Raw genomic sequence first — 113516 nt, 5'->3', positions numbered from 1 at the left:
CAATTGCATCGCCTACGGCCCGGGCGTGCTCGATCTCGCGCACCAGCCTGACGAATGGATCGGGATTGATGACATGGTGGATAGCGCGGGCGTGATGGCGCTGGTGCTGGCCGAGCTTCTTTAGGTTTCGAACAGGCTTTGCCTGTCCGACCGGGGCGAGGGGGCCAGCCCCCTCGCGCTCCCCCGGGATATTTTCGGCAAGATGAAGGGCAAGACCGGAGCCTGTCTTCATCTTGCCGAAAATATCCCCGCCGGAGGCAAAAAAGTTCGGATGCGGTCGCTTCCGTTAACGGAAACTTAGGACAAAGAGCGATAGATCGGCCGCACGGTACAGGCGGGGACGCCGATGACCGTGCAAGGTGAAAACCGCCCCGTCCCGTGAGGGACGGGGTTCTTGTTCCCCGCCGAGCGTAGCGAGGCCCGCCGCGACCGCGCAGGCGGGCGCAAGGCCTATTCGCCCCAGGGAATCCAGGTGGTCTTCACCTCGGTGGCGTGGTGCAGGAATTCACGGCCTTCGCCTTCGGCCCCGAACCAGTCTCGGGCGCGCGCGTTGTTGACCCATGTCCGCTTCAGGTTGCCCGCGCTTTCGTGTTCGATCATCGCCGAGAGGTCGGCGCCGGACTGGGACCAGACGGCATCGACGTCGAGATGCCCGGCCAGTGCTTTGGCGAAGTCGGTGTGCAGCCCGGTGAGGATATTGACCACCCCGGCGGGCAGGTCGGAGGTGTCGAGCACCTGGTAGAAATCGGTGGCGGCCAGCGGGTAGGGCTGGGAGGCCGCGAGCACCACGCGGTTGCCCATGGCGATGGCCGGCGCCATCAGCGAGACGAGGCCGAGCAGCGGCGCGTCATCGGGGCAGAAGGCGCCGATCACGCCCACCGGCTCATGCGTGGCGAGCGCCGCGCCGCGCATCGGCACGGGCTTGATGGCGCCATCGTATTTGTCGGCCCAGGCGGCCCAGGTGAACAGCCGGTCGATTGACTTCTCCACCTCCGCCGCACCGTGGCGTTTGCCGGTCATCTCGTTGATCCGGTGGGCGAATTCATCCGCCCGGGCCGAGAGGTTCTCACCGATATAGAACAGGATTTGCGCCCGCAGATGGGCGGTGGATTTCGCCCAGCCGCCCGCACCCCGCGCTGCCTCGACGGCATTGCGCACATCCTTGCGGTTGGCAAGCCCGGCATGGCCAAGCAGCTTGCCTTTGGGTGACCAGATCGCCCGGCTATAGCCGCCATCGGGCCGGGCCTGCTTGCCGCCGATATAGAATTTCGCGGTGCGGTCGAGCGCATCGACCTGCGCGTCTTTCGGCGCCGGAACGGCGGTGATCGGTGTGAGCTGCTTCGCCTTCGCTTTCGGTTTGGTGTAGGCCAGCAGCCCTTCCCAGCCACCCTCGCGGCCATAGCCCGATTCCCGCACCCCGCCAAAGCCGGCGGCGGCGTCGAAAGCGTTGGTGGTGTTGAGCCAGACCACCCCGGCGGCGAGTTTCGGCGCGATGTCGAGCGCGAGATTGAGGTTCTCGCTCCATACCGTCGCGGCCAGCCCGTAACGGGTGTTGTTGGCCAGTTCCACCGCCTCGGCCGGCGTGCGGAAGGTCATCGACACAAGCACCGGGCCGAAGATCTCTTCCTGCATCAGATAGGAGGAGGGGGCGAGGCCGGTGATCAGCGTCGGCGGGTAGTAGCAGCCCTGGTTCGGCAGCAGGCAATCGGGCTGGTAGACCTCGCCTTCTTTGCCGCCTTCCTCGACCATCGCGGTGATCTGGTCGAGCTGCACCCGGTCGGCGATGGCGCCCACGTCGATGGATTTGTCGAGCGGATCGCCGACGCGCAGCTTGTCCATCCGGGCTTTCAGCTTGGCGTGGAAGCGTTCGGCGATGCCTTCCTGCACCAGAAGGCGCGAGCCGGCGCAGCAGACCTGGCCCTGGTTGAACCAGATCGCATCCACCAGCCCCTCGACGGCGGAGTCGATATCGGCATCGTCGAAGACGACATAGGGCGATTTGCCGCCCAGTTCGAGGGTGAGAGATTTGCCGGTGCCGGCGGTGGCCTTGCGGATGATCCGGCCCACCTCGGTGGAGCCGGTGAAGGCGATCTTGTCGATATCCTCATGCGCGGTGATCGCCGCCCCGGTCTCGCCATCGCCGGTGACGATGTTGACCACGCCTTTCGGCAGGCCGGCCTCGGTGCAGATCTCGGCAAAGAGCAGCGCGGTGAGCGAGGTGTATTCGGCGGGCTTCAGCACCACAGTATTGCCCATGGCAATGGCGGGGGCGATCTTCCAGGCGAGCATCAGCAGCGGGAAGTTCCACGGCACGATCTGGCCGGCGACGCCGAGCGCCTCGCGGTCGGGCAGTTCGGCCTCCTGCAACTGGGCCATGCCGGCATGGTAGTAGAAATGGCGCGCAACGAGAGGCACGTCGATATCGCGGCTTTCGCGGATCGGCTTGCCGTTGTCCATCGTCTCCAGCACCGCGAAGAGGCGGCTGTGCTTCTGCACGAGGCGGGCCAGCGCATAGAGGTAACGCGCGCGCTGGTGGCCCGAGAGCTTCGCCCAGCCCGGCTGCGCCTTGCGCGCGGCGCGCACGGCAAGCTCCACGTCATCGGCGCCGGCCTGGGTGATCTCGGCCAGCGTCTCGCCGGTGCCGGGGTTCTTCGTGGCGAAGGTGTTGCCGGGAGAGGTCCATTTGCCGTCGATGAACAGGCCGAAGCGGCGGTTGTGACCCTCCAGCCAGGCCTGCGCCTCGCCATCGCTTTCCGGTGCGGTGCCCCAGTCCATGGTTTCGAAGATGTCCTTGATGGTCATTTCAATCTCCAGCTCCGATAGAGCTTGGTGAGCTTCCCTGCTTTCTGAAGATTTTGCCCAGCCCATCGCATATCGTATTGCCAAGTATAGAAAAGTGTTCCTGAAGCCCTCAAATCGTCTTCATGACGCTCCCAGATTTCTTGTGCGATTTCGGCAACGTTGCCTTCGCCACCAAGGGCGTTTAGCCCTTCGATTACCCACTCTGTCAAATCGTGTTTAGTAGCCATCTGATCACCCCATGGCGTGACGGTAGGTGGCGGAATAGTGCCCAGTGACGTGGTGTTCCAGCTGCCGCTCGATATCGAGCAGCAGCGACGAGGCGCCGAAGCGGAAGAGGTGCGGGGTGAGCCAGCCGTCGCCCAGCTCTTCCTTCACCAGCGCCAGATAGGTGAGCGCATCCTTGGCCTTCGAGATGCCGCCTGCGGGCTTGTAGCCGATGCGGATGCCGGTGCGCTCGAAATAGTCGCGGATCGCGCGCATCATCACGAGGCTGACGGGCAGGGTGGCGTTCACGCTTTCCTTGCCGGTGGAGGTCTTGATGAAGTCGGCCCCCGCCATCATGCAGACCAGCGAGGCGCGCGCGACGTTGCGCAAGCTGCCCAGTTCGCCGGTGGCGAGGATCGTCTTGATATGGGCATCGCCGCATTCGCGGCGCATCTCGGCCACCTCGTCATAGAGCGCCTGCCAGTTGCCGGTGAGCGCATGGCGGCGCGAGATCACGATGTCGATCTCCTGTGCGCCCGCGCGCACGCTCTCGCCGATTTCGGCGATGCGCAGGTGATAGGGGTTGAGCCCCGCCGGAAAGCCGGTGGAGACGGCGGCGACCGGAATGCCGCTGCCCGCCAGCGCCTCGACCGCGGTCGGCACCATCTCGTGATAGACGCAGACCGCGCCGGTGGTGATGCGATCCATCCCCATCGCGTCGAGCAGATCCTGGCGCACCGGGTGGCGGGCCTTGGCGCAGAGGCGGCGGACGCGGCCCGGCGTATCGTCGCCCGCCAGCGTGGTGAGGTCGATCATCGAGATCGCCTTGAGCAGCCAGGCGGCCTGGTACTCTTTCTTCACGCTGCGGCGGGTGCCGATGGTGGCGGCGCGGCGTTCGATGGCCGAGGTATTGGCCTGGGCGCTCATCACCCAGTCCATATCGAGCGGCATGCCGGGATTGCGCGCCTCGATGGCCTGCGGAAGCTGGGCGGTGCCGGTCGCGCTGGCCGCCGTTCGCTCGCTGGTCGGTTGCATGTTTCCTCCCAGGTCTCGGGGTTTCCGGGCAAGAGTCGCACGGGCCGGAGCAATTGGCAACCTTTACCGAAAGGTCAAACCTGTTGGGGTGACGCTGCGTCACCGGGCGGTTTGCAAACGAATTGGGCGACGATAACACAATGAAATCAAGTCGGTTTTTCGCGACACTTCGACGCTCAACCTTCCCTTGCGTAAAGAGTTGAGCATTTATCGGTGCTGTGGATAGAGTGGTGTATCCGCGTGCGCAGCCGGGGTGAGTCTCTCGCTCCGGCAAAAAATGTAGCTGCGCTCGTGTGACCCGTAAAACAGAGAGGAGTCACAACATATGAACATTTCGATCAAATCGGTACTCTTTGCGTCGGCCCTTGCCTTCGCGTCGCCGGCTCTGGCTCAGGGCACGGCGCCGAACGGCATGCCGCTGGCCGACACCCAGACCTTTGTCTACCGCGTGCTCGACGAGCACAGCTCGGTTGACCCGCAGATCGTTGAAGACGTCTCCGGTTCGGAAATCGTGCGCGACCTGTTCGAAGGTCTCTATAATCAGGATGCCGACGGCAATCTCGTGCCGGGCGTGGCCCTGTCTCACACTGTCTCCGATGACAAACTGACCTACACTTTCACGCTTCGCCCCGAGGCGGTGTGGTCGGACGGCACTCCGGTGACCGCCGGCGATTTCGTTTACGGCTGGCGCCGCCTCGCCGATCCGGAAACCGCCTCGCCCTACCAGTGGTTCGTCGATGTGATGGGCCTTGCCAATGCCGGCCCGGTCATGGCCGGAGAAATGCCGACCGAAGAGCTCGGCGTGAAGGCGATTGACGACCATACGCTCGAAGTCACCCTGGCCGGCCCGCTGCCCTACTTCCCGTTGACCACGACCCACGCCTCGACCTTCCCGTCGCCGAAATGGGTGATCGACGAGTTCGGTGCGGACTGGACCAAGCCTGAAAACATCGTCTCCAACGGCGCCTATGTGCTCACCGAGCACGTGCCGCAGGAACGTTCGGTGCGCACGCGCAACGAAACGTATTGGGACAACGAAAACACCATCATCAACGAAGTGACCGCGCTGGTCATCAACGATGTGAACGTGGCGCTGACCCGCTACCTCGCCGGCGAGCTCGACCGCACCGAAGTGCCGGCCGGCCAGTATCCGTCGCTGAAGGAAGAATACCCCGATCAGGCGCTGAGCTTCCCGCGCCTGTGCAACTACTACTTCAACTTCAACCTCTCCGACATGGGCCCGGAAGCCACGCAGGACGTGCGCGTGCGTCAGGCGCTGTCCTATGCGGTGAACCGCGACGTGATCGTCGACAACGTGTTGCAGGGCGGCCAGTCGCCGGCCTACACCTTCACCCCGTCCGCCACGGCCAACTTCGAAGTGCCGACGGTGGATTATGCCACCTGGACCCAGGAAGAGCGCAACGCCAAGGCGGTCGAACTGATGGCTGAGGCCGGCTATGGTCCCGACAATCCGCTCTCGGTTACCTACCTCTACAACACCGACGAGAACCACAAGAAGATCGCCATCGCGGTGGCGCAGATGTGGAAGCAGACCCTGGGTGTGGACGTGACGCTGGAAAACCAGGAATGGCAGACCTTCCTCGAAACCCGCGGCAACCACGACTTCCAGATTGCCCGTGGCGCCTGGTGCGGGGATTACAACGAGGCCTCGACCTTCCTCGATCTCGTCCAGTCGGGATCGGGCTACAACGACGCGGCCTATAACAATGCCGAGGTCGACCAGCTTCTCGCCGAAGCCAAGACGGCGGAAGACCCGCAGGCCAACTACACCCGCGTAGAAGAAATCCTCGCCGACGAAATGCCGGTGATCCCGATCTATCACTATGCCGGCGTTTACATGATGAGCCCGGGAATCTCTGGCTCCTGGCCGGTGCAGAACGTCGAACAGAACTGGTATTCGAAAGACCTCTACAAGGTCGCAACCGAATAATCCTGCTGTGACAATACGGAGCGTCGCGGGCTTTGCCCGCGGCGCTCTGCCTGCCTGACGGGGGCCCATTCATGCTCAGTTTCATCTTTCGGCGGATCGCGGTGGCGATCCCGACGCTGCTTGTGCTTCTGATCATCAGTTTTCTGATGATGCAGACCGCGCCGGGCGGCCCGTTCAACTCGGAACGACCGCTGCCGCCGCAGGTGCTTGCCAATATCGAGGCCAAATACGGGCTCGACCAGCCGATGTGGAAGCAGCTTACCGATTACGTCGCGGGCATCGTCACCCAGTTCGATTTCGGCCCCTCCTACAAATACAAAGACCGCACGGTGAACGACATCATCGCCCAGGGCTTCCCGGTGACGCTGACCTACGGCACGATTTCCTTCATCGTCGCCATTCTCGTCGGTGGCGCGCTGGGCATCGCCGCGGCGATCAAGCAGAATTCCTGGCTCGATTATCTCGCCGTCGGCTTCACCATCGGCGCGCAGGTGCTGCCCAACTTCGTGATGGCGCCGATCCTGATCCTGGTGTTCACCCTCATGCTGGGCTGGCTGCCCGGCGGCGGCTGGAATGGCGGGCAGTGGAACCACGTCATCATGCCGGTGATCGCGCTGTCCACCTCCTACATGGCCTCGATCGCGCGCCTCACCCGCTCCTCGATGCTCGAAGTGCTGCGCTCGAATTTCATCCGCACCGCCCGCGCCAAGGGCCTGCCGGACCGCACGATCATCTGGCGCCACGCGCTGAAACCGACGCTTCTGCCGGTGGTCTCCTATCTCGGCCCCGCCTTCGTCGGCATGGTCACCGGCTCCTTCATCATCGACTCGATCTTCTCCACCGGCGGGATCGGCTATTTTTACGTCAACGCCGCCTTCAACCGCGACTACGCGGTGATGATGGGCCTTACCATCCTGCTCGGCTCGATGACGATCCTGTTCAACATGGTGGTCGATATCCTCTATGCGTGGATCGACCCGAAGATCCGGCTGTGAGGGGGCGCGAGGCATGACCAATATCCCGCTCAATCCGCAACAGCCGAAAACCGCCCAAATGGCCGAGCGCATGACCGAGGTGAAGGGCCGCTCGCTCTGGGCCGACGCCCGCACCCGCTTTCTGCGCAACAAGGCGGCGATGGTCTCGGTCTTCGTGCTGGTCTTCGTCGCGCTCTTTGCCTTCTTCGGCCAGTTCCTCAGCCCGTGGGACAACGAGACGATCGACTGGAACGTGCTCGGCAACGTCGCCAGGGTCGGCCAGCCCTCGCTGGAAAACGGCCATTATTTCGGCTTCGACGATTCCGGGCGCGACCTTTACAATCGCGTCGTTCAGGGCACGCAGATTTCGCTGATGGTGGGCATCGTCGGCTCGCTCATCGCGGTGATCGTCGGCACGATCTACGGCGCGGTGGCGGGCTTCGTCGGCGGCCGCGTCGACAGCGCGATGATGCGCTTCGTCGATATCGCCATGTCGATCCCCTACATGTTCGTGCTGATCCTGCTGCTCGTCGTCTTCGGTCGCTCGATCTCGATGCTGTTCGTCGGCATCGGCCTGATCGCCTGGCTCGATATGAGCCGGATCGTGCGCGGCCAGACGCTCTCGATCAAGAACAAGGAATTCATCGAGGCGGCTGTGGCCACCGGGGTGCCCACCTTCACCATCATCCGCCGCCACATCGTGCCGAACCTGCTCGGCGTCGTCGTGGTCTATGCCACGCTGCTGGTGCCGCAGATGATCCTCACCGAGAGCTTCATCTCGTTCCTCGGCCTCGGCGTGCAGGAGCCGCTGACCTCGCTCGGCGCGCTGATCTCCGAAGGTACGGCGACAATGTCCTACGGCACGCTGTGGCAGCTTTTCTTCCCGCTGGGGTTCTTCGTGATCACGATCTTTTCGTTCTTCTTCATCGGCGATGGGCTGCGTGACGCGCTCGACCCGAAAGACCGATAGGAGGGCAGGGATATGACACTTCTCGAAGTCCGCGACCTCTCGGTCACATTTGACACCCCCGATGGCACGGTGACGGCCGTCGACAACATCTCGTTCGACCTGCGCCGGGGCGAGACGCTCGGCATCGTCGGCGAATCCGGCTCGGGCAAATCGCAGCTGGTCTTTGGCATCACCGGGCTGCTCGCCTCGAACGGGCGCGCCACCGGGTCGGCGAAGCTGGAAGGGCAGGAGATTCTCAACCTGCCCGACGACAAGCTCAACCGGATCCGAATGGAAAAGATCGCCATGATCTTTCAGGACCCGATGACCTCGCTGAACCCCTATCTGCGCGTCTCCGACCAGATGGCGGAGGTGCTGGTGCATCACCGGGGCATCTCGAAGAGGGCGGCCATCGCCGAAAGCGTGCGCCTGCTCGACGCCGTGCGCATCCCCGAGGCCGCCGCGCGGGTGACGATGTATCCGCACGAGTTTTCCGGCGGGATGCGCCAGCGGGTGATGATCGCCATGAGCCTGCTCTGCCAGCCAGATATCCTGATCGCCGACGAGCCGACCACGGCGCTCGACGTGACCGTGCAGGCGCAGATCATGAAGCTGCTGGCCGATCTTCAGGAAGAATTCGGCATGGCCACGATCCTGATCACCCACGATCTCGGCGTCGTCGCCGGTAGCTGCGTGGAAACGCTGGTTATGTATGGCGGGCAGGTGATGGAGCAGGGCACCACCGAGGGGCTGTTCGCCAAACCGACCCATCCCTACACGATGGGCCTTCTGAAAGCCGTGCCGCGGCTCGACAAGGAAACCGACAAGCTCGAAACCATCCCCGGCAACCCGCCCAACATGATGGACATGCCGGCAGGCTGCCCGTTCGTGCCGCGCTGCGAATTTGCCGATGAAACCTGCTGGAGCGTGCGGCCCGAGCTGAAACTGGCCGACGGGTTCAAGACCCGCACCCGCGCCTGCCACCGCAGCCTGGAGGAACTCACATGACCGAGACGATCCTCAGGGTCGAGGACCTCAAGGTCTGGTTCGACGTGAAGAAGCAGGGCGCGATGCCCTGGGTGAAGCCGCGCAAACTGAAGGCGGTGGACGGGGTGAGCTTCGAGCTCAAGGCGGGCGAGACGCTGGGCATCGTCGGCGAGTCCGGCTGTGGCAAGTCCACCCTCGCGCGGGCCGTGATGCAGATGGTGCCGGTGGAGGATGGTCACGTGGTCTGGCTGGGCGACGAGCTTGTCGGGCTCGGCACCCGCGAGATGCGCCGCCACCGCAAGGAAATGCAGATGATCTTTCAGGATCCTCTGGCCTCGCTGAACCCGCGCATGACCATCGGTCAGATCGTGGCCGAGCCGCTGAAGACGCATTTTCCGCATCTCTCGTCGGAGGAGATGAAGGCCAAGGTGCGCGAGGCGCTGGAGACGGTGGGCATTCTGCCCAATATGCTCAACCGCTACCCGCACGAGTTTTCCGGCGGCCAGAACCAGCGCATCGGCATTGCCCGCGCGCTGGTGGTCAACCCGCGCCTGATCATCTGCGACGAGCCGGTTTCGGCGCTCGACGTGTCGATCCAGGCGCAGGTGATCAACCTGCTGATGGACTTGCAGAAAGAGACCGGCGTGGCGCTGATCTTCATCGCGCATGACCTTTCGGTGGTGAAGCATATCTCCGACCGGGTGATGGTGCTCTACCTCGGCAACGTGATGGAAGTCGCGCCCTCGGCCGAACTCTACGCCAACCCGCAGCATCCCTATACCGAAGCGCTGATTTCAGCGGTGCCGATCCCCGATCCCAAGCTGGAGAAGGCCAAGGAGGTCATGCTGCTCGATCTTGATCTGCCTTCGCCCTTGAATCCGCCCTCGGGTTGCGTCTTCCGCACCCGCTGCCCGATTGCCGAACCGCGCTGCGCCTCGGAAAAGCCGGTGCTGGCGGACAAGGGGGCCGCACATATGGTGGCGTGTCACCTGCGGTGAACTGGCGCGGTGGGGTCAGGCGGGTTCCCACAGCTCTATCGGATTGCCTTCGGGATCGTTGAGCCAGGCAAAGCGGCCGTTCGGATAGGGCGAATCCGGGTCTGGCCGCACCTCTATGCCCGCGGCTTCCAGTTGGGCGATCATCTTGTCGAGATCGCGAACCCGGAAATTGAGCATGAAGGCCCGGTCACGCTTGCCGAAATACTCGGTGACGCTCTCGAACGGGGCGAAAACCGTCTCGCCCGCTTCCTGTGTCCAGCAGGGCGTATCGTAGTCGCCCGGCACCGGGTCGATCCCGAGATGAACCCGGTACCATTCCGCCAGCAGGGCGGGGTTCTTCGCCCGGAAGAAGAAACCGCCAAAACCCAGCACCTTTTCCATTGCCGCCGCCTGCCGATCCGCTCCGTTCAACATCGTATCCAGCAAAGCAGATGAGGTCCGGCCTGTCTATCGGCGCAATCCCATCGGGGCGGTCAGTCCAGCGTCTGTCGGTAGCGCAGGAGCGAGATCAGCACGATCACCGCACCGATGACTGCAATCGCGCGCAGGTCGCCGGCGATATCGGCCATCTCGGCGCCTTTCAGCATCACCTTGCGCACGATCCGCAGGTAATGCGTGGCCGGGATCGCCGTGCCGATGGCCTGTGCCCAGCCGGGCATGCCGGCGAAGGGAAACATGAAGCCCGACAGCAGGATGGTGGGCAGGATGGTGAAGAACGAGAGCTGCATCGCCTGCATCTGGGTGCGCACCAGCGTCGAGATCAGGAAGCCGAGCGCGAGGTTCACCACGATATAGATGTTGAACCCGGCGAAGAAGGCCCAGCCGGAGCCGAGGAAGGGCACGTCGAACAGGATCTCGGCGGCGATGAGGAACACTCCGGTCTGGATGTAGCCGACGAAGACGTAAGGAAGGATCTTGCCCAGCATCACCTCAAGCGCGTTCACCGGCGTGGCGAGCAGGGTTTCCATCGTGCCGCGCTCGGTCTCACGCACGATGGCCACGGCGGTGATCAGCGTCATCGTCATCGACAGGATCACCGCGAGCAGCCCCGGCACGGTGTTGACCGAGCTCAGGCTTTCGGGGTTGAACTGACGGTGCACCACCACCGAAAAGGGCGGCGGGCTGCCGGCATAGGAGGCGAGCGGGCCATTCAGCGTCTGCTTGATGGCGGTCTCGACGATGCCCGAAAGCGCGCCCACGGCGGTGCCGACGGCGATCGGGTCCGATCCGTCGGCGGAGACCAGAACTTCGGGCGAAAGGCCGCGCACCACATCGCGCTCGAAATCCGGCGGGATCACCACGACGAAGTTGGCGCTGCCCTCGCGCAAGGCCCGGTCTCCCTCTTCGGGGCCATAGACGATGCCCTGAAAGTCGAAGTAATCCGAGGTTTCCATCCCTGTCAGCACCGCGCGCACCACCGGCCCGTCATCGGCCATTTCCACCAGCGTGGGCAAGTTGTGCGGATCGGTGTTGATGGCGAAGCCGAACAGCAGAAGCTGGACGATGGGAATGCCGATCATCATCCCGAAGGTGAGGCGGTCGCGCCGCATCTGGATGAATTCCTTGGCGAGCACGGCGCCGAACCGGGCGAGGGAGAAGATGTTCATGACGCCCTCTTGCCGGTCTGGCCGAAATTGTCGTCGGAATTGGCCATGAGGTAGATGAAGGCCTCTTCCAGTTCGGCCTCCTTCTTCACCCAGTGATGGGTGCCGTTCTTCTTCTTCCACTCGGCGATCACGTCATCGAGCGCCTTGGCATCGGTGGACGACACATGAAGCTGCGCCCCGAACCGGGCCACCTGCTGCACCCGCGGGTCGGCGCGCAGGGCATCTTCGAGCGGGATGAGGTCGGGCCCGTCGACGCGCCAGGTGGTCAGCCCCACCTTGTGCGGAATGTCGCGCGCGGGCCCGTCGATCAGCTTCTTGCCATAGGCGATATAGGCGATGTAATCGCATTGCACCGCCTCATCCATGTAATGGGTCGAGACCAGCACCGTCACGCCCTGCTTGGAGAGGCGGCGGATCTCATCCCAGAAATCGCGCCGCGCCTTCGGGTCCACCCCGGCCGTGGGTTCGTCGAGCAGCAGCAGCCGGGGTTTGTGCTGCATGCAGGCAGCGAGCGCGAGGCGCTGCTTCCAGCCGCCCGAGAGCGTGCCGGCAAGCTGGTCGCCGCGGCCTTCCAGCCCCAGATCGCGCAAGGTTTCGTCGACCACCTGCTTGCGGTTTTTCATGCGGTACATCCGGGCCATGAAATCGAGGTTCTCGCGGATCGTCAGATCGCCGTAGAGCGAGAATTTCTGCGTCATGTAGCCCACGTTCTCCTTGATCGCGCGGGCCTCCTTGCGGATGTCGTGGCCGAGCGTTCTGCCCTCGCCGCCATCGGGGGTGAGCAGCCCGCACATCATCCGGATCGTTGTGGTTTTGCCCGAGCCGTTGGGGCCGAGAAAGCCATAGATCGCGCCTTTCGGCACTTCCATGTCGACGGCGTCGACAACCGTCTTGCCGCTGAAAATCTTGGTAAGCCCGCGGACCGAAACGGCGAGATCGTCGGTCATTGGGTCCGCTCCAGCGTGACCGGCTGGCCGGGAAGCAGGCCGGTGCCCCCGGGCAGACGCGCCTCGGCACGGAAGACGAGCCGGGTGCGCTGATCGCGCGAATAGATGATTGGCGGCGTGAATTGCGGGTCGGAGGCGATGCGGCTGATCGTGGCGGTGACGCCCTCGGCGCAGCCCTCGCAGGACAAGGCAAGCTCCTGCCCGAGCGCGAAGCTGCTGCGTTCGGGTTCGGGCAGGTAAAACAGTACCTTGAGCGCATCGGGCGGCAGGATCGAGATCACCGGCGACCCGGCCGCCGCCACTTCGCCCGCCTCGAAATAGACCTTCTCCACCAGCCCCTGCACCGGCGCCGTCACCCGCATATCGTCAAGCTGCGCGGCGGCGAGGTCGGCATCGGCGCGGGCGGCGTTCAGCGTGGCCTCGGCGGCGATCACCTGTTCGCCGCGAGCCGGAAGCTCGGCCACCTGAAGCTGGGCCTGAAGCTGGGCGACATGGGCATTGGCCTGCTCCAGCGCCGCGCGGTCGGCATCGACCCTGGCCTGGGTGACAATCTCGCGCTCAAACAGGTTCTCGGTGCGCGCCAGTGTGGTCTGGGCCAGCGACTGCGCCACGCGCGCCTCTTCCAGCGAGGCGCGGATGACCTGGATTTCCGCCTCGCGCGAACCGGTTTCTAGGTTGCGCAGATTGGCCTCGGCCTGGGCGATGATCGCGTTCGCCGCGCGCAGGGCGGCGCGCTGCTTGGTGGCGTCCTGGTCGAACAGGAAGGCGCCGGCGACGATCGTGTCGCCCTCGTGAACGGAGAGGTTGCGCAGCCGCCCTGTGACCGATGGCGCGACATAGACGTATTCGGCCTCGACATAGCCGTTATAGACGGGCGTCGTGTCTTCGCCGAAGCCCGGCAGGATCGCGGCGAGAAGGGCGGTGAACCAGGCGGTGACGGTTTCAAGCATCGTGGGACTCCGTGGCCGGAAACAGGCCGTTGACGAGAATATCGAGGTGATTTTCGACGAGCCGGTCCAGCGCGAGGCCGCCCTCGGGTTCGATGCCGAAAATCTCGGACAAAAGCAGGTGCATGATCACCGGGCCGACGAGCGAGCGCAGCGTCATCTCGGGGTCGACCGGGCGGATTTTACCCTGAGCAACGGCCCGGCGGATGATCGCGGCGCCGGCGGGCAGAACGTTGTCGAAGACCGCGCGGCGATACATTTCGGCGATCTCGGGCGCGACGACCGCCTCGCGGATCACGATCTTGGGCACCGCGAAAACCTTGGGATCGCCAAGCGCGGTGGCGATGACCGTCAGCAGTGCGCGCAGCGTGGCCCGCAGATCGGCATCGGCGATGTCGATGGCCTCCTGCGCCCGTATCGCAATGGGCGAGACAGCACGCCGTACCAGCCCCTCAAGCACCGCTTGCTTCGATGGGAAGTAGAGGTAGAGCGCCCCTTTCGAAACGCCGGCCTTGCGGGCGATCTCGGCCACCGAGGTGTGGGAATATCCCTTCTCGACAAACAGCGCGAGCGCCGCATCGAGCAGCTCGTCGGGCCGGTGCTCGGCACGGCGGCGAAACTTGGGTTCGGGCGAGTCAGGGTCGGCCATGGGCAGAAACTAACTGACCGGTCAGTTAGTTTCAAGATGTTGTTGTGGGACGAGTGTCATCCTTCTGTGATGAAAAGAAAAAACCGGGGCGGGGCCCCGGCTTTCAATCTCATGGTATATCTGGCTGACGGGTCAAAGGCCCGGATAGATCGGGAAGCGGGCGCAAAGATCGGCCACCTTGGCGCGCACGGCCTCTTCCACCGCGCCATTGCCGTCTTCGCCATTCGCCGCCAGCCCGTCGACCACCTCGACGATCAGATCGGCGATCTGGCGGAACTCGGCCTCGCCGAAGCCGCGGGTGGTGCCTGCCGGGGTGCCGAGGCGGATGCCGCTGGTCACCATCGGCTTTTCCGGGTCGAACGGGATGCCGTTCTTGTTGGTGGTGATGTGGGCGCGGCCCAGCGCCTTTTCGGTGGCGTTGCCCTTCACGCCTTTGGGGCGCAGGTCGACCAGCATCACATGGGTGTCGGTGCCGCCGGTGACGATGTCGAGTCCGTTCTTCATAAGTTGGTCGGCCAGCGCCACGGCATTGGCGCGCACGGCTTTCTGGTAGGTCTTGAATTCCGGGCGCAGCGCCTCGCCGAAGGCCACGGCCTTGGCGGCGATCACATGCATGAGCGGGCCGCCCTGAATGCCGGGGAAGATCGCCGAGTTGATCTTCTTGGCCAGCTCCTCGTTGTTGGTGAGGATCATGCCGCCACGCGGGCCCCGCAGGGTCTTATGCGTGGTGGTGGTGGCCACGTCGGCATAGGGGAAGGGCGAGGGATGCTCGCCCGCCGCGACGAGGCCGGCAAAGTGGGCCATATCGACCATCAGGTAGGCGCCGACCGAGTCGGCGATCTCGCGGAACTTCGCAAAGTCGAGCTGGCGCGGAATGGCCGAGCCGCCGGCGATGATCAGCTTCGGCTTGTGCTCATTGGCCAGCGCCTGAATCTCGTCGTAATCGACAAGGCTGTCCTGCTTGCGCACGCCGTATTGCACCGCGTTGAACCATTTGCCCGACTGGTTGGGCGGCGCGCCGTGGGTGAGGTGGCCGCCGGAGGCGAGGTTCATGCCGAGGATCGTGTCGCCGGGCTGGATCATCGCCATGAAGGCGCCCTGGTTGGCCTGTGAGCCGGAATTGGGCTGGACGTTGGCAAAGCCACAGCCGAACAGCTCTTTCGCCCGCTCGATGGCGAGGTTCTCGGCCACATCGACCCAGTCGCAGCCGCCGTAATAGCGCCGGCCCGGGTAGCCCTCGGCGTATTTGTTGGTCATCACCGAGCCCTGGGCTTCCATCACCGCTTTCGAAACGATGTTTTCGCTCGCGATCAGCTCGATCTCGTCGCGCTGGCGGGTCAGTTCGCCGCGGATCGCGCCGAACAGCTCGGCGTCGCGGGTTTCGAGCGTTTCGGTGAAAAAGCCTGCATCGCGGATATCGGTCATGGATCTCTCCTGTGGCGTGCCATTTCGGGATGATCTAGAGGAAAGGTGTGCGCGGCGGAAGCCCCGTTTGCGGCGTCGCGGCACAAAGAACCGACCACACTGGCGCAATGGGGAAACTTGTGTTCTTTTCCGAACGCGATGTCCCTCCGAGGAAACCGATGAGCCTGAAACTGCACTTTGCGGCCTCCAACGCACCGCTGGCCCAGTCGAGCCGCGACGATCTGGTGGCGCTATACGGCGAGGTTCCGGCCGCCGAGGCCGATGTGATCGTGGCGCTGGGGGGCGATGGGTTCATGCTGCACACGCTGCATCATTACCAGAATCTCGCCGCGCCGGTTTACGGGATGAACCGGGGCACGGTGGGCTTTCTGATGAACGAATTCGCCGTCGACGAGCTGGTTGAGCGGGTGCGCGAGGCCGAGCTTGCGGTGATCAACCCGCTTCGGATGCGGGCCGAGGGGATTGACGGCGAGGTGCACGATGCGCTGGCGATCAACGAGGTGGCGCTGCTGCGGGCGGGTAGCCAGGCGGCGAAGCTGGCGATCTCGGTCGATGGCAAGCTGCGCATGGCCGAGCTGATCTGCGACGGCGCGCTGGTGGCGACGCCGGCGGGCTCCACCGCCTATAACTACTCCGCCCACGGCCCGATCCTGCCGATCGGCTCCGATGTGCTGGCGGTGACCGCCATCGCCGCCTATCGCCCCCGGCGCTGGCGCGGGGCGCTGCTGCCGAAACGCGCCCGGGTGCGCATCGAGGTGCTGGAGCCGGAGAAACGCCCGGTGATGGCCGATGCCGATGGTCGTCCGGCGGGTAATGTCGTGGCGGTCGAGGTCGAGACGGCGACGGATATCGAGCACAAGGTGCTCTTCGATCCCGGCCATGGGCTCGAGGAACGGCTGATCCGCGAACAATTCGTCTGACGCGCGGGGCTAGCGGCGCTCGCTCTTGGCGCGCCGCGCCCAGCTTTCGCGCTTGCGGTAGATCGTCGACGGCGCCACGTCGAGCACCCGCGCCGCCAGCGGGATCGACCCGCCCTGCGCCCGGATCGTTTCTTCGATGGCGGCCTTCTCGATCTCGGCCAGCGTGTGCCCGATCAGCGGTCCGAGCCCGGTTGCGGCCTGCCCGCTGCGCTCGGCGGGGCTGACGATCTCGCGCGGCAGGTGCTCGGGCAGAATCTGCGGCCCCTCGTTCATCGCCACCGCCGACCAGATCACGTTGAGCAATTCGCGCACATTGCCGGGCCAGTCATAGGCCCGCAGAAGCTCGATCGCGGGGTCGGAAATGGCGCGCACGCGGCTGCCCTCGGCCAGCGAGAATTCCGACAGCTTGTTGCGGGCGATCAGTGCGATATCGTCCGGCCGGTCGCGCAGCGGCGGGATTGCCAGCGGCGCGACATGCAGCCGGTAGAACAGATCCGACATCAACAGCCCTGCGCGCATCGCCGCGCGCGGATCGTGACTGGTCGACGAGATCACCCGTGGCCGCGTGGCGATGGCGCCCCGTTCGGTAACGGCCGTGATCCGGTGCAATACCTGGGGCTGCACCGCCGGATCGAGCGCGCAGATCTCGTCGAGAAACAGGGTGCCGCCCGTGGCCGTGGGGCATAGCAGGTCGCATTGCTCGCCGATGTTCTCCGGCGTCAGGATTGCGCAATCGACGGTGATGAAGGGCGCGTCGCGGCGGCTGGAATCGTCATGCAGCTTGCGCGCGATGAGCGACTTGCCTGAGCCGACCTCGCCGGTGATGAACACCGGCACATCCGAGCGGGCGAGCGTATCGGCACGTTCGAGCACCGCCAGCATTTCCGACGCCACGGTCAGCAGGCTTGCCGAAGCGCCCGGCATCGCGGGTGGGGCCGGGTAGGGCAACACGCGGCGTTCGGGGCTTTGCGGTGTGCTTTGCCAGGCGGTCTCGGGCAGCCGCGCCTCGGGCATGGCAGGCAGCGCCTGCAGCGCCGCCTCGACCGCCTTTGAAAGCCGGGTATGCGAGAACGGGCGGAACAGGCAATCGAAAGCGCCGATCCGCATCGCCTCGGCGGCGACGTTGATCTCGTCGTTCGAAGCGATCACCAGCACCACCGGAGCGGGCCGGGCTGCCAGCAGGCGTGACAGGAAGGGCGTGCTGTCTTCGCCATCCACGGTCAGCGGCAGCACGACAAGCTGGCTGCGGATCTGTCCGTAGCTCGTATTGGCCTCGGCGAGCCCCCGGGCGCGCACGAGGTGCAGACCGGCGTCGGTGAACGGCGTGTCGGGAAGGGGGTGCTGCTCGTCGCTGTCCGATACGAGAAGCGCCGAGATATGTGCCTGCTCCCGTGACCGGCCATCGCTGCCCGCGTCCGGATGCCGCCTTGTCCTCTCTTCCACTGCAACGCCCCGTTTCATCGCCCCGCGCCGGTGCCCCCGCGAGGGTGGCGCTTCACACAACATTCCAACCTTCAAGCGAAAATCCAACCCCGCATTCGCGTTAGGGTTGGAACCGGTGCGTTTCCAGGAGGGAAACAATAGCGGGGGAAATTCACGCCGGAGCGTTGCTTTCCCCCGCTATTTTTGCGTTTTGCGGCCAGTTCAGGGCTTGGCGTAGCCCAAGGTTTGCAGCGCCTCGGTGATCTCGTCGAGGATCTGTGGATCGTCGATCGTGGCCGGCATCTTGAACGCGTTGCCATCGGCGATCGAAACCATCGTGCCGCGCAAAATCTTGCCCGACCGGGTCTTCGGCAGCCGGTCGACGACCACCGCGGCCTTGAAGGCGGCGACCGGGCCGATCTTGTCGCGCACCAGCTTCACGCATTCGGCCACCACTTCCTTGTGGTCGCGCGTCGCGCCGGCATTGAGGCAGAGGAAGCCGAGCGGCAACTGGCCCTTGAGCTCGTCGGTCACGCCGATCACCGCGCATTCGGCCACGTCCGGATGCGAGGCGAGCACCTCTTCCATCCCGCCGGTGGAAAGCCGGTGGCCGGCGACGTTGATCACGTCATCGGTACGGGCCATGATGTAGAGGTAGCCTTCCTCGTCCTTGTAGCCCGCGTCGCCCGTCTCGTAATAGCCGGGGAAGGTGGTGAGGTAGCTCTTGCGGTAGCGGTCTTCGGCGTTCCACAGCGTCGGCAGCGTGCCCGGCGGCAGCGGCAGCTTGATCGCGATGGCGCCGAGCGTGCCGGCTTTCACCTCGTGCCCGCCTTCGTCGAGGATGTGAATGTCATAGCCCGGCATCGGCACCGAGGGCGAGCCGAGCTTGACCGGTAGCAGCTCGATCCCCACCGGGTTGGCGGCGATGGAGTAGCCGGTTTCGGTTTGCCACCAATGGTCGATCACCGGCACCTTCAGGTGATTTTGCGCCCAGACGATGGTGTCGGGGTCGGCGCGCTCGCCGGCGAGATAGACTGTCTTGAGGCAGGAGAGATCGTATTTCGTCACGAATTCGCCGGTCGGATCCTCCCGCTTCACGGCGCGGAAGGCGGTGGGGGCGGTAAAGAAGCTCTTTACCCCATGCTCCGAGATCACCCGCCAGAACGTGCCCGCATCGGGCGTGCCGACAGGCTTGCCCTCGAAGACGATGGTGGTGTTGCCATGCACCAGCGGGCCATAGGTGATGTAGGAATGGCCCACGACCCAGCCCACATCCGATGCCGCCCAGAACACATCGCCCGGATCGACATTGTAGATGTTCTTCATTGTCCAGTTCAGCGCCACCAGGTGGCCGGCGGTGTGGCGGATCACGCCTTTGGGCTGGCCCGTGGTGCCGGAGGTATAAAGCACATAGCAGGGATGGTTGCCCTCGACCGGCAGGCAGGCCACCGGATCGGCGGCGGCGATCTCGGCCCAGTCGATGTCATAGCCCGGTTTCAGATCGGCGGGCTTTTCCTCGCGCTGGAAGATTACGGTAAAGTCAGGCTTGTGCTTGGCGATGTCGATCGCGCCGTCGAGCAGCGGCTTGTAGGGCACGATCCGGTTGGGCTCGATCCCGGCGCTGCCGGCGATGATCGCTTTCGGCATCGCGTCGTCGATCCGCACGGCCAGCTCGTTCGAGGCGAAGCCGCCGAACACCACCGAGTGGATCGCGCCGATCCGGGTGACGGCGAGCATGGCGATCAGCGCTTCGGGCACCATCGGCATGTAGATGATCACCCGGTCACCCTTGGCGATGCCGCGCGCGGCAAGGCCGCCGGCAAAACGGGCGACGCGGTCCTGCAACTCGGCATAGGTGATCTTCTGCTGCCGCCCGGTGATCGGGCTGTCATAGATGATCGCCACCTGATCGCCGCGGCCGCGCTCCACATGCCGGTCGACCGCGTTGTAGCAGGTGTTGACCATGCCGTCGGAGAACCATTCGTAGATCGGGGCATTGTCGTCAAACAGGGCCTTGGAGGGAGGCTTGTCCCAGTCGATAGCCTGCGCCGCGTCCATCCAGAACCCCTCGGGGTCGGCCTGCCAGCGCGCATAGACGTCCTTGTATCCCATATTGTCCTCCTCCAAGTCCGTTGAGGTTTGTTACGGAGCGCGATGGTCGCGTGCAAGATCATTGCCGCGAGGCGGGGCAATTTCACGCAGACATTTGCAGATTTTGCCAGACGGTCGCTGCAAAGTTTTGCAAAGCACCGGGAATTATGCAGGTGGGTGAAAATCCACCACGGCTTTGCAAAGTTTTGCGGGTGCGTTGCAAAGCGCGGGGAATCACTTTGCAGGGCTTGCCTTGCCCGCGCGAGGCGGGCAACCTCGCCGGAAAGAATTTCGAGGGTTCCATGTCTTTTCGCCGCGTATTGTCGATCATTGCCGTGCTTGGCTGGGCATCGCTGGCGCTTCCCGTCCAGGCGCAGGGATGGGGCATGGTCGAGACCGAGGAGGTCGGCGCGGCAGGAGCCTTTGTTTGTGCCGCTCCGGGTGAGGATGGCGGCGAGCCGCCCTGCTTACGGCTGCAATGCGGCGCGGCGGCCCCGCTGCATTACGAGCTGGCGCTGTTCGGCGGTGATGCCGCCGACCTGCCCGAGGCGTTGATGGCGGAACTGCGCGTGGATGGCCGCCCGGTGGGCCGGCTGCGCCTGCGCCCTGAGACCGCTGACGAAGACGCCGCCACGCTCACCGCCCGCTTCGATCCGCGCATTCATACCGACATGGTGGCGGCGCTGCGCCGGGGCAACCGCGCCGACCTGGTGCTGGGTGAGGGCGAGGCGCCCCGTGCCGTGGCGCTGTCGCTCAGCGGTTCGTCACGCACGCTCGGCGCGGTGATGGATACCTGCCCGATCCCCGAAGTGCCGCTCGACGATCCGGCGGCGGTGGTGCTCGATCAGATCCTGCGTGAATGCGGCCAGCTTGGCGGCACCGTGGAGGTGGAGCCCGGCTTCGAACGCCGCGAAGACCTCGACGGCGATGGGCGCGACGACGTGGTGATCGACTATGCGGCGGCGGTTTGCTCCGAGATGGCCTCGCTCTATTGCGGGTCCGGGGGATGCACCGTGGGCTTTTTCCTGGCGCGGGAGGCCGCGTTCAAGCGGGCCTATGTGGGTGTGATCCGGGGCTATTCGCGGCAGCCGGGCGGGACGCTGGCGCTCGATCTGCATGGCACCGCCTGCGGGCTTTACGGGTTTGAGGCGTGCCGCAAGGTGTTCCGCATCGCCGATGACAGCTTCGCGCTGGTCGAGGAATTGTCCGGCGTGGCGGCCGAAGCGGCGATGGCGGCGGACGAGGCGCGGGCCACCGAACCGCGCGAGGGGCAGGGCGAGGCCGGGGCGGCGGGAATTGCCTGGTCCGGCGATGGCGCCGCGCCGCTCGTTCCTGTCGCGCAGGAGGAAGGCCAGCCCGAGACTGCGCCGCAAGCCGCGGACGGCGAGTAGAGTGGTGGAATTGCCTTGCGCCGGCGCGCGGAGGGGATAGTTTTGAACCATCCGGTCAAAAGGAGGCGGTGATGTCACTTCTCGACGATGCGAAACGGGTGCGTGAAAACGCCTATGCGCCCTATTCCGGCTTCAAGGTCGGGGCGGCGATCCGCACGCCCTCCGGCAAGGTCTTTACCGGCGTGAACGTCGAAAACGCCGCCTATCCGGAGGGCACCTGCGCCGAGGCGGGCGCGATCGCCGCGATGGCGGCGGCGGGCGAGACCGAGATCGCCGAGGTGGCGGTGATCGGCGACGCGCCCGCGCCCGTCACGCCCTGCGGCGGCTGCCGCCAGAAGATCGCCGAGTTTGCGCCCAGGGGCACGCGGGTGGTGATGGGCACGATGGGTGGCGAGGTGCTCGACCTCGCCATCGAAGAGCTTCTGCCCCACGCCTTCGCCAAAGCCCAGATGGAGAGCTGAGATGGGCCGCGCCTTTCTCGTCGTGCTTGACAGCGTCGGCATCGGCGGCGCCCCGGATGCCGACCGTTTTTTCAACGATGGTCTGCCCGATACCGGGGCCAATACCGTGGGCCATATCGCCGAAGCCTGCGTCGCGGGCCGGGCGGAGACGGGGCGCAGCGGCCCGCTGCATCTGCCCAACCTCGATGGGCTGGGCCTTGGCGCGGCGCTGAAACTGGCCAGCGGGGTCGAGGTGCCGGGCCTTGGGGTGCAACCCACGGGCCTCTGGGGCGCGGCCACCGAGATCAGCCCCGGCAAGGACACGCCTTCGGGCCATTGGGAGATTGCGGGCGTGCCGGTGCCGTGGGACTGGACCTATTTCCCCGACACGCAGCCCTCCTTCCCGCCCGATGTGACCGAGGCGCTGATCGAGGCGGGCGGCGCGGGCGGCGTGCTGGGCAACAAGCACAGTTCCGGCACCGTGATCCTCGACGAGCTTGGCGCCGAGCATATGGCGACGGGCAAACCCATCGTCTACACCTCGGCCGACAGCGTGCTCCAGATCGCCGCGCATGAAGAGGCCTACGGCCTCGACCGGCTCTATGAGATGTGCCGTGCCGTAGCGCCGCTGGTGCATGGGATGCGCGTGGGCCGGGTGATCGCGCGGCCCTTCCTGGGCACGCCCGAGACGGGCTTTGCGCGCACCGTGAACCGCAAGGATTTCGCCCTCGCGCCGCCCGAGCCCACGCTGATGGACTGGGCCAAGGCCGAGGGCCGCCCGGTGCATTCGGTGGGCAAGATCGACGATATCTTCGCCCATCGCGGCATGGACGATGGCATCCACGGCTCCGATGCCGATCTGTTCGAGGCGCTGCTGCGCTGGGGCAAAGATGCCGAAGACGGCAGCCTGACCTTTGCCAATTTCGTCGAGTTCGACTCGCAATACGGGCACCGGCGCAATGTGTCGGGCTATGCCTCGCATCTGGAATGGTTCGACCGGGAAATGCCCCGCTTCCTGGCCACGCTGCGCCCGGGCGATCTGGCGATCTTCACCGCCGACCATGGCAACGATCCGACATGGAGCGGCACCGACCATACCCGCGAGCGGGTGCCGGTGCTGGGCTGGGGGCTGGGGGCCAGGCCGGTGGGGCAGGTGGGCTTTGCCGATATCGGCGCGAGCATCGCCGCGCATCTGGGTTTGAACGCGCGCGGCGCGGGAAGGAGTTTTTTGTGAGCTTCAGGGATTTGCCGAAGATCGAGCTGCACCACCACCTCGAAGGCGCCGCGCCGCCGGCCTTGGTGCGCGATATGGCGCGGGCCAAAGGCTTGGACATTTCCGGCATTTTTGATGCCAAAGGGGCCTATGATTACCGTGATTTCTTGCAGTTTCTCGATGTTTACGAAGAGGCGACGAAACCGTTCAAGAGCCCTGACGATTACGCGCTGCTCACCGCCATCGTGCTCGGTGAGGCGGCTGAGGCCGGGGTGGTCTATCTGGAGAGTTTTCTCTCGCCCGATTTCTGCGGCGGACGCGATCCGGTCGCCTGGCGGGAATATCTGCAGGCGATGGTCGAGGCCGCCAATGCCGCCGAGGCGCTGGGCATCACGATGAACGGCATCGTCACCGCAATCCGCCATTTCGGCCCCGAGGCGGCGCGCGAAACGGCGGCCTGCGCGCGGGAGACGGCGGGCGATTTCATCACCGGCTTCGGGCTGGCGGGCGACGAGAATGCCGGCCACCCCGCCGATTTCGCCTATGCCTTCGACATGGCGCGCGAGGCGGGGCTGCGGCTCACCGCCCATGCCGGCGAATGGGGCGGGCCGCAGAGCATCCGCGATGCGCTGACCCATCTGAAGGTCGAGCGTATCGGTCACGGCGTGCGCGCCATCGAAGACCCCGCCCTGGTGCGGGAACTGGCCGATACCGGCGTGGTGCTGGAAGTGTGCCCCGGCTCGAATGTGGCGCTGGGCGTCTACCCGTCCTGGGCCGAGCACCCGATCGCGCGGCTGCGCGAGGCGGGGGTAAAGGTGACCGTTTCGACCGACGATCCGCCCTTCTTCCACACCGACATGGTGCGTGAATACGACGAGCTGGCGAGCGCCTTCGGCTGGGTCGAGGCCGATTTTGCCGCGCTGAACCGGGTGGCGCTCGACGCTGCCTTCTGCAATGATTTCACCCGCGCGCGGATTGCGGACCGTCTGGAGGGAGCCGATGCTTGATCACCTGACAATCGTCAAACACCCGCTTGTGCAACACAAGCTCACGCTGATGCGCCAGAAGGATACCTCGACCGCGAGTTTCCGCCAGTTGCTGCGGGAAATCTCTTTGCTGCTCGCCTATGAGGTGACGCGCGAATTGCCGATGACGCAAAAGAGCATCGAAACGCCGATGGGAGAGATGGAAGCGCCGATCCTTGCGGGCAAGAAGATGGCGCTAGTCTCGATCCTGCGGGCGGGCAACGGGCTGCTCGACGGGGTACTGGAGCTGATCCCCTCGGCGCGGGTCGGCTTCGTCGGCCTCTACCGCGACGAGGAAACTCTGAAGCCGGTGCAATACTACTTCAAGGTGCCGCCGGATCTGAAAGACCGGATGGTGATCGTGGTCGATCCGATGCTGGCGACGGGCAATTCCTCCGCTGCCGCCATCGACCTGCTGAAACAGGCCGGGGCCACCAATATCCGCTTCCTCTGCCTGCTCGCCGCGCCCGAGGGCGTGGAGCGGATGGGCAAGGCGCATCCGGACGTTCCCATCGTCACCGCAGCGGTCGACGAGAAGCTGAACGAGCACGGTTATATCGTGCCCGGCCTCGGCGATGCGGGTGACCGGATGTATGGCACGAAGTAGCCCGGATTATCGCTGAAACGGCCACGGTCTGTTGCCGGACCTCTGGACTTCCTGCGCATCATTCGTCATGCTGCCCCTACATCTTGTGTTGGGGGACACAGTATGAGATTTTTGCGATTTGCGAGTGGGTTGACCCTCGCGGCCCTTGTCACGGGCACTGCTGCCGAAGCGTACACGCTGCAACAAGCGGCACGGCCCGCCGAATACCCGCCCGCGAGCTATCGCGGCGACGTTTACGTCGACAGCCGCGGCTGCGCCTATGTGCGTGCCAATATCGGCACGGCGGTCAACTGGGTGCCGCGGCTGTCGAGCGACCGCAAGACGGTGATCTGCGGGTTGACCCCGACCGCCAATGTCGCCGCGGTGACGGGCCGCCCGCCGGCCCCGCCCGCGCCGCCGCCACCCAGCGAAGTGGCCGCCGCTGCTACCGCCGCCGCTGCGCCGGATGAAGCACCTGCGCGCGCGCCGCTTGCCGCTGCGCCCGCCGCCGCCATCGCCGCTGCGCCCGAACCGGCCGCCGAGATCCGCACCATGACCGTGACCTGCCCGGCCGATGGCTCCACCGCCCGTGTCCGCATCGGCGGCGGCACGGTTGGCCTGCGCTGTGAGCCGGGGGTGACCGCCGCGAAAAGCTACATCATCCGCACCGCCAATGGCGAGCGGACCCGCCTGATCGCCCAGCCTGCCGCGCCGGTTGTCGCCGAAGCGGCCCGCGCGCCCATGCCCGCCGCGACGGGCACCGGCGCGCGCCGGGTCGGTGTGGGCGATGTGCTGGCCGATGGCCGCGTGATCATCGGCCGCGCTCCGGCCAGGGCGACGGGCGCCGCACCGTCTTCCGGCTACGCTTTCGGCAATGGCTTCGGCCTTACCAGCTATCCCGGCGCCGCCGATCCGGTGCCGGTGCCGGGCAGCCGCACGACCCTGCCGGTTGGCGCCGCTCCCACCGCGATCACCGTGACCGCGCCCGTCGTCGCGCCGCCCCCCGCTCCGGCGATCCCGGAGGGCTACCGCGCCGCCTGGGACGATGGCCGCCTGAACCCCAACCGTGGCCCGCGCAGTGCCTATGGCGATGCCCAGATGGCGACGGTGCTCAACACCGATGAGGTGCCGATGCGCGCGGCCAATCCGGCCACGCCGCGTGGGTTGATCGCGAGCCAGGGTGGCAATGTCGTGGTCTCGTCCAAGGCCACCGCCAACGTGGCGGCCGCACCGGCGCCCGCCGCCAGCAATGGCTATCGCTACGTGCAGGTGGGCATGTTCAACGAGCCGGGCAACGCCACGCGCGCGGTCGAGCGGCTGCAAAGCCTCGGCCTTCCCGGCCGCGTGGCGCGAACCGCCTCGGGCAAGCGGGTGGTCATTGCCGGCCCCTATGACCAGACGGCGGCGCTGAACGATGCGCTGGCGACCGCCCGGCGCGCCTTCCCCGACGCTTTCCTGCGCAATTAGGGCAGGGACCGGACAGCAAAAGCCCCGCCATCTGGCGGGGCTTTTTCGTGCCGGGATGCACCCGGTGAAATTGAAAGCCCCGTCCGGCAAGGGGATCGGACGGGGCTTTTTCGCGCCCATAAGGGGGGGGCAGGAACGAGCGCGAAGGGGGCTATGACCGGCTCAGGCCGGAATCTCGGATCAGGCAGCCCATTCGCGGGGAATGGAGCTGAAAAACTTGGCATCTTCCTCTTTCATCGCCTCGACCAGTGCGGCAGCTTCGGCCCCGCGATAGGCGGCATAGGGGGTGGGCTGGCCACGCTCTTCGATCAGCGCGAGCGAGACCTCGCCGGGCACCGAAGAGGGTGCCAGCAGAAGCGCGCCGCCATCGGCGAACACCACCTCGTCGTTCTCGAAATGCAGGGTCATGGATTCCACCGGGCGCAGCCCGCGGATGCGGTCGATGCCGCGGAAGCCTTCGAGTGCCTTCGCAGGGACGAGTGCGAAGGGATCGCCGGTGAGATCTTCCGCGGCATCGCATTCGATCATGACAATCTGTTCGGGCAGGAGCACGAGTGGCTCTTCGTTACCGAGTGCACCGATAGGGACATGAATCGGCACGGCAAAGGCGGGCATGTCGCCAGCAGCGGCGTGATGCGTGCCCCGTGTAACGGCAACGACTGACTGCAACCCGTTGTCAAAGGTCATGACCCGGTCGCCAACCTGTATCGCCTCGATGGGTCGCCAACCGAATTCCGAGGCCAGCCGCGTGCCGGTGGTGAGACCGGACAGCCGGAACCCGGAGCCTTTACCGGACAGCCCATCGCCTTCTTCCGGGCGATAGCGTGGCAGGGCGTCACGCCGATGGGGTTTGAGCAGTCCGAACATGGTGTCTTCCCAGTGGTGAGGCCGGGTGGCAGCCCGTGTGGCCTCTTTGTGTCGATGAGCAAGAATTGAGAGACCGACGAGAAATTTTTCCGGCGCAAATGGGGCGTTCCTGAGGCATTGGCCGCCAATCGCGCGCAATCGCGTCCCCTGCGTCAATTGTTGCCGGAACGGCGACAATCAGGCCGGGTCGAAGCGGTATCCGAAGCGCGAAATGTCGTCCGCGCAGGCCGCGGCTACGATTTCGGCGGTCGAATCGTTGTAGTAGCGGCGAAAATCGCCCTGCCGATTCGAGGCGTTGGCATGCGGCAGCGGCGCGAGGCTGAAGCCGAGATGCGCTTCGAGCGGGGCGAGGTCTTCGCCCAGATGTTCGAGCCGGATATAGAGGTCGGCGCGGTCGATCCCCCCGGCATCGGTGACGTAGCGGCTGTAGGGGTGATGCCGGAGGCTGGCCACGATCTGCGGATGGGCGGCGAAGGCGGCAAAATCCAGGCGTTGCGCCAGCGCCACCGCGGGATGATCGAAGCCCTGTTCGCGCAGCCAGTGATAATAGCTCACCACCCGGTCCCAGGGATTGCGCACCAGGGTGAAGACGAAGAACCGCTCGATCTCGTCCTGGCTCACCAGCCCGTAGAGATCGCTCAGCATCGCGTGTTTCCACAGCCGGCCAGAGGTTTCCACGCCCTGCAGCCGCCGGCGCCGCTTCTTTGCCTTGGGGGTGTCGCCAAGCATGATGTCATCGGCCATGGCGCGCGCCTCCAGCGCCAGCGCCAGCGAGGTGCCACCCGTCTTGGGCGCATGGACGAAGATGTAGCGGCGGCCGCGCGAAAGGATCATGCGGGCGAGATTACAGCGGGGCGGGGGGCTGTGCCACACCCGGCTGCACCTCGCCATCCAAGGCGCGCCATTCGCGCATTGACGCCCGTTTCGCCCCGGTGCCTAATCCTTCGCGCAGAGCAAAGGGAGGCATGCATGGGCTGGCTGCAAGATGAAACCGGGCTGGAGAAAACCGCAGCGAACCACGTGGCGCTGACGCCGCTGTCGCATTTCAACCGGGCGGCGGCGCTGTTTCCCGACAAGATCGCCATCGTCGATGGCGCGCGCCGCTTTACCTATGCCGAATATCATGCGCGCGCCTCGCAGCTTGCCTCGGCGCTCGACCGGGCCGGTGTGGCCTCCGGGGATGTGGTGGCGACGATCCTGCCCAATATTCTTGCCCAGGCCGAGGCGCATTGGGGTGTGCCCGCCACCGGCGCGGTGCTCAACACGATCAACACCCGGCTCGATGTCGATACCATCGCTTACATTTTCGGCCATGGCGGGGCAAAGATCGCGCTGGTCGACAGTGCCTTTCTCGGGCTGGCGGAGGCTGCGCTCGAACGGATGGAGGGCAAGGCCCCCCGGATCATCGAGGTGGCCGACCCGGCCTCGGGCATCCCCGCCTCTGGCCGCCACACCGAATATGAAGATTTCATCGCCCATGCCGATCCCGATTTTGCCTGGGTCATGCCGCAGGACGAATGGGAGAGCCTCGCGCTCAACTATACCTCCGGCACCACCGGGCGGCCCAAGGGTGTGGTCTATTCCCATCGCGGCGCCTATCTGCACACGCTCGGCCTCTCGCTCGACTGGGGGCTGAACCGCGATACCGTGTACCTCACCATCGTGCCGCTGTTTCACTGCAACAACTGGGTGCACACCTGGGCAATCCCGGCGGTGGGCGGCGCCGTGGTTTGCTGCCGCGACATCACCGCCAGAGCGATCTACGATGCGATTGCCGATGAGGGGGTGACCAATTTCGGCGGTGCGCCCATCGTGCTGAACATGATCGTCAACGCGAAGGACGAAGACCGGCGCGATTTTGGCCATATCGTCAATGTCTATACCGCCGGGGCACCGCCCCCCGCCGCCACGCTCGCCGCCATCGAGCCGCTCGGCTTTACCGTGACGCAGATGTATGGGCTGACTGAGACCTATGGCCATGTGGTCGAGTGCATCTGGCAGGAGGATTGGGCCGATCTGCCGGATGACGAACGCTTCGCCCGCAAGGCGCGCACCGGCGTGGCGCAGGTGATGGAAGAGCATGTGACGGTGATGGACGGCGAAACGATGCACGAAGTGCCCGCCGACGGCGAGACCATCGGCGAGATCATGGTGCGCGGCAACGTGGTGATGAAGGGCTACCTCAAGAACCCCGAAGCCACCGAAGAGGCCTTTCGCGGCGGCTATTTCCACACCGGCGATATCGCCTTCAAACATCCGGACGGCTACATCAAGATCACCGACCGGGCGAAAGACATCATCATCTCGGGCGGCGAGAATGTGAGTTCGGTCGAGGTGGAAGGGGCGCTGATGCACCACCCGGCGGTGAGCCTCTGCGCCGTGGTCGCCAAGCCCGACGACAAATGGGGCGAAGTGCCCTGCGCCTTCGTCGAGTTGAAAGAGGGGGCCAGCGCCAGCGAGGATGAGCTGATCGCCTTCGCCCGCGAGCGGCTGGCCGGGTTCAAGACGCCCAAGCGGATCGTTTTCACCGAGTTGCCCAAGACATCGACGGGTAAGATCCAGAAGTTCGAATTGCGCAAGCTGGTGAAAGAGATGTGAACGGCACGCCGGGCGCATGACGCAGGCCCGGTCCGGTTTCTCCACGGAAAGCCGGGGGCTTGCCCGCCGGCGTTGCGCGCTGGACGAACGGCCCCGCCGCGCGCTATCCTGCGGCAAAGATTGAAAAGAGCAGTTTCGCCCGGCACATGACGGCGCTTACCCAATACCAGCGGCTCGAAGCTTCCGGCCTGTGGCGCGCCGCGCCCGACGCGCAGCGGCGTGACGTGATCGTGTCGATCGGCGATGCCACGCTCACCCTCTCCGACATGCAGGACCGTCCGCTGACCCATTGGTCGCTGCCCGCTGTGCATCGGCTCAATCCTGGTGCCCGGCCCGCGCTGTTCGCCCCTTCCGACGCGCCGGACGAGGGCGAGGTGCTGGAGATCGAAGATTCCGAGATGATCGCGGCCATTGAGAAGGTGCGCCGCGCGGTCGAAAAGAGCCGCCCCCATACCGGGCGGCTGCGGGTGATCCTCACCAGCACCGTGCTGGCGCTGGCGCTCGTCTTCGCGGTGCTCTGGCTGCCCGGCGCGCTGTTGCGCCACACCGCATCGGTGCTGCCGGATGTGACGCGCCAGAGCGTCGGCCAGCGGTTGCTGACGCGGGTGACGCGGGTGGCGGGCACGCCCTGCAAGGGCCGGCTCGGCAACCGCGCGCTGACCCGGCTGGGCGACAGGGTGCTGGGGCCGGGCGTGGCGCAACTGGCCGTGGTCTCCGCCGGGGTGGCGACGGCGGCGCATCTGCCGGGGGGCATCATCCTCGTCAACCGGGCGCTGGTGGAGGATTACGAAGAGCCGGACGTGGCAGCGGGTTACATCCTTGCCGAGCGCCTGCGCGCCGAGGCGTCGGACCCGATGCTGGCGCTGCTTGGCCATGCCGGCACCTTCGCCACCGCCAAGTTGCTGACCACCGGCACGATCAGCGATGCGATCCTCGACAGCTATGCCGAACAGGTGCTGCTGGACCCGCCCGTCGAGGTCTCGACCGAGACGCTGCTTGCGCGCTTCGCCGCCGTTCGCGTCCGCTCCACCCCCTATGCATTCGCCGTTGACCAGACCGGCGAAACCACCTTGCCGCTTATCGAGGCCGATCCGGTGCCGCTGACGCAGGCCGAGCCGCTGCTCGCCGATGCCGACTGGGTGAGCCTTCAGGGGATTTGCTTCGAATAGGCCGAATGTTCGATTTCGGCAAAGATAAGCCCCGCCCGGAGCTGCCGGACGGGGCCAAATGTTTGAATCCTGCGATCAGGCCGCGGCCGCCGGGGCAAAGCGGGTGTAGAAGCTCTCGCCCTTTGCAGCCATGTCGCGCAGCAGCGCCGGGGCTTTGAACCGCGCGCCATGGGCCGCTTCGAGCGCGCCGCAGATCTCTACGGCCTTCGCCGCGCCGATCCGGTCGAGCCAGGAGAACGGCCCGCCCGACCACGGCGCGAAGCCCCAGCCGAGGATCGCGCCCACATCGCCCTCGCGGATATCGGTCAGCACGCCCTCGTCGAGCGCGCGCACCGCTTCGAGCACCTGCGCCATCATCAGACGGTTCTGCACTTCGCCAAGCTCGGGCTGGTCTCCGGCCAGCGCGAACCGCTCGCCCAGCCCCGGCCAGATCCCCTGCCGCTTGCCCTTCTCGTCATAGGCGTAGAACCCGGCCCCGGCCTTGCGCCCGAGCCGGCCCGCCTCGTAGAGCGGGAAGACCACGGCATCCACATCGCCATCCGGATAGGCATCGCCCATCGCCGCCCTGGTGGCTCTGGCGATCTTCACCCCGAGATCGAGCGACACTTCGTCGGTCAGTTGCAACGGCCCCACCGGGAAGCCGAGCAGTTCGGCGGCATGCTCCACCAGCCACGGCGCCACGCCTTCGCCCACCATGCGGATACCCTCGTTGATATAGGGCAGGATGCAGCGGTTGGCGTAGAAGAAGCGTGCATCGTTGACCACGATCGGCGTCTTGCGGATCTGGCGGACGAAATCGAGCGCCTTGGCGACGGCACGGTCGCCCGTCTCGCGCCCGCGGATGATCTCGACGAGGTTCATCCGCTCGACCGGCGAGAAGAAGTGGATGCCGATGAACTGGCCGGGGCGGGTGCTGGCTTTTGCGAGGTCCGAGATCGGCAGGGTCGAGGTGTTGGTGGCGAAGATCGCATCCGCGCCCAGCACCGCCTCGGCCTTTGCCGTCACCTCGGCCTTCACCTTCGGGTCTTCAAACACCGCCTCGACCACGAGATCGCAGCCCTTGAGGGCTTCGTAATCGGTGGTGGCGGTGATCCGGGCCAGCGCGGCCTCTTTCTTCTCCGCCGTCGCCTTGCCGCGCGCGATGCCCTTGTCCATGTAGCCTGCGGTATAGGCCTTGCCCTTGTCGGCGGCCTCCTGCGAAGCGTCGATCAGCACCACCTCGATGCCCGCCATGGCCGAGATCAGCGCGATGCCAGCCCCCATCATCCCCGCGCCAAGCACGCCGAGCTTCTGCACCCGCTCGTCGCCCACGCCGGCGGGCCGCACCGCGCCTTTTTCCAGCGCGCCCTTGTTGATGAAGAGCGAGCGGATCATCGCGCCCGAGGTCGGATCGAGCACCACCTTGGTGAACCAGCGCGCCTCGATCTTCAGCGCCTCGTCGAAGCTGACCAGCGCCCCCTCATAGGCGGCGGCGAGCACCGCCCTGGCGGCGGGGTAGACGCCCTTGGTGTTGGCGTTCACCATCACCGCGGCGCCCATGAAGGTGGGGAAACCGGCGGGCGTATAGGGCGTGCCGCCGGGCATCTTGTAGCCCTTCGCGTCCCACGGCTTGACCAGATCGGCCTCGCTTGCATTCAGCACCCAGTCGCGCGCGGCATCGAGCAGCGCGTCCGGGGCGACCACCTCGTCGACCAGCCCGGCGGCCTTCGCCTTGGCGGGCTCCAGCGTTTTGCCTTCGAGCAGGAAAGGGGCAGCCGCCATCGCGCCGAGTTTGCGCACCAGCCGCGTGGTGCCGCCCGCGCCGGGGAACAGGCCCACCATGATCTCGGGCAGGCCAATCTTCGCCTTCACGTCGGCGGCGAAGATCCGGTGGCAGGCCAGCGGCAGCTCGAAGCCGATCCCCAGCCCGGTGCCCGGCATCGCCGCGACGATCGGCTTGCCGCCTTTCTTGGTTCTGAAATCCATCCCCGCCAGCTCGATCTTGCGCAGGATGCCATGCATCCGCATCACGCCGTCGAACACGCCGCGCGCCGGGTCGCCCTCGACCTGATCGCGCAGCGAGGCGAGGATGTTGAGGTCCATGCCGCCGGCGAAGCTGTCCTTGCCGGAGGTGATCACCGCGCCCTTGATAGCGTCGTCGGCCAGCACCTCGTCGATACAGGCATCGAGCTCGGCGAGCCCCTCGAAACTCAGCACGTTCATGCTCTTGCCGGGCACGTCCCAGGTGATGATGGCGACGCCGTCCGCGCCTTTGCTCAGGGTGAAATCGGTCATTGCTCGTCTCCCTCGTAGGGGGTTCCATCTTTGCGGCTGAAGGTGGCGGTGCCGTCTTTCATCTCGACCTTCAGGTCGATATCGGCATAGGTCGCCACCTCCGTAGCGGCCTTCGTCCCGACCACGAGAAAGCGCACCTCCTCGTCGGTTTCGTTCAGGAAGTGGTGGCCGTTTTCCTCGCCCGCCGGAAAGGCGGCGCAGGCGCCCACGCTCATCTCGTGGCGGCCGTCGTCATCGACCAGCGTGCACGTGCCCTGCGTGATCATGACAAACTCGTCTTCGTTGAGGTGCCAGTGACGCAGCGACGATTTCGCCCCCGGTTCCAGCACCACCACATTCACCCCGAACTGGGTGAGCCCGCCCGCCTCGCCAAGCCGGATCGACCAGCGCCCGGCCATCTCGGCATCGTAAGGTTTGGGGTAGATCGAGCCGGTTTTGACCGGCGCTTTGGTAAAATCAATCACGCCCATAATCACACCCGCTCGATGATGGTGGCGGCACCCATGCCCGAACCGATGCAGAGCGTGACGAGGCCGGTTTCCTTGTCGGTGCGCTCCATCTCGTCGAGCAGGGTGCCGAGGATGATCGCCCCGGTCGCCCCCAGCGGGTGGCCCATGGCGATGGCGCCCCCGTTGACGTTGAGCTTGGACGTATCGGCGTTGAAATGCTGGATGAAGCGCAGCACCACCGAGGCGAAGGCTTCGTTGACTTCCATCAGGTCGATATCGCCGATCTGCATTCCGGCGGCGGCCAATACGCGCTCGGTCGCGGGCACAGGACCGGTGAGCATGATCGTCGGATCGGTGCCGACGCGGCTGGTGGCGCGCACACGGGCGCGGGGCGTCAGCCCGTGGCGCGCGCCGAATTCCTTCGTGCCCACCAGCACCGCCGCCGCGCCATCGGCAATGCCAGAGGAATTGCCCGCGTGGTGGATGTGGTGGATGCGCTCCAGATCGGGATATTTCATCAACGCGATATTGTCGAAACCCGGCATCACCTCGCCCATCTGTTTGAAGCTCGGGTTGAGCCCGCCGAGGGTCTGCATCGTCGTTTCGCGGATCATCTCGTCACGTTCGAGGATCGCCAGCCCGTTGATATCGGTGACCGGGACGATGGATTTGAACCGGCCCGTGTCGGTGGCGACCCTGGCCCGGTGCTGGCTCTCGACAGCCAGCGCGTCGGCATCGTCGCGCGTAAACCCGAAGCGGGTTGCGATGATGTCGGCCGAAATGCCCTGCGGCACGAAATAGGCTTTCATCGCCAGCGTCGGGTCGGCGGCGATGGCGCCCCCGTCCGAGCCCATCGGCACCCGGCTCATGCTCTCGACGCCGCCGGCGATAAAAGCCTCGCCCGCGCCGCCCCTGACCTGGTTCGCCGCCATGTTCACTGCTTCCAGCCCCGAGGCGCAGAAGCGGTTGACCGAAACGCCGGGGATACGCTCATCGAGATCGGAATAGAGCACGGCGGAGCGCGCAAGGCAGGCGCCCTGTTCGCCAATTTGCGTGACATTCCCCCAGATCACGTCTTCGACGGCGTGGCCTTCGAGATTGTTGCGCCGGGCAAGTTCGTTCAGCACCAGCGCCGAAAGGCGCACGGCGGGCACCTGGTGCAGCGTGCCGTCTGGCTTGCCCTTGCCGCGCGGGGTGCGGATCGCGTCATAGATAAAGGCGTCGGTCATCTCTCTTCCTTTCGGATCTCAGGCATGGTGGTGCTGTGGCGATATGAGTATTTGTGCCAAGAAAAAGGGGCGCGTTTACGGACTGTTAAGGTTAATGCGCCTAGGCTGGACCCGCGGTACAGGCTGGAGAGCCGATGACCGCCCAAGGAAAAGGCCCGCCCCCTGCTGCCGAAACAACCGGCCCGGTGGGGGCGGGGCTTCGACAAGCGTGAAGCGCTCACGCAAGCACCGGGCCGGGGTCTGACTCCGGTCCGGTCGCCTGCCGCCATCCGGCAGGGCCGGGCGGCGCATGTCCCTCCTTTTTCTTGGCGCAAATACTCATTTGCCCAGCTCTCCGCCCGCGCTGCCGTCACCGCTTGCGCGCCTCCAGCTCCGCGTTGAACAGCCGCAGCCGGTGGGTGAGTACGTCTTCGTCCATCACGCTGTCGAAATGCTCGAACAGGAACGAGAGCGCCTCGCCCTCGTCGAGCCCGGCTTCCTGGGCGAAGCGCTTGAGGCGGCGGTAGCCGTCTTCGGTCATGGCAACCTGGAAGCGGCGGGTCAGTCGGAACCGTTTGGCCATCAGAACGCCTCCGCCGCCAGCGCCATGACCGGCTCGGCACCGCTCTCGATCCGGGCGAGGAGCGCCCTGGTCTCGGGCAGTTGCCGGCTCATATAGAAGCGCCCGGTGGCGAGCTTGGTCTCATAGAACACCGCATCGCCCCGGCCTTCGTCGAGCGCGGCCTGCGCGGCGCGGGCCATCTTCGCCCACATCAGCCCCAGCGCGACATGGCCGAAGAGATGCATGAAGTCATAGGCGCCGGAGAGCGCGTTGTTGGGGTTCTTCATACCTTCCTGCACGAAGTAGGTCGCGGCGGCCTGCAGGTCTTTCGAGGCGGATTTGAGCGGGTCGAGGAAGTCGGCCCTGAGGGCGGGATCGCTCTCATTTTCCTTGATGAAGTCCTTCACCAGCCCGAAGAAAGCCATCGCCGCCTTGCCGCCATCGGCGGGCAGTTTGCGGCCGACCAGATCGAGCGCCTGAATGCCGTTCGCGCCTTCGTAGATCATCGCGATCCGCGCGTCGCGGGCGAACTGGCTCATCCCCTGTTCTTCGATATAGCCGTGCCCGCCATAAAGCTGCTGCGCCTGTACGGCGGTCTGGAAGCCGCGATCGGTCTGAACGCCCTTGATGACGGGGATCAGCAGCGAGACGAGCGCCTCGGCATCCGCATCGCCCATCCGTTCGGCGCGGTCGATCAGCTCGGCGGCCCAGAAAGTGAGGGCGCGGGCGCCTTCGATGAAGCTCTTGCCTTCCATCAGCACCCGGCGCACATCGGGGTGGACGATGATCGGGTCGGCCGGGCCATCGGGGTTCTCGGGCCCGGTGATGGCGCGGCCCTGCAGCCGCTCGCGGGCATAGGCCACGGCGTTCTGGTACGAGATCTCGGCCTGCGCCAGCCCCTGCACGCCAACGGCGAGGCGCGCTTCGTTCATCATGGTGAACATCGCGCGCAGCCCTTTATGGGCGTCGCCCAGCAGATAGCCGGTGGCGCCATCGTAGTTCATCACGCAGGTGGCGTTGCCGTGGATGCCCATCTTTTCTTCGATATTGCCGACCGAGACGGCATTGCGCGGCCCCAGCGTGCCATCGTCGCCCACCATCACCTTGGGCACGATGAAGAGCGAGATGCCCTTCACCCCGTCGGGTCCGCCCGGAATTCTGGCCAGGACGAGATGGATGATGTTCTCGGCCATGTCGTGATCGCCCGCCGAGATGAAGATCTTGGTGCCGGTGATCCGGTAGCTGCCATCGTCCTGCGGCTCGGCACGGGTGCGCATGAGGCCAAGGTCGGTGCCCGCATGCGGTTCGGTGAGGTTCATCGTGCCGGTCCAGGCGCAGCTGACCATTTTCGGCAGCCATTTGGCCTTCTGCTCTTCGGTGCCATGGGCGCGGATCGCCGAATAGGCGCCGTGGGTGAGGCCGTGATACATGTTGAGCGCCATGTTGGAGGCGGCAAAGATCTCGCCCATGGCGGTGCCCATGATATGCGGCATGCCCTGGCCGCCATAGGCTTCGTCGCAGTCGAGCCCGGTCCAGCCGCCTTCGCGTAACTGCTCGAAGGCCGCCTTGAAGCCGGTGGGGGTGCGCACCACGCCGTTGTCGAGGGTGCAGCCCTCGCGGTCGCCGACAGCGTTCAGCGGCTGGTAGACCTCGGAGGCGAGCTTGCCGCCTTCCCCGATGATCGCGGCGGTGATCTCCGGATCGAGATCGGCATAGCCTGGAATGTCGGACGCGGTAACGTCGAGAAGCTCGTGCAGCACGAAGGCCATGTCACGGGCAGGGGCGGAATAGCTGGGCATCGGTCGAAAGTCTCCTTGCGGCCTTGGTCGGGTTGCGGCGGGGCGGGCGCTTACTGGGCGGCCTCGTCCTGCTCCATCGAGGCGAGCATGCGGCTGCCCCAGGTGATCTGTTCGTTCAGGTCGGCGATGGCCTCGTCAAGCTCTTCGCGCTGGGCGCGCAGCTCTTCGAGATGGAGCTTGGCGCGCTCCATCGTTTCGCGGTACTGGGTCTGCTGCTGATCGCCAACATTGTACAAATCCAACAATTGGCGGATTTCCTCCAGCGGGAAGCCAAAGCGCTTGCCGCGCAGGATCAGCTTCAGCCGGGCCCGGTCGCGGCGGGTGAACAGGCGCTTCTGCCCGTCGCGCAGCGGCGAGAGCAGTTCCTTCGATTCGTAGAAGCGCAAGGTGCGGGCGGTGACGCCGTAGGTGTCGCACATCTCGCGGATGGTCATCAGATCGTCGCTCATCGGTTCCTCGCGGTCTGCATGGATATGGAATTGATGCAGATGATGACGTTTACGTCAACGTAAACCAAGAGGGATTCCGAAAACGACGTTACGTCTCGCGCGGATGTGATGGCGCGGGTGCGGTCAGGCGGTGAGGGCCGTGAGCGCGATCCACAGGCCCCAGACCAGCAGGACGAGGCCGGAGGCGAGATCGAGCCAGCGGGTGATCCGCGGCGTGATCCGGCGGCGCGCCAGCGAGCTCGCGGTGGCGAGCGTGGCCCACCACAGTGCCGATCCGGCGAAGATCCCGCCCACCAGCATGTAGGCTGCGCCGGGCTGGCCTGCGGCGGTGGCGCCGAGGCCGGCGACGAGGCCGGCGAAGGCGAGGATCGTCATCGGGTTCGACAGGGTGAGCAGGTAGCCCGAGCCGAAGGCCGTGCCCAGGCCGCGCGCGCCGGGCGCTTCGGCGGCGTGCAGATCCGGTGCGGGGCCGTTGACAAAGGTGCGCAGCGACATCGCTCCGAGCCCCGCGATCATCAGCCCGCCCGCGATCTGCATCGGCGTGGCAAAGGCGACGAGCAGCCCCGTTGCGGCAAGGCCGGCGGCGACCATCAGGCCATAGGTGGCGTCGGCCGAGGCCACGCCCAGCCCGGTGGCGAAGCCCGTGGTCCAGCCGCGCGCCAGCGTGCGCTTGATGCATAACAGGCCGATCGGCCCCACCGGCGCGGCCACCGCCACGCCGACGCCAAGCCCTTTGAGAAAGACCTCAATCATCGGCGGTCTCCGCGACGGGCAGGGCGGCGGTTTCCTTCAGCGTGTCGAGGGCGAAGATCGTTTCGGTGCGGGTCACGGCGGGCAGGGGTTTGACCGCCTCGGCCAGAAAGCGCTGCATCGACGCCATATCGGCCAGCCGCAGCTTCATCAGGTAGGAATGCGCGCCGGAAATGTGATGGAGTTCGAGGACTTCCGGCCGGGCGGCAATGGCCTGCGCCGCCTGTGCCTCGCCCTCGAACTCCATATCCACCAACACGAACGCGCAAAGCGGCACGCCGAGCGCCTTGGGGTCGAGCGCTGCGTGCCAGCCGCTCACCGCCCCGGTGGCCTGCAACCGTTTCAGCCTGTCCGCCGTGGTTGACAGCGGCAGCCCGACGGCTTCGGCCAACTGGGCCGTGGAGCGCTTTGCATCGGCCTGCACAAGTTCACAAATTTTCCGGTCAATCTCATCCATATCCGGAGGAATAGCGGATAATACAGAGATAGTCTAGAAATCTTACGGAATGGAAATCAGAATACCAAAATAAATGCGGATCCCCGGCCTGCTGCGGGCCGGGGAGGCTCGTGTCAGTGCATCTTGTCGGCGAGATTGATGGAGACCACCTGGTTATCAATCCCGTCGATGTTCAGAACCGGCCCTGCCGGCTCAGCGTCAAGCCCGCGCCGCCTGGCCCAACGCGGCCAGTTGGCGGGGATCAGTCCCAGCACCCGGGTCGCGCCCAGATCGCGCGCGGCCTTGGTCATCTCTTCGATGAGGTGCAGGTGCACAACGCGGCGCAGCTTTTGCGGCGTGTCGGCGGCCACGAAGACCCGCGAGCTTTCCCAGATGTTTTCGGCCACCGGCGCTTCTTCATAGAGAAGGTTCGACGGGATCGAATCCAGAAGCCCGCGCTGGGCATCGCGGATCATATAGGTGTAGATGCCCACCCGCGCCGTCGTCGGGGTCAGCCGGATACCGGCATAGACGCGGCCAAGATGGTGCACCGCCACCCAGCGGCTTGCCGGCGTGTCGTACTGATCGAACTCCATGCCCATTGCTTCGGGCAAATTCCACTTGTTACGGACGATGAAACTCTGACGCCGGGCGCGAAGAAGGTTCGCAAAGAGTTCGCCATGATTGTGTATGTTGGCGAATGATAGCGTGGTGGTCTGCATCGGATTCCTCCAAGTCAGGTTTTTTAACAGCAGCTACTCGCTCGCCTCCTGCCGTGGCTCGCATCGAACTCAGTTTCCTTTTGCTCCACAGGCCTAGAGCAGTCGGTAGTCCTTTGCGCGTTGAATGGCTTCGGCAGAAGTACGGGCGAATAGCTTTTTGCGCGCGGTCGAAAGCCGCGCCTTCAGCGCGGATTCCGAGATGCCAAGCCGGGCGGCCCCGGCGGCATAGCGCTCCCCCGATGCGAGTATCTTCAACGCCTCGATTTCGGCGGGCGTGAGATTGTCGGGGGGTTCTGTTTCGTGGTGCAGGTGCAGGACCGTGCCGGTGATCGCGGCGATCTCCTCGTCGGTGAATTCCCGGTCCGCGCGCGCCGCTGAGGCGATTGTGCGCGATGACATCGGGCCGCAGGAGACGCAGACGCCGTAGACCAGCCCGTAGGTCGCCGCTTCGCGCATGATCTCGAACGGGTCGGGAAGGTCGATGGCGCTCCAGCGAGTCGCGCCGGTCCTGGAGATGCCCCAGGCGACGAGCGGATCGCGCAGGGCATAGGCATTTTGGGTGTAACGATCAATCCAGTCGGGATTGAACGTTTGGAACATCATGAGGGGGGCGGCGAATCTGATATGAAGGGCCAGGTAATACCCGGCCGGGGCTTGTTCGCCCAACTCCACCAACAGGTTATCTATGACATGATTTCGCCCCATATTGTATAGGTAAAGGCGCATTATCCCCCCTTACAACCCCCAATTGCCCACGCTTTGGAAAATATCGCGCGCGACGCGATATTTTGCTCTTTCCGCGGAAAAGGGCCTAGATGATGGGCCTCCCCCTAGCGGTCGGAGGGGGTGTCAGGGGGACTGCCGGGGCTCCCTTGAGCCGAATCGGGCGAAATTGTGGCAATTTCGGGCGCGAATCATGGCAGGCGGCCCGCGACTCGGTGCCCCCGGCGGGCCCGGATCGGGCACCGAGCGGGGCATGAACTGTGGCCGCCAACTGCCTCAGATGGCAGGGTTTCGGTGGGTTTCGTGACGCTGCGTCATTCGCGCTCGCCAAACACCGTGTGGTACCAATAGGCGAGGTTTTCGCGGTCGATCACCGCCAGCGTGCCAGCATAGACCACCGCGCCGAGGAGAATCATCGCCACGACCAGCAGGCCGGGCGCGAGCCCGAGCGGGTTGAACTGGATGAACAGGTAGACCGCGAGTGCCATCAGCAGCGCCGCCGCCAATGGCCGGACCGATGCGCCAAGCGTGGCCGAGACCGGGATGCCGGATACTTTCGACAGGGTGAGGAGCCGGATCGTCGCGGCGAAGATTTCACCGAAAAACATCACCGCGGCCACCGAGGTGATATCGCCCGAGACTTTGGCGACGATCAGGATCGGCGGAATGACGGCGATGGTTTCGATTGTCATCAGGATCCACAGATATTGCGGCTTGCCCGTGGCTTTGAAAATGTCGCCCGAACTCCAGCCGATGGTCGCCGGAATGCCGCTCAGAACGAGGAAGAGCAGAACCGGCGCGGCGGCGTCCCATTCGGCGCCGAATACGACATGCACCACCAGCGCGGATGACGCGGCGAGGCCAAGCCCGATGGGCGCGATCAGCGTCATCGACGCGGCGATGGTGGTGCGATAGGCGGCGACCAGCTTTTCGGCATCATGCGACAGGTTGGAGAAGGCCGGGAAGACCACCTTGGTGATCACGCCGTTCACCCCGAGAATGACGATCTCGGGAATCCGGGCCGCTACGTAGTAGATCCCGAGCGCCGTATCGCCCACCGTCGCGACGATCACCATCTGGTCGACCCGCATCTGGACGACGTTGACGATGCTGGAGGCGATGATGTGGCGGCCATAGCGGAACAGTTCGCGCGCCTTCTCCCAGGTGGGCGAGGGGCCATGCGGGCGCCAGTCGGAGGCGAGCCAGACGATGGATACGCGAACCGCCGCGCCGCACAGCATACCGATCACGATGCTCCAGATCCCCGCGCCGTAAAGGATAAGGCTGATGGCCACCGCGGCCTTGGTGGCGACGCCCAGCACCTCGGCCAGAGCCAGGGCGCTGAACCGGAAGCCGCGTTGCAGGAGCGCGTCCTGCACCGAGCCGAGTGCGTTGATCGGAAAGAGCACTGCCATCCACATCAGCACCGGAACGATGACCGGATCGTCCACCAGCCCATGCGCGAATGGAGCGAAGATCAGAAGCGCGGCCGACTGCATCAGCCCGACCCCCATGATCATCGCAAAGGCGGTGGTGCGCAGGCGCGGATCTTCGGTCCGGTCGTAGATCAGCGTTTCGCGCAGGCCGAAATCGCGCAGGAAATCGAATATTTCGACCGCGAGCAGCGCGAAGGCCAGGATGCCCATCTCTGACGGCCCAAGCGACCGGGCAAGGATGATCGTGACACTCAGATTGATCGCGCGGGAGACGAGGTACGACGCCATCGTCACCGAGACGCCCAGAACTGCTCTGCGTCCTTGCATTGCCCGCCCTACGCTTGCTGCGCGCGGCGCGCGGCGCTGTCGATGAACAGACGGAACCGGCTCAACAGGCTGGGATTGTCGAACCGAATGCGGTGCAGGGTTTGCACCTTGCCGTCGGTCCAGGCCGCTTTGTAGGCTTCATCGCCCCACATGAAATTCACAATCCGCATCCTGTTTGAAATTGCCCAATCGAGCTGGTGATAAGTATGAACATTGCCCAGGCCGTAAATGCTGAAGTCCGGGTCGAAGTCTGACGTGTAGAGAAACAGCTCTCCTCCGAGCTCAAAGTCAATGCTCCAGGAAATGTCGCGCCCGTCTAGGCTGCAGGACGAGCAGAGCGGCAGGCCGGCCGGAAGGCCGTCGCAGACCAGTCGCGTAAGGAAGCTTTCGAACCGGTCCATGCTCTGATCGTCGGAGAACTTTCGCCGTTTCTGCCGGACGATCCGGGGAATCCAGCTCAGGATCCGGTCGATCTCGTCCGCTCCGAGCACCTGGAAGGAAAATTCGCCCGCTTCGGCGCAACGCTTCACCCGGCGGCGGATGCTGCGGCGGCTGCGGCCCTTGCGCGTGTCCATGAAATCCTCGATCGAGCCGAGCCGGGTCAGGTCGAGATAGGGGGCAACGTCGGTTTCGCCTTCGGGGCGGTAGCTGCCGAGCGTGTCCGCGCGCACGCGGGGAAATTCGAGGCGATCGAACCAGTCGCCCTGACGTTGGCGCAGATCCTCCGCGAGCGCCTTCCAGAAATCCTGCTCCAGCGTGGTGCTGCCATCATGCGCCGGAAAGACCACCGGTTCGGTGAAATCGAACCGGTGCTCACCGAGGGCGATCAACGAGCGGACGCTCTCACCGACCCCGCTGCGTTTTTCGCGAACCAGGATCTGGAAGACTTCGCGCCCGTCGGGATGCGTCGCGGTGAACCAGACCGGGTCGCCGCCCTCGAAGCCCACCGTTTCGACCCAGGCGCGCACGACCGCCGGATGCATGAAAGGCGAAACCCGCGCGCCTGATCCGGGCTGGAAGGCGGAGGTCCAATGCTCGAGAAACGTGTCGTCCCACAGGCCGGACCAATCGGTTTGCCAGGAAAAGCTCCAAGTCATGCTGAGCAAGGCCCTTTCTGAAATCCCATATCGTCTCAAACAACGCGCAAACAGCGCGCGCGAACACAATGCACCATCAAATATAGGCAACCTTTTGGCAGATACGTGAAAACAGCGCAGGTTTTTTCAACGCGGTAGCATCTGCAGGGTGCGCGTCGCGACGAAAAAAGCACGAACCTGCGGATGCAGGTCCGTGCCAGTGTCATTGGTCCGAGCGATGGTATCGGGCGGTGAGCCGCCCGACGCCTCAGATCAGGAAATCCGCGCGGTCGAGGTGGTTGATGTTCACATCGAAGAGCACGATCTCATCGCCGTTGAGGCCGTCGATCACCACGTCGTTGTCGTTCTGGAACATGTGGTTGTTCACCAGATCGTCCCAGCTGTCGATCGACGCGAGGCCGCGCAGGTCGAGCGTGTCGTGCTGGCGACCGACTGCCTTGAAATCGGTGATCTCGTCATAGCCCCAGCCGGTCTTGTAGACGAAACGGTCGGCGCCGCTGCCGCCGGTCAGGGTGTCATTGCCGGTGCCGCCAGCGATTACGTCGCGGTGGCCGCCGCCGATGATACGATCGTTGCCAGCGCCGCCGAAGAGGTAGTCACGCCCGTTCTTGCCGTTCAGGAGATCGTTTCCGATACCGCCGAACATGCCGTCATTGCCTTTGCCGCCGAAGGCCTTGTCGTCGCCGCCTTTGGCAAAGACCTTGTCGTTGCCGCGGCGACCGAAAAAGTTTTCATCATCATCGCCGCCATTGAGCACATCGTTGTTGCGCCCGCCGAACACTTTTTCGACGATTGCGGCGCCGATCCCGGCATCGACCGCGTCATGTACCTTGCCGCTGCCGAGGCCTTCATTGTCCGGGTTGTAGTCCGGATAAAGCTCGCTCGGCGCATAGGCGACGATCCGTTCCTTGGTCAGCAGCCCGTCCAGCGCATCGCGCGGGTAGGTGTTGAAGTCGTTGTATTGCGTGTCGATCATGCCGAGTGCTGCCCATTCGGCTTTGGCCGAGGTGGTCGACTCGAGCTGGAAATGGGTCGAGCCGGCGGTGTCGGTGATGAACCAGCCGTATTCCTTGAGCGCCACCATGATCACGCGCAGGCTGTCGATGGTCACCTGGGGTACGTCGTCGGGCAGGCTGGCGAGATGCCTGTCGATCTCGGCATAAGTGACGTCCAGCGCGAAGCGCGTTCCTTCGGGGATGCCATTCAGGCGCATGCCTTCGAATTCGATCTTGGTTGCGGGCGACACGAATTCGGCGCCGCTGGTATTACGGATCGGCATCGACAGCGCGTGTTCGATCCGGCCCTGCGCCACTTCCTCGGGCCGCACCAGCATGGCGAGATACTGAATACCGGCGCCGCGCGACGGTTCGAACCCGACTTCACGCTCGAAGTAACTGTCGGACCCGCCGTAGCCGGTCACAAGGTTGCCGTTCGAGATGGTGACGACGCTGCCGTTGAAGGAAGCCTGCCACAGATCCCACTCGCGCCCGGTTGCCGGGTCGAGAATGATGATCTGAGCGTCGGAGCCGGGGGCCGCTTTCCACGACGGGTCGAAGGGGATGTATTCGCCGCCGAGATTGCCCCAGCCGTTCAGGTCTTTGACCTTATAGTACTTGGTGTCTTCGGTGACCTCGTAGACCGGGTAGGTATAAGAGGTGTTGTTGATGTTGAAATTGCGTTCGGGGCGATCCGTGAATGAATCGTTCCACAGAAGCTTGGCCAGATGGTCGCTGTCGGGGTCGATCTCGAGTTTCGAGATCGGAATGTTCCACGGGGCGTTCGGACCAAAGGGCCGGATATATTCGGAGTCGTAACTCAGGTATGAAGTCGTGCCTGCCATGACTATTCGCTCGGTTTTTTGTTGCGTTGATGGCCCGACCAGATGGGAATGGCAACGAGAAACTGGGTAACTGCGATCAGGCATGTTCAAATGACCAAACAACGCTGCATGAGAAAGGTGGCGAATGTTGGACGGCACTTTGTCGGCGGCGCGGCGCGTATCCTTGGCGGATTTTCGCCGCTCGGAGTCCCAAAATGGTAATTTGCGGGGGGTGAAAAATGATACCGAGTCCGATCGGCGGGAGTTCGCCGTTCCAATTGTAACGATTTTCGGGATCGCGGCTGCGATGCCGCGTGAACGGGTTGGTGACCGATTGTTTCGAAAAAAGGCCGTGCTGCCTACTTGCAGCTACCCGAACAGGCATGACATGATGCGCGCGTTGGGTTCTGGTGTTTGTTTCGGATTGGCCGGTTTTTCATTGGATGGCAGTGGGCATATGCCCGGGATCGAAAGCTAAAGCATTGGCAGCATTGGTCTTCCAGGACGTACTTGGCGGGGCACCGAAAGGTGTGCCAGGCACCGGGGCTTTGCAAAATGCGAATGCCGCAACTCGGGTTTCGCGCCGCGCCTTTCTCAACTCCGGCGCTCTCGGATTACTGTCTGCCGTCGCCCTTCCGCTTCATGCCGCCGAGAGCGGTATTCGCATCGTCGAGAACAACCCCGGCGGGTGGTTGTTGCGGCCGGAGGACTTCTAGATCTTAGCCGACCTCAACACAGCGGACGCAGGCTCCACCGAGGAATGCGACGTTTGCGTCATCGGAGCGGGCGCGGCGGGCATTACCATTGCGCGCAAGCTTGGGGCGGCGGGTAAATCCGTCGTGCTCTGCGAGGGCGGCGCCGATGAATATACTGATGAGTCCCAGGAATGTTATCTGGGCACGATCGACGGCGATCCGTATTTCGACCTCGATACCGCGCGGCTGCGCTATCTTGGCGGATCGACCAACCATTGGGGTGGCTGGTGCCGGACTTTCGATGCGAGCGACTTCAACCGCTCGGATATCTCCGAAGAACTGGTCTGGCCAATCCGCAAACCGGCCATTGATCCGTATTTCGAAGAAGCCTGCGGGATCGTTGATGTCCCCCCGGAATTCAGCGACGGCCTGCCGAATAAATTCGGCGTCAAGCAGATCGGATTCAATTTTTCACCGCCGACGCTGTTTGGCGAAAAATACTATGACGAGATCAAGGACTCCGCGAATATCAAGCTGTACCTGAACGCAAACCTCGTCGACGTAGCCCTTTCGAACAACCGGATGACCTCGGCTGAGTTCCTGTCATTCGACACCGGCAGCCTGACGGTCCGGGCGAAAACCTTCGTATTCGCGATGGGCGGCATCGAAAACAGCCGGATGCTCATCTGGCTGCGCGGCCTGCATGGCGATGCGCTCCATGATCCGCGCCTGCCCGTCGGGGAATACTGGATGGAGCACCCGACCTTCGAACTGGGTGAGGCGCTTGTTGAGACGGAAATTGCGGACAAGAGGTACTTTGGCCTGTCTGAAGAGGTTCAGCGCGATCAAGGCATCATGAACTGCGGCCTGATTATCGACGGCGTCAGCAAAAAGCGGACCTCGCAGCTGGTCTACGACCTGCTCTGCCTCGCCCCCGGCATCGGTCAGAAGTTGATGGATCTCGCCGACCGGCGGTTGATTTGCGGCGGCAAGATCCGGTCGGCCTGGGAGCAGATGCCAACCAAGTCCAACCGGGTCACGCTGTCGGGCAGCGAGACCGACCGCTTCGGCATTCCGCGCCCGGTCTTGCATTGGAAGAAAAGCGATTTCGACCGGCGCACCGTCGTGAAATCGCTCCAGGTGTTCAACGAATGGCTGCTTGACAGCGACCTCGGCCGGATCAGGATCTATGACTGGGTTTTGAGCAACGGCGATTATCCTCTCGACGATGTGCTTGCGGGGCATCACCATATCGGCGGCACCCGTATGGGAGAGAACCCCGAAATCTCTGTGGTTGATGCGGATGCGCGCGTGTTTGGCACCGAAAACCTCTATATGGCGGGATCGTCGATCTTCACCACGTCGGGGCACACCAATCCGACGCTGCCGATCGTTCAGTTTTCGCTCAGGCTCGCTGATCATCTTTTGGGCAAGTAGGGGCGCCGGCAGATGATCTGCGCCGACGCTTCGCACTCATGCCTTGCGGCATCGCTGCAACGTGTCGAAAAAAAGCCTGCCAACCGCTTCCGTGATTTGACGCATCGGCGCGATTGCGCAATAGGCTCACAGCGCATTTACAATCTGGCTTCAGGGCAAAACGGATTTTCCGGCAGGCGCGCCCGGCGCGATCATCGGTCCGGTGAAAGTTGAGGAGGCATCATGTTTGCCGTATTCGCAACGATAACGGTTATCTGCGTTTTCCTTCAGCTCTATCAATACCTTGTCTATCCGGCTTTGCTCGTTCTGCTGGCTGCGGTCCGGGGCGGGCGCAAAGTACCCGCCAGCGTGCCCGACGCCAAGACGACGATGATCATCTGTGCCCATAACGAGGCGGGTGTGATCGGGCAGAAGATAGAGAACTCGCTCGCGCTCGATCCGCTGCCAGATGAAATCATCGTGGTCGATGACGGGTCTGACGATGGCACGCCGGATATCGTGGCCGGCTTCACCGATACCACCGTGCCCGTCCGGCTGATCACTGGCTTCCCGCGCGGCGGCAAATCCGCGGCGATGAACCGGGGCGCGGCAGCGGCGGCGCATGAGATCCTCGTCTTTTCCGACGCCACCGAGATGTATGAGACGAGCGCGGTCAGGCACCTGGTGGCGGAGTTTTCCGATCCGAGCGTGGCGGTGGCGAGCGGGGCGCACCGGATCAAGCCGATCAGCCGCGATGAGGGGGCGGGCCTTACCGGCAAATCGGAAGGGCTTTATTGGCGCTATGAGGAAAAGATCCGCAAATCCGAGAGCGATCTGGGGGCGACTGTGGCTTCGGTCGGGGCGATCCTCGCCATCCGCCGCGACGATTGGCGCGATCTGCCGCCGGGCACGATCAACGACGATGCCTGGATCACCATGTCAAACCTCGCGCGGGGCCGCAACGTGCGCTACGCCGACAAGGCGGTGAGCTGGGAAGAGGCCAATGTATCCACCGATCAGGAGGCGACGCGGCGGCGGCGGATTTCGGCGGGCCGGCTGCTTCTGATCACCCAGAAAGACGTGTGGCCCCTGTCGCGGCCCTGGGTGCTGGCGGCGTTTCTCTCGCATAAGGTGCTGCGGCTGGCGCTGCCGCTCCTGCTTATCGCGGGCGCTGTGAGCAACCTGATCGCGGTGGCGCTTCGGCCGTCGGCGGGCTTCTTCGTGCTGCTCCTCGCCGGGCATATTCTGGCCTTCGGGCTGGCCTATATGGGCTATTACGCCGAACAGCACCAGCGCCGCTGGCGGCTGCCGCATCTGGCCTATCACATCCTGCGGGCAAACTTCGCGGGGCTTCAGGCCTATGCCGATCTGCTGCGCCGGCGCAGCTTTCTGAAATGGGAAAAGCCCTCCCGCTGAACCCTACCGGCGCATCGCCCCGGCATAGGCGGCGAGCGTGGTGTCAATCATCGTGCCAATGCCCAGCTCGGTTTCCACGAAACCCTTCGCGGCGGTGCCGACCCGGTGCAGCGTATCGCGGTCGTCGATCAGCTTGGCGAGGCGCTCGGCGAGGCGGGCCGCATCGCCGCTTGGCGTGAAGAAGATGGTGCCATCGTCGGTGAACAGGTCCGACATGCCGTCAAGCTCCGAGGCCAGCACCGGCACGCCCTGGCGGCAGGCTTCGAGCACGCAGAAGGGCAGGCCCTCGCTGATCGACGGCAGGCACATCAGATCGAGTTCCTCCAGCACCGCCGTCACGTCACTGCGGAAGCCGGCGAAGTGCACGTATTCCGCAAGCCCGCGCTCGCGCACGATCTGCTCCAGCGCCGCGCCGTCGCGCCCGGTGCCGACGATCACGAGCCGCATCCGCCGCTCGCCCGCCGCGACCAGCCGCGCCATCGCGTCGAACAAAGTGCGGTGCCCCTTCACCGGCTCAAGCCGCCCGATCATGCCAAGCACGAAGGTATCTTTGGGCCAGCCTGTCTCGGCCCCGAGATCGTAGCGCGGGGGCAGGGGGCCGAGCGGCTCCATGCCGTTCCAGCTTAGGGTGATCCGCTCCGGCGCAACGCCGATCGTGCCGGTCAGGTAGCGCTCCACCCGGGTCGAGACCGCGATGAAGCGAAAGCCCAGCCAATGCGACAGCCACAGCGCGCCCTCGCGCAGCTCGCGTTTGCCGGGGCGGGGATGCTCTTCGCGGTAGATGGAATGCACGGTGGCGACCCGGCCCGGAAAGCGCCGCCCAAGCGAGGCGACCACGGCCCAGTACTGCGATTGCATGTTATGGCCGTCGATCACATTGGCATCCATGTCGCGGGCGATGCGGATGAGATCGAGCGCGATCCGCGGATCGCCCCGGCCACGGGCGATCGGCTCCGCAGGCAGGTTCTCGGCCTTCAGCGCCTCATGCAGCGACGATCCGGCCATGACGGCGACCCGGAAGGCCACGCCGCGCCGGGCGAATTCCCGCGCGGTTTGCAGCACGCGCACATCCACCCCGCCATGGCGTTTGGCGATGCTCACGAGCAGCACGCGCGGAGAAGCGTCCGAGCCGGGGGGCGTGGCCCCGGGCCGGTCGGATGGCGATGTCGTGATTGAAGGCGATGTGGGTTTGATGATAGATCTCCTGCAAAGGTATTAGACTGCAATGCCACGCGAAATACAGGCGCAAATCCAATTTCAGACGTATCTAAATCGAACGCAATAGCGGCAGGGACCGATCCGCGCGGCCGGAGGCTGAAGGTTGTGCATATGATCGACGGGCTGGGGCGCGGCGGAGCCGAACACCTGCTCACGATCTATGCGCCCGAGTTGCAGCGGCAGGGCTTCGATATGCGTGTCGTGGCGCTCAAGGATTGGGGCGAAAGCCCGGTTGCCGGGCGGTTGCGCGCGGCGGGCATCGCGGTCGAGCGGCTGCCGCTCGCGAAGCTGCGCAATATCGGTCAGATCCGCGCCGCCATGAAACGGCTGCGCGAGATCGGGCCGGATGTGATCCACGCCCATCTCGAAGCCTCGACGGTGCTGGCCGGGCTTGCCCGGATCGCGCTGCGGGTGCCGGTCGTCTCGACCCTGCACACGCTCGAATACCCCGAGCGGTTCAACCGGGCGGGTGCCCGGCTCTGGCTGCGCGACAGATTGCTGGCCAATATCTTTGACCGGGTGATCTGCCTGTCGCCCGCGATTGCCGACGAGGCGCGTCGCCACGGGCTTGCCCGCGCGCCTGTCGTCTCCATCGCCAACGGGATCGACCTTGGCGCGTTCGATGCGAACCGGGGCAAGCCGCCCGAGGAGATCCGCGCCGGGCTGGGCATTCCCCCCGCCGCGCGAGTGATCGTCACCGTCGCGGTGCTGCGCCCGCCCAAGGGGATCGACCGGCTGATCCGCGCCATGGCCGATCTGGTGCCCGTGCAGCCCGATCTGCATCTGCTCATCGTGGGCGAAGGGGAGGAGCGTGCGCGGCTGGAAGCACTCACCGCCGAGCTTGGCCTGGATCACGCGGTGACCTTCGCCGGTTTCCGCTCCGATGTGGCGGATGTGCTGCGCGTGGCCGAGCTTTTCGTGCTGCCGACCCTGTGGGATGCGCTGCCGACCGTGCTGATCGAGGCGATGGCGGCGGATTTGCCCATCGTTGCCAGCAATGTAGGCGGCATTCCCGACATGGTGCGCGACGGCACGGACGGGATTCTGGTGCCGAAAGACGATGTGCCGGCGCTGACCGGCGCGATTGGCGCGATCATGGGCGACGAGGCCCACCGGCAGGAGATGGCCCGCGCCGCGCGCGAACGGGTGGAAGCCGAGTTTTCGCTGCCGATCCAGGTCGGCAAGCTCGCCGATCTCTACCGCGAATTGAGCAAGGATGATGGGCGATGAGCCGACGGATCGCGATTGTCGAGACCAATGCGCAGGGCGGACTTATCCATTTCGCCTATCAGGTGGCGGATGCGCTGGCGCGCGAGGGGGCGGAGGTTTCGCTCATCACCAGCCCGGATTACGAGCTGGCCGATCTGCCGCATAATTTTACCGTGCTGAAGATGCTGCGGCTCTGGCCGATCTTCGACCGCAAGGGGGGCGACCGCCGGCAAGGCACGCTGCAGCGATACTGGCGCAAGGTCAGGCGTGTCTGGCGCGGGGTTCTGTTCTATGCCGCCTGGACCCGCGTCACCCTGCACCTTCTGCGCGACAAGCCCGATGGCGTGGTGCTCAGCATGATCCACTCGCCGTTTCAGGTGGTGTTTTTCAAGGCGATGAAATGGGCCGGTATCCCGATGGTCCAGATCTGTCACGAGATCGAGCAGCGCGACAGCCAGCGCGGCGCGTGGGACAGGATGGTGGCCCATCCGCTGCTGGCGGGCTGCTATGACAGCTTTTCCACCGTGGTTTTCCTCGCCAGCTCGGTCGAGAGCGACTACCTCGCGCGCTATGGTGACGCTACGCCGACATTGATGATGCTGCACGGGCCGCAGCTCATCTTCCCAAACGATGGTGTGAGCGCCGAGGCGTTGCGGGAGAAATATGGTATCGCACCGGGCGAACGGGTGGTGCTGTTTTTCGGCCTGCTGCGCCCGAGCAAGGGGGTGAGCGATCTGGTCGAGGCCTTCGCGCTGCTGCCCGACCGAGCGGGGCTTCGGCTGGTGATCGCCGGATACCCGACCAAGAGTTTCGACACAGCGGCATTGCGCGCGCAGATCGACCGGCTGGGGATTGCCGGGCAGGTCTCGCTTTTTCTCGATTACGTGCCGAATGGCGACGTGGCCCCGCTCATGGAACAGGGCGACCTGGTGGTCTTCCCCTATCGCAACGCCACGGCGAGCGGGGCGGCGTCTGCAGCGCAGAGCCTTGGGCGGCCGGTGGTGGCGACCAATGTGGGCGGCTTCCCCGAGGCGATTCACGATGGCGAAACCGGCTATCTCGCCGCGCCGGAAGATCCCGCGGCTCTGGCCGATGCGATCGCGAAAACCCTCGCAGACCCGGCCCGCGCCCGTGCGATGGCCGAGGCGGGGCGGCAGGACATGCTGGAAAACCGCTCCTGGGGCGCCTTCGCGCGCGGGTTGATCGGCGTATTTGACGGGCTCAGGCCCGCGCCGAAGTAAGCCCGCGCAGCCGATGCCTGATCTGGTTGGGGTGTAGCCCCATCAGCGTGGCTTTCAGCCGCGGCACCTGCACGCCGCCGCCCAGCACCCAGCGATTGAGCCGCAGCGGATCGGCGCCGCGTTTGTTGACAAGCTGCGTGGTGGTTGCCGCCACCGTCACCCCGGCCTTGCGCAGCAACTCCAGCGCGCGGTCATCAAAATCGGCGGGCTGGCCGTTGGGGTAGGCGAAGGTTTCGCAGGGGCTTTGAGTGAGCGCTGCGACGGCCTTGACTGAGCCTGTCACCTCATCTGCCAGCGCCGCGTCGTCGAGCGCCGACAGGATCGGGTGCGAGACCGAATGGCCGCCAAAATCCACCAGCCCGCCCGCCTGCACGCGGGCCACCTCAGCGGCTGACATCATCGCGAAATCGGCATCGTCGGCCAGATCGGGATCGACCGGCACGCCAAGCTGTGTTTCGATTGCGGCCACCTCAGCCTGCGGGTTCGCCGGGGCGATGGCCTTGATCATGCGCTGCACCTCGCGGTTCGCCGCCGCGCGCGCGTCGAAATCGGTCAGAGGAAGGCGCTTGCCGCCATAGTCGAGCGCCTGGGCCTGCGTGTCGATCAGGGCGCGGGTGACGCGGGCGGCCCAGGTGGTTTTCTGTGTGCCGATGAAGCCGGTCGACAGGAAAATCGTTGCGGGCAGGCCGAACTCTTCGAGCACCGGCAGCGCCACAGTGGCATTGTTGCGAAAGCCGTCGTCGAAGGTGATCGCCACCGTCCGCCGCTTGAGCCGTCCTTCCGCCAACGCCGCGGCGGCCTCCTTCAAGGGCAGCACGTCGAACCGGCTGCCGCGCAGCCAACGCATATGGGCGCGGAACGTCTCGACCGGCATGAAGCAGTAATCGTTCAGAGGCCGCGCCCCGGGCGAGACGGCGTGGTAGCAGAGAATATCGAGGGTTTTCGGGGCCATGTGTGGAAGGTGAGGCTCGGTTGTTGAAATTGACGTAAAATCGGGCGACAAATCACATGTTTCAAAGTGTTAGTGCATCCGCGCGTGCCGGTCCATCGCTATGGCCCCGCGATGTGGGCGCCGGTGTTCGAGATCGGTCAATTGTCATTCGTTTCCGGGGGCGGCAGCCATGAAGTCGGGCGGTGTGCTCAACATTCTTACCTATCACGCGGTGACGCCGGGCGCGCCGCCGCTCGATGACTGGTGCTTCCTGCCCGCGCGCAGTTTTGCCGCGCAGATGGCGTTTTTGCACCGGTTCGGCTTTGACGTGGTGCCGCTCGCCGAAGGCGTCGAGGCGCTGCAGGCGGGGCGGCTCAAACGGCGCAGCGTGGCGATCACGTTCGACGACGGCTATCGCAACAACCTGACCACCGCCTTGCCGATCCTTGAGAAATACGGCTATCCGGCCACGGTGTTCGTCGTCTCCGGTTTTACCGGCAGCGACAAGACGCTCTGGCCCAATCGCGTGGTCGCTGCGCTGGAGGCGACGGCGAAACCGGCGATCGAGCTGGAGGGGCAGCACTTTCCGCTCGGCTCACGTGATGAGAAGGTGCGCGCGTCGCGCGATCTGCAACGTCTGATCAAGGTGGCCTTTGCCGCCGATCCCAATGCCGGCGCGGCGGCGGTGGAACGGGCCTGCGGCACGGCTGTCGATCCGGGCTTCGGTCCCGATCATGACTTTGCGATGATGGATACGGCGATGATGCGCGAAACGGCGGCACGGGGGCTGATCGAGTTCGGCGCCCATACCGTGACCCACCCGATCCTGTCGAAGCTCAGTGACGCCGATCTGGACGCCGAGATCACCGGCTCGGTCGCCAGCGTCGCCGAGGCGGCGGGCCGGCCCTGCCGCACCTTTGCCTATCCCAATGGTTCCTATGACGATTTTGACGACAGGGCGGTGACGCTCCTGCGCGCGAGCGGCGTGTCGGCTTCCGTCACCACCTTTCAGGATCGCGCCCGCCCGGACGACGACCCGTTTTACCTGCCGCGCTGGGATATCGGCAGCGATATCACGCTCGCCCGTTTCGGCGCGACGGTGAGCGGGGTCTACCCGTTCCGCCTGTCGCGCGCCGAAAAGCCGAGATTGCCTGCTTATTAGAACGAGATCGAGCTGCCGATGAAGTGGCAGGTCGATCCGTTGAGCGCGCCTTCCGGATAGAGGATGTAGCTCTTCAGGTCGAAGTTCACGCCCTGCTGGCGGAATTCGTGTGGCGTGTCGCCGTGCCAGGGCATTGCCCGGCCCACCAGCCCGTCGGCGGCGTGGACCACCGGAAACGCCCCTTTCGCCAGCTTCTCGGCCCCCTTGCGCGAGACGAGATAGGCGACGGTGGAGGCAAGGTAGGACTCGTCGGAATAGATCCGGTCGGCGATCCGCCCGCGCGGCGGCTTCTGGTCCAGCTGGGCGTGCAGAAAGACCACGTCAAAATCGTCGGGGATGGCCGACCAGTCGACAGCGTCGAGGTTGCGCGGCTGGAACAGCACATCGTCCTCCAGGATGACGGCCTCGTCCAGCCCTTCCTCGACGATGGTCTTGTAGATATTCGCGTGGCTCAGCGAGAGGCCGATCTCGGCGGGCGAGAGCGGCCGGCCGTGGTAGCGCCGGGCGGCGGCATCGTCGTAGATGCCATCTGCGATGAGCTGGTCGATGTCGAGCTTGACCCCGACGATCCCCTTGAAGATGCGGAAATCCTCAAGCCCCATCGTGCGCGCCTGTCGCTCGGCAAGCTTGCGGCGCTGGACATCTTTTTCGAGGTTGATGCAGAAATAGGGCACTTTGCGCAATCGTTCGTTGCGCAGCCGTGTCACGGGCCAGTAGTTCAGTGCACCGAGGATACGGTTGCGCACCAGGTCGGGGCGGCGCACAGCGGCCCGCGCCGCCGACACGAGCTTCCGGATCGGGCCACGTCTTTGTTCCAAATTTGAAATCCTTGTTCAGGCAAGAGCTTCTGACAATACTTTCACAACAACTCACCAAACGAACCCGGGCGTTGGAGCGCCCACCGGTTTGGCGTCACTACATCATGTTCCGCCAAACCGGGCAAACAACTTGCCTTTGGGTCATGTGGCCGGTCTACGTCAATATTCATTGCTGGGCACGATGGCGTAAATCCGGTCCCGGGTGACCAGGCCATCCAGCAGATCGCGCGGCAGCACGTAGTCGCCACCGCCCCGGCGCGACAGGCCGAGCGCGGCCCAGTCGCTTCCGGCCGAGATATTGGCTTCGAACTGGAAATGCGACGAGCCGGCGGAATCGGTGATGAACCAGCCGTAATCCCGCAGCGCCACGGCGATGATCCGGGCCGCGCGCTGGGTTTCCGGGGAAGCACCATGCAGCCCGTTCACCCAGGCCTCGATCTCGGCATCTGTCACGTCGATGGCGTAGCGCAGGCCCTCGGGAATGCCGGGCCGGCCGGTGCGATGCTCGATCTTCAGCGCCGGCGGCACGCTATACTCGCCACTCGTGCCCTTGGCCGGCATCGACAAGGCATGTTCGATCCGCCCCGCCGCAATCTCTTCGGGCCGCACAAGCATGGCGAGATACTGGATGCCGATCCCACGCGACGGCGCGAAGCCGAGGCTGCGGGTGCGGTAATCGCCCGGTACGAGGTTGCCATTGGTGGCGATTACGGTGTTGCCCTGCGTTGTCACCTGGAACAGGTTCCACTCCCGCCCGTTGGACTCGTCGATCACGATCACCTGGGCATCGCTGCCCGGGGCGGGGCGCCAGGCCGGATTCCACGGGATTTTGTTGCCGTCGAGGTTCGAGGGCCAGCGGGTCTGGACGGTGTAGACGGATGTTGCCTCGGAGACCGAATAGACAGGGTAGGTGTATTCCTCGAAGCTGAGGTTGAAATTGCCGGGCCGGGGCACGGTGCTGCGCCAGAGCAGCTCGACGAACTCGTCGCTTTGCGGATGGCGGCGCAGCCCGCCGACGGGAATGTTCCACGGAGCACGCGAGCCGTAGGGCCGCCGATAGTTGCTGGCGCGCTCGTCAAGGCCAGCGTGTGGGCTGACCATGCTCACGGGCGTTGACGCAGCCGCGCTTTCCGTACCCGCAACCTCGCCGCCATCGTCCGTCTCCGCATCGTCCTGCGGCGAACAGGCGACGAGCGCGCCGAATAGGAGGATCAATGCGTATACCGAATTCATGGCACCTTTCCCGGTCACCGGTTCGTTGCACCTCTTGCTACGAGGTGGTTTCGCGTTCGCGCTGGGCGCGGGTCGCGCGCGACCAGTCCACCCAGATTGCGATGAAGGCGGCAAGCACCAGGCCCATCAGGCCGGAGATGATCCCGTAGGCAATCGGCGGCAGGCCGATCGGGGCCGGATCGGCCTCCGGTGCTTCGAGCACCTTGATCGCGGGGCCCCGGGCCTCTTCCACGCGGTTGGCGAGTTCTTCTTCCGACAACAGGCCCGAGAGCATCTCGTAGCGGCCCTCGGCAAGCTGGATCTCGGTGAGCAGCGCTTCCTGCTGGATCGTCAGCCGCGTCACTTCCGACAGGGTGTCGATGCCTTCATCGGCTGCCGGCGCCGCGGCCCCGAGAGCGGCGGCGTTCATCACCCCGATCTGCCGTTCGACGCGGGCGAGATCGCCGCGCAGGGTGGCAAGATCGGAACGGGTCTCGTCCGTCACATCGCGCAACACCTCTTCGGGCCGGGTCTCGAACAGCTTGGCGCGGCGGTCGAGGTAGCTGTTGAACAGCGCCGAGATCGCGCGCACGGCAGTATCGGGGCTGGTATCTTCGAAGCTGACACGCACAAGCTGCGTGCCCTCCACCCGCCGCAGCGAAAGCGCCTTGATGAAGGCGGGCATCCGCTCGGTCAGCAGATCGCCATCTTCCATGTAACCACTGCGCAGGATCGCTCCTTTCACGACATCACGGCTGCCGAGAATCTCCATCTCGGTCTGGATCGCCCCGTCGACAAGTGTGCGGATCGGTTCGCCCTGGTACTCGGTACGGGCGACGTTCTGCGGGAAGTATTCCCGTTCGAACCGAAACAGCAGCGACCCGTCGGCGGCATAGCGCTGCTCGCTGTTCATTGGTGCGATCGCACCCATGCCGCCTGTCAGCACAGCGGCGCCGAGGATAACGAACAGGTAGCGCCGAAACGTGGCGACAATGTCAAATGGCGAAGAGCTCGAACGAGTATTAGCGGCAGGTCTGGAGGTCACGATTTGCGTCCCGTTTTTCAGTTTCTGTTTTTCAGCACGTGGCGCTTGAAATTGGACGTCATCTTTTTTCAATGCGGTGGCCTGCGCCGCACGGTCCTGCGGCCGCAATGTCATGGGCGATAGTGCGGCCTGCGGGGCCGTGACCGCAAGAGCAATAAGCACCCAGAACGAGGATGAAAACGCTTCATGCAAAAAGAATGACGTGGCGAGATAGGCGGTGATCGAAAGAATGAGCGCATTTGAAAGCGACGCTTCCATTCGATGACCGCCGGCTAACATGATCCGGGCGCCGGCACCGGCGGACCAGATCGCGAGCGAGATGAGCGAGACGAAGAAGAAAAAGCCGACGAGGCCGCGCTCGGAGAGAATTTCGAGGTAGAGGCTGTGCGCCTCGCGCGCCTGGCCGCGCGACATCAGGCTGTTGACGCGGGCAACGTCCTGGTAGAGCCCGTCGTAATTGTTGTAGCCGATGCCAAGGAGCGGGTGTTCGAAGAACAGCCGCACTGCCACTTCCATTTCGGCGAGCCGCCCGGCAATGGCCTTGTCGGCCACGAACCCATTGCCCGAAATGACCGACGATACGTCTTTGTAGACGCCGGAGAAGCGGTTGACGACGACATCCGGCACGAAGTTGATGGCGACCGAACCCACCAGCAGCATTGCGATGCCCGCGAGCAGGAGGCGCTTGCGCTGGCTGCGGAACGCGACGACCAGAACCACGAGCAACGCCACGATGGCGCCGCGTGAAACAGTGAGAAGCATTGCCCCCAGGATGAACCCTGCCGCCGCAAAGAAGATGGCCCGCCACAGGAAGCTCCGGCTGGCGACGATGGCAGTCAGGGCGACCGGCAGGCCGAGCAGCAGGAGCTGTGCATAATAGTTGGGGTCGTTCACCGGGCCGACATAGCGCCAGGAATCGATCTGGTCGGCAATCTCGGCATGGGTCACCTGGGCGAAGCCGAGGAAATCCTGGTCCTGGATGCCGAGCACCGACTGGACGACGGTGAGAAATCCGAGAAAGGTCGCGCCCGCGATCAGCCCAAGGATCGCCCAGCGAAACCGTTTGACATCGGGAATGATCGCGCTGAGCGCGACCACCAGCAGCACCCGCTTCAGGGCGAGAATGGCCTCGTCATAGGCGCTGCCGGGATCATATGCGTAGAACGCCGTCATCGCCAGGGAGACGACGTAGATCGTCATCCCGAAGGCGATGTAGGGCAGCATGGCGGGCAAGCGTCGCCTCTTGCGAAAGTCGAGCAGGGCGATGGCGATTGCCAGCAGCAGCAGCGTTTCGGTGAGGTTGTTAAACGCGAAGGTTTCCGCGACGACCATCGACGCGTTCGTGAAGGTCAGGAACACGATCAGCGCGACCGACAGATGCGGAAGCGCAGTCAGGGCGACTGCGCTTCCGATCGCGAGAATGGCGAGGAGCGTTGGTATAGCCAGTCCGAGGGCGCTCGCGATACCGGCTGCCAGCGTGGCGGATGCGGTGACCGCGATCAGCCGCCACTCGTGGCTCCCTTCGGATTGTGTCTGCACGCCACTCAGTTTCCTTTTGGCTTCAACACAGCCGCAAGAACGGTCTGCACGAGCATGTATAGATCAAGCGTCGTGCAACGGTACTTCACATAAGCGATATCGAGTTCGCATTTGCGCTCGAACACTTCGCTGCGCCGCCAGATATGGCCCGGGCCGGCGATGCCCGGCATCACGTCGAGGCGCGACAGATGCGCTTCGTTATAGGCGCTGGGCGGCACCGAGCTGGCGCGCGGACCGATGAGCGACATCTCGCCCTTGGCCACGTTGAGCAGCTGCGGCAGCTCGTCGAGGCTCGTGCGCCGCAGGATCTTGCCGATCCGGGTGACGCGCGGGTCGTTGGTGATGAGAAACTCTGGCCACTCCACCTCGTTGAGATGGGCGAGTTCCTTGATCATCTCCTCGGAATTGGTGACCATCGTGCGGAACTTCAGCATCCACAGCGGCTTGCCGTTGCGGCCGTAGCGAAGCTGCCGGTAAAACACCGGCCCGCCGTCTTCGAGTTTGATCAGAAGCGCGACGACAGCAAGGACCGGCACGAGAAACGGCGCCGCCAATGCCAGGAAAAAGATATCCATCGCCCGCTTCGTGAACTCGTAGCGAGTGACGGCGCTTGTCGCCTTCTGGCTGTTCCAGTGAAATGTCTTTTCGAAACGTTTCTTTACCCAACCGGGAAAATGATCGGCAGCAACCAACTCCGAACGCCGCACGGTGGGAACACCGATTTTCGCGAGCTGCTCGATAGCCGTCGTATCTACCCCTACGGTTATTCTGTTTTCCGCACCCATAATGACCCCCCAAAAAATTGGCCGTCCTTGCCGTTGCCCACAACACAAACCGGACTACAGCGCCGACGTGCGGTTCTGAATGTTACACATGACTCGATTGTCGCCCCGAAAAAACAACGGGCGTGAGAGCCGCTTCCGGCTCAAAAAATATACTAAGTTGTTACGCTGGATTCCGCTCGACGAAATTGATCAATTGCCGCTTGCGGCTTTCGGTATTCCCCAATTTTACCGAACCCCTTGCCGACCCCGACGAACGAAACTCAAATACTACCCCAATACTGCACTATGCTCGATAGAATGCCTGGGCTGATGCCTCTTAATGTCTTTGTCCCACGTTAACATGAGGCTACGGGTGTTGGAAGCGAGGTCATGAAATGTGACGGAACTGTGTTCTCAATGCGGCCAATCTTTGCATATTGCATATCATTATCTCGACATTTCACAATTTTCGGATTGTTTGGCGCCGGGGGCGATAAACCTGAGGTTGCAAATGCGGCCATTTGGCCACGCTCCAAAACGGGCAAAGTGGCCGCCCAACCCGAATCGGGAGCGGGTTCTCACGGAAGAAATTGGGCAGAAATGAGGCGAGATGGTTCCGATTCTCGGGCATCTTTCTGGCCCGAATTCGGCAGGCGGGTGGTTCGTCCGCTGCCGCGCCTGCGCAAAAGTGACCCGTTGCCACCCTGCAACAGGCGGAATTGCTCTTTTTTACAAGGGCGTGCGCCTGGTCTGCCGCTCATGTAGAAATCGTCCAATTGCTTTTTGAAGGGAAATTGGGATGAAACAGAAAGTCCTGAGCACCGGCGGTTTGGTCATTGGGTTGTTGATTGCCAGTCCGGCCAGTGCGTTCGAGTTTTCCGGCACTGATGTGAGCTTGCAGTACTTCAATTGGTGGACCTCCGCCCTCAATCCGCAGAAGGCCATTGGTAGCGCGAACTTCGGTTTCGAGCTTGGCAGCAACCTTTACGGCCAGTTTGGCGCCACCTCGGCGGCGGTGCTCGGTACCGGCGGCGGCCTCGACTTCGGCTCTATGGAACTCCACCTGGGCATTCATGCCACGGACAACATCGACTTCGGCGTCTTTGCCGGGGTCGATCACTACCTGTTCGGTGGTGCGCCGTTTGATTACCATGTGGGTGCCGAGGTCGGGTTCAGCCTCGGGGCTTTCGAGGCGGAGATCTATGGCGGCCGCTATTTCGAGGCGAACGACCCGGCGGTGGAGATCTTCGCGGGTGGTGCGGTGAGCTATGCGGTCAGCGATGCGTTCGAACTCAGCGCCGGGCTGTTTTATAATGCCGAACCCTACACGGTTTGGGAAGAATACTATCTCGACTTCGCGGCGCGGTATAATGTCAACGAGAACTGGTTTGTCGAAGGAATATACTCCTGGCAGCCGCAATTCGCCGAACATGGCGTTGGTGTCCGGATCGGCTTTGAAACCGATGGTGGCACCCGCTTCACCAACCACGATTTTACCTCGCTGGCCAACAGCTTCTACTGAGCCGCGCAGGATAGAATGAAAAACGGCCGGGCCAAAAGCCCGGCCGTTCGCGTTTCGGCTTCCGCGTCCATCCAATACGGGGGGCCGTAACGCCACTGTCACGATGTCGGGTGGGATGGTGCTGCTGGAGGGAGATAGTTTAAACTCCCTCATAGACACTCTCCAAGAGTGGCAAGACCATCTCGCTCGTTTGGACTCTCAGAGTCTGAGGTGCGAAGATGACACATTCGCGCCATGAATTCAATAGGATAGCAAAGCCGGAGTCGGAGAAGACGGCGTACCCGCCGCCCTTCTCGATCCGCTTCACATTTGAAGAACGGGCATGGATGGACGCCGAGCGCGGCGATAAATCCCTGTCCGCATTTATCCGCGAGCGTCTGTTCGGAAAGAATGCTGCGCCGCGAAAACGGCGTGGTAATAGCCCTGTTCAGGACAAGGAAGCCCTTGGCCGCATGGCTGGCGCGCTCGGTCAGTCACGCTTGTCTCAGAACATGAACCAGCTCGCTAAGGCGGTGAACACTGGCTCGCTGCCTGTCACGCCCGAAACCGAAGCCGAAATCAAAGAAGCCTGCCGAGAAATCTCGGAAATGCGGACTGCCCTTTTGGTCGCTCTCGGCAAAGCGCCAGGGAGCGAGCCATGATCCTGAAGGCCAAAGAGCGCGGTAATGCCCCGCAGCTCGCCCGCTATCTACTGGCGATGCGGGACAACGATCATGTCGAACTGCATGAAGTGCGCGGTTTCATCAGCGATGATCTGGTCGAGGCGTTCGGCGAAGCGGATGCCATCGCACGGGGAACGCGCTGTGAAAAGCATCTGTTCTCGATGAGCTTCAACCCGCCCGAAAGCGCGAATGCGTCCATCGCGGACTTTGAAAAGGCCATCGAGCAAGTCGAAGCCAAGCTCGGACTGGAAGGCCAGCCCCGCGCTATCGTCTTCCATGAGAAAGATGGACGGCGACATGCTCACGCCGTCTGGTCACGGATCGACAGTGGACGGATGCGTGCGCTCAATCTGAACCACTACAAAATCAAGCTGCGTGACGTGTAGCGCCAGCTCTACATTGACCACGGCTGGACAATGCCGCGCGGCCTGGAGGATCAGCGCTTGCGCGATCCCCTGACCTTCTCGCGGGAAGAGTGGCAACAAGCACAAAGGGCTGACCTCGACACGAAGGAGCTGAAGGGCGTCTTCAAGACCGTATGGGAAACGTCAGACAACCGAGCGGCCTTAGAGCAAGCGCTCAGGGAACGGGGCTATTGGCTGGCGAAGGGTGATCGGCGCGGCTTTGTCGCGGTCGATTATCGCGGCGAAGTCTATGCCGTCGCTCGCTACAGCGGGGTGAAGGCAAAGGAGGTAGAAGCCAAACTAGGAGACCCGAAAGCCCTGCGCTCAGTGGATGAGGTCAAAGCCGAGATCGCAAACGGCATGTCCGCCAAGCTGCAAGAATTCATCAAGGATGTAGAGCGTGACGCGCAGCGGCGCTCTGCGCAGATCGACTTCCGCAAGGCGGAGATTGTCGGGCGGCATCAGGAAGAGCGCCGCCAGCTTGCAGAAGCCCACGAGAAACGCTGGCAAGCGGAAACCCGCAAGCGAGCGGAACGTCTGCCAAAAGGTTTCTCGGGAATCTGGCATCGCCTGACGGGCAAGTATGCCAAGGTTCGAGCGCAGAATGAACATGAGGCGCTGAAAGCCTTGCACCGCGACCGCACCGAGACGGACGCGCTGATCTTCAAGCAGATCGAAGAGCGGCAAGCCATTCAGCGCGACATCCGTGCGCAGAGGGATGCAGCTCAAGAAGAGCTGCTGCGGCTGCGCGAGGATGTCGCGCACTACATGCGTAGTGATCGGTTCGACCCTGACATCACGCCTACGCGCACCCGTGAGAGAACCCGCGAAGACAAAGATCGCAAACGCGAACACGCCCCACGCACTCGGCGTAGACGAGGGTTTGAGCCGTAACATGCCAACGAAGATAGCACTTCGACACAATCACCTATGAAGCGCGCAGCACAAAAACCTAACATTAGATAGACACAAAAACCTAAATGTGATACACCTTAATAACCTAATGGATACACAACGCAAAAACCTAAGGGAAGATCGAGCAGATGGCGTCACCACAGGAAAAATTGGCCGAAGCACTAGAGGCACTCAAAGCGCTACAGGACGGCGGCACTGTTGCCATACGCTCTGCTGATCTGTCACGCCTCCACCGTGAACGCCTTTTGAAGAACGGCTTTCTGCAAGAGGTTATGAAGGGCTGGTATATACCCGCGCGACCTGACGAGACCGCTGGAGAAAGCACGGCCTGGTATGCCGCGTTCTGGCCGTTCTGTCAGGCTTACCTTCAGACGCGCTTCGATAAAGACTGGTGTCTGTCCCCTGAGCAGTCCCTTTCGCTACACGCGGGCAATCAGACTGTGCCTCGCCAGCTTGGCGTACGCGCCCCGAAAGGCGGCAACAAACCTACGGCCTTACCCTTCGGGACGTCACTCTTCGACATACGTGCCAGTCTTCCCGCCAAACAGAATATTGTCGAAAAGGATGGCTTGCGGCTGTACTCTCTGCCCGCTGCGCTGGTCGAGGTCTCGCCTGCGTTCTTCCAGCATCATGCGGTCGATGCCCGCGCTGCGCTGGCCAGCATTCAGGATGCATCAGAGTTTTTGGGGCTTCTTCTGGAGGGAGGACACACCACCATTGCGGGGAGACTCGCGGGGGCGTTCCGCAACATTGGAAGAGACCGCATTGCTGACGATACCCTCGGTGCAATGCGAGCTGCTGGTTACGACGTGCGGGAACAAGACCCTTTCGACTCAAAGTCGCCACTTCGGTTGCCGCGCCGCGAGGTCTCTCCCTATGCGGGGCGTATCCGTCTCATGTGGAGCGACATGAGAGAACAGATCATAGAGCGGTTTCCTGAAGCTCCAGGCAAGCCGAACGACATCGAAGCCTACCTGAAACGGGTCAGCGATGCCTATGTCACGGATGCCTATCATTCTCTTTCTATAGAAGGTTATCGCGTGTCACCTGCACTGATCGAACGGGTCAGGAGCGGTGAATGGAATCCCGAAACAGACGAGCAAGACCGTCAGCAAAGGGATGCACTCGCAGCGCGAGGGTATTGGCTTGCTTATCAAGAAGTCCTGAACAGCCTCGGCGCAGTCCTCAAAGGGCAGAACCCTGGAACGGTGGCGGATGACGATCACGGTGCATGGTATCGCGCTCTATTTGCACCAAGCGTGACGGCAGGCATTCTGCGCCCCGCTGATCTGGCGGGCTACCGTAATGGTTCAGTGTTCATTCGGCGCTCGATGCACGTGCCGCCGTCGCCAGAAGCTGTGCGGGATGCGATGCCTCTCTTCTTCGAGTTACTAACCGAAGAAACCGACCCTGCCGTTCGGGTCGTACTCGGGCATTTCATCTTTGTTTATATCCACCCCTATACAGATGGAAACGGACGGATGGGACGCTTCCTAATGAATTTGATGCTCGGCGCGGGCGGTTATCCATGGACGGTAGTTCCCGTGGAAAGACGCGCCGCTTACATGGCAGCCCTCGAAGAGGCGAGCGTTCGGCACGACATCGCTCCGTTCGCCGACATCCTCGGTGAGCTTGTCAAGGCGGCGATGGATGGCAAACAGCAAGCAACGCTCCCAACATAACAATGAGAAAAGACGCCAACCGCGAAGGGCGCTCTAGGAGCGCCCTTCCTCGTTTTCGGGTGGGGTATCTTCCAGCGGCGCCCGAAGGACGATCCGCCCGTTGATCGGACAGGTTTCAAGCTGGAGCGTGTAGCCGTGTCCGTCCTTGTGCGCCCAGGCTGCGCCCACTTTGTTCCAGAAGGATTTTTCACCCTTCTGTGTGACGTGCCAAGCCAGAAAGTCAGGTGCGTTTAGAGCTGGGGTGGTTTTCGTTTTTTCGCGTGCCATGATCTTATCTCCTTTGTTTGGGGTGGCTTGCTAACACCCTCCCGTCAGGCCGAAGGCAAAGGCTTGGGATTCATGGTCAACACGGCTGGCGCAGCCAGGTGGGGCGGGCAGGCCATTGAAGACCGAAGCCGTGTTCGGCCAAGGAAATCGCAAGGCGATTGTTGGGTGTCCTCCAAGCAAGCCCGCCCGATCAACAGAGTGAGAGCTACGCGGTCAGAAAAACGGCGACTGCTCCTCAGCCAGCCGCATCCGTCATGCCCTGCTTGGTGTCTTGCGCATCTTCTGGCGATAATCCGCATCTGGAAACGCTGGCGCTGCCCTTGGCGCGCTCGGGACGGTGCGAAGCCTATGCCCGCTGCTTTCCGATCAACCCGCAATCAATCCTGTGGTGCTTTGGGTGATAGCAACCACAAACCGAGACGTTTCGTTTCACAGTCACCTGTGACGTTCGAGCGTCAGTGCCGAACCATCAGCGCCTTCACTGGCCGATGATGATGTGTGTGCGAGCCGAAAGGCTCTGAATGGTTCGGAGCCTCCTTGAAGCCAAAGGAGGATGACATGAAACTTGTCTCTCGATTTGAAGCAGCAACGCTAGTGGCATTCACCCGGATGGACGCTTCTTCCAGTTGGTCTCCGACGAAGGCGTCCTCAAGGTCTCGGCGGCGGACCTTGCCGCGGCCGTTCGAAACGTGGGCGTCGTGGTCCTTTTCATCTGTAGCGGCGGCCGTGCGGATAAACATCCGATGGCCAACACCACCCTGGGCCTCGCCAAGCAGGTCCTCGACCGTGGCTGCAGTGCCGTGATCGCCTCGCCATGGCCGCTCGACTCCCAGGTGCCGCCTCACTGGCTCGAGGCTTTCCTCGCCCGGTGGGAGGACGGCGACCGTTTGATGGACGCGGTCTTTGCTGCAAACCAAGTGGTCGACAAACGCTTTGCACTAGATCCCGCGCGCGGATTAGCGATGTTGACCTACGGCGACGGGTTGATGACCCGGCCCAAATGTTGAATCTCGGCCAATATACCAGACCTCTTTCGCCACCGGAAAGCGGCCATCACAATCAAACCATGTACAGTGACGGTAGCTAACGTCACGCCTTTGCCACAGCTTTCTTCTTAAGTTCTGCGCTTGCTGGGGGGCGATTTTTCTGGCTCGCTGGGCGATTTATGTATAAAATCACGACGTAACATACGTCGATAAAAAACCTCGAAGAAAGAGCAGCTTAGCCGTGGCATCCGCCCAGCAAATCATCGGTCTCGTCAAGAGCCACGCGGAGGGAGACGCCGATCGTTTTTACGATCTGGCGATGCAACTCTCTGCGGCCGAAGAGCAGAAGGGGCATACCCGGCTGGCTGAACAGTTGCGGCAATGGGCCGAAGCGGGGCAGAAGCCGCCCGCGAAGCGAGCCCCTGCGATCACTCCTATCGCAACACCACGCGGTGATCTGGCGGAGTTCCTTGCCGCGTCCTATCCGTCTGAGCGCCTTGTCGATGTCATCTTGCCAGACAGGATCGAGAGCGAACTCGCGCATCTCGTTGTCGAGACACGAATGCGCGAAAAGCTCGAGGCAAAAGGGTTGAAGCCACGGCGGCGCGTTCTCCTCTCCGGTCCTCCTGGAACCGGTAAGACCCTAAGTGCTTCAGCGCTTGCCGGTGAGCTGCAGTACCCCCTCTTTTCGGTCATGCTCCACGGGCTGATCACGAAGTTCATGGGTGAAACAGCGCAGAAGCTGAAGATGATCTTCGATGCCGTCAAGACGACGCGCGGTATCTATCTCTTCGACGAAATCGACGCTTTGGCTGCGGCCCGGGGCGGTGAGAACGACGTCGGCGAGGCCCGGCGGGTTCTGAACTCGTTCCTGCAGTTCCTGGATGAAGATACCGGGCCTTCGATCGTCATTGCCACTACAAACCTGCCGGGAATTCTTGACCGCGCGGTGCTGCGCCGCTTCGATCTCGTTTTGCCATACGTCATGCCCGATGGCCCGGCCATTCGGCAGGCGCTCGAACGTCGCCTGATCGGATTCTCGCTTTCTCGGATGGGATGGAAGCGGGTGACGGATGCGGCCTCAGGCCTCTCGACGGCCGATGTTTTGGCGGCGGCGGAAGATGCCGCTCGACGCGCCGTGCTAAATGATACCGACAAGATTGCGACACAGGATTTGCTTGATGCCCTCGAACGCCGACGGTCGCTCCAAGAATTAGGGACCGATGACAATGGCACGAGACCTTCCGCACTTCCACCTTCGCAATCTCGGACAACCTCGCCCGTTCCAAGCAAAGGGCGGGGGCGGGTCCAAAAGACCAAGTGATGTCCCCAATCGCGCGGCGCACGCCCAAGCATTGCTTCAGGCCATCGACGCGCTGCCGGATATTCCAGCAGCCGAACTTCCCGGCGTCTATCTGGAAGTCCGCTCCCGAGTAGACGAACGTCTAAAAAAGGACAGCTTGGACGCCAGCGGCTTGATGCTTCTGCGCATCGAAGATGCTCCAGTTCCCGGCGGCGCCGAAGAGCGCGCGACGGTTTTTGCGACAGCCAAGGGTATCGAAAAGCTGCGCAAGAAGGTCGAGCAGTTTCGGACTGAAGACACGCCTGATCGCGAGAAAGATGGTGAAATCGTCCCGGGTCGTCCGAAGAACGCGGACCTGGTACAAAGCGTTGCTGCCATCACAGAAGCGGGATTGCGTGCCCTCTGGCGCAGCCCTTCAGGCAAATTTCCAGCAGCGGATGTTGCAACCGTCTGGGAGGTTTGGCTCGAGCCTCGAATGACCGAAGCTTTCGTCGCGGCCGCACCAAACTATGGCGTTATCGCGGGAGCAGATCGGCTGGAGTTTCCCGAAGATATCGTTGTGATCGTACAGGCCGATCGCAATCAGCTCGCCCAAGCCGTCCGCCGACTGGGCGGCGTGCGCGCCCTTGCCGCTCCGACCATCACAGCGGATTTCTTCGACGGTTTGCCGGTGGACGAACAGGCGCAGTGGGTCGACGAACTCGCGGGCCGTACGACCTACACTGATAATCCAGATTCTGGCTACGTTACGCTTTTGGATACCGGTGTCAGTCGCGCGCATCCTCTCATTCAGCCGGCGCTCAGCGTGGATGACCGACATGCCGCCAACCCGGCCTGGGGACTGGAGGATGTGAAGGGCCATGGCACGGAGATGGGAGGACTGGCGCTCTTCGGAGATCTGACGCCGAAACTGCACCAGGCGAATCCAGTTTCGGTCGTGAACCGTCTGGAATCCGTGAAGCTGCTTCCTGATGCAGGGATGAACCCGCATCATCTCCTCGGCGCGATGACCAGGCAGGCGATCAATACAGTAGAACTGGTTGGCCACCGACGCCGTACATTTACCATGACGACGACGACAGGTGAGGATACCCCGCATGACGGCGCCCCCACCTCCTGGTCAACGGAAGTCGATCAGCTTGCCGCCGGTGTATCAGGTAACATCAAACATCAGCGCCTGATACTTGTCTCGGCAGGGAATACCGACAACTTCACCTTTGGTGCCGGAAACTACCTCGACCGATGCGATCACGAGGACAACGAAATCGAGTCGCCGGCCCAGGCGTGGAATGTTGTGTCTGTCGGAGCCTTTACAGAGAAGACCGTACTACCAAATGGAGAGCCGGCCCAAGCGCTTGCACCATTCGGCGACTTGTCGCCAGCTTCGAGAACTGCATCGTGGTCGTCCCATTGGCCGAACAAGCCTGACGTCGTCCTTGAGGGTGGAAACTGGGCGCTAAGTGCCATGCCTCCGCCAATGCGGCACGGATGGTTATCACTCCTTTCGACGCACCACAATTATCCGGTCCGATCCTTCACATTCACCTTCGACACCAGCGCGGCGACAGCGCTTGCAGCGAAGGACGTAACGGAACTCTGGTCGGACTATCCGACGCTTTGGCCCGAGACAGTCCGTGGTCTCTATGTGTCTTCAGCGCGGTGGACGCAGCAGATGCGTGCACATCTGCCTGCCCAGCCGAACAAGGGTCACTACACGCCCCTTTTTCAGCGCTATGGATATGGTGTGCCGGACATGGCCCGTGCCCGCCGCAGCGCGTCGAACGCGCTGACCCTTATCGTGGAAGACACGATTACGCCCTACGGAATTTCTGAAAAGACCGGCGGTGATGTCCACAACGAAATGAAGCTGTTCGCACTTCCTTGGCCCGTCGAGGCTTTGCGCGCGCTCGGCAATGCCGATGTGACCTTGCGGGTGGCACTCAGCAGCTTTATCGCTCCGAACCCGTCCGAAGCCTCTCGCGGCGTTCGGTACCGCTACGCGTCCCACAACTTACGTTTCCAACTCAATCGCGCTGGCGAGAACGAAGCCCAATTCTTGGCTCGGATCAGCAAGGCGGCCGAACAACCCGATGGTCCTGCAAACGACGAGGATGATCTTTGGGACTACGGTAGCAATCGGCGCCATGTCGGCTCCCTGCACATAGATCAGCTGACGTGTAAAGCTTCAGATCTGGCGCGGCGCAACTTGCTGGCTGTTCACCCCGTCACCGGATGGTGGAAGTCGAAAAAGCTTCTCGCTGAAGGTTTGCCCTCGGTCCGCTATGCGTTGATCGTCGAGATCGACGCCGGCGAACTGGAGGCGGAACTCTATGCCGAGGTTCAAACTGCGGTTGAGGCTCTTATCGTGGCTAAAGCGGTTATCCAAGTTTGATATCCGTCAGAAGGTGTACATTCCCGACTATGGCGGTGAGCATTTTGCTCTCTTCTCTGGCCGTTCGCTCAAAGGCGATTAGGCTCTGGGACTCCCCGGGCCGACATCCTTCTCTCCATAGTGTAGCAACAAAGATAGCAAAGGCGCGGTTCTCAAGGTGCCCAACTCGGCAGACGTTCGAAGAACCTGAAGTGGGAATATTTCGTATCGTACGTGCTTTCCCTTGCGTCATTTCGGTCCCGTTACTATATACGGAGTCTGACCTCGAGTCCGCACACAAGGGGATGTATGATGACCCAAGGATTGAAGGCTCCACCGAGCGGCATTCGTCTTGACGAAAAAGACGCTGCGATCGTCAAAGGCATGCTCGTCAGGGGCGATCGCCAGCACGACATCGCTGCTTGGTTCGGTGTCAACGGCGGCCGTATAGGAGAGATTTCAACCAGCGCGAAGTTCGCAGAGGTGAAACCGGCCGACCTGGTCGATCTTCCGCCGCAGGGGCCGTACTTGTCAGGCCGGCAGTCCGCAGAGCTCCTGGCAAAGCTCGGCTTCAGCTACGCGGCTGAATAGATTTTCGCAGAAAGATTCAAAACATGGGTAAGACCTACAAACCCGGCGAGAAGGCCCCTCGCAGTGGCCAGTACGAAATTACTGGCCCGCGAGGCGGAAAAACCGGCATCGAAAGAACGGTTGTGAAGGGTGAACCATTGCCTCCGCCGCTGAAGCCTGGGCAGCAGTACACGCTTACTGATCCGACTAAGCATGCCGGAAAGCTCGGAAAATAGTCGATGAGCTCTAACGGAGATCACTGTGAAAGCATTCGCATCGCACACCTTACGATGCTGCAGGGGGTGATTTCGCGCATGGGATCGAATTCGTTCACGCTGAAGGCGCTTTCTGCGACGTTTGGGAGTGCGGCGGTGGCAGTAATGGCAACAGTGGACAAGCCGTCGCTTTACTACGCGGTCGCAGCGATCGTTCCCATGATCATCTTTTGGCTCATGGACGCGCAATATCTCCGATACGAGCGCGCCTATAGAAGGCTCTACGATCATGTACGAAAGGGAGAGGAAATAGAGGCATACAGTCTCGAAGCCACACCATTCATGCAGGACACTGCCTCTGTCCTTCGCCTCGCTTGTTCATGGTCCGTCAGTTGGTTCTACCTGGCAATTCTCCTCTCTCTCGGCGCTGTTGCATTGCTGATTTTCAATGGGGTTTAGATGGCAAGTTTGTTTGACACTTACAGCACGCAGGTTGCCAAGCGCCGCGTCTTTTTCTCGTTCCACTATCAGAACGACATCTGGCGAGTGAACCAGGTGCGCCAGTCGTGGCGCTACAACCATGAAAACACGCGCGAGACGGAAGGTTTCTTCGATGGAAGCATTTGGGAGAGTTCGAAACGGACTGGACCAGACTCTCTGAAGGCGCTGATCCGCGAGGGTATCAAGAACACGTCGGTGACCTGCGTTCTGGCTGGGGCGCAGACTTTTCAGCGCCGTTGGGTTCGGTATGAGATCGCCCGCTCTGTCGTTAAGGGGAATGGCCTTTTAACGGTCAAAGTTCATCTGATGGGTGATCGTGAAGGCTACATATCCGCAGAAGGCCCGAACCCTCTCGACTACATGGGGCTTTATTGCGCAGGCGACCGGATCTTGTTTGCCGAGCACGATGGCAGAAAGTGGGTCCAGTATAGCGATTACACTCAGGCATTAGAGCTTCCTGCAACTTGGGCAAAGCCGCACGATACAAATGTAATCAGACTTTCGCGCTATGCCGGCTGTTATTGCTACAAGACGCAAATCGGATCAGCGAACTTTTCATCTTGGGTACATCAAGCCGCTGCAGACGTTGGGAGGTAGCTTTGATCAATCAGTCATCAATCCGCGCATATGCCGGAAGGGCCGAAATTCGGAAGTCTGAGCAGATTGTGAACGAGGCACTTGTTGCTGGAAAGCAAACGGCCTTCCTTTCTCACAGCCATAGAGATGCTGAACTCGCAAAAGGGCTCCAAGGATACCTGCAAGCACAGGGCTGGATGGTCTATATCGACTGGGAAGACACATCGATGCCGCCCAAACCGAACCGCGAGACCGCCCAGAAAATCAAAGGTAGGATCAAGCGCCTGGACTGGTTCATATTTCTTGCAACCGCAAACTCCGCAAATAGTCGCTGGTGTCCTTGGGAGATTGGTTTTGCAGACGGTGTGAAGAACATAGACAAGATAGTGATCGTACCAACTCGCGACAGCGCGGGTAACAACCACGGCAGCGAGTACCTCGATTTGTATAGGCATGTAGATACGGCCCAAGGAGGCGGAGTCGGAGTCTTTCGACCAACCGACAAGCGAGGCGTTCTCCTCGAGGACGTGACGCCTTAACATTTGCTGCGCTCGGACTGCAGGGATATCATTCCTTTACGGAATTGGGGTCTCGGTGGATTCCTATAGTGCGCGCGGCCCACCTTTTTCCGACCTCACGGCCGGCCAGAGACCTTTGCTGCGACCAGTGCTTGGTTCATGATGCCACGGTGCCTATGCTGACATAAGGAGGATCGGTAGGAAAATGACCGCGCCCGCGTACACGCTTGTAATTGAGGGGGAGACATCACGCTTCGACGACGTACTGCGCCGCGCCGTATCAGAAGCGTTAGACCCTTTTGGTTTAAGGCTCGGCGATGAAGTCGCCTTGGAATTTGCGCCGAAGCCAGCGGCGGTCGTACCCGGCGATGCGAAAGTAATTCTTTTCTTCGGTGGCCCCACTGCGCAGGCGCTTGCCAGCTCAATCGTTTCGCCTACCGACTTGCTGATTCCGGTCGTCTCCGATCTATCCGTCTGCAGTTCCGAGTTGCCACCCGAAGTGTCTTCCTTCAACGCGCTTCCGTATTCCGCCGGGTCTGAAAAACAGGCCGAGGTGCTTGCCGCCGCGGTCCTGGAGACCCTGGGCCTGATGCCTACCAAGAGGCGCATTTTTCTGAGCTATCGCCGCGCGGAGGCGCGCGAGGCGGCGCTACAACTTCACGACTCACTGCGCGCTCGCCAGTTCAACGTCTTTCTCGATACGCATGAGATCCGTTTTGGAAGCCGATTCCAAGACGCCCTATGGCACCAGCTCAGTGACTGCGACGTACTGTTGATGCTCGACACCGAGGGCTACTTCGCTAGCCGCTGGACGGAAGAGGAGTTCGGTCGGGCGGGGAATATGCGTCTTGGAATCCTTCGCGTCGGCTTCCCTGGGGTGGCCCCAGCACCAGCGACGACGCTCACGACGACGGTTGTACTCACCGAGGCGGATCTCTGCACAAACGGGCGCCTAAGCGACCACGCCATCGATCGAATCGGCGACTCGTTGGAACGCTTCCGGGCACGGAGTGTGGCGGCGCGGCTCGACAACATGCTTGGAACACTTCGCCTCGCAGTCGAGAAACGCGGCGGAACGGCTGGCAACCCTGGGCCTCTCAAACGGGTCTCGATCAGTCTCCCTCGACTAGCGGGCCGTGGGAACGCCGAACTGATCGTCTATCCTGCCGTTGGCGTTCCCACGTCAGACATCGTAGAGCGCATCGCCAAGCATGCGAATTCCGACTGTGCCCTACTCTACGACGGTCAGAGCCTCCTTCAAACCTGGATCGATCATCTGGAATGGTTTGCGGGCGGCATCGAACGGTTCCGCTGGATTCGCGCTGACGATCCGGGCCCGATGCTCGAGGCGCTCGAAAGATGATCAAAAAGGGCGCGGTGTTCCTCTCTGCCAGCGTGCCGCAGCCGGGCCGGCGTGGCTTCGATAGCTTCGATCCCGTGCTCGTGGGCTCGGCCGTTCATGCCTTTGTCGAAGTTGTGCTCGGTCGACGACTACTTGTCTGGGGCGGACAGCCCGCAATCACGCCGATCATTTGGGATGCTGCCCGGCGGCTCGGTGTTCCCTACGAGCGTAGTGTGCTGCTCTACCAGAGCTCGTTCTTCCGCGACCGTTATCCCAAGGCGAACCTAAGGTTCGACAACTGGGTGGAGGTTGAAGCGGTGGACGGTGACATGCATGCAAGCCTCGCGCAGATGCGCAAACGGATGTTCAACGACCGCCGCTATGAAGCTGCAGTGTTCATTGGTGGTATGGAAGGCGTATTGGATGAGTTTGATGCTCTGCGCGACGGTGCGCCTGACGCCCGACTAATCCCGTTGCCTTCCCCAGGAGGTGTGTCGCGCGAACTCTTTGATCGTGTCGACAATCTGCCAAGTGAGATGCGAACGCGGACTGACTTTACGTACTGGCTGTATCGACTCCTCGAAATCGATCCGTCGGAGCCACGCATGCTACCGAGCAAAGAAGACGGCCGCTCTCAATAAGGGGTGCGCCTTTCGCAACCCCCCACTCCGCTGCCGTCTATTGCCAAACCGCCGCATTGCTAGGGTGTGAGAGGCTCAACCACTTCATCGGTGATCTTGTTTGACCCACTCGAGAATCTGGCAGAGCTTCGCCGAAACTGAAACGGGTCATCAACAACCTGACAGCCTGCGCGATGGGCGCGATCTCGAAACCAAGAAAGTAAGGGTTGTGCAGCCGTCCCATCAAATCTCCGATGATTTCTTCCGTTACTATATCCCAGCGTATTAAGAATCTGTTCGGGGATTAACGGGGCTGATGTACCAAAATACGTGAAGTCGTCAGAAATTAGCACGCGGTTGGTTTGTGTATCAGTCGCGACATTGGACGCATCAGGCGTCCCATCAGGTCGGCTATGATGCGAATCCTCCTGATCCCATTCATGAAGCTCACCTTCGCGATGATAGATGTTATCACCGAGCATCATCACCCGACTACCATTTCGAAGTGGCTTTTTGATTTCGAACCTTGGATCCAACCAGTACTCGTCAAAGGTAAGCGTTTCTGAGATGCGCATGCCGAAAATGCAGTGTCCCGGTTGCGCCAATTCACTCCCAGCCACGCCGAAGACCCAATCCCCGATCTGTGCGACTGATCGGATTCTTGGTTTACAGCACGCGAGCGTGCAGAAGCCGTGAAATGGATTCGGTGCGAACCCAAAGTCGCGTGCAACGACATAGACAAACACACTCTCGGTGTGCCGCTTTGCCATTAGCAACGTGATGTCGCCATCGTGTGGACCGGTTCGCGAAGCTCTCCCGAGGGATTTTCGAAGCGAGTATCCTTCCCTTCGATCGCATCGACGATGCCCTTGGTTGTCCATTTCACGATGGCTTGACCATAGTCATCAAGCGCTTTGGGCACGTTGGCAGTCGTCCCACCGTGTAGGTAGACGCCGACAATACGCTTCCCAAGCTTGTGGGCCTGCTCGATTTCCCAGTTGACCCAACGACGCGTGTGAGTCTTCGGGCCGATCAGAACAACCACCGTGGAGGCCCACCGCATCTTCATACGCAAGAGCCGTTTGATTGTGTTGTCACTCACACGGCCTTCGTTCACGCGCCGCTCGTTTGCCGGTTTCATGCGCACCGACGAATTGCGAACCTGGTAGTCACCACGCCCAAGCATACGTTGGAAGCCGTCCACGTGGCTGTCATCGCCATGGTGATGGCTAATGAAAACATTTTTCTGCGTCGGCACATTAGCCTCCGATAGATGGACCTCTTCGGAGAGTCTGGTGGCACCGGTCGATAATTTCAAGACAAAATGTTCTGTTTTTGTTTCCCGCGCTTGGCTGCCGGTTCCACTTACGGCTACGGTACTAGCCCAAGTCCCCATTCGGCCCTGGGCGTTCGCGCGGCACAACTTCAACCAAACCGAACGGTCGCATGAAGCCCGGATCTGAAACAGGGTGTGGTCTCACGCAGTAGCAGCGTGGCGCGAATGTTGCGGAAGTCCGAGGCCCGATCAAGGTCTTTACCTGCAATAATCGAGTTTGCGGAAACCGCCTAAACGAAGAAGCTCATGGTTTCTTGCTTAGGTGCTGATGGCATATCGATCCCGTAGAACTGCGCCAGAGTCTCACTGAATTCGCGTTGTCCGCCGTAACTAGGATGCCGCACATTGATCACCGGAATAGGCGAATCTTCCAGTGCCGCTTGTGCATCGCGTCCGATAGCCACAAGCTGCTTGGGTCTCAGAAATTCGATCAGATACCACAGGAAAGGCAAAGTCAGTTCGCGCTCCTTCGCAGTGTGGCATCTATTTGTCATCGGCTTGCCCTCATCATGCGGGTGAAACGGAAACACGTTCCAAAGCATTACAGGGCTCCCGATCCTCCCCAAAAGCTTCCAGATAACGGCAGCGGTACGCTCCGCAACGACGTCTCCTTGAGTGGCACGAGCAAGCGATCCTGTGCCTAACAGTCGTTCGACCGAGTTCAAGTGAACCTCATCGGTCAATGGCACTCCCGTGCGCCGTCCACCTCGGTAACCGAGATCTCGGGCAACCCAGATCGTGTCAACGCCGGAGGCGTGCACTGCCTCGAGGACGCTTACCAGATTTCTGGAACGCGTGACTGCGGCATCGCTAAGGTCGCAATTTGGGCACACATTGCGATATGGATTGAAGACCCGCTCCGACGAAAAGGACTGGAGTTCGCAGATGAATTCGTTCGCGCTCATGTCTACAATGCCTCTATGTCGATGCTTCGCTTCTCAAGGTCGAGGATCAACCTGCCCTGCCGATGCTCCTTCAGATACCGGAAGCATCGGAACCCTTCGAGAATTGCTTCCTCCCAAAGCCACAAAGGGCATCGCTCTGCCTCATAACCGGAGGCGAACTGATGGACGGTCTTCAACATGTCGTAGCTGAGTTTGCCTGGCTCGACCCCAGCGAAGAAATCCTGCTTCTGGGCCCGGTTGAAAATCCAGGTAGAGATACCCTCCTCGACGAGGTTCGCGCGGGCACCATCTTGGTTTTCGTCTTTCACGGGGTCGGATTTCCGCTTCAGCTTGAACAGCGCGCGCATGACTGGCGACCACCCCAAGATCGCAGCGTAGGCGTAGTGGAAGACATCGTGAAAGCGGTAGTCATCGGGGTCTTCCTTGTTGTCCGTCAGCGGATCTCCGATGTTCAATCCATTGCATCGCTGGAACACGAGAACGTTGCCGCCTCGCTCGCGCTCAAAAATTTCGACCTCGAGTTGTCTCGGCAACCGTTCGGCAGGGTCGTCGTTTTCGTCGAAAAGCGCAGGATATTTCTTTTGATGTGGCCACCGGCTGAAGATCTTGTAGAGGTTCTGGCGGGCCGCATCTTCGAGTTCGACTTCCGCTGCATCAGCGGCTTCGATGATCGCGCGGAAGATCTCAACAAGGTGCCCAGCCAGTTTATCGCGATTTGATGAGAATGCACCGGCATGGAGATCGTTCATCAGATCGCCGACACGTCCTGCTAGCTGCACCACCCGTCCCGAGAATTCCTCGCTTGTGATCGGCTCCCTCCGCACGTGGTGAATGTCACCGAAGATGCCGGCCTCGTCGGCCATCACCTCATCCCAATCCGACATGTCCCGAAACGCGCGTTGCGCAATGACACTGAGATCGAGTTTTGCCCGCGAGGCAATGCGGGTGAAGTACCACAACACGTCGCCGAGCTCTTCGGCAATTGCCTCATCATAGCTCTGCTCGTAGGACTGATCGCGCTGCTTCTTCTTTAAGGCGCTAAGGAGTCCACCAACCTCGCCAAAGAGCCCCAAGATTGGGAGATCCAGCTCTGAATCTTCGAAGTTGTCGGTCAGGGCGGTAACCCGTTGATAGGCGTTCATCCCGACCCTGGACGCGTCGCCAATCTCTTCCGGAAGCTGCACTGAAGGCCATGATCGATTGAAGACACTTATTGAATGCATTTTCGATTTCCAGTCAAGTATTGCGCAATAGAATCATGTAGTTGAGAGCCCGTCAACAACCAGAAGGATCTCAGTATTGCCCGCAGTATAAGATCGTGAACCAACGTGGTTATGGCTCACTTGTCCCGTGCAGCCTTGCTTTCGCAGTTGCCAGTTTTGCCTCCAGTTCAGCCATATGTGGTTCGAGTGCTTCGACCACCTCGCCTGCACTCCTAAACGTCGCGGGCAGATCAGGCAAAAAAAACATTGCTGGAATCGTGCCTGGTTCGACAGGAAAGCGGCCGCGTATCGCCCTGGAAAGCAATTCTTTACAGGTATCCATAACGAAGATCGCTGAGTAACCATACCCACCAGTTTCCGGTCGCAATCCTTGTTCAATTCGGTACCCCTTATCCATTTCCCAATAGGTTTCGCGGCAGGTCTCCATCCGATCAAAAAGCTCACGCAAACGCATAGCAAAAACATCTTGCGATGTTTCTTCGGTCAGTTTCGCCAATGAGGTAACTTGAACATTGGTCAGATTTGCGGCTTCAACTGCACCTGATTGAAACCCAGACTCGGAAAGCACAATCCCACGATCAGCTCCTGTGTCGTGTACGATTTCGCGAAGCGCTAATATATGTAGTTTTGATACCGGTGACTTCCAGAGCTTACACTCAACCAGCCAAAGCGTCTCAAACCCAACATGCTTCGAACGAACGACAACATCGACGTCATGAGATGTTCGCACCCCCTTGATTGAAACATCGGTCTCCGCAGATAGACCCAATGATCTGAAGAACTCTGCCGCATTGTCCTGATAGTCTTTCCAATTCTCTGACATACCGCGCCTCTACAAACTCCGGCGAACTCAAGTCGAAGAATTCAACAGAGTCCAGCGGACACCTCCACCAAGATGTGGGCCGTGTGAGTTTCCAAGAACGTTGCTATTCCAAAGAAAGGCAGATTCGGCGGGGTTCCGTGCAGTGTCTTCGATGCGCTTCGGATGGCGGTTTCCGGCGGTCACCGTCGCAACTCGGTAAGCACATCGACCCGCTCCAACGCTCGTCGCAGCGCGTGGTTCGAAACCCTCACGTAGATCTCCGTCGTCCTGAGGCTGGCATGGCCGAGCAGGGCCTGGACCATCCGGATGTCGATTCCCTCCTCGATCAGCAGCGTCGCGGCGGAGTGCCGGAACCGGTGCGGGGTCAGGTGTGGTTCGATCCCGAGGCGCTTGGACAGGGTCCGCAGCCGTTTTCGGAACGTGGCCGAGCGGAGCCGACGACCTTCCGTGTTCAGGAACAAGGGCGCCGCGAGAGAGCCCTCGTTGCAACGCACCTCACAATGTCGCCGGAACTCCTCCTGCAGCTCGCGATTTGGTACAAAGACGATGCGCTCCTTGTTGCCTTTGCCCCGGACGAGGATTTGGCTTCCGTCATGCGAGACGTCGCGGACCTTTACATTGGTCAGCTCGCTGATCCGCAGTCCGGTCACGATGAGCAGCTTGATGATCAGGATAGTGACGGAAATTTCAGAAGCCGGTGTCGCGTCATACTTACCTGGCTTCGATGGCACAGCGATGGCGCGTTCGTCGGCGTGGAGAACCGCTTTTAGCGTGTCTCGATCAATAGGACGCTGGGATCCTTACCGAGATGCGAAGGTCCGCGAACGGGGAGGGCAGGGTGCTGTTTCGATCTTCGCGCTAGGTAAAGTACGACTTGAGCGTCACGAGCCACCGCTCGATGGTCGCGGGCTTGGCGCCCAACTCATCGCGCAGATGGTGGTGGCAGGCGAGGATGTCATCTTTCGACAGGGGATCGCTGAGACGGTGGGTCGCGGTGAAGCGGGCGAAGGTGCGCAGATCCTGGGAATAGGCCCGCAGGGTGTGATGTCCGACGCCGCGCTCATCGCGGCAGGCGTTGACGAAGGCATTGTGATTGAGATGAGGCATGCTGAACTCCTTTGGTTGAGTTCAGCCAGTTCTGCACAGGTGGATTATTGCGCGGAAACCGCCCGCCACACCGGTAACGATAATGGCCCATCCCAATCCGCACCAGAAATTCTGGCAATCACTAACCCAGAAGGTTGGCGCGGGCTTTTCTTGGGTTTTGGGAACCGTGCATTAATCGAGCCTCGCGTTTCGCTGTGTTGTCGTAATAGCCTGAAAAGATGGCGAAAATCTTCACAGTCACGATATGGCTTCCGGCGCAATATCTGGTGTTTGTTCTTGAATGCCGCACCACATCGTGATAATATTGCTCCTAATAACATAGGAGCGGCAGTTTGAGACAGGCACATACTGAAGGGCCCTGTGAGGCGCCTGAACGGGCAAAGGTTGAAATAAGTCAGGAAATTCACCGCGATCTGGACGGGGCGGTGCTACCATCGGTAGGTCTCGTCGAGGTCAGCGTTGTTCCGGAGGGGAGAAGTTACGGTGTAAGGGTTAGAAGGCTTCCACAAGACCATTAAGTTTAGGTGTCTGTCGACAGGACGTGACGGCCAAAAAGTTGGACGATGCCGAAAAACTGGCTTTGAAATCAGTTGGGACGAGGTTAAGCTATCCTAAGCTCAAACTAGGAGGTTTATCATGCCGTGCCCATCTCCCCAGAACCTTCAAGACGCTATTGAAGCACACGGTGCGCGGGTAGACTGGACGATTTCGCATTGTGATGAAGGTAATCGGACTGTCTTCAATGTTGTTTTTACGCCAGCAAATCAAGGGCGAAAGCTGTCCATAGCAGCAAAGGTGAAGTGCGAAGGCGAAGGCGCGAAGAGCTTTACAAAGCGAGTAGTGTTTCACGACAATGGGTACGTAGAGGGCTACGGCGATACGCGCGATGGAGTATCATTTCAACTTAAGCCGTTTGATCGAAACCGCCCACATGTACTTTTGCCCGATGCATATTTGGTACCCTAGTTCCCAATTTCGCTGTTCGATTCGTTACCATGAATTCAAACGACCTTGTAAAAAAATTCATTTTGAAATGGGCGACTTCGTCAAGCAATCCTAAGTTTGCTGTGCTTCTCGACGGGCACTGGGGGAGCGGTAAGACCTACTTTGTTCAGGATCTTCTTGAATCAGCGGAATTGAGCAAGAAGAAGTGCGTATACATCTCGCTTTTTGGCGTGTCCGATATATCTACCATTGAAGCGCAGTTGTTTTTTTCCACTGCAAGCGGCACTGCAAAAGTCGCCCATTTCGGCGCAAGATTTGTGGAAAGAGCGCTTCAGTCCACCTTACGATTTGACGTGTCTGGTGATGGCTCCCCAGACGGCCAGTTGAATGGCAAACTATCGGGTGCCGCTGACTTTATTCAGAGAAAATTTTCAGAAGTCGAAAACGCCTTTCTCATACTCGATGATTTGGAGCGGTCTAAAATTGACGTTGAGGAGCTTTTTGGATTTGTAAATGTTTTTGTTGAACATGGAAATGCTAGAGTACTTTTTATAGCTAATACAGAGAAGCTTCAAGAGTTAAGCAAGTTCGAAGAAATCAAAGAAAAAGTGATTGGGAAGCAGCTTTCGCTGGAGGCAAATACTTCAGCTGCACTTTCGAACTTCATTTCGGAGATCGAACCTCAATCGGTTCGTGAAGAATTGCAAAGATTAGAAGAACAGATCCAGCGACTCTACGCGATCTCACGAAGCACTAACCTCAGGCAACTGAGGCAATTTGTGTGGTCTTTCAGTGAATTGTTGTCAGAGGTTCCCCAGAGTCAGTTGGGCAATCAATCCTTCTTGGAATCTCTTGTTTTAGAGTTCTTTTTGATCTTCTTCGAACTTGGGGAGCACTTAAGTGATCAAGCGAAAAGAGCAGTCTATGGTTTTTCGGAGACCGAGGGCCAAGATCGATCGCGCTTTTTTGTTGCATCGGAATTAGAAACCGTACTTGGCCGTGTGCCCGCCACTGAAGTCCTGAGCAGATACGGTGCCAATGTTCGCATCGAAAGCCCACTTGAGGAGCAGACTTGGCGCCAAATCGTGGCAACTGGTTCTCCGGACAGTGACACTCTAAGACGGGACATCTCCCAGTTGGACTTTTCTGAACGTCGGAAAGAGTGGCCGAGCTGGAAGCGACTTTGGCACTATCTCGATTGGGATTTCTCGGTTGAAACTGAAACTGACTTTCTCGACGAAGTCACAAGACTGATCGACGAACTTCGAAGAAAGGAAATTTCTGATTGCCGAGAGTTTTTACATGCATGTGGTGTGTTGCTTTTTTTAAAGTCCAACAAGTCAATTCCTGAAGAAACGATTGTGACTTTTCCCAACTTCCAGAACTACGTGGATGAAGTCCTCGAAAGTCGATACGACGAGGACACATATCTTTCAATATGCGTACATCGAGAGCGCGGGTATGACGGGCTCGGATACCATGCGTCGAGGACTGAGGATTTTAAAAAGGTCTTTGACCTTATCTCTTCGAGGTTGGTGGCATGGCACGAAAGATGGGAGACTGACACTTATCCCGCACGTGTGCTATCTGAGATTACTGAAGACCCGAACGAGTTCTTTCGATCACTTTCGGCTGATGCATCTGCGAACCAAGTTCTAGTATCGACTACTACATTGACAAACATTAACCCGGGCTCTTTCACAGATACTTGGTTGGAACTGCCGCGCCCAGCCGAACGCTCGTTGATCTCTTGCGCTGGCGAGCGATATAGGAACCACAGTTCTCTGGTCGCGAAGGAAGTGGATTGGTGGCGCAAAGTACAGTTGGAGCTCCGTGCCCGCGCGAGTAGTGCCGAAGGGTCGCCACGCGCGGCGCAGATATTGCGTCACGCTGACGACATTGAGGGTCTTATTGGCACCGACGGCTTTTAGTTTTACGTCTGCCCGAATGGTTTTCTGAGCGGAACGGCCGACTGTTTCTTTCGCGCTCAACACTTAGTGGTGCGAATGACTTCTTTGTGAATTGTAGCGACTGAAGGAAGAAGGGCCTGGACTTCCGAGCTGAAAATCCACTGAAAAGTTTCGCATTGGTTGTTCGCTCAGTGCCAAATCAGTACTAACGATAATTCTCGGTTATCGTTACTGGTGGACAGGCTCCCCTGCCTAACCCCTGAGAAACTGTTCCCCGGGAAGTGCATGCACTGACTTTCTGAAAGTGAAAGCTGGCCTTGGGTCCTCTTGGATCCGGAGAAGGCGGGAAAGGAGTCTCGCGGGGTTCCGGAGGAATCCTGGTCCCCGACCGGGAGACTGCTTTCCAAAACCGCTCTCCGATCCGCGCACGGTTGCCGTGCGCTCCTTCTGACATCGGAGACCACACATGGCCAGGTCAAAGCCCAGGTTCGACGCTGCGGCGTCGATCACCAATGAACTCATCGAAATCATCGACCGGGGGGTGCTGCCCTGGCGCAAACCCTGGACGGTCGGCGGCAGCTCCGTCCCGCTCCGGCAGAACGGAGAACCATACCAGGGCATCAATAATTTCCTGCTGACCATGCGCACCATGATGGCCGGATACACATCGCCCTACTGGATGACGCTGAGGCAGGCGAACGAACTGAAAGCGAAGGTCATCAAGGGCTCGAAATCCTCCGTCGTCGTCTACTACGGCACCACCGAGCGCGACCAAAAGGCAGCCGGCGATGAAGACAAGGCGGATACCGACGACACCAAAGCCATCCCCTTCATGAAGTCCTACCGAGTCTTCAACGCCGATCAGATCGAAGGTCTGGACGCCCGGTTCCATCCCGAGCCTCCGGACACGCAGGAATATCCCGAACGCGCTCCGATCCCGCATATGCAGGCTTTTTTCGAAGCGATCGGGGCGACGGTCAGCTTCTCGGGTCGGGAAGCCTGCTATGTACCGGCCCTCGACAAGATCTACCTCCCTCCGACCGAAGTCTTCGAAAACCCGCTGAACTTCTACGCGGTCTGCCGTAGGCACTACGCCTACTATCGCTGCGAAACGCGAGGCTGCGAAGCCAAGAGCAAGTCAATCCCTCGGGCAAAGATGGAGAACGCTTTCGCTGAGATCATGGAAGGATTGCAGCCAGCTCGCGGGCTATTTGAGCTGGCAAAGGCCATGCTTCGCGATGCTTGGGAAATGAAGCTGACAGTGGCGCACGGTGAGAAAGACGAGTTGCAGTCGCAGCTCAAGGACGTTGAGAGGCAAATTGAGAGCCTTTTGGATCGGATTGTTGATGCAACGAGCGCGTCGGTCGTCAGTGCCTACGAAGCGCGTATTGAGAAGCTAGAACGGCAGAAGATTGTGCTTGCCGAACGCATTGAAAAATCCTTGCCACCGAAGGGGCGGCTGGAGGATTGTATTGAACTCGCCCTTAGGTTCCTGTCAAACCCTTGGAATCTATATAAAAATGGAGACTTCACGATGCGCCAAACGGTACTCAGATTGGTCTTTGCAGAGCCGCTGAAGTACGATCAAAATGGGGTGTATGGAACTCCCGAATTATCGTTCCCTTTCAGGTACTTAGAGGGATTTTCGGGGTCAAAAAGCGAGATGGTGCCGCAGGGGAGGATTGAACTCCCGACCTCACCCTTACCAAGGGTGCGCTCTACCACTGAGCTACTGCGGCGAACCGTGGGCGGCTGATTAGACGCATTTTGCCGAGGGCGCAAGCGCAAACTCGGCGAATTTTGCCGCCACTTGCGACGCGGTCTGCGCCGCCTATCTGTTTGCCACCGGAGGTCGCCGATATGCTGCATGGCTGGGTTGAACCCTTCATCCACCAATACGGCCTTTGGGGCCTCTGGCTGGACGTGTTTCTTGAGGCGATGGGTGCGCCGGTGCCGGGCGAAACCCTGCTCGTCGTGGCCGCCGGGCTTGCCGCCAACGGTCTGTTCGATATCCGTGCCGTGGTGCTCGTCGCGCTCATCGGTGCGGTGATGGGCGACAATCTGGGTTACCTGATCGGCCGGACCTTTGGCCGCCCGGTGGTGCTGGCGAAAGGTGCCCGCTTCGGTATCACCCATGAGCGTCTGGCGCGGGTTGAGCATGCGCTGAACGCGCGGGGTGTAATCGTCGTGGTCTTTGCCCGTTTCGTGCCGCTCCTGCGCCAGCTCAACGGTCTCGCCGCAGGCACTGCCGGAATGCACTGGCTGCGCTTCGTCATCGCCAATGCGATCGGCGGTGCGCTTTGGGTCGGGCTGTGGTCCTGGCTGGCCTATGGGCTTGGCGCCCATGCAGAGCTGCTTTCGCGGTTCTGGGCATGGATTCACCCCTTCGCGTGGCTGATCGTGCCGTTCTGGATTGCCGTCTATATCGTGGGCTATATGATCCTGCGCCGCCAGAAGCGGGGATGAACGCCGAGCGGCGCGGCGAAAACTGGACGGCTCCCGGAGCCTGCGCTAGAGAGACGCAATGAGCCGCAAACCCGCCTCCGACCCTGCGAAAAAGGCCGCCGCCTCGCGTGAGGACCGGCTGAAAGCCGCGCTCAAGGCCAATATGGGCCGGCGCAAGGCGCAGGCGAAGGCACGCGGGAACGCGGCCGGCACAGAAAAAGACAAAGAATGAGGCAGGCATGGATTCGATAGTCGTCACGGGCAACGGCCCGCTGAAAGGGGAAATCCCGATTGCCGGGGCTAAAAACGCCTGCCTCGCGCTGATGCCGGCGACGCTGCTGTCGGACGAGCCGCTGATCCTCACCAATGCGCCGCGGCTGTCGGACATTTCCACCATGTCGCTGCTCCTGCAAAGCCTTGGGGCGGATACGGCCAACCTGCAAAACGGCAAGGTTCTGGCAATGTCGAGCCATGACCTCACCTCCACCCGTGCCGATTATGACATCGTGCGCAAGATGCGCGCCTCCAATCTTGTGCTCGGCCCGCTGCTGGCCCGCGAGGGCCATGCCGAAGTGTCGCTGCCCGGTGGTTGCGCCATCGGCGCGCGACCGATGGATCTGCATCAGGACGGGCTCGAAGCGCTTGGCGCGACCATCGAGCTGAAAGACGGCTACCTCCACGCCAAGGCCCCCGGCGGGCTGAAGGGCGCCAAGATCAAACTGCGCTTTGCCTCCGTGGGGGCGACGGAGAACATCGTGATGGCGGCGACGCTGGCGAAGGGCACCACGGTGCTCGACAATGCCGCGCGCGAGCCGGAAATCGTCGATCTGGTGCGTTGCTTGCGGGCGATGGGCGCGCAGATCGAGGGCGAGGGGACGAGCCGGATCGAGATTCAGGGCGTCGACCGGCTGCATGGCGCGACCCACGAGGTGGTGACCGACCGGATCGAGCTGGGCACTTACATGCTGGCCCCCGTCATTGTAGGCGGCGAAGTGGAATGCCTCGGCGGCAAGAAGGAACTGGTGCAGAGCTTCACCGACAAACTGGAAGAGGCGGGCGTGTCGGTTGAGGAGACCGGCCGTGGCCTCAAGGTCAGCCACAGGCCCGGCCAGCGGGTGCGGGCGGTGGATGTGACCACCGAGGTCTTCCCCGGCTTCCCGACCGACCTTCAGGCGCAGATGATGGCTCTGCTGACCACCGCCGAGGGCACCAGCACGCTGCATGAGACGATCTTTGAGAACCGCTTCATGCACGCGCCGGAACTGATGCGGATGGGGGCCGATATCGAGGTGCAGGGCGGCACGGCGAAGGTGACCGGTGTTGACCGGCTCAAGGGCGCGCCGGTGATGGCCACCGATCTGCGCGCCTCGGTCAGCCTGATCCTCGCCGGCCTCGCGGCGGAGGGCGAGACCGTGGTCAACCGGGTCTATCACCTCGACCGGGGCTATGAACATGTGGTGCGCAAGCTCTCGGGCGTGGGCGCGAAGATTGAGCGGGTCAAAGGCGCATGAGCGAAGATGCACGTTTCGAGGACGGGGGCGACACGCCTCTGAAGCTGATGGCGCTCGATGCCGAGGATCTCGCCGTGATCTCGGCGCTGACGCAGGATGCGGTGTTCCCGATCACCGAGATGACCTGGCAGCCCGCGCGCCGCCGCTTCGCGCTGCTGATCAACCGCTTCCGTTGGGAAGACGCGGACAAGGCCGCGCGCGGGCGGCGGCCGGTGGAGCGGGTGCAATCGGTGCTTGCCGTGTCGGATGTGCAAAAAGTGCAAAGCCAGGGCGTAGATCGGGGTGAGAAAGACCTTGTAATATCGCTTTTGTCCATCTCCTTCGAGCCGGGAGAAGATGGCACGGGGCGCGTGATCTTCACCCTCGCGGGCGATGGCGCGATTGCGCTGGAGGTCGAGGCGCTTGACGTGGTGTTGCAGGACGTGACCCGGCCCTACGCCGCCCCTGCCAAACGCGCGCCCCGCCACCCGCAATGATCTGGCTGCGCAGAACGCTGGCTCTGGCGGTGCTTGCCGCCATTGCGGTGTTGATAGTCAGGTTCGCCGAACCGTGGCTCACCGTGCCCGAGATCGCGCCCGCCGCTGCGACGGAGTGAGCCGGGCAGGGTTCTTGTCGCCCGGCCCGCGGGGCGGTATGTGACGCCAAAGCCCGGAGGACCAGATGCCCCAGTTTCTCAACAGCCGCGACGCCGATTTCGACGTCCGCTTCACCGCGCTCCTCGGCATGAAGCGCGAGGACAGCCCGGATGTGGACGAGATCGTCGCCGGGATCATCGCCGATGTGCGCGCCCGGGGCGATGCAGCGGTGCTGGAGCTGACGGCAAGGTTCGACCGGCTGGAACTGACGGCGCAGACGATGCGCTTCACGCCTGCCGAGATCGACGGGATCGCCGCCACCGTGCCCGCCGCCGAGCGCGACGCGCTGGAACTCGCCGCCGACCGGATCCGCGCCTACCATGTGCGCCAGATGCCCGAAAACGAGCTTTGGACCGATCCCGATGGCGCCACGCTCGGCTGGCGCTGGACGGCGGTGCAGGCGGCGGGGCTCTACGTGCCGGGCGGGCTGGCGAGCTATCCCTCCTCGGTGCTGATGAACGCCGTGCCCGCCAAGGTGGCAGGCGTGAAGCGCCTCGCCATCACCGTGCCCACGCCGGATGGGGTGGTGAACCCGGCGGTTCTGCTGGCGGCGAAGATCGCCGGGGTGGATGAGGTCTACCGTATCGGCGGTGCGCAGGCGGTGGCCGCGCTTGCCTATGGCACCGGGAGCATCGCCCCTGTCGACAAGATCACCGGGCCGGGCAACGCTTTCGTGGCGGCGGCCAAGCGGCGGGTGTTTGGCAAAGTGGGGATCGACATGATCGCCGGGCCGTCGGAAATTCTGGTGATCGCCGATGCCGATAACGATCCGGATTTCATCGCGCTCGATCTGATGAGTCAGGCCGAGCATGACGAGAGCGCGCAATCCATCCTGATCACCGACGATGACGCCTTTGGCCGGAAGGTGGCCGATGCGGTGGCGGCGCGGCTCGAAACGCTGGAGCGCCGCGCCATCGCGGGCGCAAGCTGGCGCGATTTCGGCGCGGTCATCACCGTGCGCGACCTCGATGAAGCCGCCGCGCTGGCCGACCGGATCGCGCCCGAACACCTTGAGCTCTGCGTCGCCGACCCCGAGGCGCTGTCGGAAAAGATTTCCAATGCCGGCGCGCTGTTCCTCGGTGGTTTCACCCCTGAAGCGGTGGGCGATTACGTGGGCGGGCCGAACCACGTTCTGCCCACGGCGCGCTCGGCGCGGTTCTCCTCGGGCCTCTCGGTGCTCGATTTCATGAAGCGCACGACGATTGCCAGGATGACGCCCGCCGCGCTGAAGGCCATCGGCCCGGCGGCAGAGACGCTGGCGAAATCGGAAAGCCTCGAAGCCCACGGCCTCAGCGTGCGGGTCCGGCTCGACAAGCTGAACGAAGGGTAAATCCGCGCCGGTTTGTCGGGGCGCGGTCTACGATCCGGCGATATCCACTTCTCCGGATTTCCGGATATCCGGAGAAGTGGATTTGCACGACAAATCATGTGGTTATCTGATTTTTGATGTTAACGTTCCGTTCACCTGCCGCGCTCTGCCCTGCGCTCCACAAGCGCCTAGCCCAGCACCCAGAGCCAGCCCCAGACGGTGACGATGGAGGCCGCGGTGCCAACCAGCACCGCCGTGGCCGCCGTGCGCTTGGCGGTGCCGTACATATTGGCGAACACATAGGCATTCACCCCCGGCGCCATCGAGGCCATCAGCACCGCCGAGCGGGTCGGGCCGGTGCCGAGCGCGAAACCGTGCGACAGGAGCCAGACCACGGCAGGGTGAAACAGGAGCGAGATCGCCGAAATCCAGATCACCAGCTTGAGGTCGCCCTCGGGCCTGTAGGCGGCGAGGATGCCGCCAAGGGCGAACAGCGCCGCCGGGATCGCGGAGGCGGCCACCATGTCGATGGTCGAGGCCACCGGCGCGGGCATCGGCAGGCCGCTCGCATTGAAGAGCGCGCCCGAGCCGATGCCGATGATGAACGGGTTCCTGATCATCGACCGGGCGACCGAGAGCATCGTTGCCCCGGCGCTGCGTCCGCCGGCGCGCACGATCTCCATCGCGGTGACCGAGAGCATGTAGACGAAGGGGGCGTGGAAGGCGATGATCGCGAAATTGTAGCCAAGCGCATCGGCGCCATAGGCACGTTCGGTGATCGGCAGGCCGAGCAGACCGCCATTGGAGAAGGCGGTGGCAAAGGCCACGGCCACGCTGTCGGGCCAGGGGCGGCGAAACAGGTAATGCGCCCCCAGAAGCCCGGCGACAAAGCTGAGCGTTACCCCCGTATAGAAGGCGGTGAGCATCATCGGGTCGAAGGTTTCGCCCAGATGCAGCCGCGAAATGCCGCGAAACAGCAGCACCGGAAAGGCGAAGGCCTGCGCGTATTTCATCAGGTATTCAAACAGTGCGCTGTCGACCTTCAGAAGTTTGTTCGCGCCATATCCGAAGCCGATCACCAGAAAGACCGGCAGGATGACCTCGATCAGGGCCGACATCAGACGTCGTAGCCGATCACCAGCCCGTCATGGGCGGGAATGATGTGATCGGGGGTTTCCGCCATCACCTCATCATAGTCGAGGTCGATATGCATATTCGTGAGCACGCCCCGCCGCGCGCCGGATTTTTCAAGCCATTCCAGCGCCCTGGCAAGATGCGCATGGGTCGGGTGCGGGGTGCGGCGCAGCGCGTCGATGACGAAGCAGTCAAGCTCCATCAGCGCTGGCCAGGCGGCATCGGGAATGTCGGAGACGTCGGGCAGATAGGCGAGATCGCCCACGCGGAACCCGAGCGCGTCGATGCTGCCATGCTCCACCTCGAACGGGGTGAGCGTGATCGGGCCGCCGGCGCCGGTGATGGTCACATCGCCCCGGATCGTGTGCAGATCGAGGATCGGCGGATAGGATGAGCCTTCGGGCTGGACGAAGGCATAGCCGAAACGCGAGAGCAGGGCGTCCTGCGTTGCGCCATCGGCCCAGACGGGCAGGCGTTCGCGCAGGTTGAACACGACCTGCCGCAAATCGTCGAGCCCGTGCACATGGTCGGCATGGGCATGGGTATAGACCACGGCGTCAATCGTGCCGATGCCGGCGGCAAGCAGTTGCGCGCGCAGATCGGGCGAGGTGTCGATCAGCACGCGGGTGGTGCCGGCCCCGGTCGTGCGGCTTACCAGCATCGAGCAGCGCAGGCGGGTGTTCTTCGGATTGTCGGGGTCGCAATCGCCCCAATGCCCGCCGATCCGCGGCACGCCGCCGGACGAGCCGCAGCCGAGGATGGTGAAATCCAGCCGGGCCATCAGTCCGCGGCTCCGAAATCGGCCGCCTTCCAGAACAGCCGGTCGAAATTGGCCTGCGTTCGGGCGGCGAAATCTGCGTAATCCATACCGAACACCTCGGCGCCCACATGGGCGGTGTGGGCGGTATAGGCGGGTTCGTTGCGTCTGCCGCGATGAGGCGGCGGCGCGAGGTAAGGGCTGTCGGTCTCGACCAGAATGCGCGCGACGGGCGCGCTGGCGAAGATCTCGCGCAGTTCGGTGGATTTGGGGAAGGCGGCAATGCCTGACATCGACAGATAGAAGCCCAGATCGAGGGCGGCTTCGGCCAGCGCCCGGCCCGACGAGAAGCAATGCATCACGCAAGTATAGGCCCCGGCGCGGTGTTCTTCGGCAAGGATGCGCGCCATATCGTCATCGGCGGCGCGCGCGTGGATGATGAGCGGCAGCCCGGTCCGGCGCGCGGCCTCGATATGGACGCGCAGGCTTTCCTGCTGAACGTCCTTGCTTTCGGCGGTGTAGTGGTAATCGAGCCCGGTCTCGCCGATGCCGACGAATTTGGGGTGCTCTGCCAGAGCCACGATCTCTTCGACGCCGATCGGCGCTTCCTCGGCTGCGTGCATCGGGTGGATGCCCCCGGCCCAGAACACCGGCGCATGGGCTTCGGCAATGGCGCGCGCCTTGGGGAAGGTGGCGTGGCGGGTGGCGATGGTTACCATCCGGCTCACCCCGGCTTCGGCGGCGCGGGTCACGACATCGCTCAACTCGCCTTCGAAATCGGGAAAGTCGAGGTGGCAATGGCTGTCGGTGATCGTCGGTTGGCTCATGCCGCCTGCGTGCTCGTGGTCTCGTTGATCCTGAAGACCATATCGAGGATGAGCGCGGCAGGGTCAAGGTTGACAGCCCGGCCATGCGCCGCGCGCGCCGAAAGCTCCTGCTGCAGCGTGGCCCAGTGGCGCGCTGCCTGCGGATTGGGCGCGAGGCGGGCAAAAAGCGCCGCTTCGCCCGGGGCGGCCTCGGTGGCGGGCGGGCGGCCCGCGCCGGTGGCGGCGAGGCGGGCGAGGAACAGCTCGATCAGCCGGATCACCAGATCGAGCCTGGGGGCATTGGCGGCCCCGGTGGTGGAATTGGCGAGCGCGATGGCGGCTGGCCGGTTGTAGCGGGGGGCCTGCTCGAAGATGCGCACGATCTCGCCATAGGTTTCCAGCCCGCCGAGATGGGTGAGCCGGAGCGCCTCGCCCACCGAGCCGCCCGCGAGCGCGCCGAGCGCCTGCGCCTCCGGCCCCACCGGCGTGCCCGCCGCCTCAAGCGCGCCGGCAAGATCGTCGGGCGCGAGCGGTGCGAGCCGCAATTCGCGGCAACGCGAGCGGATCGTCGGCAGAAGCCGCGAGGGCTGGTGGCTGATCAGCAGCAGCACGGCGCCGCGCGGCGGCTCTTCGAGCAGCTTCAACAGCGCATTCGCGGCGGCCACGTTCATCTCGTCAGCGGCATCGACGATCACCACGCGCCGCCCGCTATCGCCGGCGGTGAGGCCGAAGAACTCCTTCACCCGCCGCACCTCGTTGACCCGGATATCGGCGGACAGCCTGTCACCCTTGTCGTTGGGGCCACGCCGGAGCAGGAACAGTCCCGGCTCCGACAGCGCCCGCATCCGGCGGGCGACGGGATGTTCGGGGTCGATATCCAGCGTTGTGGGGGCAGGGGCCTCGCCAAACAGCCCGGCCCCGCCGGTAGGCGGCGTCGCGAGAAGAAAGCGGGCGATGCGCCAGGCCAGCGTGGCCTTGCCCACACCCTGCGGCCCGGTGATCAGCCAGGCATGGTGCAGCCTTCCGGCATTGTAGACGTCGAGAAAGGTGGCTTCGGCGGCCTCCTGGCCGATAAGCCGGGCAGTTTCACGCGGATGCGGCGCGCCTTCGATGCGGTCGGGTTCCGGCAGTTCGGCGGGGTCAGCCATGGCGCGGTCTTTCCAAGAAACCGGCTCTCATGCCAGCCGCTCCAGCGCGATCCGCGCCACGTCTCCGGCCACCGCCTCCGGGCTGCGGTCGCCGTCCACAACCACGCAGCGGCCGGAAAACTCCTGCGCCAGCGCGAGGAAGCCTGCGCGCATCTGTTCCTGCAGCCCGGCGCCGAAATCCTCGAACCGCTCCTCGGTGCCGTTGCGGCCCTTGGCGCGGGAATGGCCCTTGGACGGGTCCATGTCGATGATGAAGGTCAGGTCCGGCTCGCGCACGATCATCAGCTTGTGAAGCTGGTCGACCACCTCGCGCAGCCCCGGCGCGCGCAGCCCCTGATACATCCGGGTGCTGTCGGCGAAGCGGTCGCAGACCACCACCTCATCGGCGGCCAGCGCCGGCTCGATCACCCGTTCCAGATGGTCGCGCCGGGCGGCGGTGAAGAGCAGGATCTCGGTTTCCGCCGACCAGCGCTCGGGGTCGCCTTCCAGCACGAGGCGGCGGATTTCCTCGGCGCCCGGGCTGCCGCCGGGCTCGCGGGTGGCGCGCACTGCATGGCCCGCATCGCCCAGCGTTTCGGCCAGCATCCGCGCCTGGGTCGACTTGCCGGAGCCGTCGATCCCCTCGAAGGTGATGAACAATCCCGCCATGCTCAGTTGGTCAGCGCGTTCGTGGGTGCGGTCTCCACCGGCGCGGGGGCCGGGGCCGGGGCAGGCTCGTCGGCGATCAGGCCCTGCGCGATCGTATAAGCCTTGGCCGCCGCCGCCTTGAACCGCGGCAGAAAGCCGGCCTTGCCCACCGCCGCCTCGGCGAAGAGCGGCACCACCGTGTCCGACATGCCATCGCGCCGGATCGTCATGTCGCCAAGCTGCTGCCCGGCCGCAATCGGTGCCTCGACCGGGCCGATCCAGTTTACCTCGGCCTCGATCCCGTCGCCCGAGGTGACCGGCACGAGCAGCGACAGATCGGCCTGCGGCACGAGGCCGACCGTGGCGGCGTCGCCGAGGAAGACCGGCACTTCCGCCACGCGCTGCCCCGCCTTTACCGGCGTTTTCATGGCGAACTGGCGGAACGCCCAGTTGACGATCGCTTCGCTTTCGCTGGCCCGGACCTGTTCGCTGTCGAGCCCGGAAACGACGAAGACGATCCGCCGTTCGCCCTGCAGGGCCGAGCCGACCAGGCCGTAGCCCGCTTCCGAAGTGTGGCCCGTCTTGAGCCCGTCGGCACCGATCCCGAGCGTGAGCAGCGGATTGCGGTTGAACCGGTTGTCGGGCGCGCGCCCGTCGAACGGATATTCGGTCTGCGAGAAGTAATGGTAATATTGCGGAAACTCGGTGATCAGCCGCACCGCGATGATCGCCAGATCGCGCATCGACATGCGCTGGTTCGGATCCGGCCAGCCCGAGGAATTGGCGAAGGTGGCGGATTTCATCCCCAGCGCGCTGGCCCGTTCTGTCATCATCCGGGCGAAGGCGTCTTCGGTGCCACCCAGCCCTTCGGCTACGACGACGCAGGCATCGTTGCCGGAATTGACAATGATGCCCTGGATCAGCTCTTCGACCGTGGGCCGGTCGGTGGTGTTGAGGAACATCGTCGAGCCACCCATCGCCTGGGCCCGCTCCGACACGCGAAACCGCGTCTCCAGCGTCACCCGGCCATCGGCCAGCGCTTCGAACAGCATGTTGATCGTCATCAGCTTCGACATCGAGGCCGGCGGCAGCGGCGTGTCGGCGTTCTTTTCGAGCAGGACGGTATTGGTGGTGATGTCATAGACCACCGCCGCGCCCGCCGTGGTGTCGAAGGCCCGGGCGGGCAGGGCGGCGGCAAGAACGATGGCAATCGCAGCGATCAGGCGGGCGGCAGACGGCATGTCGCGGACGGGTCCTCTGGTCTGGTCTGCGGGCGGGCGCAGGGCCCAGCCCGTCAGTTGGTCACGAAATAGGCGTCGGTAAAGCCGAGCTCTTTGATCTTCTTCAGAAGCGCGGCGCGGTCGGCGCTGGTGGTGGCCGGGCCGACGATGACGCGCCAGAAGTTCTTGCCGCTCATCTTACCCTCTTTGACCGTCGGCACCATCCCGGCCTGGCGCAGCGATTGCGCGGTGTTCTCGGCGTTGGATTTTACCGAGAAGATGCCGATCTGGATGAACGGTTTTTCAAGCCCGGATGCGGCGGTGCGGGTCGCGGGCGGGGTGGCGGCCGATACGGCGGGTGCGGCCTCGGCCGCATCCAGCGCCGCGGCGGCGGCTTCGATCGGGTCGTCAAGCGAGGTGGCGGCCACCGCGGGCGCGGCAGCCAGCGCGCCGGCGGGCGCATCGCCATCGGTGGCGGGCGGGCCACCCACCGGCACCTCTTCGCGCCGCAGCGCGGTGACGTTGAGCGTGGCCGGCTGGCCCGCGAGCATCCCCAGCGCATCGGCGGCGTCGGAAGACACCTGGAAGGCCGGTCCCGGCGTCTGGCGCTCGGGCCGGTAGATTACGCCGACCACGAATTTGCTGTTGTCCTCGTTACGGATGATCACCCGCTCGGGATCCTGCACATCGGCATGCGCCACCCAGACGCCGCCGAGCGATGGCCGGCCGTCCCAGAGGCCGCGGTCGGTTTCCTGGAAAACCTCGGGTGCTTCCACGTCGCGTTCGACGGTGCGGGTGGTGGTGTTGGCCGCGGTCTCGCCGCCGCCGCTGCCGCTCGCTTGCAGGAAGGCGGGCATCTGCCCGTCTTCACAGGCGGTCAGGGCCAGCGCCCCCCCGAATGCCAGAACCAACCTGAAGTGGATTGAACGTGCCATGTCTCGCCTTTGCCCCTTGTTGCGCCGACGAATGCCACCGCAGATGGCACAACTCGCCTGCCCGGGCGCTTGTGATGCGCCTTGATGGCGCGACAATAACCGTCCCCGAGCGACATGAAAAGCCTCGCGCCTGCTTTGGGCGATTTCACGCGCGGTCGCGATCTGCTTTCAGAATCACCCGCGCCGGGGTATCGGGAAATCCGACCCGGAGGAGTGGCAGGGTGGTCGAATGCGGCGGTCTTGAAAACTCGTGCGGGGGTATTGCGGAAGGGTGGCAGAGTGGTCGATTGCACCGGTCTTGAAAACCGGCGATGTGCAAGCATCCGTGGGTTCGAATCCCACCCCTTCCGCCAATATTTTCAACAGGTTAGCGCCGTTCAGTTCCGCCCGCAAAACCCTGTTACAAGTTCGCTACAAAGCGAGGTTGTCAGGGTTGCGCGATTCGGTCGGTGCGCGCAGCTTGTAGCAGCCGTTAGCACGACGGGGCATACTTGCGAAAGATCTCGCCGACTGGAGTTAGAGATGACTTTCGAAGCCAACTGACTGATATCACTGCGTTTTATGACGCGGGGCTTGCGGCTTTCGGTGGTGATGAGCACAGATCGACGTTGACGGAGCAGAGTCTGCTGGCTGTTGCCGTTGCTTGGGAAGGTTTCGTCAGTGATATGTTTATCGCCTTCATCAATCGCGATCCTGCACGGTGATGGGGCCGTCCATATACTCCGCCATCGACAGTGCGAAGCGCACCGCAGCGTCCATCTTCGCGATGCGCTGCGTGCCAAGCAGGCGGCGTCCGTTTGGCGATGGTAAGTAGGTGGCGACCACAGTGTCGGTCGGGAACGGTATCCCGACTATGACATGGTTCCGGCCTGTGCAGATCATGGGCATCAACGGACCTCCTTGGCTTCCAGTTGAATGATGCGGGCTTCCAACTCCTCCTCCTTGCGCACCGAGGACAGCGTTCCGATCGAGCCGATAATCATTTGCCCTACGTCCGGCGGCACCTGTCCAGCGGCTACAGCCGCAAGCACGCTTTCGATTTGCTTGGCGATGGGCGGTTCGGGGTCGAAGTCGAACTCCACCGTCTGCGACTTGCTGCGCAGTGCAGGCGCGATGCGGGCGAGGACGTGGCCGCAGGCAACCATATCCCCTCCCTTGGCCGCCTCAAGCACGACGCGCACGACCTCCAACCCTTCCTCGTTCAGGGGGCGGGCGATCTTGTCGGTGCGGTTGCCGGCGCATCCGGATCTGGCATTGCGGGTCGGGCCATATTTTGACCACAGGGTGAAAGGCGAATACCAGCCGGTGCGGGCCGGTATCCGGATGCGGGGCGGTCAGGTGCGCAGCCTGCCGGTCCTGCGCCATAGCGACGAACAGGCGGAGATCCTGTGGGTCGCGATCTGTGACGACGAGCTCATCCAGGTCGTTGGTCGGGGTCGTGGTGTGAACCGGATCGCGGACAACCCTCTTGAGGTCCAAATCCTGGCCGATGTCGCGCTGCCGCAGGTCTACGACACCATCGGGACCTGGGATCTGGAGCGCCCGGACCTGGTCCAGCGGATGCTGCTCGCGGGGGTCGCGGTCGACAGCCCGACCAACGCGACGACGCTGCATCCGGGTTTGTTTGCGAACGCGGAGCAGGCAAAGAAGGCCTTCGAACGGATCGGATTTAAGGGACAAAACCCTTTAAAGACCTCTTGTAGGGAAATGTCCCTTAAATCGGCTCGGTATCGCAGGCCCGGACGCGGGCAATCCTGGCACCGGGCGTGGTGGGTCGAGGGCGACGGTCGGGATGTACGGGGAAAGCTCGAAGACGCGCTTGGTTGTCTGGTCGGTTGGACCCTGGAACAAGGCGGCTAGGTCCAGCTTGCTGGCAGCGCAATTCTTTGCGGCCGATACGCACAAACAGAACAAAAGTCCGCTGATGCTCGCCGACTACAGCGTCATGCGGGATCAGGTGCGCGCGTGTCGGGAGCGATGATCTTCAGCTCGCCGATCGATTCCTTTTTCTTCCCACGGTGGTTACAATGATCGATAGTAACCGCATATTACACTCCATGAGGAAGAAATGGACCGCCTCGACTGCGACCGGATGTTCATCGCCGTGATCGAGACAGGCAGCTTCACGGCGGCGGCAGAGAAGCTGGGCACGCGGTCCGGCCAGGCGTCCAAACTGATCTCGCGCCTGGAGACCGAGCTGGGCGTGCGGCTGCTCAACCGGACGACGCGATCCGTCGCGCCGACGGAGGCTGGGCGTGCCTACTACGATCGCCTGAAGCCGCTTGTCGATGAACTCGACACTCTCGACCTCGACATCCGGAACATCTCGCAGTCTCCGCGCGGGCGGCTGCGGCTGACGGCGCCCCTGACCTTCGGCACGCGCGAACTGGCTCCCGCGCTGAACGCATTCGCCGGACTCTATCCCGACATCGAACTCGATGTCACCTTCTCCGACCGGGTCGTCAACGTCGTCGATGAGGGGTTCGACCTTGCCGTTCGCGTCGGGCGTCCCGGCGATTCCAGCCTGATAATCCGCAGGCTCTGCGCCGTGCGCATCGTCGTGGTCGGCGCACGCTCCTATCTCGAGCAGCACGATGCGCCCACGTCGCCTACGGACCTTGGGCAGCACGCCTGCATCATCGACACCAACTTCCGCGAGCCGAACCGGTGGCCGTTCAAGGGCGAGACCGGCGAGATCGAGATGGCAATCGTCGATGGCCGCATCCGCTATTCGAACGCCGAGGCCTGCGTCCAGGCCGCAGAACTTGGACTCGGGCTCGCCTGCGTGCCCGCCTTCGTGGCGGGGGAGGCACTGCGTTCGGGCAGGCTGATCAGACTTCTGCCGTCGTTCGAACCCGATCCCTACGACGTACACGTCCTTTATCCGCACAGCCGCCATCTCGCGGCCAAGGTGCGCCTGCTGGTCGACTTCCTCTCCGAGCGATACAGGCAAACGCCGCATTGGGAGCAAGGCTGGTAAGTCATTACCCTGCATCGGGAAGCAATCATCTTCCCCGAAGGCGGATTATCGTCTTTCCGGGCAGGGGCTATGTTCTCCGCATGACGAACGAACTGGCGCTCAGCCGAACGCCGGATCTCAGAAGGAGAACGAAAATGAACATCTCGATCATTGGCGCCGGCAATATGGCGAAGGGTCTCGCGACCCGCTTCGCGAATGCCGGCCATCCCGTCACGCTCGCCAGCCGCGACGAAACTAAAGCCGACGCTGCCGCCCGGGAAGTGGGCAATGGCGTATCCTCCGCACCCATCGCCTCTGCCGCGCAATCGGCGGACATAGTCGTCCTGGCGGTGCCATTTGATGCCGCGGGCGGCGTCATCGAGGCGACCGGCGGCTTCGCAGGCAAGATCGTTGTCGACATCACTAACCCGATGAAGGCGGATTTTTCCGGCCTCAGCATCGGTCACGCGACCAGCGCCGCCGAGGAAATCCAGAAGCGCGCGCCGCAGGCGAAGGTCGTCAAGGCCTTCAACACCATCTTCGCGCAGGTGCTCCAGAACGGCGGTCGGGCCGCCGGCCGTCCCGCCACGGTCTTCGTTGCCGGAGACGACGAGGCCGCGCGGGCCGCAGTCGCCGAACTGGCGCGGAGCGCCGGCTTCGAGACGCTTGAGACCGGGGCGCTTGCCACCGCCCGCTACCTCGAGCCCGTCGCCGCGCTGAACATCACCCTCGGCTACGGCCTCGGCCACGGCACCGACATCGCCCCCACCTGGCAGCGCGCTGCCTGAGCTCCCTCGATTCAAGGAACATGACCATGACCTACGCAACCGTTACCACCACCGATCGCCCGTCGCTCGTCGACGGGGTCAGCAATGCCGACCTCGCCGCGACGATCCTGCGCGTCTCGATGGGCGTGCTCTTCCTCGCCCATGCCGGCCTGAAGCTCTTCGTCTTCACCCCGGCCGGGACAGTGGGCTACTTCGCCAGCCTCGGGTTGCCCGGGCCGCTCGCCTATCTCGTCATCGCGGCAGAGCTCTTCGGCGGCCTCGCGCTGATCCTCGGCGTCTACAGCCGCTGGGTGTCTCTCGCGCTGGTGCCGATCCTGCTCGGCTCGATATACGTGCCGCACGGCGCGGCCGGCTTCTTCTTCTCGAACGAAGGCGGCGGCTGGGAATTCCCGGCATTCTGGGCGGTGACGCTGGTCGTCCAGGCCCTGCTCGGCGACGGCGCTTTCGCCCTGAAGCGCAGCCGCGCCTGACCCCCCTTGCCGGCCGCGGGGGTCCTCCCGCGGCCGCACACATTCTCAAGGAGACCTGCCATGACCATCGCAGCCGACCACTTCGACATGACTGCCGCGCCGATGCGGATCGGGGCGGTCCGGCTCAAGGTGCGTGACCTCCGTGCGGTCTCTGCCTTCTACCAGTCCGTGCTCGGGCTCACCCCGGTCGCGACCGGCGAGGATCGCATCACGCTCGGCACCGGCGGCACGCCGCTGCTCGAATTGGTGGGCGCCCCAAGCCTTGCCCCGCTCGATCCGCAACAGGCCGGGCTTTTTCACACCGCCTTCCTGATGCCAAGCCGCGCCGATCTCGGGCGGTGGGTGGCGCATGTCGCCGCAGTGCGCGTGCCGCTGCAAGGCGCGTCGGACCACATCGTCAGCGAGGCGCTCTACCTGGCCGATCCCGAGGGCAACGGCATCGAGGTCTATGCCGACCGCCCGGTCTCTGACTGGCACGGCGAGAACGGCGAGATCCGGATGAGCACCGATCCGCTCGATGTGCAGGACCTGCTGCAAAGCGCCGCGGGCACCGAATGGTCGGGCTTCCCGGAGGCCGGCAGCGTCGGCCATGTCCACCTCCAGGTGGGCGACACGGCCGAGGCCGATCGCTTCTACCGGGATGTGCTCGGCCTCGATATCGCGGCGCGCTATCCCGGCGCCAGCTTCTACGGCAGCGGCGGCTATCACCACCAGCTTGCCGGCAACGTCTGGAACAGCCGCCAGGCCGGCAGGCGCCCCGAGGGTATGGCAGGTCTCGAGGCTGTCGAGATCCTTGTCCGGGATGCCATGAACATCACCGCCATTGCCGCACGCACCGACAGCGCCGGCGTAGCAAGCACCAGGAACGCCGATGGCTTGACCCTGCGCGACCCCTGGGGCACCGCAATCACGCTGAGGAATTGAGGAGACGACCATGCTGATGAACGGGAAATGGGTTGCGGACTGGCAGCCCGTCCAGGCCAAGGACGAGAAGGGTGGCTTTGTTCGCCAGTCCTCCAGTTTCCGCAACTGGATCACCCCTGACGGCAGCGCCGGGCCGACCGGCGAAGGCGGCTTCAGGGCCGAGCCCGGCCGCTACCACCTTTACGTCGCGCTGATCTGCCCATGGGCGTCGCGCACGCTGATCGGGCGCAAGTTGAAGGGACTGGAGGACGCGATCTCGGTATCGGTCGTCGAGCCCGAACTCTCCGACCAGGGCTGGCGCTTCGGCGAGGATGCCGACCCGATCAACGGCGCAAGCTACCTCCATGAGGTGTACACCCGCGCCGACCCGGACATCTCCGGCCGGGCCACGGTGCCGGTGCTGTGGGACAAGAAGCGCGGCACCATCGTAAACAACGAGTCCGCGGACATCCTGCGCATGCTGAACTCGGGCTTCGGCGACCTGGCGAACGACAGTTTCGACTTCTACCCGGCAGACCTTCGCGAGGAGATCGACGCGCTCAACGCCCGCATCTACACGGGCCTCAACAACGGCGTCTACCGCGCGGGCTTCGCCACCACGCAGGAAGCCTACGAGGAAGCCTTCCACGACGTCTTCGCGGTGCTCGACGAGCTCGAGGTGCGCCTCGGCGACGGCCGTGACTTCCTCCTGGGCGACCGTTTCACCGAGGCGGATGTGCGGCTCTTCGTGACGCTGGTGCGCTTCGATGTGGCCTATCACGGCCTCTTCAAGTGCAACTTGCGCCGCATTGCTGACTATTCCGCCCTGAGCCGCTATCAGGCCCGCATCCTCGCCATTCCCGGCGTGCGCGACACGATCAGCATCGACCATATCAAGCGCGGCTACTACTCGATAAAGGCTCTCAACCCGACCGGGATCGTTCCGGTAGGGCCACAGTTGGCAGCTGCCATGGAAAGCTAGTGGGCGATTCAGCGATCAGGCGACGGCCCGGGAGAATCACGCCACAGCATGGTGCGAAAATACCTCTGTGCCGCCATCGCGTCGGATCAGGAATACATCATAGGCCTCGCGCTCTGTCTCCGGTCCCATTCCGGGCGAGCCGTAGGGCATCCCGGGCACGGCGAGGCCGACCGCGTCAGGGAGCTCGTCCAGCAGGCGGCGAATGTCGGCAACGGGGACGTGGCCCTCGATCATGTAGTCTTCGACGCGACCTGTATGGCAGGAGGCCATCTCCTGCGGGATTCCGCTGTCGAGCTTGTAGCGCATCAGTAGCGTCCCGGTGCTCGCCTCGGTCGTGACGGTGAAACCGTCGTTCTCGAGGATTTCGATCCAGGCCGAGCAGCAGCCGCAATTGGGGTCTTTCATCACGTGGATCGCCGGTCCGGCGCCTTGGGCCAGAACCTTCAAGGGCGACCCAGCCACCAGCGTAGCTGCGCAGATTAGCAGCGTGCGGCGTGAATACGTTGTTTGGGTCATCTGATTTTCCTTTCGAGGTTGGATGTGTGGGTTGCAGGTCAGAGATCGACCCACCTGAGACGCAAGGCGTTGGTGATCACTGAGACCGACGACAGACTCATGGCCGCCGCCGCGATCATCGGCGAAAGCAGAAGGCCAGTGAGGGGATAGAGCACGCCGGCGGCGATCGGCACGCCCGCTGCGTTGTAGACGAAGGCGAAGAACAGGTTCTGCTTGATGTTCCTGAGCGTCGCCACGGCCAGCTTGCGCGCCCGCACGAGGCCAACGAGGTCCCCGCGCATCAGCGTTATCCCGGCGCTCTCCACCGCCACGTCGGCCCCGGTGCTCATGGCGATTCCGACGTCGGCAGCCGCCAGCGCAGGGGCGTCGTTCACGCCGTCGCCGGCCATCGCCACGGACTTGCCCTTGGCGCGAAGTTCCTCAACCAGCTTCTGCTTGTCTTCCGGCAGGACGCCCGCGCGCACCTCGTCGATGCCCAGCCGTGAGGCCACCGCCTCGGCCGTGCGCCGGTTGTCGCCGGTGGCCATGATGATGGTCAGCCCCAGCGCGTGGAGATCGCGGATCGCGGCCTCGGTTGTCTCCTTGATCGGATCGGCCACGGCAACAATCCCCGCAAGCGTCCCGTCGACGGCCACGAACATTGCAGTCTTGCCGTCCGCGCGCAGCGTGTCGGACTGCATCTCGGCCTTGTCTGTCGAGAACCCGAGATCCGTCATCATCGCCGCATTGCCGAGTGCGACCCTGCGGCCCGCGACAGTGCCGTGAACCCCTTTGCCGGTGACCGCCTCGAAGTCCTGTGCGGTATCGAGCGTCAACCCCCGCTCCTGCGAGCCGGCCACGATCGCCTCGGCCAGCGGATGCTCCGACCCGCGCTCGAGCGCGGCGGCAAGCCCCAGCACCTCCGCCTCGTCGCTATGAAGCGCCACCACATCGGTCAGTCGCGGCTTGCCCTCGGTCAACGTGCCGGTCTTGTCGACGATCACCGTATCGACCCGCGCCATGCGTTCCAGCGCCTCGGCATCCTTGATCAGGACCCCCGCCCGCGCGCCCCGGCCGGCGGCCGTGGTGATGGAGATCGGGGTGGCGAGCCCCAGCGCGCAGGGGCAGGCGATGATCAGGACCGACACGGCCGAGGCGATCGCGAAGGCCAGCGCCGGTTCGGGCCCGGCCCAGAGCCAGACACCGAAGGCGATGATGGCTATCAGAACGACGGTCGGCACAAAGACCGAAGAGACCTTGTCCGCGAGTCCCTGGATCGGCGCCCGCGACCGCCGCGCACCCGCGACCATCTCGACGATCTGCGACAGCACCGTGTCCGCGCCGACCTGCGTCGCACGCACCGCCAGCGTCCCGTTCTTGTTGATCGTGCCGCCGGTGACACGGTCGCCCTCGATCTTCTCCACCGGCACCGGCTCGCCCGTGATCATGCTTTCGTCGACCGACGACCGGCCCTCGACCACCTCGCCATCGACCGGAATGCTGTCGCCGGGCCGCACCCTCAGCAAGTCGCCTTCGGCGATGTTCTCCAGCGGCGCGTCGTATTCCGATCTGTCCGGCATGATCCGCCGCGCAGTCTTGGGCGCGAGGTCGAGCAGCGCCCGGATCGCGTCGCCCGTGCGCTCTCGCGCTCGCAGCTCCAGCACCTGGCCGACGAAGATCAGCGCGACGATGACGACCGCAGCCTCGTAGTACGTACCGACGCCGTGGTCCATCCTGTACTCGGCCGGAAACACGCCCGGCGCGAAGGTCGCGACGAGCGAATAGAGATACGCGGCACCGACCCCGAGCGAGATCAGCGTCCACATGTTCGGCGAGACATTGCGGATCGAGTCGATCCCGCGCCGGAAGAATGGCAGCGCGGCCCGGAGGATGATGGGCGTGGCCAGCACGAATTCCAGGTAGGTGGCTGCCCGGTGCCCGATCCAGTCGCGCACCGGCAACGCGACCAGCTCGCCCATCGTCAGGATGACCAGCGGCACGGCGGCCGCTGCCGAGATCCACATGCGTCGCGTGAAATCGACAAGCTCGTGACTCGGCTCGTCCGACGGCACCATGGGTTCCAGCGCCATCCCGCAGATCGGGCAGCTCCCCGGTTCGTCGCGGACGATCTCCGGATGCATCGGGCAGGTATATTGCGTGCCGGGCTGGACCCTCTGCTTGGCTTTCTTGGCGTTGCCGGAGGCGTAGAAGTACGGATCGGCGTCGAATTTCACTTGGCACCCGGCGGAGCAGAAGTGGAACGTATCGCCGCAGTAGTCGCGCATCCGCGCGCCCTCCTTGATCTCGACCTGCATCCCGCAGACCGGATCCGTCGCAGTCCTGGCGCCTGGTTTGATGTCGGAGGCAGCGTGATGGTGATGATGGGTTGCCATGGATTGATGTCCTTTCTGTCCCGGTATGCGGCCTCCAGTCGTTGGAAGGTCAAGAGGTGGGCTCGTGTCTTTCTTCTTGTGCGGAATGGTGGCTGCCATGCGCCGGTTCGCGTGATGGCGGATTGAGCGCGAGGAAGATGCGCTCAAACAGGAAAACGGCGGTCATACCGGCGATCGCGATGGCGACGATCAGCGGGTCGCTCTGCCATTTGAGCGCGGCGACGGCTGCGAGGGCCACCGTGTCCAGTCCGATCGCCGTCAGCAGGACCCATCCCCGCGCGCCGATCTCCTCCCGCAGGATCCGCCAGACACAACAGTGGATCAGGATGTCCATCACGAGGTAGAAGAAGGCACCAAGCGAGGCGATCCGGCTGAGGTCGAAGAAGATCGTCAGCGCGCTGGCGATCACCACCGTATAGACGAGCGTATGGTCGCGGATCGTGCCCGGCATGCCGAAATGGCCATGCGGAATCAGCTTCATGTCGATCAGCATGGCCAGCATCCGCGACACCGCGAAGATGCTGGCGATCACACCCGAGGCGGTCGCGACCAGCGCAAGCGCGACGGTCAGGTAGAAGCCGATGCGCCCGAGGGCAGGCTCAGCCGCCTCTGCCAGCGCGTAGTCCTGCGCCGCCACGATCCTGTCCAGCGGCAGCTTGGCGCCGACAGCGAAGGCGACGAGAAGGTAGACGACGACACAGATCGCGATGGAGATGACGATCGCGCGCCCGACGTTGCGGTGCGGGCCGGTGACCTCGGCGCCGCTGTTGGTGATCGTCGCGAAGCCCTTGAAGGCGAGGAACGCGGGGGCCACCGATGCAGGAAAGCCCGCAGCCGCGCCGCAATCCGCGCCTTCCGCCGGTTCGAACGAGAAGCCGCCGGCCCAGAGCCCGGCGATGCCGAAGGCCGCGATGCCGCCCACCTTGAGCACCGCCATGAGCTCCGACAGAAGACCCACGGAACGGTTGCCCGCCGCATGCACGAGGTTGGCGAAGACAGTGAGGCCCACGCCGATGGCGGGGACCAGCCAGCCCCGGGCTCCAGGTCGGGCCCCCGCAGCAGGTAAGTCGCAAATGTCCGCGCCACGAGGCTTTCGTTGATGACCATCGACAGCGCCATCAGCAGCGCGGCACCGGCCGCGACCGTCGTCGGACCGTAAGCCTTGGTCAGGATCATCCCGATCCCGCCCGCAGACGGCCAGGCGTTGGACATCTTGACGTAGGTATAGGCGCTGAATCCCGTCACCACGGCGCCAGCGACGAAAGCCAGGAGGAACAAGGGACCCGCAAATTCGGAGATCGCCCGGTCAGTGCGAGAATGCCGGCACCGATCATCACGCCGGTTCCCATTGTCACTGTGTCGAAGAGCGGCAGGCTGTTCTTCTGGTATCGCTGGGCCATCACCGCCTCCTTTCCGCCTTGCCCCGCGTCGCCGTCCAGATCAGCGGCAGCCCGGTCACGAGGCCGAGACCGAGGACCGCCCATGTGGCCCGGCCAAGGCCACCGCTCACCGCCGAAATGCGCCAGCAGGAAGCTCGCCGGGAAGATGCCGGCCAACCTCGCCGGTGCGAACCGCCAGGCGTGCAGGCGGCTGAGTCCGGCAGCGTAGCTGATCATGTTGAAGGAAACGAAGGGCATGAGGCGGCTCGCAAAGACTGTCGCCGTCAGCGCGGTCTGCGATCCGAGCAGCCCGGCATCGACCGAGGTGCCGAACACGCGCCGCAGGGCGTCGTCCCCCAGAACACGTGCAAGGCCGAAGGCGATCAGCGCGCCAAGCTCGGCGCCGATCACGACCTGAACCGTGCCCCAGACATGTCCGTAGGCCGCACCAGCCGCCAGCGCGATCGGTGCGCTCGGGATCGGGCTGGCCACGACCGCGATCGTCATGAGTGTGACAATCAGCACCGGCCCCCAAAGGCCCCCGCGCGCGACCAGCGTCTCCAGTCGCTCGGGCTCGAACCATTCCCGCATCTCGGCAAGGGCTGAAGGTGCGATGAGCCACACCCCGAGCAGGACGATTCCGAGGATCGCCAGACCAATGATAACACCGGCACGCAGGCTCATCTCAAACCGCTGCGACGGCCTCCGCCAGCAGATCGCGGACCTGGCCCGCAGCGGCGTGCAGCTCGGCGTTCTCGATCGCCTGCGTGGACGCAACCGGGTCGATGGCACCGACCTCCACGCCGCCCTCGACCTCACGCAGGATGACGTTGCAAGGCAGCATCGCGCCCACTCGCGGCTCGATCCCGATGGCCTGCCAGGCCATTTTCGGATTGCAGGCGCTGAGGATGCGATAGCCCGGCATCTGGACGTCGCGTTTCTTTTTCATCGTCGCCTTGACGTCGATCTCGGACAGAACGCCAAAACCGTGATCCGCCAGCGCCTTTCGCGCCCGAGCGTCGACATCGTCTATCTTCGCATCCAATATCATCCTGTTGATCGTGTAAGTCATTGCGAAGTCCTTTCTTTCATTTCCGAAGATATTTGATCAGCGCCGCTATGGCCAAAACCAGCAGCACAAGGATCAGCAGGCTGAACAGCTAGCCAAACCCCATACCCCAACCCATTCCGGCGCCCATGTCGTTCCAGTTCATGATGTCGTCCTCCTGTTTTCTCGGCTGCGAGGGACCCGTCTCTGCGGATTTCGCGAAAGGGTCCCGGAGCGCTCCACCGCCTGCTGTCAGACCGAAGCCGCGACCGCGAACTCGGTCATCATGCGGTCGCCAGGTGCGGCATGTGATGGCAATGGAGCACCCAGCGCGCGGCTTCGCCCGCGTCCAGCACCACGTCGACCATCGACCTCGGCGGCACGTAGACCGTGCCGCGCATTGCGCTGGCAACGCGCTGGCCATTGATGCCGACCACCTGGAACACGTGGCCGTGCAGATGCATCGGGTGCCCCATCATCGACATGTTGTGGAACGAGAGCACAACCCGCTCGCCGCTGCGTGCGACAACCGGCTGGTGCTGGCCCCAGACCGCTCCGTTGATCGTCCAGACATAGGGCTGCATCGAGCCGCTCAGCATCAGCATCTGGCTGCGATCCCCAGGGCGTTCCGGCAGGGCGTCCACCGCGATCAGCCGTGCTTCCTGCGCAAGATCGGTGTCGAACGCGGGCGCTTCAGCCTCCGCCAGTGCATCAACGCGCCGCACCTCGGCACCAGGCGTGGCGAGGATCAGACCGGTGCGCTCCGGCGCGCCTTCGCGCAGCGCGAGGATTGGCCAGGCGCTGCTTTCGCACGGCAGGTCGATCTCGAGATCGAGCCGCTGTCCCATGGCAAGCCCGAACCGGTTGCCCGGCAGCGGCTGTATCGCATGACCGTCCACCGCGACGAGGTGCGCCTCTGCCGCCCCGGTGTCGATCCAGAACACCGTGGCCGCCGCGGCGTTGATGACGCGAAGCCGGATGCGACCGCCGCGCTCGACCTGCACCACCTCGGGATCCGATAGCGTCCGGTCGTTGGCGAGGTAGGCGTCCCAGTCGTAGTCGTTCAGGTCCATGGCCATGCCGCCCATCTGGCCGCCCATGCCCATCATCCCGCCCATGCCCGGCATCCGGCCCATCGGGATGTCGACCATCGCCCCGTGATCCATGCCTGGCATGGCGCCCATGCCGCCGTTGGGCGTCCCCTGCATTGGTTGAGCGTCGCCGTGATGCACGTGACCGCCGCTGATTTCGGCCAGAACCTCTTCCGGGGCCTTGAACGAGAAGTCGTGCAGGAGCATCACGACTTCCTGCCTGTCGGCGGCGAGGTCCTCGGCCGAACGCACGATCAGCGGCGCAGCGAGCAGCTGCATCTGCTGGACCGGGACATGGCTGTGCATCCAGTGCGTGCCGGGCCGTGTCTCGAAGTCGTAGGACCGTGTCTCGCCCGGCGCGAGTAGGGGCATCAGCATGTCGGGCACGCCGTCCTGCGCATTGCGCGGGATTTGCCATGCCAGTGTATGATCGTGCCGATGTCGAGATCGTTGGTCAGATCGACCCGGAACCGCTGTCCGGGATCGAATACCAGCCCCTGACGGCCGGGCCCGGCAAGGCCGAAGACCGAGGCCGCGCGGCCGTCGATGTCGAGCGTGCGCGTGGCGGCAGCGAGGTGGATCGGAGCCACCGACTGTCCGAGGGCAAGACGGGGCATGTGCGCAACTGCGACGGCTGCCGCAATTGCGGCGAGAAAGCCGCGTCGCGAAAGAGTGTTCATTGTCGTCTCCTCGGGACATTCCGTCCCGTGCATGAATGCCTATGGGACGCCGCGGGCGTCGGCCAGCGGCACGCTCAGAGGAGACGGAGCTTGGGAGGGCGTTCGTTTAGTCCTTGCGCCTGGCTGACATGATTTGCCTCGGATGGGAGATCGTGGCTGGCTGGCCCGTACGCGTCTGCGGCTTCCACATCTGGCATCGTCAGGAAGACCGACAGACCCGCGCAGACGAACTCGCACATTGCGGCGTCCGCAGATCCACAATGCTGGCTGCCCTCACAAGAGGGATGAGCGTCAGCGGACGCTTGCATCATCACGGCCGGATGGAGCGCGTGGTCCGCCTGCATGCCATCCATCCGCGCAGCATGGGCTGCGCTGATCGTCGTAGCCACGGCGATCGAGATTATGGCAAGCGTGGAGAGGACTCGGACGAGCATGCCGGAAAGATAGGCATTGCTCGCTAAAATGCCCATTGCCGCCGGTGATACGTCTCTGGCACATCTGGCCTCGGCGTGGAGGCGATGGATTTTGATGCAATCGGGACCGAGCACTTGAGAAGAGGCGTCCGAATAGCGGTGGCAGGCGGTTTATAGGCAGGCGGCGTGGTGATCGCGGGCTGGCACTACGGCAGTACTACATCCAGCGGTGTCGCCTCGGCAGAGGTCGTCTCGCAAGGACGGCAGATCTATTCCGATCGATGCGCCGCATGCCACGGGACCGATCTCGAAGGCCAACCTGATTGGCGCTCGCCGCTTCCCTCGGGCCGGTTGCCAGCGCCTCCCCATGACGCCAGCGGCCACACCTGGCACCATCCCGACGATGTGTTGTTCCGCATCGTGAAGGAAGGCACGGCCACGATCGTTGCGGGCGGCTACGAGAGCGACATGCCGGGGTTCGGAGGCGTTCTGAGCGACGCCGAAATCCGCGCCGTGCTCGCCGACATCAAGAGCACCTGGCCGGAGCGCGAGAGCAGCTATCAGGAACGCGTGTCACAGGGAAACTAGGCCCTCCGAGCAGAGCTGATGCGGGGCATGGCCGCTGAGTCATTGGTAGGCGGAGAGTTTAGTGAAACGGTTCAGGAACAACAACTTAAGGTGGAGATGGTTGGATATCAGGCCCATCCCCTCCGCCAAAAAAATCGGCTACCTAGAGATAGATCACGCCTCCCGCCGTTGCTCTGCCGCAAACGCGCTTCAGGCTGGCCGTTTAGGGGGGGCGGGATCGGCTCGGGCGGCTTGCAGGTAACATTTTCTACAGCCATGCAGACGGTCGCTGTGCCGCTGAGGCTAAAGGGGGCATGAGCACTTGGCTAAGGGTGTTGGGACTCGCGCTGAACATGCTTGGCGCGATTGTTTTAGCTATTCGGGTCAAAAGGTTGATGGATACTACCGCGGCGGTATGCAGGTCTGGCGGATGCTGGGGCTGAGCGTGACCGAGTAGGGCGACCCGTAGGGTGCGCCTTCAGGCGCACCGGAATGGCGAAACGCGGGGAACAGGTGCGCCTGAAGGCGCACCCTACGCGGCCCTTGAGCCGGCGTCAGCCGCCATGCGCCTCAAGCCAGGCGCGCATCCAGGAAATCTCTTCCTCCTGCGCGGCGATCACGGCTTCGGCGAGCGCCCGCACCTCGGGATCGCTGCCGTGCTCCAGCACGATCCGGGCCATCGCCACGGCCCCCTCGTGGTGCGGGATCATGCCCCGGACGAAGTCGATATCCGCGTCGCCCGTGAACGCGATTGCCATGCCCTCATGCATGGCGGCATTGGCGGCGATATAGGCGGCGGTGGAAGGCGCGGCGTCGGCGCTGGGCGCCATATGGCCGGAATGGTCCTGCGCCGCAGCGGGCAGGGCGGCGAACAGGGCAAGGGCGGCGAGGGTGGTCCTGACGAACATGGCGTGCCTTTTCGGTGAGAGAAACGGACCGATCAGATGCCGGGGCAGGGGCGGCTGGCAAATCACGTGTGCGTGGGGGGTGGAAAGAGGTTCGGCGCGAACGGGTTGGGTGAGTGAGACGCCGTAGGGCGGGGTTTCACCCCGCCGTTTGTGGTGGATTGGTGGGGTGAGACCCCACGCTACGCTTGCAATAGGAGTTTACTTGCGCCCCAATTGGTCTTGAACCAGAGTTATCCATTTAACGCACAATAGGGAGGCGAAGAATTGCGTGAGGACAGTGTGACAATTGCATTCGACCTGATGCGCCTCGAGTTGGATGAAGAGGTGGAAAGCTTGAACTCCGAAGGGGCGACGGCATTCCGCGAGTCTGAATATGAGAACGCGAGGGCTCTGTCGGAGCGTGGTGTTGCGCTTCAAGGTTTTCTCGAGAAAGTTGAAACGCTCGCCACGGAATGGCGTGAAAATTTTGCCGCGAATTTCCCAGAAATGCGCGAAACCGAATCCGGCGAGATGCCGCATAGACAAATTCTCTCCGCGAGTAAGTCGCCAAGAACACTGCTGTTAGTGCGTTTTCCTGACGGGACAACTATTTATGAACAGAAGGCATCAGATACTTTCGCTGCGTCCTTGGAAAAGATCGGTCTAAACCGCGTTGCCAAGCTTGGTATGAAGGTCAACAAAGAAGACCTCGTGTCGCGGGAGCCGTCGAAAATATACAATGACACCAATCGTGCAGGCTATTTTGTGAAGACTCATAGCAGCACAAAATCAAAAAAACGCCAATTGGACGAGATTTCAGGTAAGTTGAAAGTGGGGCTTCAGGTTCGGATAGTCGACGGGTGAGGTCACCAAATTTTGGGACCTATTCGCATCCAAGGAGCGCGTGCCATTATGACCGCCGCTTCCCCCTAGTCACCCTCTGCCCCGGCTTCCCAGCCGTAGACCGCCCCTTCACCCGCGTCTCGCTCGCCGCCTCCACAGCCGACTGCCGCGCCAGCGGGTCGTCCGCCACCGCCAGCTCCACAGCCTCCAGCCGGTGAATTTCATCGCGCAGCCTTGCAGCCTCCTCGAATTCCAGGTTCTCCGCCGCCTTGCGCATATCCGCCCTAAGCGCGTCCAGATGCGCCGCAAGGTTCCCCCCGACCATCGCCTTGTCGACCTTGGCGGTGACGCGCGACATATCGGTGTCGCCCTGGTAGAGCCCGGCGAGCACATCCTCGACGTTCTTCTTCACCGTCTCCGGCGTGATCCCGTGTTCCTCGTTATAGGCCACCTGCCGGGCGCGGCGCCGCTCGGTCTCGGCCAAGGCGCGCTCCATCGAGCCGGTGATGCGGTCGGCATACATGATCACCCGGCCCTCGGCGTTGCGCGCCGCGCGGCCGATGGTCTGGATCAGCGAGGTCTCGGAGCGCAGGAAGCCCTCCTTGTCGGCATCCAGAATGGCCACCAGCCCGCATTCGGGAATGTCGAGCCCCTCGCGCAGCAGGTTGATCCCCACCAGCACGTCGAACGCCCCCAGCCGCAGATCGCGCAGGATTTCGATCCGCTCGATCGTGTCGATATCGGAATGCATGTAGCGCACGCGGATGCCCTGTTCGTGCATGTATTCGGTCAGGTCTTCGGCCATCCGCTTGGTGAGCGTGGTCACCAGCGTGCGCATGCCCTTGGCGGACACCTTGCGCACCTCGTCCAGCAGATCGTCCACCTGCATCTCGACCGGGCGGATTTCCACCTGCGGGTCGAGCAGCCCGGTGGGGCGGATGACCTGTTCGGTAAACACCCCGCCGGTGCGGTCGAGCTCCCATGAGCCGGGCGTGGCCGAGACGAACACGCTTTGCGGCCGCATCGCATCCCATTCCTCGAATTTCAGCGGGCGGTTATCCATGCAGGAGGGCAGGCGGAAGCCGTGCTCGGCGAGCGTGAACTTGCGCCGGTAGTCGCCGCGATACATGCCGCCGATCTGCGGCACGGTGACGTGTGACTCGTCGGCAAAGACCAGCGCGTTGTCGGGGATGTATTCAAACAGCGTGGGGGGCGGTTCGCCGGGGGCGCGGCCGGTGAGGTAGCGCGAATAGTTCTCGATCCCGTTGCAATGGCCGGTCGCCTCCATCATCTCAAGGTCGAACCGCGTGCGCTGTTCCAGCCGCTGCGCCTCCAGCAGCTTGCCCTCCGCCTCGAATTCCTTGAGCCGCTTTTCCAGCTCCGCCTTGATCCCCTTCATCGCCTGTTTCAGTGTCGGCGTGGGCGTGACGTAATGCGAATTGGCGTAGACCCGCACCTTGTCGAGCGCATCGGTCTTGGCGCCGGTCAGCGTGTCGAACTCGGTGATCGCCTCCAGCTCCTCGCCGAAGAACGAAAGCCGCCAGCCGCGGTCTTCGAGATGCGAGGGCCAGATTTCGAGGCTGTCGCCGCGCACCCGGAAGGTGCCGCGGGCAAAGGCATTGTCGTTGCGCTTGTACTGCTGGGCGATCAGGTCCTTCATCACCGCGCGCTGGTCGTAGTCCTTGCCCACCTCCAGATCCTGGCTCATCGCCGTATAGGTCTCGGGCGAGCCGATGCCGTAGATGCAGCTCACCGAGGCGACGATGATCACGTCGTCGCGTTCCAGCAGAGCGCGGGTGGCCGAGTGGCGCATCCGGTCGATCTGCTCGTTGATCTGGCTTTCCTTCTCGATGAACGTATCGGTGCGCGGCACATAGGCTTCGGGCTGGTAGTAATCGTAGTAGGAGACGAAATATTCGACGCTGTTTTCAGGGAAGAAGCCCTTGAATTCGCCGTAAAGCTGGGCCGCCAGCGTCTTGTTCGGGGCGAGGATGATCGCCGGGCGCTGGGTCTCTTCGATCACCTTGGCCATCGTGTAGGTCTTGCCCGTGCCGGTGGCGCCGAGCAGCACCTGATCGCGCTCGCCGGTCTCGACCCCGCCCGACAGTTCGGCAATCGCGGTGGGCTGGTCGCCCGCAGGCTTGAACGTGGTGTGCATCACGAAACGCTTGCCGCCTTCGAGCTTGGGGCGCGGGGCGGGGGCGACGGGGGCGTCATCGGGCATGGCGAGTCTCCTGTTCGCGCTATGTTCGCCCCGTTTGGGCGGGCTTTCAAGGGGCTTTGGCCGGGGGTGCCCATGCCGGATGCGTTAACGGCGGGTTACTACCTTAGGGAGAAATTTATGAAGTTAAATGCTCTTAAAAAGTGTTTTTTCTGTTGCGTTGGGGCAGGGCAGGCGGCTAGGCTCCGAGTGCAAGCAGCAGACCTGGCTGCCGGTCCCGGCGAACACCCACCCCACCCCTTGCTCCCTCGCCGGTGATCGGCAGCCACCCTTGCCCGATCTGTCTCTGCCCCCGTTTTTGCCTTGCGCAAGCGGGGGTCTTTTTAGATAAACCCGGCAGGACAAAGGAGAGCGCCATGCGTGCCCGCATCTATCAACCTGCCCGCAATGCGATGACCTCCGGCCAGGGCCGGACGAAAACCTGGGTGCTCGAATTCGCGCCCGAAGGCGGCAAGGATCTGGACCCGCTGATGGGATGGACGAGTTCGTCTGACACGCAGCAGCAGGTGCGGCTGCGCTTTTCCTCGAAGCGCGCGGCGCTCGACTACGCCGCCGATCACGGCATCGAGGCCACGGTGAGCGAGCCGCATAAGCGCAAGCCCAATGTGCGCGCCGGCGGCTATGGCGAAAACTTCGCGCCCAACCGGCGCTCGGCCTGGACGCACTGAGCCTTTCCGGTCGGCAGCTTGCAGGCGGCGTGCCCCCCCGGGGTGCGCCGTTTTTCGTTCAGCCGCCGAGAAAGGCGCGCGCCGTCGCCTCGAAGTCGCGCGGCTTTTCGGCATGAAG

At 63.1% G+C, this 113516-nt stretch carries 110 protein-coding genes, 2 tRNA genes and 4 pseudogenes (2 of these 116 cut by a window edge); 54 read left to right on the top strand and 62 right to left on the bottom strand.

Annotated features, from left to right (window positions below; genetic code table 11):
- Positions 1-124, top strand: the 3' portion of a protein-coding gene (locus tag QMG28_RS10465) for an acetylornithine deacetylase/succinyl-diaminopimelate desuccinylase family protein (RefSeq protein ID WP_281842242.1). Its footprint begins 1154 nt before the window's first position; only the last 124 of its 1278 coding nucleotides appear in the window; the start codon falls outside the window, past its left edge; the stop codon is at positions 122-124.
- 326 nt (positions 125-450) lie between these two features.
- Here the strand turns inward: QMG28_RS10465 and QMG28_RS10460 are convergent, their stop codons facing one another.
- Genes QMG28_RS10460 through deoC form a run of 3 tightly spaced genes read right to left on the bottom strand, consistent with a single transcriptional unit; the run spans position 451 to position 4041 of the window.
- On the bottom strand, positions 451-2802 hold the full coding sequence (locus QMG28_RS10460) for an aldehyde dehydrogenase family protein (protein ID WP_281842241.1): 2352 nt from the start codon (positions 2800-2802) through the stop codon (positions 451-453).
- A complete protein-coding gene (locus tag QMG28_RS10455) occupies positions 2799-3029 on the bottom strand; it encodes a hypothetical protein (protein WP_281842240.1) in 231 nt (76 codons plus the stop codon). Before QMG28_RS10455 ends, QMG28_RS10460 begins: the two co-directional genes overlap by 4 nt.
- Before the next feature lie 4 nt (positions 3030-3033).
- Positions 3034-4041, bottom strand: a complete 1008-nt coding sequence (deoC, locus tag QMG28_RS10450; RefSeq protein ID WP_281842239.1) for a deoxyribose-phosphate aldolase — start codon at positions 4039-4041, stop codon at positions 3034-3036.
- Positions 4042-4366: 325 nt separating this feature from the next.
- Between deoC and QMG28_RS10445 the strand changes: the two genes are divergently transcribed.
- From QMG28_RS10445 to QMG28_RS10425, 5 genes are all read left to right on the top strand, one after another.
- Complete coding sequence (locus QMG28_RS10445; protein WP_281842238.1) at positions 4367-5992, top strand: peptide ABC transporter substrate-binding protein; 1626 nt, start codon at positions 4367-4369, stop codon at positions 5990-5992.
- A gap of 71 nt (positions 5993-6063) precedes the next feature.
- The gene (gene oppB / locus QMG28_RS10440; protein ID WP_281842237.1) at positions 6064-6987 is read left to right on the top strand and encodes an oligopeptide ABC transporter permease OppB; all 924 of its coding nucleotides are present in this window, start codon (positions 6064-6066) and stop codon (positions 6985-6987) included.
- 58 nt (positions 6988-7045) lie between these two features.
- The gene (locus tag QMG28_RS10435) at positions 7046-7936 is read left to right on the top strand and encodes an ABC transporter permease subunit (protein ID WP_281842311.1); all 891 of its coding nucleotides are present in this window, start codon (positions 7046-7048) and stop codon (positions 7934-7936) included.
- A 12-nt stretch (positions 7937-7948) separates the two neighbouring features.
- Complete coding sequence (locus tag QMG28_RS10430) at positions 7949-8923, top strand: oligopeptide/dipeptide ABC transporter ATP-binding protein (RefSeq protein ID WP_281842236.1); 975 nt, start codon at positions 7949-7951, stop codon at positions 8921-8923.
- Positions 8920-9900, top strand: a complete 981-nt coding sequence (locus tag QMG28_RS10425) for an oligopeptide/dipeptide ABC transporter ATP-binding protein (protein WP_281842235.1) — start codon at positions 8920-8922, stop codon at positions 9898-9900. Before QMG28_RS10430 ends, QMG28_RS10425 begins: the two co-directional genes overlap by 4 nt.
- A 15-nt stretch (positions 9901-9915) precedes the next feature.
- On the opposite strand, the gene QMG28_RS10420 is transcribed toward QMG28_RS10425, so the two are convergent.
- The 6 genes from QMG28_RS10420 to glyA form a co-directional block, all read right to left on the bottom strand.
- Complete coding sequence (locus tag QMG28_RS10420) at positions 9916-10314, bottom strand: VOC family protein (protein ID WP_307726349.1); 399 nt, start codon at positions 10312-10314, stop codon at positions 9916-9918.
- Between the two features lie 59 nt (positions 10315-10373).
- Positions 10374-11507: an ABC transporter permease gene (locus QMG28_RS10415; RefSeq protein WP_281842234.1), complete on the bottom strand. Its 1134-nt coding sequence runs from the start codon at positions 11505-11507 to the stop codon at positions 10374-10376.
- Entirely contained in the window at positions 11504-12454 is a 951-nt protein-coding gene (locus QMG28_RS10410) for an ABC transporter ATP-binding protein (protein ID WP_281842233.1), read from the bottom strand. The genes QMG28_RS10415 and QMG28_RS10410 overlap by 4 nt, the downstream gene beginning before the upstream one ends.
- Positions 12451-13404 (bottom strand): HlyD family secretion protein, encoded by a 954-nt coding sequence (locus QMG28_RS10405; RefSeq protein ID WP_281842232.1) that lies wholly within the window; start codon positions 13402-13404, stop codon positions 12451-12453. Before QMG28_RS10405 ends, QMG28_RS10410 begins: the two co-directional genes overlap by 4 nt.
- A complete protein-coding gene (locus QMG28_RS10400) occupies positions 13397-14050 on the bottom strand; it encodes a TetR/AcrR family transcriptional regulator (protein WP_281842231.1) in 654 nt (217 codons plus the stop codon). The genes QMG28_RS10405 and QMG28_RS10400 overlap by 8 nt, the downstream gene beginning before the upstream one ends.
- 132 nt (positions 14051-14182) lie before the next feature.
- The gene (gene glyA / locus QMG28_RS10395) at positions 14183-15475 is read right to left on the bottom strand and encodes a serine hydroxymethyltransferase (protein ID WP_281842230.1); all 1293 of its coding nucleotides are present in this window, start codon (positions 15473-15475) and stop codon (positions 14183-14185) included.
- A 158-nt stretch (positions 15476-15633) separates the two neighbouring features.
- Here glyA and QMG28_RS10390 point away from each other — a divergent pair, with 158 nt between their 5' ends.
- The gene (locus QMG28_RS10390) at positions 15634-16395 is read left to right on the top strand and encodes an NAD kinase (RefSeq protein ID WP_281842229.1); all 762 of its coding nucleotides are present in this window, start codon (positions 15634-15636) and stop codon (positions 16393-16395) included.
- Positions 16396-16404: 9 nt separating this feature from the next.
- On the opposite strand, the gene QMG28_RS10385 is transcribed toward QMG28_RS10390, so the two are convergent.
- From QMG28_RS10385 to QMG28_RS10375, 3 genes are all read right to left on the bottom strand, one after another.
- Positions 16405-17856 carry a sigma-54-dependent transcriptional regulator gene (locus QMG28_RS10385; protein ID WP_281842228.1) on the bottom strand — a complete coding sequence of 484 codons (1452 nt, stop codon included), beginning with the start codon at positions 17854-17856 and terminating at the stop codon, positions 16405-16407.
- A 183-nt stretch (positions 17857-18039) separates the two neighbouring features.
- A complete protein-coding gene (locus QMG28_RS10380) occupies positions 18040-19929 on the bottom strand; it encodes a propionyl-CoA synthetase (protein WP_281842227.1) in 1890 nt (629 codons plus the stop codon).
- 82 nt (positions 19930-20011) lie between these two features.
- Positions 20012-20212 (bottom strand): hypothetical protein, encoded by a 201-nt coding sequence (locus tag QMG28_RS10375; protein ID WP_281842226.1) that lies wholly within the window; start codon positions 20210-20212, stop codon positions 20012-20014.
- On the opposite strand from QMG28_RS10375, the gene QMG28_RS10370 reads away from it, so the two are divergent.
- From QMG28_RS10370 to QMG28_RS10345, 6 genes are all read left to right on the top strand, one after another.
- Complete coding sequence (locus QMG28_RS10370; RefSeq protein ID WP_281842225.1) at positions 20211-21299, top strand: hypothetical protein; 1089 nt, start codon at positions 20211-20213, stop codon at positions 21297-21299. The genes QMG28_RS10375 and QMG28_RS10370 overlap by 2 nt on opposite strands.
- Positions 21300-21370: 71 nt before the next feature.
- The gene (gene cdd / locus QMG28_RS10365) at positions 21371-21760 is read left to right on the top strand and encodes a cytidine deaminase (RefSeq protein WP_281842224.1); all 390 of its coding nucleotides are present in this window, start codon (positions 21371-21373) and stop codon (positions 21758-21760) included.
- 1 nt (position 21761) lies between these two features.
- A complete protein-coding gene (locus QMG28_RS10360; protein WP_281842223.1) occupies positions 21762-22973 on the top strand; it encodes a phosphopentomutase in 1212 nt (403 codons plus the stop codon).
- On the top strand, positions 22970-23959 hold the full coding sequence (locus tag QMG28_RS10355; RefSeq protein ID WP_281842222.1) for an adenosine deaminase: 990 nt from the start codon (positions 22970-22972) through the stop codon (positions 23957-23959). The genes QMG28_RS10360 and QMG28_RS10355 overlap by 4 nt, the downstream gene beginning before the upstream one ends.
- The gene (gene upp, locus QMG28_RS10350) at positions 23952-24584 is read left to right on the top strand and encodes a uracil phosphoribosyltransferase (RefSeq protein WP_281842221.1); all 633 of its coding nucleotides are present in this window, start codon (positions 23952-23954) and stop codon (positions 24582-24584) included. The genes QMG28_RS10355 and upp overlap by 8 nt, the downstream gene beginning before the upstream one ends.
- A 129-nt stretch (positions 24585-24713) precedes the next feature.
- A complete protein-coding gene (locus tag QMG28_RS10345; protein WP_281842220.1) occupies positions 24714-26030 on the top strand; it encodes an SPOR domain-containing protein in 1317 nt (438 codons plus the stop codon).
- 180 nt (positions 26031-26210) lie between these two features.
- On the opposite strand, the gene QMG28_RS10340 is transcribed toward QMG28_RS10345, so the two are convergent.
- A complete protein-coding gene (locus QMG28_RS10340) occupies positions 26211-27035 on the bottom strand; it encodes a Hint domain-containing protein (RefSeq protein ID WP_281842219.1) in 825 nt (274 codons plus the stop codon).
- 39 nt (positions 27036-27074) lie between these two features.
- Positions 27075-27731, bottom strand: a complete 657-nt coding sequence (locus QMG28_RS10335; RefSeq protein ID WP_281842218.1) for a sulfotransferase family 2 domain-containing protein — start codon at positions 27729-27731, stop codon at positions 27075-27077.
- 135 nt (positions 27732-27866) lie between these two features.
- Between QMG28_RS10335 and QMG28_RS10330 the strand changes: the two genes are divergently transcribed.
- A complete protein-coding gene (locus QMG28_RS10330) occupies positions 27867-29495 on the top strand; it encodes an AMP-binding protein (protein WP_281842217.1) in 1629 nt (542 codons plus the stop codon).
- A gap of 146 nt (positions 29496-29641) precedes the next feature.
- Entirely contained in the window at positions 29642-30664 is a 1023-nt protein-coding gene (locus QMG28_RS10325; RefSeq protein WP_281842216.1) for a hypothetical protein, read from the top strand.
- A 75-nt stretch (positions 30665-30739) separates the two neighbouring features.
- Here the strand turns inward: QMG28_RS10325 and QMG28_RS10320 are convergent, their stop codons facing one another.
- The 13 genes from QMG28_RS10320 to QMG28_RS10260 form a co-directional block, all read right to left on the bottom strand.
- Positions 30740-32938, bottom strand: a complete 2199-nt coding sequence (locus tag QMG28_RS10320; RefSeq protein ID WP_281842215.1) for a 3-hydroxyacyl-CoA dehydrogenase NAD-binding domain-containing protein — start codon at positions 32936-32938, stop codon at positions 30740-30742.
- Positions 32935-33408, bottom strand: coding sequence for a cupin domain-containing protein (locus tag QMG28_RS10315; RefSeq protein ID WP_281842214.1), 474 nt, complete (start codon positions 33406-33408; stop codon positions 32935-32937). Before QMG28_RS10315 ends, QMG28_RS10320 begins: the two co-directional genes overlap by 4 nt.
- A 2-nt stretch (positions 33409-33410) precedes the next feature.
- Entirely contained in the window at positions 33411-34616 is a 1206-nt protein-coding gene (locus tag QMG28_RS10310) for an acetyl-CoA C-acetyltransferase (RefSeq protein ID WP_281842213.1), read from the bottom strand.
- Between the two features lie 349 nt (positions 34617-34965).
- Positions 34966-35178, bottom strand: a complete 213-nt coding sequence (locus tag QMG28_RS10305) for a hypothetical protein (RefSeq protein ID WP_281842212.1) — start codon at positions 35176-35178, stop codon at positions 34966-34968.
- Positions 35178-36956, bottom strand: a complete 1779-nt coding sequence (locus QMG28_RS10300) for an acyl-CoA dehydrogenase (RefSeq protein ID WP_281842211.1) — start codon at positions 36954-36956, stop codon at positions 35178-35180. The genes QMG28_RS10305 and QMG28_RS10300 overlap by 1 nt, the downstream gene beginning before the upstream one ends.
- A 50-nt stretch (positions 36957-37006) precedes the next feature.
- Complete coding sequence (locus tag QMG28_RS10295; protein ID WP_281842210.1) at positions 37007-37405, bottom strand: MerR family transcriptional regulator; 399 nt, start codon at positions 37403-37405, stop codon at positions 37007-37009.
- Between the two features lie 123 nt (positions 37406-37528).
- Positions 37529-38158 (bottom strand): LysE family translocator, encoded by a 630-nt coding sequence (locus QMG28_RS10290; protein WP_281842209.1) that lies wholly within the window; start codon positions 38156-38158, stop codon positions 37529-37531.
- Positions 38151-38612, bottom strand: a complete 462-nt coding sequence (locus QMG28_RS10285) for an Lrp/AsnC family transcriptional regulator (RefSeq protein ID WP_281842208.1) — start codon at positions 38610-38612, stop codon at positions 38151-38153. The genes QMG28_RS10290 and QMG28_RS10285 overlap by 8 nt, the downstream gene beginning before the upstream one ends.
- A gap of 113 nt (positions 38613-38725) precedes the next feature.
- Positions 38726-39313 carry an acyl-homoserine-lactone synthase gene (locus QMG28_RS10280; protein WP_281842207.1) on the bottom strand — a complete coding sequence of 196 codons (588 nt, stop codon included), beginning with the start codon at positions 39311-39313 and terminating at the stop codon, positions 38726-38728.
- Between the two features lie 93 nt (positions 39314-39406).
- Entirely contained in the window at positions 39407-40018 is a 612-nt protein-coding gene (locus QMG28_RS10275) for an autoinducer binding domain-containing protein (protein WP_281842309.1), read from the bottom strand.
- Between the two features lie 332 nt (positions 40019-40350).
- Positions 40351-41799 carry a lipopolysaccharide biosynthesis protein gene (locus tag QMG28_RS10270; RefSeq protein WP_281842206.1) on the bottom strand — a complete coding sequence of 483 codons (1449 nt, stop codon included), beginning with the start codon at positions 41797-41799 and terminating at the stop codon, positions 40351-40353.
- Positions 41800-41807: 8 nt separating this feature from the next.
- Positions 41808-42746, bottom strand: a complete 939-nt coding sequence (locus QMG28_RS10265) for a GNAT family N-acetyltransferase (RefSeq protein WP_281842205.1) — start codon at positions 42744-42746, stop codon at positions 41808-41810.
- A gap of 397 nt (positions 42747-43143) precedes the next feature.
- The gene (locus QMG28_RS10260; RefSeq protein ID WP_281842204.1) at positions 43144-44736 is read right to left on the bottom strand and encodes a calcium-binding protein; all 1593 of its coding nucleotides are present in this window, start codon (positions 44734-44736) and stop codon (positions 43144-43146) included.
- Between the two features lie 124 nt (positions 44737-44860).
- On the opposite strand from QMG28_RS10260, the gene QMG28_RS10255 reads away from it, so the two are divergent.
- From QMG28_RS10255 to QMG28_RS10245, 3 genes are all read left to right on the top strand, one after another.
- Positions 44861-45193, top strand: coding sequence for a hypothetical protein (locus QMG28_RS10255; RefSeq protein ID WP_281842203.1), 333 nt, complete (start codon positions 44861-44863; stop codon positions 45191-45193).
- 361 nt (positions 45194-45554) lie between these two features.
- Positions 45555-46847, top strand: coding sequence for a GMC family oxidoreductase (locus QMG28_RS10250; RefSeq protein WP_281842202.1), 1293 nt, complete (start codon positions 45555-45557; stop codon positions 46845-46847).
- A gap of 222 nt (positions 46848-47069) precedes the next feature.
- A complete protein-coding gene (locus tag QMG28_RS10245; protein ID WP_281842201.1) occupies positions 47070-48242 on the top strand; it encodes a glycosyltransferase in 1173 nt (390 codons plus the stop codon).
- A gap of 3 nt (positions 48243-48245) precedes the next feature.
- On the opposite strand, the gene QMG28_RS10240 is transcribed toward QMG28_RS10245, so the two are convergent.
- Positions 48246-49343, bottom strand: coding sequence for a glycosyltransferase family 4 protein (locus QMG28_RS10240; RefSeq protein WP_281842200.1), 1098 nt, complete (start codon positions 49341-49343; stop codon positions 48246-48248).
- A gap of 228 nt (positions 49344-49571) precedes the next feature.
- On the opposite strand from QMG28_RS10240, the gene QMG28_RS10235 reads away from it, so the two are divergent.
- Positions 49572-50690 carry a glycosyltransferase gene (locus tag QMG28_RS10235; RefSeq protein WP_281842199.1) on the top strand — a complete coding sequence of 373 codons (1119 nt, stop codon included), beginning with the start codon at positions 49572-49574 and terminating at the stop codon, positions 50688-50690.
- Positions 50687-51910 (top strand): glycosyltransferase family 4 protein, encoded by a 1224-nt coding sequence (locus QMG28_RS10230; protein ID WP_281842198.1) that lies wholly within the window; start codon positions 50687-50689, stop codon positions 51908-51910. The genes QMG28_RS10235 and QMG28_RS10230 overlap by 4 nt, the downstream gene beginning before the upstream one ends.
- Here the strand turns inward: QMG28_RS10230 and QMG28_RS10225 are convergent.
- Positions 51891-52862: a polysaccharide deacetylase family protein gene (locus tag QMG28_RS10225; protein WP_281842196.1), complete on the bottom strand. Its 972-nt coding sequence runs from the start codon at positions 52860-52862 to the stop codon at positions 51891-51893. The genes QMG28_RS10230 and QMG28_RS10225 overlap by 20 nt on opposite strands.
- A 169-nt stretch (positions 52863-53031) precedes the next feature.
- Here QMG28_RS10225 and QMG28_RS10220 point away from each other — a divergent pair, with 169 nt between their 5' ends.
- Positions 53032-54003, top strand: a complete 972-nt coding sequence (locus tag QMG28_RS10220) for a polysaccharide deacetylase family protein (RefSeq protein WP_281842195.1) — start codon at positions 53032-53034, stop codon at positions 54001-54003.
- On the opposite strand, the gene QMG28_RS10215 is transcribed toward QMG28_RS10220, so the two are convergent.
- The 4 genes from QMG28_RS10215 to QMG28_RS10200 form a co-directional block, all read right to left on the bottom strand.
- Positions 54000-54821: a glycosyltransferase family 25 protein gene (locus tag QMG28_RS10215; RefSeq protein WP_281842193.1), complete on the bottom strand. Its 822-nt coding sequence runs from the start codon at positions 54819-54821 to the stop codon at positions 54000-54002. The genes QMG28_RS10220 and QMG28_RS10215 overlap by 4 nt on opposite strands.
- Positions 54822-54980: 159 nt before the next feature.
- Complete coding sequence (locus QMG28_RS10210) at positions 54981-56054, bottom strand: hypothetical protein (protein ID WP_281842192.1); 1074 nt, start codon at positions 56052-56054, stop codon at positions 54981-54983.
- Positions 56055-56091: 37 nt separating this feature from the next.
- A complete protein-coding gene (locus QMG28_RS10205; RefSeq protein ID WP_281842190.1) occupies positions 56092-58617 on the bottom strand; it encodes an O-antigen ligase family protein in 2526 nt (841 codons plus the stop codon).
- Between the two features lie 5 nt (positions 58618-58622).
- Entirely contained in the window at positions 58623-59402 is a 780-nt protein-coding gene (locus QMG28_RS10200; RefSeq protein WP_281842189.1) for a sugar transferase, read from the bottom strand.
- A gap of 778 nt (positions 59403-60180) precedes the next feature.
- On the opposite strand from QMG28_RS10200, the gene QMG28_RS10195 reads away from it, so the two are divergent.
- From QMG28_RS10195 to QMG28_RS10175, 5 genes are all read left to right on the top strand, one after another.
- Positions 60181-60903, top strand: coding sequence for a hypothetical protein (locus QMG28_RS10195; RefSeq protein WP_281842188.1), 723 nt, complete (start codon positions 60181-60183; stop codon positions 60901-60903).
- A 218-nt stretch (positions 60904-61121) separates the two neighbouring features.
- Positions 61122-61544, top strand: coding sequence for a hypothetical protein (locus QMG28_RS10190; protein ID WP_281842187.1), 423 nt, complete (start codon positions 61122-61124; stop codon positions 61542-61544).
- Positions 61541-61951: a relaxase/mobilization nuclease domain-containing protein gene (locus QMG28_RS10185; RefSeq protein ID WP_281842186.1), complete on the top strand. Its 411-nt coding sequence runs from the start codon at positions 61541-61543 to the stop codon at positions 61949-61951. Before QMG28_RS10190 ends, QMG28_RS10185 begins: the two co-directional genes overlap by 4 nt.
- Before the next feature lie 30 nt (positions 61952-61981).
- A complete protein-coding gene (locus QMG28_RS10180; RefSeq protein WP_281842185.1) occupies positions 61982-62863 on the top strand; it encodes a hypothetical protein in 882 nt (293 codons plus the stop codon).
- 149 nt (positions 62864-63012) lie between these two features.
- A complete protein-coding gene (locus QMG28_RS10175; RefSeq protein WP_281842183.1) occupies positions 63013-64566 on the top strand; it encodes a Fic family protein in 1554 nt (517 codons plus the stop codon).
- 33 nt (positions 64567-64599) lie between these two features.
- Here QMG28_RS10175 and QMG28_RS10170 read toward each other — a convergent pair whose 3' ends face one another.
- A complete protein-coding gene (locus QMG28_RS10170) occupies positions 64600-64833 on the bottom strand; it encodes a hypothetical protein (RefSeq protein ID WP_281842182.1) in 234 nt (77 codons plus the stop codon).
- 455 nt (positions 64834-65288) lie between these two features.
- Positions 65289-65573 carry a hypothetical protein gene (locus tag QMG28_RS10165; protein WP_281842317.1) on the bottom strand — a complete coding sequence of 95 codons (285 nt, stop codon included), beginning with the start codon at positions 65571-65573 and terminating at the stop codon, positions 65289-65291.
- 3 nt (positions 65574-65576) lie between these two features.
- Here QMG28_RS10165 and QMG28_RS10160 point away from each other — a divergent pair, with 3 nt between their 5' ends.
- The 10 genes from QMG28_RS10160 (at position 65577) to thcA (ending at position 73856) form a co-directional block, all read left to right on the top strand.
- Positions 65577-65840 (top strand): hypothetical protein, encoded by a 264-nt coding sequence (locus tag QMG28_RS10160; protein WP_353545361.1) that lies wholly within the window; start codon positions 65577-65579, stop codon positions 65838-65840.
- Positions 65841-66060: 220 nt separating this feature from the next.
- Entirely contained in the window at positions 66061-67143 is a 1083-nt protein-coding gene (locus QMG28_RS10155; RefSeq protein ID WP_281842181.1) for an AAA family ATPase, read from the top strand.
- 31 nt (positions 67144-67174) lie between these two features.
- Positions 67175-69514 (top strand): S8 family peptidase, encoded by a 2340-nt coding sequence (locus QMG28_RS10150; RefSeq protein ID WP_281842180.1) that lies wholly within the window; start codon positions 67175-67177, stop codon positions 69512-69514.
- Positions 69515-69805: 291 nt separating this feature from the next.
- Positions 69806-70084 (top strand): hypothetical protein, encoded by a 279-nt coding sequence (locus QMG28_RS10145; RefSeq protein ID WP_281842179.1) that lies wholly within the window; start codon positions 69806-69808, stop codon positions 70082-70084.
- 23 nt (positions 70085-70107) lie between these two features.
- A complete protein-coding gene (locus QMG28_RS10140; RefSeq protein WP_281842178.1) occupies positions 70108-70299 on the top strand; it encodes a YjzC family protein in 192 nt (63 codons plus the stop codon).
- Positions 70300-70302: 3 nt separating this feature from the next.
- Positions 70303-70737 carry a hypothetical protein gene (locus tag QMG28_RS10135; protein WP_281842176.1) on the top strand — a complete coding sequence of 145 codons (435 nt, stop codon included), beginning with the start codon at positions 70303-70305 and terminating at the stop codon, positions 70735-70737.
- Positions 70738-71376 (top strand): TIR domain-containing protein, encoded by a 639-nt coding sequence (locus tag QMG28_RS10130; RefSeq protein WP_281842174.1) that lies wholly within the window; start codon positions 70738-70740, stop codon positions 71374-71376.
- A 2-nt stretch (positions 71377-71378) separates the two neighbouring features.
- Complete coding sequence (locus tag QMG28_RS10125) at positions 71379-71894, top strand: toll/interleukin-1 receptor domain-containing protein (protein ID WP_281842172.1); 516 nt, start codon at positions 71379-71381, stop codon at positions 71892-71894.
- 184 nt (positions 71895-72078) lie between these two features.
- The gene (gene thcB4, locus QMG28_RS10120) at positions 72079-73236 is read left to right on the top strand and encodes a Thoeris type III anti-phage system protein ThcB4 (RefSeq protein WP_281842170.1); all 1158 of its coding nucleotides are present in this window, start codon (positions 72079-72081) and stop codon (positions 73234-73236) included.
- Positions 73233-73856 (top strand): Thoeris type III anti-phage system protein ThcA, encoded by a 624-nt coding sequence (thcA, locus tag QMG28_RS10115; RefSeq protein WP_281842168.1) that lies wholly within the window; start codon positions 73233-73235, stop codon positions 73854-73856. The genes thcB4 and thcA overlap by 4 nt, the downstream gene beginning before the upstream one ends.
- A 59-nt stretch (positions 73857-73915) precedes the next feature.
- Here thcA and QMG28_RS10110 read toward each other — a convergent pair whose 3' ends face one another.
- The 7 genes from QMG28_RS10110 to QMG28_RS10080 all read right to left on the bottom strand — a co-directional run bounded on the left by QMG28_RS10110 (position 73916) and on the right by QMG28_RS10080 (position 79229).
- Positions 73916-74605 (bottom strand): Nmad2 family putative nucleotide modification protein, encoded by a 690-nt coding sequence (locus QMG28_RS10110; RefSeq protein ID WP_281842166.1) that lies wholly within the window; start codon positions 74603-74605, stop codon positions 73916-73918.
- Entirely contained in the window at positions 74605-75093 is a 489-nt protein-coding gene (locus QMG28_RS10105; protein ID WP_281842165.1) for a TIR domain-containing protein, read from the bottom strand. Before QMG28_RS10105 ends, QMG28_RS10110 begins: the two co-directional genes overlap by 1 nt.
- Before the next feature lie 308 nt (positions 75094-75401).
- On the bottom strand, positions 75402-76076 hold the full coding sequence (locus QMG28_RS10100) for a uracil-DNA glycosylase (RefSeq protein ID WP_281842164.1): 675 nt from the start codon (positions 76074-76076) through the stop codon (positions 75402-75404).
- 2 nt (positions 76077-76078) lie between these two features.
- Entirely contained in the window at positions 76079-77218 is a 1140-nt protein-coding gene (locus QMG28_RS10095) for a nucleoside triphosphate pyrophosphohydrolase family protein (RefSeq protein WP_281842163.1), read from the bottom strand.
- 190 nt (positions 77219-77408) lie between these two features.
- Positions 77409-78122 (bottom strand): restriction endonuclease, encoded by a 714-nt coding sequence (locus QMG28_RS10090; RefSeq protein ID WP_281842162.1) that lies wholly within the window; start codon positions 78120-78122, stop codon positions 77409-77411.
- Positions 78123-78301: 179 nt separating this feature from the next.
- A complete protein-coding gene (locus tag QMG28_RS10085; protein ID WP_281842160.1) occupies positions 78302-78772 on the bottom strand; it encodes a tyrosine-type recombinase/integrase in 471 nt (156 codons plus the stop codon).
- 208 nt (positions 78773-78980) lie between these two features.
- Complete coding sequence (locus tag QMG28_RS10080; RefSeq protein ID WP_281842158.1) at positions 78981-79229, bottom strand: site-specific integrase; 249 nt, start codon at positions 79227-79229, stop codon at positions 78981-78983.
- 995 nt (positions 79230-80224) lie between these two features.
- Between QMG28_RS10080 and QMG28_RS10075 the strand changes: the two genes are divergently transcribed.
- Entirely contained in the window at positions 80225-82105 is a 1881-nt protein-coding gene (locus QMG28_RS10075) for a P-loop NTPase fold protein (RefSeq protein WP_281842156.1), read from the top strand.
- Between the two features lie 445 nt (positions 82106-82550).
- Positions 82551-83183: pseudogene (locus QMG28_RS10070) on the top strand (ArdC family protein); the annotation flags it as partial.
- Positions 83184-83748: 565 nt separating this feature from the next.
- On the opposite strand, the gene QMG28_RS10065 reads toward QMG28_RS10070, so the two are convergent.
- A tRNA-Thr gene (locus tag QMG28_RS10065) sits at positions 83749-83823 on the bottom strand.
- Between the two features lie 100 nt (positions 83824-83923).
- Between QMG28_RS10065 and QMG28_RS10060 the strand changes: the two genes are divergently transcribed.
- The 6 genes from QMG28_RS10060 (at position 83924) to hisD (ending at position 88005) form a co-directional block, all read left to right on the top strand.
- Positions 83924-84550: a DedA family protein gene (locus QMG28_RS10060; protein WP_281842155.1), complete on the top strand. Its 627-nt coding sequence runs from the start codon at positions 83924-83926 to the stop codon at positions 84548-84550.
- A 58-nt stretch (positions 84551-84608) separates the two neighbouring features.
- A complete protein-coding gene (locus QMG28_RS10055) occupies positions 84609-84761 on the top strand; it encodes a hypothetical protein (RefSeq protein WP_281842153.1) in 153 nt (50 codons plus the stop codon).
- A 7-nt stretch (positions 84762-84768) separates the two neighbouring features.
- Positions 84769-86040: a UDP-N-acetylglucosamine 1-carboxyvinyltransferase gene (gene murA, locus QMG28_RS10050; protein ID WP_281842152.1), complete on the top strand. Its 1272-nt coding sequence runs from the start codon at positions 84769-84771 to the stop codon at positions 86038-86040.
- Complete coding sequence (locus QMG28_RS10045; protein ID WP_281842150.1) at positions 86037-86516, top strand: DUF2948 family protein; 480 nt, start codon at positions 86037-86039, stop codon at positions 86514-86516. The genes murA and QMG28_RS10045 overlap by 4 nt, the downstream gene beginning before the upstream one ends.
- A complete protein-coding gene (locus QMG28_RS10040) occupies positions 86513-86635 on the top strand; it encodes a hypothetical protein (protein WP_281842149.1) in 123 nt (40 codons plus the stop codon). Before QMG28_RS10045 ends, QMG28_RS10040 begins: the two co-directional genes overlap by 4 nt.
- Positions 86636-86700: 65 nt before the next feature.
- Positions 86701-88005, top strand: coding sequence for a histidinol dehydrogenase (gene hisD, locus QMG28_RS10035; protein ID WP_281842148.1), 1305 nt, complete (start codon positions 86701-86703; stop codon positions 88003-88005).
- Positions 88006-88172: 167 nt separating this feature from the next.
- On the opposite strand, the gene QMG28_RS10030 is transcribed toward hisD, so the two are convergent.
- Genes QMG28_RS10030 through QMG28_RS10000 form a run of 7 tightly spaced genes read right to left on the bottom strand, consistent with a single transcriptional unit; the run spans position 88173 to position 94611 of the window.
- Complete coding sequence (locus tag QMG28_RS10030) at positions 88173-89102, bottom strand: AEC family transporter (RefSeq protein ID WP_281842146.1); 930 nt, start codon at positions 89100-89102, stop codon at positions 88173-88175.
- Positions 89102-89899, bottom strand: a complete 798-nt coding sequence (locus QMG28_RS10025) for an MBL fold metallo-hydrolase (protein WP_281842144.1) — start codon at positions 89897-89899, stop codon at positions 89102-89104. Before QMG28_RS10025 ends, QMG28_RS10030 begins: the two co-directional genes overlap by 1 nt.
- Entirely contained in the window at positions 89899-90702 is an 804-nt protein-coding gene (locus QMG28_RS10020; protein WP_281842143.1) for a TatD family hydrolase, read from the bottom strand. The genes QMG28_RS10025 and QMG28_RS10020 overlap by 1 nt, the downstream gene beginning before the upstream one ends.
- Positions 90699-91829, bottom strand: coding sequence for a DNA polymerase III subunit delta' (locus QMG28_RS10015; RefSeq protein WP_281842142.1), 1131 nt, complete (start codon positions 91827-91829; stop codon positions 90699-90701). Before QMG28_RS10015 ends, QMG28_RS10020 begins: the two co-directional genes overlap by 4 nt.
- Before the next feature lie 27 nt (positions 91830-91856).
- Positions 91857-92477: a dTMP kinase gene (tmk, locus tag QMG28_RS10010; RefSeq protein ID WP_281842140.1), complete on the bottom strand. Its 621-nt coding sequence runs from the start codon at positions 92475-92477 to the stop codon at positions 91857-91859.
- Positions 92478-92479: 2 nt separating this feature from the next.
- The gene (locus QMG28_RS10005) at positions 92480-93697 is read right to left on the bottom strand and encodes a D-alanyl-D-alanine carboxypeptidase family protein (protein WP_281842139.1); all 1218 of its coding nucleotides are present in this window, start codon (positions 93695-93697) and stop codon (positions 92480-92482) included.
- 53 nt (positions 93698-93750) lie between these two features.
- Entirely contained in the window at positions 93751-94611 is an 861-nt protein-coding gene (locus tag QMG28_RS10000; RefSeq protein ID WP_281842138.1) for an SPOR domain-containing protein, read from the bottom strand.
- Positions 94612-94876: 265 nt separating this feature from the next.
- Between QMG28_RS10000 and QMG28_RS09995 the strand changes: the two genes are divergently transcribed.
- Positions 94877-94964: transfer RNA gene (locus tag QMG28_RS09995), tRNA-Ser, on the top strand.
- Positions 94965-95292: 328 nt separating this feature from the next.
- On the opposite strand, the gene QMG28_RS09990 is transcribed toward QMG28_RS09995, so the two are convergent.
- Both QMG28_RS09990 and QMG28_RS09985 read right to left on the bottom strand, forming a co-directional pair.
- On the bottom strand, positions 95293-95499 hold the full coding sequence (locus QMG28_RS09990) for a hypothetical protein (RefSeq protein ID WP_281842136.1): 207 nt from the start codon (positions 95497-95499) through the stop codon (positions 95293-95295).
- The gene (locus QMG28_RS09985) at positions 95499-95792 is read right to left on the bottom strand and encodes a hypothetical protein (protein ID WP_281842135.1); all 294 of its coding nucleotides are present in this window, start codon (positions 95790-95792) and stop codon (positions 95499-95501) included. Before QMG28_RS09985 ends, QMG28_RS09990 begins: the two co-directional genes overlap by 1 nt.
- Positions 95793-95895: 103 nt before the next feature.
- On the opposite strand from QMG28_RS09985, the gene QMG28_RS09980 reads away from it, so the two are divergent.
- The 6 genes from QMG28_RS09980 (at position 95896) to QMG28_RS09955 (ending at position 100713) form a co-directional block, all read left to right on the top strand.
- Positions 95896-96471, top strand: coding sequence for a hypothetical protein (locus QMG28_RS09980; RefSeq protein WP_281842134.1), 576 nt, complete (start codon positions 95896-95898; stop codon positions 96469-96471).
- 208 nt (positions 96472-96679) lie between these two features.
- Complete coding sequence (locus QMG28_RS09975; protein WP_281842133.1) at positions 96680-97591, top strand: LysR family transcriptional regulator; 912 nt, start codon at positions 96680-96682, stop codon at positions 97589-97591.
- Between the two features lie 80 nt (positions 97592-97671).
- Positions 97672-98358, top strand: a complete 687-nt coding sequence (locus QMG28_RS09970) for an NADPH-dependent F420 reductase (protein WP_281842131.1) — start codon at positions 97672-97674, stop codon at positions 98356-98358.
- A gap of 26 nt (positions 98359-98384) precedes the next feature.
- The gene (locus tag QMG28_RS09965) at positions 98385-98828 is read left to right on the top strand and encodes a DoxX family protein (protein ID WP_281842130.1); all 444 of its coding nucleotides are present in this window, start codon (positions 98385-98387) and stop codon (positions 98826-98828) included.
- A gap of 60 nt (positions 98829-98888) precedes the next feature.
- The gene (locus tag QMG28_RS09960; protein ID WP_281842128.1) at positions 98889-99752 is read left to right on the top strand and encodes a VOC family protein; all 864 of its coding nucleotides are present in this window, start codon (positions 98889-98891) and stop codon (positions 99750-99752) included.
- Positions 99753-99762: 10 nt separating this feature from the next.
- Entirely contained in the window at positions 99763-100713 is a 951-nt protein-coding gene (locus QMG28_RS09955) for a glutathione S-transferase family protein (protein ID WP_281842127.1), read from the top strand.
- A 36-nt stretch (positions 100714-100749) separates the two neighbouring features.
- On the opposite strand, the gene QMG28_RS09950 is transcribed toward QMG28_RS09955, so the two are convergent.
- The 7 genes and pseudogenes from QMG28_RS09950 to QMG28_RS09920 form a co-directional block, all read right to left on the bottom strand.
- Positions 100750-101229, bottom strand: a complete 480-nt coding sequence (locus QMG28_RS09950) for a DUF411 domain-containing protein (RefSeq protein ID WP_281842126.1) — start codon at positions 101227-101229, stop codon at positions 100750-100752.
- A 38-nt stretch (positions 101230-101267) separates the two neighbouring features.
- Positions 101268-103601 (bottom strand): heavy metal translocating P-type ATPase, encoded by a 2334-nt coding sequence (locus tag QMG28_RS09945; protein ID WP_281842125.1) that lies wholly within the window; start codon positions 103599-103601, stop codon positions 101268-101270.
- A gap of 49 nt (positions 103602-103650) precedes the next feature.
- A pseudogene (locus QMG28_RS09940) lies at positions 103651-105001 on the bottom strand (APC family permease).
- Positions 105001-105664: pseudogene (locus QMG28_RS09935) on the bottom strand (TVP38/TMEM64 family protein). Before QMG28_RS09935 ends, QMG28_RS09940 begins: the two co-directional pseudogenes overlap by 1 nt.
- Position 105665: 1 nt before the next feature.
- Complete coding sequence (locus QMG28_RS09930; RefSeq protein WP_281842123.1) at positions 105666-106052, bottom strand: DUF302 domain-containing protein; 387 nt, start codon at positions 106050-106052, stop codon at positions 105666-105668.
- A gap of 228 nt (positions 106053-106280) precedes the next feature.
- Positions 106281-107799: pseudogene (locus QMG28_RS09925) on the bottom strand (multicopper oxidase family protein).
- Between the two features lie 74 nt (positions 107800-107873).
- Complete coding sequence (locus tag QMG28_RS09920; RefSeq protein WP_281842121.1) at positions 107874-108269, bottom strand: hypothetical protein; 396 nt, start codon at positions 108267-108269, stop codon at positions 107874-107876.
- Positions 108270-108401: 132 nt separating this feature from the next.
- Here QMG28_RS09920 and QMG28_RS09915 point away from each other — a divergent pair, with 132 nt between their 5' ends.
- Entirely contained in the window at positions 108402-108800 is a 399-nt protein-coding gene (locus QMG28_RS09915; protein ID WP_281842120.1) for a c-type cytochrome, read from the top strand.
- A gap of 533 nt (positions 108801-109333) precedes the next feature.
- On the opposite strand, the gene copM is transcribed toward QMG28_RS09915, so the two are convergent.
- On the bottom strand, positions 109334-109687 hold the full coding sequence (gene copM, locus QMG28_RS09910) for a CopM family metallochaperone (RefSeq protein ID WP_281842118.1): 354 nt from the start codon (positions 109685-109687) through the stop codon (positions 109334-109336).
- A 300-nt stretch (positions 109688-109987) separates the two neighbouring features.
- Here copM and QMG28_RS09905 point away from each other — a divergent pair, with 300 nt between their 5' ends.
- Positions 109988-110530 carry a hypothetical protein gene (locus QMG28_RS09905; protein WP_281842116.1) on the top strand — a complete coding sequence of 181 codons (543 nt, stop codon included), beginning with the start codon at positions 109988-109990 and terminating at the stop codon, positions 110528-110530.
- Between the two features lie 46 nt (positions 110531-110576).
- Here the strand turns inward: QMG28_RS09905 and uvrB are convergent, their stop codons facing one another.
- Positions 110577-112733 carry an excinuclease ABC subunit UvrB gene (gene uvrB / locus QMG28_RS09900; protein ID WP_281842115.1) on the bottom strand — a complete coding sequence of 719 codons (2157 nt, stop codon included), beginning with the start codon at positions 112731-112733 and terminating at the stop codon, positions 110577-110579.
- A gap of 353 nt (positions 112734-113086) precedes the next feature.
- On the opposite strand from uvrB, the gene QMG28_RS09895 reads away from it, so the two are divergent.
- The gene (locus QMG28_RS09895; RefSeq protein WP_281842114.1) at positions 113087-113398 is read left to right on the top strand and encodes an ETC complex I subunit; all 312 of its coding nucleotides are present in this window, start codon (positions 113087-113089) and stop codon (positions 113396-113398) included.
- A gap of 58 nt (positions 113399-113456) precedes the next feature.
- Here QMG28_RS09895 and QMG28_RS09890 read toward each other — a convergent pair whose 3' ends face one another.
- Positions 113457-113516 carry the end of an alpha/beta fold hydrolase gene (locus QMG28_RS09890; protein WP_281842112.1) on the bottom strand. 705 nt of this gene lie beyond the right edge of the window, so only the last 60 of its 765 coding nucleotides appear in the window; the start codon falls outside the window, past its right edge — the gene reads right to left on this strand; its stop codon occupies positions 113457-113459.

Origin of the sequence: Sinisalibacter aestuarii, from assembly GCF_027923545.1 — a bacterium.
GTDB classification, from domain to species: domain Bacteria; phylum Pseudomonadota; class Alphaproteobacteria; order Rhodobacterales; family Rhodobacteraceae; genus Sinisalibacter; species Sinisalibacter aestuarii.
This window is presented reverse-complemented; position numbering and strand designations above follow the sequence as displayed.

Coding starts and splice junctions, on each gene's coding strand:
- QMG28_RS10460 (WP_281842241.1), bottom strand. CDS start 2,802: ATGACCATCAAGGACATCTTCGAAACCATGGACTGGGGCACCGCACCG.
- QMG28_RS10315 (WP_281842214.1), bottom strand. CDS start 33,408: ATGGGCGTGATTGATTTTACCAAAGCGCCGGTCAAAACCGGCTCGATC.
- QMG28_RS10210 (WP_281842192.1), bottom strand. CDS start 56,054: ATGAATTCGGTATACGCATTGATCCTCCTATTCGGCGCGCTCGTCGCC.
- QMG28_RS10390 (WP_281842229.1), top strand. CDS start 15,634: ATGAGCCTGAAACTGCACTTTGCGGCCTCCAACGCACCGCTGGCCCAG.
- cdd (WP_281842224.1), top strand. CDS start 21,371: ATGTCACTTCTCGACGATGCGAAACGGGTGCGTGAAAACGCCTATGCG.
- QMG28_RS10310 (WP_281842213.1), bottom strand. CDS start 34,616: ATGACCGACGCCTTTATCTATGACGCGATCCGCACCCCGCGCGGCAAG.
- QMG28_RS10005 (WP_281842139.1), bottom strand. CDS start 93,697: ATGCCGTCTGCCGCCCGCCTGATCGCTGCGATTGCCATCGTTCTTGCC.
- QMG28_RS10095 (WP_281842163.1), bottom strand. CDS start 77,218: ATGAACGCCTATCAACGGGTTACCGCCCTGACCGACAACTTCGAAGAT.
- QMG28_RS10200 (WP_281842189.1), bottom strand. CDS start 59,402: ATGGGTGCGGAAAACAGAATAACCGTAGGGGTAGATACGACGGCTATC.
- QMG28_RS10285 (WP_281842208.1), bottom strand. CDS start 38,612: ATGGATGAGATTGACCGGAAAATTTGTGAACTTGTGCAGGCCGATGCA.
- QMG28_RS10445 (WP_281842238.1), top strand. CDS start 4,367: ATGAACATTTCGATCAAATCGGTACTCTTTGCGTCGGCCCTTGCCTTC.
- glyA (WP_281842230.1), bottom strand. CDS start 15,475: ATGACCGATATCCGCGATGCAGGCTTTTTCACCGAAACGCTCGAAACC.
- QMG28_RS09970 (WP_281842131.1), top strand. CDS start 97,672: ATGACGAACGAACTGGCGCTCAGCCGAACGCCGGATCTCAGAAGGAGA.
- deoC (WP_281842239.1), bottom strand. CDS start 4,041: ATGCAACCGACCAGCGAGCGAACGGCGGCCAGCGCGACCGGCACCGCC.
- QMG28_RS09930 (WP_281842123.1), bottom strand. CDS start 106,052: ATGACTTACACGATCAACAGGATGATATTGGATGCGAAGATAGACGAT.
- QMG28_RS09990 (WP_281842136.1), bottom strand. CDS start 95,499: ATGCCCATGATCTGCACAGGCCGGAACCATGTCATAGTCGGGATACCG.
- QMG28_RS10030 (WP_281842146.1), bottom strand. CDS start 89,102: ATGTCGGCCCTGATCGAGGTCATCCTGCCGGTCTTTCTGGTGATCGGC.
- QMG28_RS10255 (WP_281842203.1), top strand. CDS start 44,861: ATGTTGGACGGCACTTTGTCGGCGGCGCGGCGCGTATCCTTGGCGGAT.
- QMG28_RS10325 (WP_281842216.1), top strand. CDS start 29,642: ATGACGGCGCTTACCCAATACCAGCGGCTCGAAGCTTCCGGCCTGTGG.
- QMG28_RS09920 (WP_281842121.1), bottom strand. CDS start 108,269: ATGGGCATTTTAGCGAGCAATGCCTATCTTTCCGGCATGCTCGTCCGA.
- thcB4 (WP_281842170.1), top strand. CDS start 72,079: ATGACCGCGCCCGCGTACACGCTTGTAATTGAGGGGGAGACATCACGC.
- QMG28_RS10335 (WP_281842218.1), bottom strand. CDS start 27,731: ATGATCCTTTCGCGCGGCCGCCGCTACATCTTCGTCCATGCGCCCAAG.
- QMG28_RS10305 (WP_281842212.1), bottom strand. CDS start 35,178: ATGGCCAAACGGTTCCGACTGACCCGCCGCTTCCAGGTTGCCATGACC.
- hisD (WP_281842148.1), top strand. CDS start 86,701: ATGCCCCAGTTTCTCAACAGCCGCGACGCCGATTTCGACGTCCGCTTC.
- copM (WP_281842118.1), bottom strand. CDS start 109,687: ATGTTCGTCAGGACCACCCTCGCCGCCCTTGCCCTGTTCGCCGCCCTG.
- QMG28_RS10320 (WP_281842215.1), bottom strand. CDS start 32,938: ATGACCGATTTCACCCTGAGCAAAGGCGCGGACGGCGTCGCCATCATC.
- QMG28_RS10275 (WP_281842309.1), bottom strand. CDS start 40,018: ATGGGGCGAAATCATGTCATAGATAACCTGTTGGTGGAGTTGGGCGAA.
- QMG28_RS10090 (WP_281842162.1), bottom strand. CDS start 78,122: ATGTCAGAGAATTGGAAAGACTATCAGGACAATGCGGCAGAGTTCTTC.
- QMG28_RS10165 (WP_281842317.1), bottom strand. CDS start 65,573: ATGTTTATCCGCACGGCCGCCGCTACAGATGAAAAGGACCACGACGCC.
- thcA (WP_281842168.1), top strand. CDS start 73,233: ATGATCAAAAAGGGCGCGGTGTTCCTCTCTGCCAGCGTGCCGCAGCCG.
- QMG28_RS10175 (WP_281842183.1), top strand. CDS start 63,013: ATGGCGTCACCACAGGAAAAATTGGCCGAAGCACTAGAGGCACTCAAA.
- QMG28_RS10290 (WP_281842209.1), bottom strand. CDS start 38,158: ATGATTGAGGTCTTTCTCAAAGGGCTTGGCGTCGGCGTGGCGGTGGCC.
- QMG28_RS10180 (WP_281842185.1), top strand. CDS start 61,982: ATGCCGCGCGGCCTGGAGGATCAGCGCTTGCGCGATCCCCTGACCTTC.
- QMG28_RS10190 (WP_281842187.1), top strand. CDS start 61,122: ATGACACATTCGCGCCATGAATTCAATAGGATAGCAAAGCCGGAGTCG.
- QMG28_RS10425 (WP_281842235.1), top strand. CDS start 8,920: ATGACCGAGACGATCCTCAGGGTCGAGGACCTCAAGGTCTGGTTCGAC.
- QMG28_RS09955 (WP_281842127.1), top strand. CDS start 99,763: ATGCTGATGAACGGGAAATGGGTTGCGGACTGGCAGCCCGTCCAGGCC.
- oppB (WP_281842237.1), top strand. CDS start 6,064: ATGCTCAGTTTCATCTTTCGGCGGATCGCGGTGGCGATCCCGACGCTG.
- QMG28_RS10195 (WP_281842188.1), top strand. CDS start 60,181: ATGAAACAGAAAGTCCTGAGCACCGGCGGTTTGGTCATTGGGTTGTTG.
- QMG28_RS10295 (WP_281842210.1), bottom strand. CDS start 37,405: ATGAGCGACGATCTGATGACCATCCGCGAGATGTGCGACACCTACGGC.
- QMG28_RS10260 (WP_281842204.1), bottom strand. CDS start 44,736: ATGGCAGGCACGACTTCATACCTGAGTTACGACTCCGAATATATCCGG.
- QMG28_RS10055 (WP_281842153.1), top strand. CDS start 84,609: ATGAGCCGCAAACCCGCCTCCGACCCTGCGAAAAAGGCCGCCGCCTCG.
- QMG28_RS09950 (WP_281842126.1), bottom strand. CDS start 101,229: ATGACCCAAACAACGTATTCACGCCGCACGCTGCTAATCTGCGCAGCT.
- QMG28_RS10160 (WP_353545361.1), top strand. CDS start 65,577: ATGGCCAACACCACCCTGGGCCTCGCCAAGCAGGTCCTCGACCGTGGC.
- QMG28_RS10040 (WP_281842149.1), top strand. CDS start 86,513: ATGATCTGGCTGCGCAGAACGCTGGCTCTGGCGGTGCTTGCCGCCATT.
- QMG28_RS09905 (WP_281842116.1), top strand. CDS start 109,988: ATGCGCCTCGAGTTGGATGAAGAGGTGGAAAGCTTGAACTCCGAAGGG.
- QMG28_RS10430 (WP_281842236.1), top strand. CDS start 7,949: ATGACACTTCTCGAAGTCCGCGACCTCTCGGTCACATTTGACACCCCC.
- QMG28_RS09960 (WP_281842128.1), top strand. CDS start 98,889: ATGACCATCGCAGCCGACCACTTCGACATGACTGCCGCGCCGATGCGG.
- QMG28_RS10225 (WP_281842196.1), bottom strand. CDS start 52,862: ATGGCCCCGAAAACCCTCGATATTCTCTGCTACCACGCCGTCTCGCCC.
- QMG28_RS09975 (WP_281842133.1), top strand. CDS start 96,680: ATGGACCGCCTCGACTGCGACCGGATGTTCATCGCCGTGATCGAGACA.
- QMG28_RS10270 (WP_281842206.1), bottom strand. CDS start 41,799: ATGCAAGGACGCAGAGCAGTTCTGGGCGTCTCGGTGACGATGGCGTCG.
- QMG28_RS10415 (WP_281842234.1), bottom strand. CDS start 11,507: ATGAACATCTTCTCCCTCGCCCGGTTCGGCGCCGTGCTCGCCAAGGAA.
- QMG28_RS10405 (WP_281842232.1), bottom strand. CDS start 13,404: ATGCTTGAAACCGTCACCGCCTGGTTCACCGCCCTTCTCGCCGCGATC.
- QMG28_RS10130 (WP_281842174.1), top strand. CDS start 70,738: ATGGCAAGTTTGTTTGACACTTACAGCACGCAGGTTGCCAAGCGCCGC.
- QMG28_RS10015 (WP_281842142.1), bottom strand. CDS start 91,829: ATGGCTGACCCCGCCGAACTGCCGGAACCCGACCGCATCGAAGGCGCG.
- QMG28_RS09965 (WP_281842130.1), top strand. CDS start 98,385: ATGACCTACGCAACCGTTACCACCACCGATCGCCCGTCGCTCGTCGAC.
- QMG28_RS10410 (WP_281842233.1), bottom strand. CDS start 12,454: ATGACCGACGATCTCGCCGTTTCGGTCCGCGGGCTTACCAAGATTTTC.
- QMG28_RS10245 (WP_281842201.1), top strand. CDS start 47,070: ATGTTTGCCGTATTCGCAACGATAACGGTTATCTGCGTTTTCCTTCAG.
- QMG28_RS10370 (WP_281842225.1), top strand. CDS start 20,211: ATGTCTTTTCGCCGCGTATTGTCGATCATTGCCGTGCTTGGCTGGGCA.
- QMG28_RS10140 (WP_281842178.1), top strand. CDS start 70,108: ATGGGTAAGACCTACAAACCCGGCGAGAAGGCCCCTCGCAGTGGCCAG.
- QMG28_RS10000 (WP_281842138.1), bottom strand. CDS start 94,611: ATGGCACGTTCAATCCACTTCAGGTTGGTTCTGGCATTCGGGGGGGCG.
- QMG28_RS10375 (WP_281842226.1), bottom strand. CDS start 20,212: ATGGAACCCTCGAAATTCTTTCCGGCGAGGTTGCCCGCCTCGCGCGGG.
- tmk (WP_281842140.1), bottom strand. CDS start 92,477: ATGGCGGGATTGTTCATCACCTTCGAGGGGATCGACGGCTCCGGCAAG.
- QMG28_RS09945 (WP_281842125.1), bottom strand. CDS start 103,601: ATGGCAACCCATCATCACCATCACGCTGCCTCCGACATCAAACCAGGC.
- QMG28_RS10230 (WP_281842198.1), top strand. CDS start 50,687: ATGAGCCGACGGATCGCGATTGTCGAGACCAATGCGCAGGGCGGACTT.
- QMG28_RS10385 (WP_281842228.1), bottom strand. CDS start 17,856: ATGAAACGGGGCGTTGCAGTGGAAGAGAGGACAAGGCGGCATCCGGAC.
- QMG28_RS10080 (WP_281842158.1), bottom strand. CDS start 79,229: ATGCCTCATCTCAATCACAATGCCTTCGTCAACGCCTGCCGCGATGAG.
- QMG28_RS10330 (WP_281842217.1), top strand. CDS start 27,867: ATGGGCTGGCTGCAAGATGAAACCGGGCTGGAGAAAACCGCAGCGAAC.
- QMG28_RS10280 (WP_281842207.1), bottom strand. CDS start 39,313: ATGCAGACCACCACGCTATCATTCGCCAACATACACAATCATGGCGAA.
- QMG28_RS10045 (WP_281842150.1), top strand. CDS start 86,037: ATGAGCGAAGATGCACGTTTCGAGGACGGGGGCGACACGCCTCTGAAG.
- murA (WP_281842152.1), top strand. CDS start 84,769: ATGGATTCGATAGTCGTCACGGGCAACGGCCCGCTGAAAGGGGAAATC.
- QMG28_RS10220 (WP_281842195.1), top strand. CDS start 53,032: ATGAAGTCGGGCGGTGTGCTCAACATTCTTACCTATCACGCGGTGACG.
- QMG28_RS10420 (WP_307726349.1), bottom strand. CDS start 10,314: ATGTTGAACGGAGCGGATCGGCAGGCGGCGGCAATGGAAAAGGTGCTG.
- QMG28_RS10025 (WP_281842144.1), bottom strand. CDS start 89,899: ATGGCCCGGCTGGATTTCACCATCCTCGGCTGCGGCTCGTCCGGCGGC.
- QMG28_RS10435 (WP_281842311.1), top strand. CDS start 7,046: ATGGCCGAGCGCATGACCGAGGTGAAGGGCCGCTCGCTCTGGGCCGAC.
- QMG28_RS10300 (WP_281842211.1), bottom strand. CDS start 36,956: ATGCCCAGCTATTCCGCCCCTGCCCGTGACATGGCCTTCGTGCTGCAC.
- QMG28_RS10100 (WP_281842164.1), bottom strand. CDS start 76,076: ATGAGCGCGAACGAATTCATCTGCGAACTCCAGTCCTTTTCGTCGGAG.
- QMG28_RS10235 (WP_281842199.1), top strand. CDS start 49,572: ATGATCGACGGGCTGGGGCGCGGCGGAGCCGAACACCTGCTCACGATC.
- QMG28_RS10380 (WP_281842227.1), bottom strand. CDS start 19,929: ATGGGATACAAGGACGTCTATGCGCGCTGGCAGGCCGACCCCGAGGGG.
- uvrB (WP_281842115.1), bottom strand. CDS start 112,733: ATGCCCGATGACGCCCCCGTCGCCCCCGCCCCGCGCCCCAAGCTCGAA.
- QMG28_RS10360 (WP_281842223.1), top strand. CDS start 21,762: ATGGGCCGCGCCTTTCTCGTCGTGCTTGACAGCGTCGGCATCGGCGGC.
- QMG28_RS10455 (WP_281842240.1), bottom strand. CDS start 3,029: ATGGCTACTAAACACGATTTGACAGAGTGGGTAATCGAAGGGCTAAAC.
- QMG28_RS10020 (WP_281842143.1), bottom strand. CDS start 90,702: ATGAGCCAACCGACGATCACCGACAGCCATTGCCACCTCGACTTTCCC.
- QMG28_RS09895 (WP_281842114.1), top strand. CDS start 113,087: ATGCGTGCCCGCATCTATCAACCTGCCCGCAATGCGATGACCTCCGGC.
- QMG28_RS10400 (WP_281842231.1), bottom strand. CDS start 14,050: ATGGCCGACCCTGACTCGCCCGAACCCAAGTTTCGCCGCCGTGCCGAG.
- QMG28_RS10075 (WP_281842156.1), top strand. CDS start 80,225: ATGAATTCAAACGACCTTGTAAAAAAATTCATTTTGAAATGGGCGACT.
- QMG28_RS10185 (WP_281842186.1), top strand. CDS start 61,541: ATGATCCTGAAGGCCAAAGAGCGCGGTAATGCCCCGCAGCTCGCCCGC.
- QMG28_RS10145 (WP_281842179.1), top strand. CDS start 69,806: ATGACCCAAGGATTGAAGGCTCCACCGAGCGGCATTCGTCTTGACGAA.
- QMG28_RS10135 (WP_281842176.1), top strand. CDS start 70,303: ATGAGCTCTAACGGAGATCACTGTGAAAGCATTCGCATCGCACACCTT.
- upp (WP_281842221.1), top strand. CDS start 23,952: ATGCTTGATCACCTGACAATCGTCAAACACCCGCTTGTGCAACACAAG.
- QMG28_RS10170 (WP_281842182.1), bottom strand. CDS start 64,833: ATGGCACGCGAAAAAACGAAAACCACCCCAGCTCTAAACGCACCTGAC.
- QMG28_RS10110 (WP_281842166.1), bottom strand. CDS start 74,605: ATGGCAAAGCGGCACACCGAGAGTGTGTTTGTCTATGTCGTTGCACGC.